We start from the raw sequence: 113779 nt of genomic DNA, 5'->3' as shown, positions 1-113779 counted from the left end.
GATTGGCGGATTCTATACGCACTGACTGACTCGCCCCCGAGATTCCTGTTGCAGGCAAAATCTGCCCTACATGGTTAATGACGACTTAATGACCCCGGCAAGATTTGCACACTGGCGCATTTAGTCGATCACCCTGCCTTGCCGATCGAACACATTATCCTTTGATATAAGGCACTTACGAAGAAATTCGCGATTTGGCACGCTTCTCGCATTACCGAAAGCGACCGCGGCGCCATGGGGATGGTGCAGCTTCGTACCGGGGATAGACATGCCGAACAAATTCTTCCGCATAGGCCTTGCTGCAGCGCTCAGCGCAGCACTGTCTCTAGCGCCTCTGGCCCAGGTTGCCGCCGCTCCTGCCCGCATCAAGGACATCGTCGATGTCGAAGGCGTTCGCGAGAATCAGCTCGTGGGCTATGGCCTCGTCGTCGGTCTCAACGGTACGGGCGACAGCCTCAACAATTCGCCCTTCACCAAGCAGTCGCTCCAATCCATGCTCGAACGTCTCGGGGTCAACACTCAGGGCGAGAATGTGCGCACTGCCAATGTGGCGGCCGTGATGGTGACGGCGAGCCTGCCGCCCTTCGCCGCGCAGGGTTCGCGCATGGACGTTTCCATCGCTTCGCTCGGCAATGCCAAGAGCCTGCAGGGCGGCACGCTGCTCGTGACCCCGTTGCTCGGCGCCGACGGCGAAGTCTACGCCATCGCCCAGGGTCCGGTCGCCATCAACGGTTTTAGGGCGGAAGGCGACTCGGCGAGCATCGTTTCGGGCGTGCCGACCACAGGCCGCATTTCTTCGGGCGCGCTGATCGAACGCGAAATCGACTTCGAACTCGGCTCCCAGCACTCGCTGCGCCTGACGCTGCGCAATTCGGACCTGACCACGGCCCGCCGCATCGCAATGGCGATCAACGATTTCATCGGCGCCCCGACCGCCGTTCCGGAAGATCCGGCCACTGTGCGCCTGACGCTGCCGGTCAATTTCAACGGCAATATCGTCGACCTCCTCACCGATATCGAACAGCTCATCATCCAGACAGACCAGTCGGCCAAGATCGTCATCGACGAAAACAGCGGCATCATTGTCATGGGCAAGGATGTGCGCGTGTCGAGCGTGGCGGTGGCACAGTCGAACCTGACGGTCAGCATTGCCGAAAATCCGGAAGTGGTGCAGCCCCTGCCTTTCAGCCAAGGCGTGACGGCGGTCGAGCCCAATACAGATCTCAGCGTGACCCAGACCGACACGGCGCTGCAGGTGATCAAGGAATCCGTGACGCTGCAGGAACTGGTCGACGGGCTCAATGCGCTGGGGATTTCGCCCCGCGATCTCATCGCCATCCTCCAGGCCATCAAGGCCACCGGCGCCCTTCAGGCCGAGATCGAGGTGCTGTGATGGAAACTGCAATCAGCGGCGTAAAGACCCAGACCAGCCTCGACAACCGTCAGCTCGACAAGCTCAGGAAGCAGGCGGAAGACCTCGAAGGCGTGTTCCTCAATCTGCTCACCAAGGAAATGTTCGCCACGGCCAAATCGGAAAACGGCTTTGGCGGCGGCTTTGGTGAAGAGACCTGGCGATCCATGCAGGCCGAACAGCTCGCCAATACCATGGCGCAGAACGGCGGCCTCGGCATCGCCGACCAGATCCTGGGCGACATGATCGCCCTGCAAGAAGCCAACCAGAACAATAATATGCGTCCATCAGGAGTGTACCGTTAATGTCTGCAGCAGCCGATCGTATTGCGTTCCTCGACAGCCTGCCGGCCGAAGAGCTTTGTGCCCAGGCAGAATCCGCGCTTCAGGCACTCGTGACCATGATGAACGAGGAAACCACCCTGCTCCGCGCCGGCCGTTTTCGCGACGCCGCTGGCCTGACCGCCCAGAAAACCCAGCTGGCACAGGACTATGTGGTCTTCGCCCGCTCGGTGCAGCGCCAGACCGAGCGCCTCGTGGCCGAAGCGCCGACCTCGCTCGACCGCCTGCACAAGAACCACGACGCCCTCGCCACCCAGATGGCCGAAAATCTCCGCGTCATCGCTACGGCGAAGAATCTTGCCGAAGACCTGATCGGCGACGTTGCCGATACGGTTGGCGCCAAGGACCACACGCGCACTTATGACCGCAGCGGCGAAGTGAAGATGCCGCGCGCGGCGTCGGCCCGCGGCATCGCGGTTAATCGCGCGCTCTAGTTTGGAAGAATCGCCGCGGCGCTCCGCCTGATCCAAAGTAGGGCGAGCACTCCAGAAGGGGCGCCAGAAACGCTACCGGCCACAGGGTCTCCGCAGAAGCGGAGGCCCTTTTTGCTTGGTCCGGCACACATGGTTACCCAATCCCTCCGAAATGCAGAGGTGTGTCTTAAAATCGTCCCGTCGGGACAAAGGGAGAGATAGGAAAGGCTTCATAGCCTGGTGTCGGCCAATTGTGGCTCCAGGACAGGAACATGAGCGCCAGAATCGCGCCGAGGGCCGATACCATGGGTATCGCCTTCTCGCCGCATCTTCCCAGGTTCATCCGCCAAGACCGGCGGGACGACAAGAACGGCTCAAACAAGGGCCAACAGAACGAAGCCGAGCCGCAGGCACTGCCCGCCGGATTCGGCGGCGTGGCGGCAGAGGGCAGTCTGCCGCCCGAGACTATTTTCGAAGCAGCCCTTCTAGGCAATCAACAGGCGATCGACCCGCCGAGCCCTTATGAAGTGGCACGACGCCTGCGCAACGAATGGTCGCCCCCGACCTATGGCTTCAAGCTGACCGACAAGACGATCTAACACTGCCGAAAATGCATGAGCCCGGGCCGATCCAACGATCGGCCCGGGCTTTTTTGTTTGGTATGGGCCGCAGTATTCCCGCACCTGATTGTCACCCGGCGAAGGCCGGGGCCCAACCTGAGATCTCAAGATGGGTCCCGGCCTTCGCCGGATGACAGCCGGTGAGAAGCCGGCCATCCGAACTGGACGCACACCGTCGCGGGCGAAGTATTCGAACTCGCGCGCAGCCCAGAAACGAAAAAGGCCCGCCTGAGGAGGCGGGCCAAGTTCAGTGAAGATTGGGATCTCTTACGAGAGAAGGCGAAGAGCGGTCGTTTCGGACGACTGCATGATCGAGAGAGCGGTCGTTGCCATCTGCTGGCGGGTCTGGAGAGCAACGAGGTTCGCAGCTTCCTGATCCATGTCAGCAGCGGTCAGGTTCGAAGCGCCGGCCTTCAGGATATCCGACAGCGAGGCGTTGAAATCCTTACGGGCACTGATGATCGACTGGTTCGAAGAGAACGAGGCGGCAGTAGCTTCCAGCGAGTCAGCGGCGCCGATCAGAGCGGTAAGCGAGTCATTCACCGCAGTATCGGTCTGCCAGCTGGAGCCGGCGGTGGTGATGTTGAGCGTCGAGGCGCTGACTGCGGTGCCCTGGATCGTCGTAGACGAAGAGCCGTTTTCGTTCAGGGCCAGCTTGATCTTGTCGCCATCAAGCAGGTTGGAACCGTTGATGCCGGCATCCTTGGCGATCCGGTCGATTTCCGAGCGGAGGGCATCGAACTGCTTGGCGAGCGAGGTACGGGTCTTGTTTTCCACGTAGTTGGTGGTGCCGGCGGTCAGGCCGATATTGGCCACGGTGCCCGTGCCACCGACAACGATGTTCTTGGTGCCCGTCGCTTCGAGGGTCAGCTTGCCGTCAACCAGCGAGGCTTCAACTTCCGCAGCGCCACCGTTGATGGCGTCGATAACGTCCTGGACCGTGTCGGCAGCGACGACCGTGTAGGTCGAGGTCGCGGTGCCATCGCCGACCGTAATGGTCTGGCCGACGGTGAAGCCGAGGCCCGGTGCGGCGCCATCGACCTGGGTCGAAGCGGTCAGGTTCACGGTGCCCGCCACCTTGGCAGTCGTTGCCGAGGAGGTCAGCGCCTGGCTGGTGAGGCCGCGGGCTTCCTTGATCAGGCCCTGGATGCCCTTGATACCTTCAGAGGCGGCCTTCATGGAGGACTGGGCGGCGTTAATATTGTCCATCAGAGCATCAATCGAAGCAGCGCGGGTGTCCATCGAGGAAGCAGTAAAGAACTTCGAGACATTGTCGAGCGGGCTGTTGACGGCCTTGCCGGTGACCAGACGGTTCTGAGTAGTGGCCATCTGTTCTGCGACGTTACGGAGAACGGTGAGACCGGTGCGGGCGTTGGACGAGAGGTTGATGCTCATTTGTTTGGACTTCCTGTTCCAGAGATTTTGTTTTCTTCCGGCGTTTCTTGCCGGCGAGATCAGGTTTAGTGTCCAATTGCTGCGGGCCCCTCTCGGGAAACCGCGCAATTTATTTCAAATTTTATCTAATTTCCGCGGGGCCGGATTTGGCCCCTGCCCGACGGTTCCGGGAGGTCACGAATCGCGCGCGTATACGCGCAAGGGGGCGAGCACGGTGGAAGTGCGCTTGCCTGTGCATCTCAGGATGGCCCCGCCCGCGCCGGGAGTGTTCGCTTGGAACTTATTCTCAACGGCGGTGCCGCCCTCGGGCTCGACCCGAGGGCGGCACCGCCTGCGCCACAATGCCTGTGGTTCCCGCATTGGCCCTTGGGTCGGGCCAGCCAGGTGTTTTCGAGAGCTTCACGGCAGGGACGATTGGAGGCAGTTGCGCGGTTCGCAGCGCCTGAGTCTTGGCCAAAGACTCGCCATGGCGGCCGCCTTTGGCACCAGAGTCTTCCCTAACCGATGCGGTTAACCCGGACTTTCCGTGCCGAAAATTTAATCAGCGAAGAGGTCCGGAAACTCAGGAAAAAACCCGGAAAACCTGGAAAAACCGTGACAAAATAAGCCTTTACGGACAGCGTAAAGATGTTCGCAATTTAAGAAGTTTTTAGCAAGTCGGCGCCATTCTGAGCGTGTCTCAAGGATTGAGGCATAAGCACCACACGTCCAGAAGGAAAACCTAGTATGGGTTCCGATGTTTCTCTCTCAAAGGCCGTTCGCGCGAACCTTTTGAGCCTCCAGAATACCGCCTCGATGATGGACAAGACGCAGCAGCGCCTTGCCACCGGCAACAAGGTGAATTCTGCCCTCGACAATCCGTCGAACTTCTTCACGGCATCGGCTCTTAACAGCCGCGCCGCGGACATGAGCAACCTGCTCGACTCGATGGCCTCGGGTATCAAGGTCATCGAAGCTGCCAACAACGGCATCACCGCGCTGACCAAGAACCTGGAATCCATGCAGTCGACGCTGCGCCAGGCTCGTCAGGACAAGTCCTTCCAGACCAAGTCTTTCGACGTCACCGATGCTTCGGTGATCTCGCTGGTTGGCGGTCAGTTTGGTGACGTCCCCTCCGAGATCAAGCTGACCAACGCGGTTGCCGGCGACAAATCGCTGCTGACGACCGCCTCCGCGACCGAATATCTCGGCACGGTTTCGACCACTGCCGCAGCTTCGGGTGCCGGCGCTCGTACGCTGATCACCACCAACACGGCTTTTGCCGATGGCGAAACCTTCACCGTTGCCGGCGTGACCATCACGGCCGACGAAGGTGTTGCAGCTTCCGGCGTTACCGATGCCGAACTCGCTGCCACGATCCAGTCGGCTCTCGACCTCAATGCTGGCACCACGCAGAAGTATAGCGTTGCTGTCGGTACGGGTGCCAATGTCGGCAAGATCATCATCGAAACCGTCGACCCGACCGCGGAAGCTGCCGAGGTTGTGTTCCAGGCCGCTGATAGCGACGTCAAGGGCACGACGTCGTTCAACTACTCGGCCGTTTCCGGTGCCATTCAGGTTGGTGGTCAGACCATCAATACCGGCGCTACCTACGACGACTTCGTTGCCAGCCTTCAGGCCAATGCTACCGCCGGCGGCTACTCGGTTGTCGCTGACAGCGTCACCCAGAACATCACCCTGACCAACGTTGCCTCGGGCGCTTCGGCTCCGTCGGTGACCGGCATCCCGGTGAACCAGGCGGCTCAGGCAGCTACCACCACGTTCAACCTTACCGGTGGTACGGGTGGCGCGGCCGATACGATCACGGTCGATGGTATCAGCCTGTCGCTCGCTGTTACTGGTACTGAAGACCTTTTCGGTGCCGACGTCGTGGCCAAGATCACTGCCGACCCCACGCTGGGTGCCAAGTATTCTGCGGCCTACGACAACGCCACGAACACGCTGACCCTGACCGACCTCACCACTGGTGCGGGCCGTTCGACTGCCACGATCGACTTCACCGGCGTTACCACCGGTACGGCTCCTGGTGCTCCGGCTGCGACGTTCACGCAGGGGCAGAATGCAGTCGTTGGCGGTGCAACCCAGACCGTTGGCATTCCGCGTGCCTACACCACTGAAGTTGCGGCCGAAAAGGACGAGTTCACCGTCTCCTATGACGGCAAGACCGCCAATATCTCGATCTCGGCTGCCAAGGGTGGCATCGGCGCTGGTTATGCTCCGAACGCTCTGGACAAGGCCGAATGGCGTGAAGAGGTGGTTGCCGCCGTCAACAGCCAGCTCGAACAGGGTGGCATCACTGGCGTCGAAGCCAAGTTCGGCGACGATGGCAAGCTGCAGATCGTTGCCAAGACTGCTGAAGCCAAGACCCTTGCCATTGCTGGCACCGACGCCGTTGCCCTCTTCGGCACCGGCACTGTCGATACCGGCACGGCACCCGTCTCGGGCCTCAACGCTACCAAGACTGTCGACAAGTTCGTCGAACTGATCAACCGCGACTTCGGCGGCAAGGTCCGTGCTTCGAACGACAACGGCAAGCTGCGTCTCGAAAACCTCTCGACCCAGGAACTCGACGTCGGCGTTGACATCAGCGGCAACGACGCCTTCGTGGCCTCCAAGATCGAAGGCAACACGGTCCGTGCGAACCTGTCCAAGCAGTTCAACGAACTGCGTGACCAGCTCGACAAGCTCTCTGACGACTCGTCCTTCAACGGTATCAATCTGCTTCGTGGCGATAAGCTGAAGATCACCTTCAACGAATCCGGCACGTCCTCGATCGATATCCAGGCCAAGGACAAGAACGGCAACGTTCGCGGCATCAACGCCTCGAACCTCGGCGTCGATAGCCTGATCGCTGAAGACCTCGACACCGATGCTGACATCGACGGTTTCCTCGCCAAGCTGTCTTCGGCCCTGACGGAACTTCGCTCGCAGGCTTCGGCCTTCGGTTCGAACCTGTCGTCGGTCGAAAACCGTCAGTCGTTCACCAAGAACATGATCAACACGCTGGAAACCGGCGCTGCGAACCTGACCTTGGCTGACACCAACGAAGAAGCTGCGAACCTTCTGGCTCTCCAGACGCGCCAGCAGCTCTCCTCGTCGGCTCTGTCCATGGCTTCGCAGCAGGACCAGGCAGTTCTGCAGCTCCTGCGTTAATCGCAAGCTTCATAACGACGAAAGGAAGGCGGGCCACAAGCCCGCCTTCTTCTTTTGGCCAGATGAGAATCATCTCAAGGCGTGATTCCCCTGCCCGCTCCGCCCTTTAGTCGCTGGCGTCCGTCGACCGCGACTGCTATCCATCCCTAAGCCCGCCAGACGAACGGCGGCATTCCCAGAACAGGAAACCAGAGCCCATGTCCCTAAAAGTCGAACTCAAGCCCGGCGAGCGTCTCATCATCGGGCAGTGCATCATTACCAATTCCGACCAGCGGACTCGGCTCTTCATCGACGGCAAGGCGCCCATCCTGCGCGAAAAGGATATCCTGACCATCGCCACGGCAGATACGCCCGCAAAGCGCATCTACCTGGCCGTACAACTGATGTATCTCGAGGACGACACGGCGCGGCTTCGCGACGAATACTTCCGTCTTGTCAATGAGATAATCCAGGCTGCACCCTCGATGATCACGCTCATAAACGGGATCAACAACGAGATTTTAACCGGCGCGCTGTACAAAGCTCTCAAGGCAGCCCGCAAGTTAATTCAGTACGAACAGGACCTTCTTGCAAATGTACCATCAGGGAGCGCAGGCATACCAACAGGTAGCCCGCAAAACGGAAGCCCCGCGTGATCGCGAAGCCAATCTGCTGTCGCGGGCGGCTGCCAATCTCCAGCTTATCCACGACGCATGGGACCTGAAGCAGGACAGCCTCCAGGAGGCTCTGCTCTTCAACCGCCGCATCTGGAATATCTTCCTCACCTCGGTTACCCGCGAGGACAACCCCCTTCCCGCCCAGGTTCGCCAGAACATTGCGAATCTCGGTCTGTTCGTGATGAACGAAACCCGTGAACTGCACATCGACCCGATCAAGGCCAAACTGCTGCCGCTGATCAATATCAATCGCCAGCTCGCAGCCGGCCTGCGCGGTGCAGAAGAAGCCTGATAAGGCCAGCGCCCACAAGATCGCCTAGATGCGGTGACAAGAGCCTCCGGATGTAACCGGGGGCCTTTTTGTTTGTGGTGTCAGCTTGCGTGGACATGGCAGTTGGGCCCGGCTTGGCAGGGCTCGGTTACTCTCCCGCCGCCAAACTCACTGCGCCGCCCTCGGGCTGGGCCCGAGGACAGCGCGGTAGTGGGGAGTCAAAGGCGATCCGGACGCCTTGCTTGCGTGGCCTCCACCCCACAAAGATCCTCCCAAAAACAAAACGGGGCGCTTGCGCGCCCCGTATTCGTTTCGGCCTTCTGGCCACTAGGACGCCTTCTGGCGCCTATTTGAGGTAGTTGACGAGGCTTAGACCGGCGACCGTCGCCGTCGTCTGGTAGCTGGCTTCGAGGCGCGTCTTGAGCGCCAGGAGCTGCATCACCGTTTCTTCCATGCTCACCGTCTCGACCTGGCTCAGCAGCGTTTCAAGCTGGCCGGAAGCGGCGGTATTGCGCTCGGCGGCGCCGCCGGTCGTGGCGCGAACCACGCCCAGTTCGAGACCGATCTGCTCGATCGAACCCTTGTTTGTCGCCGTGGCGCTCGAGGTTGTCGCCATCTGCCGCTCGACCATGGCGCTGAAGCGCGCCTTGGAGGTCGTGTCGTTGATGTCGTATTCCTGCGAGCTCATTGCCGCGAGCGTCTTGACCAGGTCACGCAGGCCCGTCTCGTTGGCGCGGACGCCATAGCCGACCTTGGTGGAATCGTCGACCTGTGCGGTCGCCGACAGGCGCGGATTGTCACCGGTTGTGCCGATTTCGCCCGTGTACCACTTCACCGTCTCACGGGTATTGGGTGCCGCAAAAACCGTCGCGGTTTCCGGGTTGCCGCCCGAAAGATCGATGCGGCGCGCCACCCCGTCGGTGGTGAAGAAGTCGTCGGCCGCAGCGTAGCTGGAGGCGGCGACCAGTTCAGTCTTGCTGGTCTGGTCGAGCTTGAGCTTCAGGGCCGCTTCAAAATTGGCCGTGGTTTCCTCGGGCGTGGCGCCGATGACGAACTGGCCGGTAACCGGTTCGCGATCGACGGCCTGCAGCACGATCGGCGTGCTGGTGCCATCAGGCATCTTGAGGTTGATGGTCACGGACTCGCCGGCGCGCGGATTGTCCATGAATTCAACGCTCATGCTTGCCGGGTTGCCGGCAATCGCACTGACATTGATCTTGCTGCTGGTCGTCGAAGCCGAGGACAGCTTGTAGCCGAAGATGGTCGGCGGGCTCTGTTCGGCGATGTTGACGATCCGATTGTTGCCGGCATCCACGCCGGCCGTCAGCCGACCCATCTTCACCGGGGCCGTGAGCCCCCCCATCTCCGTCTCGATGAGACCCTGGAGGTTCTTGAGCGTTTCCTTGCGATCGGCGCCGATGAGGTATTCCGGCGGATTTGCCGCTGGATTGACCGGACCCGTGACCGCCTTGAACTGGAAGTCCCGCGTAACGCCCTGATTGTCCTTGACGCCGATGGTGATGACTTCGCCGTCCACGGGCTGCTTGCCGAAGGTGACCGAAACCGAATTCATGCCATCGGTGTAGCCAATCACCTTCACGTCGGCATCAGAGGGGGTGATAACCTTGAAATTCTCGAGGTTCCCGAGCTTCTGGCCCATGAGGTCTTCAAGATTGCCGGCCGTCTGCTCCAGCGTACCGCCAATCGTGTATTGCGGCGGCACTGCATCAGCGTCGGCCGCACCGGCCACGGCCTGGGCAGAGAAGGTCTGCGTGCTGCCGTCGCGACGCGTCATCGTGAACGAGACGATGTCGCCCGGTGCCGGCTGTGCGCTTACCTGCACGGTGGGTGCCAGCGGGTCAGCGGTCGGCCCGGAAGTCTGCGTCGTGTCCGTATTGCCCGAGATCGACATGAGCTTGTAGCCGAACCGGTCGAATTCAGCCGAGGACAGAACGAGCTTGTTCTCCCAGGGGCCGAGAACCTTCGAGCGTGGCAGGCCGACATTGGAGAGCGTATCGGCGGAGTCGGCGCCCAGATCCGCCTTGCGGCGTTCTTCAGCGACGCGGAGATAGCCGTCGGCCGTGCCTTCGCCATACATGATCTGGTCATAGGTGGCGACCGGCGCGCTGTCGGTCTTGTTGCCGCCCATGAGATAGCGGCCCGCAACGCTCAGGTTCAGCGTTTCGAGCAACTGCGACAGGCGGTTCTGCGAGTCCTTCTGCAGGCTCACCATGGTGAGATTGTTCTCGCCATAGCTGGTGGGCGTCGCCGAGGTCCGGGTCTCGGACTTGAGCTTGGCGAGGGACGTAAAGCCCTGGTCGAGGAAGTTGAGCCGGAGATTGACCGTGTCGATATTGGCCGCAAAGGAATCGAGCTTGGTCAGACGGTTGCGCGTCGCGAGCGACACGGTACGGTCAAAGCCCATTTCGGCAAGGGTCTGCGACTTTTCTCCAGACCCAAGTTGGGTCTGGAGCTTGCCGAGCTGGTTCTGCATGGTCGAGATGGCGCTATAGCCCGCATTGACCGGATACATGGATTTATTGATCAGCATCTGAACTCAGCCCCTTACGTGAACGACTGCATGAGGGTGTCGAGCAATTCCTGCACGACCGAGGCAACGCGGGCATTGGCGGCATAGGCGTTCTGCAACTCCATCAGCCTGGCCACTTCCTCGTTGATATCGACGCCATAGCTCTCTTCCATGCGCGAAGTGATGGCATCGAGCGTCTGGCTATTGGTTTCGCTGGCCGACAGCGCCGTCTGGATGGAGCTGCCTTGGTATTCCATCACCTGCGAGACCATGTCGCTCAACGAGCCCGACAGGCGGAAACCGCCACTCTTGGCCCCGACCTGCGAGTTCGAGCCGAACCGCATGTTGTTGAACTGTTCGGTGATGTAGTCGACGCGCTTGCTGTCGCCCGAGGCCGTGGTCGCGCTGTAGTTGACCAACAGCGTATTGTCGGCGACGACGGCGGGATTGATGGTGATGCGGCCGGCAAAGCCGAGACGCTGCCCAGAGCCCGACAGCGAGTTGGTGAAGGGCTTGCCCTCGGCATCGAGGAAGAGCGGCATGCCCATCTGTCCGCCCTGCAGGTCCGTGGCGGTCCAGCGGGTGGAGGCGTTGATCGGCGTGCCGTTGCCATTGGCGCGCACTTCCAGCGTCGAGCCCGTACCCGAGAACGTCGGGCCGACGGTCAGCGACGAGTTGAGTACGCTGGTGATGTAGGACATGTCGACGCTACCGGCGACACCATTGCCGGCGAAGCGAACGCCGACGACCTGATTGCCGAAGCTGTCAGGGCTGGTCAGCGGGAGCTTTGCCGGGTCATCGACGCGAACGACCTTTGCGGTGCGTTCGACGCCGTCATTGCCGCGGTACTTGATGGTGAAATCGTCGCCATCCTGGAGCTTGCTGAGGTCCATGTCGAAACCCGACGGCGGACCGGCGACAGCCGTGCCTGGCTCCTGCACCGAGGAAAAGACCTGGGCCAGGGCTGCGGCGACGTCATCGAGCTGGCGCTGGGCGTCCTGCAGGGTCGTGTCGCGCAGTTCGATCAAGGCGCCCAGCGACCCCGAGCGGATCGCGCCGTCCTTGACGAGGTCGATGCGGGTGCCGTTCGGCGTCTCGATGATGAGCTTGCCGACGCCGTTCTTGCTGTCGTCGACGTTGAACTCGGTGGTCGGGGTCAGCGAACCCGCCTGTTCGAAGACGAGCAGCGAGGGCTTTACGTCGAGCAGCGCAGCGCCGGAGCGGGTGGCGAGACGCACGGTGCCGTCGGGATTGTAGTCAACCCGAAGATCCATCGTTTCCGAGAGGCCGGAGACGAGGCGGTCGCGCTGGTCGAGCAGGCTATTGCGCGTATTCTGGTCGACGCCATAGTCGGCCAGCACCAGGTTCACGTCGCGCAGCGAGGTGAGCATGGAATTGACCTGGTCGACCGTCGACGCCATCCGGGTCTCGGCCTCGCGCCGCATCGCCTGCACCTCTTTCGAGAGCTGGTTCAGCGTATTGGCCATGTCGGTGGCCTTGGTGACCACATCGGCGCGGGTCGCGTAGTTGTCCGGGCTTGTCGCCAGGGCATCGAGTGCGTTCTGCAGCTTGCCCAGCATGGTATCCATGGAACCAGCGCTACCCGGCTTGCCGAGCGAGGTCTGCATGCGATCCATGAAGGTGGCGCGCGTCACCGAATAGGCCGTCTCCGGCACCTGCTTGGTGTAGTAATTCTGCAGGATGGAGTCGAAGGCACGGTCGACATTGCCGGCGCGGACATAGGAATTGTCGCCACGGCCGACTTCAACGACGTTGAGCGTCTGCTTGTGATAGCCGGGCGTACCGGCATTCGAGATATTGCGGGAAATGACTTCCAGCGCCGTTTGGCTGGCCTTGAGGCCGGAAAGCGCATTCCCGATTGCAACCGTCAAACCCATAGCGGGTCTCCTTTGGTGCCGAACCTCTGCAAGGCACTAATGGCCAGACCGAAGACACGGCGAATCTGAGAAATGGCGAGTCCCGGCGCATGCGCCGGGACCATGGATAAAAAGGGAATGCTGCGGTTCTCCCCGCCCGGGCAGGGCATTAACCGGCCAGACAGCCCGAAAGGCCGGTAGGAAGATGTGCCGCATTCCAAAAGCATTGGCTTGCCTCAGCGGATCATGTTGAGAGCTTCCTGAAGCATCTCGTCGGCTGCGGTCACGATCTTGGTATTGGCCGAGTAGGCCTGCTGGGTGACGATCAGCTTGGTGAATTCTTCCGAGATGTCAGTGTTGGAGGCTTCGGTGGAGGAGCCCACGATGCCTTCGCCCGACTGGTTGATGATCGGCTCGCCGGATTCGGTGGTGGCCGTATAGGCACCGCCGTCGCCGCGCTTGAGAGCGTTGGGGTTGGAGAAGCTGGCGGTGATGATCTGGGCCACAGCGCGCGTTTCGCCATTGGTGTAGGACGCGATCACCTGACCTTCGTCGGAAATGCCCACCGAGATGAACTCGCCGGCGCCATAACCATCCTGCTTGAGCTGGGTGGTGGTGGCCATGCCGGAATTGTCGGCAAACTGGGTCATGCCCTTGAGGCCGTGGTCGACGGTGATCGAGCCGAAGCTGCGGCCGTTGATCGACAGGCTGTTGATAGTAAGGCGCTCGGTGCCACTGACGGTTACGCCCGAGCCACCAGTAATGCCCGAGAGCACCCCCTGGTCGAAGGTGTAGTCGGCCATCTTGGTCCATGCGTCCGTCGCGCCGGGTGCAGAGTTCGATGCGTAGAACAGGCTCCAGGTCGCGATTCCGGCCTCGTCGGAGACTTTGGCCCAGCGCATTTGCACGTTCACCGGCTCGCCGGTTTGCGAGTAGACGGTGATGCCGCCGCCGGAGATGGATTCCTTGACGAAGAGTTCGGAATTGGCGGCCGAGACTTCTGCCAGAGTGCCAGTTGCAGCGTTCATGGAATCTGCAATGTCGAGGGCCGACGCCGCGGCACCGCCAATTGATACGTTTGAACGATAGTTCCCAGGGAAATTGACGACCAACCCGTTCGTGGTGTCCCACGCCAAGGTCGCGCCGCCAGCATCCGGGCCACCATAGGCGCGCAAATCTGCCTGGATAACATCCAGCATTTCTTTGACCGAGCCAGTTGCGTCCACCTTCACGACGCCCGAGCCAGCGACGGCGGTGCCGGTAGCGTCGAGGAGATACTTGCGGGTCACGCCGCCAATCGTGATTTCGAGTGGCTTGTTGTGAATCCCACCCAGCGCGAGTCCCAACTGATCCGCAGGCACATTCGTCGAGTTGTAGCTTGCGGGAGGAATCGACGAGGTAATCGCGCCCAGGCCGAGAAGTGGCGCTGCGGTACCAGAGACGACGAGCGCGTCGGGGCTACCCGCCTCCAGCTGGACGAAGACGCGACCATCCTTAATGCCGACCTTTTCGAGATCGGTAGTCAACCCCTGCAGTGCGCCTTCGACGGCGGACAGGAGTCCAGCGATGGTGACCGGCGCTGCAGTGCTGATCTGACCCGCAAGCGGACCAAAGGTGATGTCGCGATCGACTGGCGGCGTGCCGATAGTGAACCTGAGAACGCTGCCGTCAGGAATCGAGAGCGTTGAAGCCAGCGCAGAGCCGTTGACGACATTACCATAGCCGTAAGCAGGAACGTTGGCCGGCGTACCCGGCATGCCGTCAATCTTGGGTGCTATTGGCGTGCCGTCGTAGTCACCCGAATAGCTCCAGGGCTTCAACAGTTCGCTGCCGGGCGTCGTGGACACGTAAGAAGCCGTCTTCGGGCTCTGCGGCAGGTTGAGCTGGTAGTTGATGGTGGTCGAGCGCTTGGCCGGGAGGAACGAGTTGTCGATCTTGACGGCTTCAGCGACCGAACCGGTCACAACGCCATTGTTCATGCCGAGGCCAGTCAGGCGGTAGCCTGCGCCGTTAACGAGGTAGCCGTTGCGGTCGATGTCGAAGTCACCGCGGCGGGTGTAGAAGGTACCACCCGAACCGTCGGCCTTTTCCGTAACGAAGAAACCATTGCCGTTGAGGGCCATGTACGTTTCGGTATCGGCATTCTGGATGTCGCCGCGCAGCGTATTCATCGAGCGCGAATAGGAGGAGACCGCGCCAGCAATCTGCTGCTTGACGGGCGCGTCGGGGATCATATCAACAAAGCTGGTGTCGATACGCTTGTAGCCAATCGTCTGCGAATTGGCGATATTGCCCGAGATGTTCTCCATGGCATGCGACTGAGCCTTGAGGCCAGAAACCGCACTTTGAAGAGCGCCAAAAATACCCATTTAAAACTCCAGTTCCCCAAAAGACGAGGCAAGCGCCTGTTTGCCCCAAGCAATGCAAGGGCAATGCCAACTTGTTAACCATATGAATTAACTTGTATTTTTGACTCTGAAGCACCCTCTCCACCCTGCCGATCGGCAGAAAAGGGCGTGGCGTATGGCAAAAAATGCCGCCTGACTTCCGCCGATGCCGCGTTTAATGGGATTGCTCTGGAGCAGATCGGCGTTTTGTGGCAAACACCGAGCCGTCTCTAAGTCTTTGTTTTGTCGCGCTGCCTGCCCGAAGAAAAGTCCCAGACATGCTGTTTGAAACGCCCGACCAGTTCATCAATGCGCCGCGCCGTGCCATCACGGTCTTCGGCATGGCTGGCGTGGGCAAGACGCGGCTGTCGAACCTTTTGCGGAAGAACCGCTGGTTCCACTATTCGGTCGATTATCGCATCGGCACGCGGCACATGGGCGAGTACATCGTCGACAACTTCAAGGCCGAGGCCATGAAGGTGCCGTTCCTGGCACAGCTCCTGCGCTCGGACTCGATCTACATCTCGTCCAACATCACCTTCGACAATCTCGATCCGCTTTCGAGCTATCTCGGCACACCCGGCGATCCGCAGAAGGGTGGCCTGCCGCTGGCGGAGTATCAGCGTCGGCAGGAGCAGCATCGCGTGGCGGAAATTTCTGCCCTGCTCGATGTGCCGCACTTCGTGGAGCGCGCCAAGGCGCTCTATGACTACAATGATTTCATCGCCGATACCGGTGGTTCGCTGATCGAAGTCATCGACCACGATGACCCGAACGATCCGGTGGTGAAGACACTCGCTGAGAACACGCTGCTGCTCTATATTCGCGGCACCGACAAGGACGCCGCCGAACTGGTGCGCCGCTTCAAGCACAGCCCCAAGCCGATGTACTACCGGCCGGCCTTCCTCGTCGAGAAGTGGGCCGAGTTCAAGCAGATGAACAACATCAGCGAAGACAACGACGTCGATCCGGCAAAGTTCGGCGCTTGGGGGTTTGAAGCGCTGCTGCACAACCGCCTGCCGCGTTATCAGGCGCTGGCCGACAATTTTGGCTACACGGTCGAGGCTTCGGACCTGGCCATGGTGCGCGACGGCGATGAATTCGTCGATCTGGTCGCCGCAGCCATCGAAAAGCGAATGCGTTAGCGCGTGCCCCACGGGGACGCGCCAATGCCCGAAATCCGCTTTTCATTGCCCTTTTAGAGGCTCATATGCCTATTCGCATTCCCGACAATCTGCCTGCCCGCAAAACCCTCGAAGACGAGGGCGTCAATGTCATGGATTCCAGCCGCGCCGCGCGACAGGATATTCGTCCGCTCGAATTCGGCCTTCTCAACCTGATGCCGAACAAGGAGCGCACCGAGACGCAGTTTTCGCGCCTGATCGGCGCTACGCCGCTGCAGATCAATCTCTCGCTCGTGCGCATCACCGAGCACCAGTCCAAGCACACCTCGGAAGAGTATCTGACGACCTTCTACCAGACCTGGGAAGAGGTGAAGGAGCGCAAGTTCGACGGCTTTATCGTCACTGGCGCGCCGATCGCCCATATCCCGTTCGAAGACGTGCGCTACTGGAACGAAATGCTGGAAATCATGGCGTGGACGCGCACCAATGTGCACCACACCATGTTCATCTGTTGGGGCGCACAGGCGGCCCTGCACCACTTCCATGGCGTAAAACGCTACCGCATGGACGAGAAGGCTTTTGGCGTTTACCGCCATCGCATCACCAACCCACGCTCGCCCTTCCTGCGGGGCATGTCGGACAGCCCGATGATCCCGGTATCGCGCTACAACGACATCGATCGCGCCAGCGTCGGCGACGATCTTGAAGTGTTGATGGATAGCGATATCGGCCTCTGCATGCTCGGCGAAAAGTCGGGCAAGTCGGTCTATTTCCTCAATCACCTGGAATATGACAACCGCTCGCTGGCCGATGAATATGAGCGCGACGTGAAGGCGGGGCTCGACACCACGCCGCCGGTCAATCTCTTCCCCAATGGGGATACGTCAGTAGAGCCGGAGAACCGCTGGCGTAGCCATGCCCATCTCCTGTTCCAGAACTGGATCAACGAGATCTATCAGACGACGCCCTACGATCTCGGCGAGATCGGCAAGCCGTAAGACTTTGCGAGGCGGCGCGTCAGCGCCGCCTCCGCCCTTGCAAAAGGCCCCCCAGTCCCTAACTTGCAGGGACGCATGGGGAAATAAGCTTTGCCGCAACCGCCCACCACCATCACCGACGAGCTGGGCATTGCCCTTGCCAATCTTGCCGACAGCGCCACAGGCGTGCTTACGCCAACCCTGCGGCTGGGCGTGACCGGCCTCAGCCGGGCCGGTAAGACGATCTTTATCACGTCGCTGATCCACAACCTGCTCACGCAAGGCCGCCTTCCTGGCTTTTCGCCGCTGGCCGAGGGTCGGTTCATCGGCGCGAAACTGGCTGAATATCCGGACGCGACGATCCCGCGCTTCGCCTATGAACAGCATATGGCGGCGCTGACCGGGCGACCCGCGACCTGGCCCGAAAGCACACGACGGATTTCGCAGCTGCGGATAGTGCTAAAATTCCAGTCGGCGAAATGGTGGGCCGGATTTTCGGGCCCCGCCACGCTCAATCTCGATATCGTCGACTATCCCGGCGAGTGGCTGCTCGACCTGCCGCTGCTCGGCAAGAGTTTTGCCGAATGGAGCGCCGAAGCGCTGGAGCGGGCACGGCAGCCCGGGCATGCGGACGAAGCAGCAACCTTCCTGGCCGAACTCGACAGCACTGACGTTCTCAAGGACGCCAGTGATCTCAGTGCCGAGCACCTTGCTACGGCCTTCACGACCTATCTCCGTCGCAGTCGCGAGCATGGCGCGCTGTCCACTCTACCGCCCGGCCGCTTCCTGCTGCCCGGCGATCTCGAAGGCTCTCCTGCCCTCACCTTCGCGCCGCTGCCGCGTCCGAGCCAGCCCATCCGCGGCAACAGCCTCTATGCCATGCTGGAAAACCGCTACGAGGCCTACAAGGCGCAGGTCATCCGCCCCTTCTTCCGCGATCACTTTGCCCGGCTGGATCGGCAGGTCGTGTTGGTGGACACTTTGCGCGCGCTGAATACCGGGCCGGCCGCTGTAGCCGATCTGGAGACGGCACTCACCGCCGTGCTAGCCTGCTTCCGGCAGGGCGAGGCCAATCCTCTGCTCCGCCCTTTCAGTCGGCGCATTGACCGCATCCTTTTTGCCGCCACCAAGGCGGACCACGTGCACCACACGAGCCATGATCGCTTGGAAGCGATCCTCAATCGCCTCGTCGGCAATGCCAGCAAGCGGGCACGTTTTGCCGGGGCCGAGACCAAGTCGCTCGCCATCGCCGCCATTCGCGCCACCAGCGAAGGCACGATCCGCGAGCAGGGCGAGACGCTGCAGACGCTGATCGGCACGCCGCAGGCGGGCGAGGAATTGGACGGCACGACCTATGACGGCAAAACCGAAATCGCTTTGTTTCCCGGTGACTTACCCGAACGTCCCGATTCATTGTTCGAGAACGGACAGCCCGTGGCGCTGAATTTCCTGCGCTTCACCCCGCCGCAAAAGCTCGAGACCAATGCGAACGGTGAGGTAGTGCTGCCCCATATCCGCTTCGACCGCGCGCTCGACTATCTCATCGGAGACTGGATGGCATGAAGCGTCCCATCGCCCGCCCCACCCAGACGCAGAGCGAGACAGCCACGCCGGTCCGCATTCCGCGCGCCTTTGCCCCTGATGAGGCCGAGATCGTCGAAACCTCGTTCGACCCCGAACTGGAGCCAGACCTCGTCGGCCCGCCGCCGCGGCGCATGGGCTGGATTGGCCGAATTGCCTGGACGGCGGGCGGCATTCTCGTTTCGGCCGGCCTGGCGCTTGCCGCCGACCGCCTGATCCGCGACCTCTTCGCCCGCTATGAATGGCTCGGCTGGGCCGGCCTTGGCGTGCTCGGCGCTTTCGTCGTTGCCCTTCTGGCGCTGTTGGCGCGAGAAATCTTCGCCCTTCGGCGATTGCGTGTGCTTGACGCGCTCAAGACCGACGCAGCGCGAGCCCGTAGCGATGATGACCAGAAACTGGCCCGACACGTCGCCGAGCGTCTCGAAGCCATCTACGCCGATCGCCCGGATATGGCGCGCAGCCGCGAAGTGGTGAAAAGCAATCTTCCGCATCTCTTCGACGGCAACGAGATCATCACCCTCGCCGAACGCAGCCTGATGGCCCCGCTGGATGCCCGCGCAAAGGCGCTGACGGCTGCCTCGGCGCGACGGGTGGCGCTGGTAACAGCGGTGTCACCTCGGGCCCTCGTCGATGTCGCCTTCGTCATCTACGAGAGTGTGCGGCTTGCCGGAGCCATAGCGGCGCTTTATGGCGCACGGCCGGGCTTCTTCGGGTTCTGGCGGCTCACGGGCGCGGTTCTGGCCCATCTTGCCGTCACAGGCGGTCTCGTACTCACCGATGGTATTGTCGAGCAACTGGTCGGCCAGGGGCTTGCGGCAAAACTTTCCGCCCGCCTCGGCGAAGGTGTCGTCAACGGGCTTATGACGGTCCGTGTGGGCATCGCCGCCATGCGCGTCGTGCGCCCCCTGCCCTTCGAAACCCTGCCGCAGCCCATGGTGCGGGACTTCATTCCCGAACTTGCCAAGCTGGGTGAACGCAACACTTAGGATCGCCCTCCATCCTGTCGGCAACGCGTTCCGCGCGGACGCCGTTGCGCCTCTTGAATGTAGTTCGATGTCATACTATTTAGTACGACATCGAACTACATGAGGGATATCATGCGACGCAGACAATTTCTTGCCCTGGCCGGTGGCGGCATCGTGCTGGCGGCGGGCGCGGCCGGCGGCACCTTTGCCGCGACGCGAACCCCGGACCGGGCGCTCGCCCCCTGGGCAACCACCTCGCTTTACGATGAACCGCGCCGCCGGGCGCTTTCCTTCGCCATTCTCGCGCCGAATCCGCACAATCGACAGCCGTGGCTTGTCGACCTTAGGACCGAAGGCGAAATCACGCTCCATGTCGACACCAACCGCCTGTTGCCGGAGACCGATCCTTTCAACCGCCAGATCACCATTGGCCTCGGATGTTTCCTCGAACTGATGATCCTTGCAGCTGCAGCGGACGGCTACCGGGTCGATCTTGCGCTCTTTCCTGAGGGGGATAGCGCCGAGGGGCTGGACCAGCGGCCGGTAGCGCGCGCCCGGTTCATTGCCGATGGCAGCGTCACTCCGGACCCGCTCTTTGCCCAAGTGCTCAACCGGCGCTCGCTGAAAGATCCATATGACCTCGCCCGGCCGGTGTCGCCCGAAACGCTTGCCTCCCTGCACGCCGCCGGACGCCACGGGCTGACCATCGGCAGCAGTGCCGACGCCGAGCATGTCGCAAAGCTCCGCGACCTGACTGGACGCGCCATGCTGATCGAAATCGACACCCCGCGAACCTACAGGGAAAGCGTCGACCTTATGCGCCTCGGCAAGGCCGAAATTGAAGCCAACCCCGACGGCATCGACTTCGGTGGCCCGCTCTTCGACACGCTTGCCCTTTTCGGCCTCTTCACCAGAGAAACTGCGGCCGATCCGACCTCGATGGTCTTTGCGCAGGGCAAGGATGTCGTGCTGGCCAACACCTCCTCGGCCATGGCGCATGTCTGGCTGGTGAGCGGCACCAATACGCGACAGGACCAGATCGCGGCCGGTCGCGATTGGGTGCGCATCAATCTCGCTGCCAGCGCGGCGGGCTTGGGGCTGCAACCGTTAAGCCAGGCGCTCCAGGAATTTCCCGAAATGGCCGACTGCTACGCCGAGGCCCATCAATGGCTTGCACCTGCGGGCGGGACCGTCCAAATGTTGGCACGGCTGGGCTATGCCGATGCAATTGGCCCAAGCCCGCGCTGGCCGCTGGAGGCCAAGATCATCTAACGGCGTTTTCAGGGTAAGCGGACATGGACAAGGAGCAGGCCGGAACGCTGGTTTTCGGGTTCTTCAACGAGATCGGCATTGTTTCGCAACTGGCGAGCGCGCTGTTTACACGCCTCATTCCACTCGGCCTGCATCTGTCCCATTTCATCGTGCTCAATCACCTGGCCCGCCTTGGCGATGGCCGCACGCCGCTGCAGATCGCCAATGCGCTCCAGGTGACCAAGGCCACCATGACCCATACGCTGACCGTGCTCGGCCGGCATGGCTTTGTCGCCATAGAGCCGCACCCGACGGACCGCCGCTCAAAACTGGTCAGGCTGACCCCAGAGGGCCGCGCTTTTCGTAATGATGCCATTGCCCGGCTCGCGCCGGCTTTTCAGTTCGTGATTGAAGGCGTTTCGGCCGACGAGCTGCTCGCTGCCTTGCCGGTGCTGGAGAAGGTGCGAAAACTGCTCGATGCTGAGCGCGATGCGCCAAGCATCGGCTGAGGCGCCAGTTCAGAAGTCCTTGGACGCGCTCGGCGCTAGGGACAGCTTGAGCCCATCCAGATCATCCGAGCAGAGGATCTGGCAGGAAAGCCGCGAGTTCGGCTTTACGTCGCCCACGCTATCGAGCATGTCCTCTTCCTCGTCACTCGGCGCGCCAACAGCGCCGAGCCATTCGTTATCGACATAGACATGGCAGGTGGCGCAGCTCAGCGCGCCGCCGCATTCGGCCTTGATGTTTAGGCCCCAGTCGCGGATGACTTCCATGACGCGCCAGCCTTCGAGCCCTTCGAGCTCGTGCACTTCGCCTGCCTGGTCGGTAACGGTGATCTTCATGGGGCGCTCCTCAACAGCGGGGCGTGCTTAGCCTTCTATGAGGCGGCAAGGCAAGTAGGACATTCGTTCCTGCCACGGCGTCATTCCCGCGAAAGCGGGAATCTCGATGCGGGCCGAGTGAGATCCCCGCTTTCGCGGGGATGACGCGGTGGTCGGAGGATGGGCTAGCGTTACGCCACACCCAGCTTCTTCTGCAGTTTCGTGGAACTGGTGGTGTACTGGAACACCACGCGTTCGCCCGGCGAGACGATTGCCTTGGCCGCCTGGGCCATCAGCGCGGCTTCGTGGAAGCCCGAGAGGATCAACTTGAGCTTGCCGGGATAGTAGTTGATGTCGCCAATCGCAAAGATGCCGGGCACCGAGGTCTGGAACTTTTCGGTGTCGACGACGATGGTGTTGTCGTTGAGCTCAAGGCCCCAATCGGCGACCGGGCCGAGCTTCATGGTGAGACCGAAGAACGGCAGCAGGCGCGTGGCGGGGATCGAGAGATCGCCGGCATCGGTCGTCAGATGCACGTGGTTGATCTGGCCGTTTTCGCCATCGAGCTTGGCGATCTGGCCGAGCTGGAAGTTGACCTTACCGTCGGCAACCAGTTCCTTCATCTTGTTGACCGAAGCCGGGGCCGCCTTGAAGGCGTCGCGACGGTGGACAAGCGTCAGGGTGCGGACGATCGGCTGCAGGTTCAGCGTCCAGTCGAGCGCCGAGTCACCGCCGCCCACGATGACGACGTCCTGGCCACGGAAATCTTCCATCTTGCGGACGGCATAGAAGACCGACTTGTTTTCGAACTGCTCGATCTCGGGCACAGGCGGGCGCTTGGGCTGGAACGAACCGCCGCCGGCCGCGATCACGACGACTTTGGTGAAGAAGGTTTCGTCGGCATCGGTCTGCAGCTTGAAGGAGCCATCTTCGAGCTTCTCGATGGAATTGACCATGCGCGAGAAGTGGAATTCAGGCGAGAACGGCGCAATCTGCGCCATCAGGTTGTCGGTCAGTTGCTGGCCGGTGACCATGGGGAAAGCCGGAATGTCATAGATCGGCTTTTCCGGATAAAGCTCGGCGCACTGGCCGCCGGGACGATCCAGGATGTCGATGAAGTGGCATTTGATGTCGAGGAGCCCGAGTTCGAAAGCCGCGAACAGGCCGCAGGGGCCAGCGCCGATGACGACAACGTCGGTGGTGATCTCAGTGCTCATTTTCAAAGTCCGTTCGACACCGGAGCCGCTGCGGCTCCGGAAAAATTGGTCCCATCGGGGCCCCATTGCCCCGCTTGATGAATGGGAACTGCCGCTGTCACCAGCGCCCCCGGCTTTGCCCGATTAAAGGCGACTAACGCGCTCCACTTATCCTAGGAGACGCGACGAAGGAAGGGGCGAGTACCAAGCGGTACTTCGGTGACGCCCACAGGCTGGTAGAACAAGGCCATTTCCGGCAGACGGTTCTCGATCAACGCCTGACGGCTCGGCTCGTGGGTGACGACGAGCGCGTTGAAGCCGCAGCGGCGCATATGCGGGATCTGATCCTGCAAAACGTCGCCTACAGCCCTAATTTCGCCGGCATATTCGAACCGCTCTACAAGCAGGCGCGCCGTTGAATAGCCACGACCATCCGAGAAGGCCGGAAACTTGATGGCGATCGAAGCAAAGCGAGCGAGATCGTCGACGACGTCTTCGATCTTCTCGCCGGGCGAAACCAGGAGCCCAAGCGGGTGCTGGCTCGCCAGATAATCGGCGCGATTGGCCAGAAATTCCGGCAGCGGCACGTGGGTATACCGGGCTTCGGACGGCGCGGTGCCTTCGACCCATTCCTTGAAGGGATCGGCAATAAAAGCCCCGTCTTTCCAGAGGGTATGGCGGGCTGCGGCAGTCATCGGATTGGCGATCGCTCCACTGAAGTCATAATGGATGCCGCATTCCTTTTTATTGAGGCCGCGCCACCGTCCAGCGCGCGGATCTTCGCCCTCGGCAACGATCGAGGTGCAAGGCGCGCAGCCAATGGACTTGTAGCCTTTGGCATAGAGCGGATGCTCGGGCAAGCTGTGCTTCTGGCGATATTCGACGACGTCGGCGTCGGAGAAATAGGCCAGCGGATTGACCTTGATGCGATCGTCGCTCGTCAGCTCGAAATGCGGCAGTACGCCACGTTCCTTGGTCTGGTAGCGCTTGCGCCCGGTGACCCAGCCACCATATTGCTCGGTGATCGGCTCCAGCGGCTCGGTCTTGCGAATGTGGCAGCAGGAGTCGGGATCGGTCTCCCACAGGTCGCCATTGGGGTCGAACCGCTTGACGTCATTGGCGTCGGGATGAATGGCGTGGACGTTGAGGAGGCCAAACTGCTTCTTCAGCGTCTCGACATAGGCCAGCGTCTCGGCAAAGTGCTTGCCGGTTTCGAGAAAGTAGACCGGCATAGACGGATCGACCTGGGCCACCATATGCAGCAGCACGGCCGAGTCCGCCCCGAAGGACGACACAATGGCGAGATCGCCCGGCAGCACGTCTGACACGGCATAGCGAAGGACGCCAAGCGCGTCCATTTCATCGAACATGCCGTTAAGCGCCAGAATACCCAGCGCCTTCAGCTTGTCGTGGGCCGCCTGGGCGGGAGCGAGTTTAGGCAGTCCCATAGAGGGCCTCCTTGAAGGGCGCTTCCCCAAGACGCCGATAGGCTTGAATGAAAGTCTCGTCGGCGCCCTGACGCTGGGCAATGTAGAAATCGACCAGCTTTTCGATGGCGCCGGGCACGTTTTCGGCCTCAAAGCCCGGCCCGATGATTTTTCCGACCGAAGCATGCTCGGTGGCGTCACCGCCCAGCGTGATCTGATAGAGCTCGCCGCCCTTCTTCTCGACGCCCAGAATGCCGATATGGCCGACATGGTGGTGCCCGCAGGCATTGATGCAGCCGGAAATCTTGATCTTGAGCTCGCCGATTTCCTTCTGGCGCGCCGGCTCGGCAAACTTCCTGGAAATCTCCTGCGCGATCGGGATCGAGCGGGCGTTGGCCAGGGCGCAAAAATCGAGGCCCGGGCAGCAGATCATGTCGGTGATGAGGTTGTTGTTTCCCTCGGCAAGCTCGGAAGCCACCAGCGCATCATAGACAGCGCGGAGATCGGCCAGCGCCACGTGGGGCAGAACCAGGTTCTGCTCATGGGTCACACGCAGCTCGTCATACGAGTATTTTTCAGCGAGGTCGGCGACGACCTCCATCTGCTTGTCCGTCGCATCGCCCGGCGCGCCGCCCACGGGCTTCAGCGAAACCGTCACCGAGGCATAGCCCGGCTGGGCGTGGGCATTGATATTGTTGTCGAGCCAGCGGCCATAGGCGGGGTCGACGATGGACTCGTAGGCCACATCGATCTTGGTCAGCGTCTGCGCGGCAAAATCGGGCAGCGCGAAATAGGCGCTGATGCGGTCGACTTCCTCGCTCGGCAGGGTAAGAACGCCGCCGCGGACTTCGGCGAACTCGGCCTCAACCTGGCCCTTGATGGTCTCAAGGCCCTCTTCGTGCACCAGGATCTTGATGCGCGCCTTGTACTTGTTGTCCCGGCGCCCATAGCGGTTGTAAACGCGCATGATGCTTTCGAGATAGGCCAGCAAGTGCTCGTTGGGCACGAAGCTGTTGATCAGCTTGGCGATCATCGGCGTACGACCGAGGCCGCCACCAACCCAGACTTCCCAGCCGATTTCGCCAGCGCCGTTCACGGCAGCCTGCAGGCCAATGTCGTGGAAGCGGATGGCCGCACGGTCATGCGGCGCGCCGGTGATGGCGATCTTGAACTTTCGCGGCAGGTACGAGAATTCCGGATGCAGGCTCGACCACTGGCGGAGGATTTCGGCGACCGGACGCGGATCGATGATTTCGTCGGCAGCAGCGCCGGCAAACTGATCCGTCGTGACATTGCGGATGCAATTGCCCGAGGTCTGGATCGCGTGCATTTCCACTGACGCCAGCTCGTCGAGAATGACCGGAATGTCCTTCAGTTTCGGCCAGTTGTATTGGATGTTTTGGCGCGTCGTGAAATGGCCATAGCCGCGGTCATAAACCCGGGCGATATGGGCCAGCTTGCGCATCTGCCGGCTCGACAGCGTGCCATAGGGCACGGCGACGCGCAGCATATAGGCGTGCAATTGGAGATAAAGACCGTTCATCAGCCGCAGAGGGCGGAACTGGTCTTCGGTCAATTCGCCCGAAAGGCGGCGCTTCACCTGATCGGCAAACTGCGCCGTGCGACCCGCGACGAACGCGGCGTCAAACTCGTCATATCGATACATGACCGTCCTCACCCAGATGTTGGCGGTCGTAAGCCTGCCCATGAAGAGTTAGGGGCGCGGTGGGGCCCGCCGCCCGGATACGTTCGCGAAGCCGCTTGGGCACGATCGCGCCATCGACGACATCGACTTCTTCGATTTCGAGGCTGATGACACGCCCCGTCGCCTTGGTTGCCGCCAAAGCGCCATCGCGCTCGGCCGCTTCTTCCTTGGCAAAGAGCCGGGCCAAATGCAGGCCCTCGACCCAGGTGCCGCCGACCGACAGATAAACCGTGGCGCCCGAGGTCAACTCGTTGCCGGTGAGTATTTCCTTGCTCATGCTACTTTGAAACTTTCCGCATTCCTGGCGACGGCCTCAACCCAATCGCCATACGCCACGGCCCGACCGATAAGGATAACGGCCGGGCCGTCATCAAACTCGACCGCGCCACGCGCGAGATCACCCAAATTACCCGCATAGGACCGGCTTTTCGGCCGTCCCGCATTGACCACGATACCCACCGGCAGGTCGGCCGCGGCGCCCAGCGCCACCAGCCGTTCCGCCGTTTCGGCAGCAATCGATTTGCCCATATAGAGCGCCAGGGTCAGGCCGGTTTCGGCGAGAGACGCCCAATGGGCCAATTCGCCATCATCGGCGCCATGCGCCGTCGCGACCACAAGCCCACTCGACACTTTTCGCAAGGTGACGGGCGTTGCCGTATCGGCAGCAGCGGCCAGAGCGGCACTGACGCCCGGCACGATCTGGTAGTCGATCTCAGCCTTGCGCAGAGCCGCGATTTCTTCGCCAGCGCGCCCAAAGATCATTGGATCGCCCGACTTCAGCCGCGCCACCTTCTTGCCTTCGCTCGCTAGCCGCACGATCAGCGTATTGATCTGCGCCTGGCTGAAGGAATGATGGCCCTTGGCCTTGCCGACACAAATCTGCTCGGCATCGCGGCGGCCCATTTCGACGACTTCAGCGGGCACAAGCTGGTCGTGCACGATGACATCGGCCTGCTGCAACAGGCGCTGGGCGCGAAGCGTGAGGAGATCGGCGGCGCCGGGACCGGCGCCAATCAACCATACGACACCCTGCCCCACGCCATTTTCGACATGGCTCGCCAGCAGCTTTTCAGCCTCGACATCGCCGTGGCCTTCTTCGATGGCCTGCTCGACCGCGGTGGAGGTGACAAGATCCTCATAATAGCGCCGGCGGGCGGCGCCGTCGTGGATCAGGCTTTCGACCTTGTGACGCAGACTGCCGGCGAGACCGGCAATCTTGCCGAGACCCGGAGCCAGAAGCGCTTCGATCTGCGCACGCACCAACCGCGCCAATACCGGCGCGTCGCCCTCGGTCGAAATCGCCACGGTCAGCGGCGCACGGTCGACGATCGACGGCGTGTAGAAATCGCATTCGCCGGGCACGTCGACGACATTGAGCGGAATGTTCAGCCGGCGGGCCTCGGCCATCGCCAACTGCCCATCCGGGCCCTCATCGGCCACGAAAACCAGCGCCACACCAGCCACGTCTTCGGCCGTCAACGGGCGCTCGAAAACGGTCACGTCAAAACCAGAAAAATCGGTCTCAACCTGCCTTGCGTAAATCTCTATTGAAGCAGTCGTCTTTGCGACCAACCGGACTTTATTCAGGGCCTCGTCGGTGCCGCCGACGATCATAATGCGCTTGCCCTTGACCTTGAAACTCAACGGGAATGTGTTGAGGCGAGTCATAACAGTCCTATTCCAACGATGAGGCAAAATATTCCAATGCCGGGGATTGGAGCAAGGCGTTGAAATTCAATCGCTTTTATATTTCCCTAGCGAGGGCCACCTTAGAATGACACCAGACTGGCAAAGCAAAGACGGGCAAAATAATCCTGACGCCCGCCGTTCGACGCAAAGCGCCCGCCACATAACGCCAAATATGTCAGAATTTGCCGACCGAAATTTGCTCGATGCGGAGCATTTTTTGCGGGTGTTCCTGCGGCTTTTAGTTGTGGCCACGGGCCTCGGCACCACGACGGCATTTGCCCTGATACCGCTGCCCAAACCGGAGGCCACGGCGGCTATCGAAGCCGGCAAATCCGCGCCCTTTGTCGGCGCATGGTCGGTGAGCATGCCCACCATGGAGGTGGGCACACCCGACACGGACTACGCCATCTGCACCCTGCCCGTCCGCATCGAGGCGGCGAACGAGACGCACATTTTTTATCTCGGACCGCGCGAGGTAGAAGCCGACGCGGCCATGGAGCTGGTGCCCGACCGAAGCGGCGCACGATGGGAGCCGATAGCCGGCGGCCCCATCTTCTTTGCTATCTGGATCGATCCAGACACATTCTATCTCTACGACACCGTGCCGGAAACCGAGGCAGACTGGGGCATGCCCTTCGTCTATCGCCGATGTGGCTAGCCCTGACGCGTCGGAACGTGCAGCACCAGACCGTCGAGATTGTCCCGCACCTTGATCTGGCAGGACAGCCGGCTCGAATCCTTCACATCGAAGGCGAAATCGAGCATGTCTTCTTCCATCATCGACGGACCACCGACGGTCTCGCGCCAGTCCTCCTCCACATAGACGTGGCAGGTGGCGCAGGTGCAGGCGCCGCCGCATTCGGCGACAATGCCCGGAATACCGTTGATGATGGCCGTTTCCATCACAGTGGAACCGTTTTCCGCTTCGGTTTCAATGCGTTCGCCGCTGGGCGTGACAAAAGTGATTTTGGTCATAGGTCTTTTTTGGCTTGCTGTACCAATGGGATATAGACCTCCACTGCCCGGTTAGGAAGTCGCGCTTGGGCATGGACGCTTGCGATTGGCAGCATGGCTCGCCACGATGGCACAAAGAGGAAGATCGAATGACCGCATCCGAACCGCATCTGCAATTCATCACCCAGCGCCCACGAGAAGACGGCTGCGGCGTCGTGACCCTGCAGATGCTGACCGGACGGCGCTATGACGAGATCGCTAATCTCTTCGATTGGACGGGCAAGCCCCAGCACCAGACCAATTGGAGCGAGCTGCGACCAGTTCTGGCAGGACTCGGCTGGCAGCTTGGAGAAATCACCGCTGCGGCCGGCTGGGATGACATTCGCTGTCTGGCGATCGTCCACGTCATGGACGACCATTTCATGCTCTACGACGGTCGCAGCGGTGTCTTCTACGATCCATGGGAATGGGAGGGGCCGCAGCAGATGTCGAACCGCGTGCCGCTATCCTTCGTGACGGTTGCTCCGCCCAAAGCCTAGTTCAAGCCCAACAGGCCTTCGAGATAGTGCTTCTCGATGCCGAACATGGCCTTCACCTCAGCAATGCGCTTCAGCGCCGCCTCCCGCGAACCGGCTTTGCCCTTCTGCGCGACAATGAGATTGTTCTTGGGCGTATGTGCGTCCGAGACAAACTCAAAGACCTTGGTGCGATAGCCCGAGGCTTCGAGCAGCAGCGCCCGCAACCCATCGGTGACCATCTCGGCCTGCTTTTCCATGAACGTGCCATGGCGCAGCAGGAAATCGAGGCGATTGTCCGAAGACCCCGCCTCCATCTGCCGCCGCACCTGTTTGTGGCAGCATGGCGCCACTGCGATCAGTTCGGCGCCAGATGAAATGCCCTTGAAGATCGCGTCGTCCGTCGCCGTATCGCAGGCGTGGAGCGCAATGACCGCATCGGCGCCGCTGGCGTCGTAGTCGAGGATCGAAGCAGGCACGAAGCTGAGGGTTCCAAAACCGCTCTTTTCGGCCAGCTTATTGCCGTCCTCGACCAGTTTGGGACGCATCTCGACGCCGATCACTTCGGCCTCTTTGCCCTCAGATTTCAGATAGTCGAACAGCGCGAAATCGAGATAGCCCTTGCCGGCACCCATATCGACGATGCGCGGCTTCTTGGCCGAAAGCTCATGAATCAAAGGTGCAAAAATCTCGACCATCTTGTTGATTTGTCGAAACTTATCCTGCGAGGCAGCCAGCACTTTTCCATCGGCGCCGGAGATGCCAAGCGCCTGCATCCAGACCTTATCGCCTGATGTCAGCGGCCGGTTTTTGGCGCGATCATGCCCACCCTGCACCGCCTCGCGCCCAGCCACCTCAGTCTTCTTCAACCTGATCTTGTCGCCCTGCCGCTCAAACTGCAGGTCAAAATCCGTGGTCTCCAGCCGAGCACTGCGAAATTCATTGAGAAGCCCATCGCGCACAAAGCTCATGGCCTCGTCGATGGCAAGATTCTTGGTGATGTCGCGCGTCTTGTAGCGGAACACAAAGCTCAGCCGCTCGCCGGCCTTGATCGCGACCTTGCGAGCTTCGACGCTCTTCAGGTCCGCCTCGGCGCCATGATAGCCGCCGAGCTTGAGCTTGGTGATTGACCCGTCGACAAAGCCGGTCTGCAGCGCGAGGACAAACTCCTCTATGCGATCGGGCGCGCTCAATGCCGTTCCTTGGTGGTAAGAAACTTGATCTTCGGCCAATCCTGCTTGGCCCGATCAGCCCACCACGCGTTCTGCGCCAGGAAGACCGGCGCATCCGCGCGGTCTTCGGCCATATTGGTCTTCTGCGCGGTGATAAAGCGCTTCAGCTCATCGGGATCGTCGCTCTCGACCCAGCGCGCCACCTCAAAACCCATCGGCTCGAAGGTGATCGGTACACCATATTCCTTGGCAACACGGCTCGCCAGAACTTCAAGCTGCAACTGGCCTACGACACCGACGATCCAGTCGGCACCCACCATGCGGCGGAACACCTGCGTAACGCCTTCCTCGGCGAGATCCGAAAGCGCCTTGGACATCTGCTTGGTCTTCATCGCGTCGGTCAACCGCACGCGGCGGATGATTTCCGGCGCAAAATTCGGAATGCCGGTGACATTGATCGTCGCGCCCTCGGTCAGCGTATCGCCCACCGACAGCGTGCCGTGGTTCGGAATGCCAACAATGTCGCCGGCCACGGCCTCTTCCGCCAGCTCGCGATTATTGCCGAAGAAGAACATCGGATTGGCCACGGCCATATCCTTGCCCGAGCGCACATTCTTGAGGCGCATGCCGCGTGTAAAAGTGCCCGAGCAGAGGCGGACAAAGGCGATACGGTCGCGGTGATTGGCGTCCATATTCGCCTGCACCTTGAACACGAAACCCGAGACCTTCCTTTCATCGGGCGAAATCGGCGCCGGCAGCGCCGGCTGCGGCCGCGGCTCCGGGCCCCAGTCGCCCAGCGTGCGAAGCAGTTCAGCCACGCCGATGCCCTTTAGCGCAGACCCAAACAGAACCGGGCTCATATGGCCCTCATGGAAAACCTTGAGGTCGAACTCCGGCAACATGGCCCGCGCCAGTTCCAGCGTTTCAAGCGCCGTCATGAAGACCGGCTCTTCAACAAGGCTGTCCACTTCGAGCAGATCATCGATGGCATCAAACTCGGCCAGCGTCTTGCCCTGCGGCGTCACCACGCGCTTTTCGAGGAGGTCGATATACCCCTTGAAATCCACGCCCTGCCCGATCGGCCAAAGCACCGGCGTCAGGTCTAGCGCCAGCTTGCCCTGAATTTCATCGATCAGGTCGAGCGGCGCGAGACCCTCACGGTCCACCTTGTTGATGAAGGTGATGATCGGAATATCACGCAGACGACAAACCTCGAACAGTTTCAGCGTCTGGCTTTCGATACCCTTGGCGGCGTCGATTACCATGATGGCGGCGTCTACGGCCGTCAGCGTGCGATAAGTATCTTCGGAAAAGTCCGAGTGGCCCGGCGTATCGAGCAGGTTCATGGTGAGCCCATCGAACTCGAAGGTCATCACAGAGGACGAAATGGAAATGCCGCGCTGCTGCTCCATTTCCATCCAGTCAGACCGCGTCGACCGCTGCCCAGCCTTGCCGCGCACAGCGCCGGCCTGCTGGATAGCACCAGCCGCCGAAAGCAACCGCTCGGTCAGCGTCGTCTTACCGGCGTCCGGGTGCGAAATGATCGCAAAGGTACGGCGGGTACGGAACGGTTCAAGATGAGCCCGAGGAGTAACCTCGGCGGCGGAAGACAGGGACATGGAAACTGCTGAATGCTGTGTCGCCGACGCATTGGCGCCGCGAGGACCGACTTCATATGGGGCGCTCTATAGAATCTGACAACCGCGCGGTCAAACCGCGCGTTGCAGAGTCAAAGCCGATCGATCCAGACAGCTGCCGCTAAACCGCCTCGTTCGCCACCATGCGGCCGATGAAGTTACGCACGTCTTCGACCACGAGGCCGAGGTCGTCGATGCGTTCCGGCGTCAGCGGGCGGCCGCTGCGGATTTCGTGTTCCATGGCCTTGGCAAGGTCTGCAACGGCCCAGGCGCCGACACCACCGGCTGCGCCCTTGATCGAGTGCAGCACCAGGGTCAGGTCGTCGAAACTGGCCGCCATTTTCAGCCGGCCGTAGTAGTCCCTGATGGTCGTATCGAAGAGCCGCAGCACTTCGAGTTCCAGTGCTTCGTCGCCGAGGCACTGCTTGGCGAGGTGCACCAGGTCGACCGGCCGCATGGTCCGGGTTCGGATATCGGAATGGGGTTCCGCTTTGATAGCGGTGCCGCCGGGGGCCATGACGAATACTCCGTACACGTTCGCTCGCATGGGCAAGGGAACAATTCGCTTGGGTACAAGCCTAGTGCGACCTCATGAACAGGCAATTAAGCCCCAACTTTGCCTTTGTTTGCGGTTTCATGAGCGCCGTTTCCACGCGAAAATTAACCTTTCGCTAGGAAATTGTTCGGATTGCATCAAATTGAATGTAATAGTGAACGGTGAGCCAGCGTGCGGCGGCGGAGGGTTCTGGAACGGCGATGCATTTGCATCGAATTGTTCCGATTTGACCACGGTCCCCTAAAGGGGTCGGGACTAATCTCTTCCAGAAGCCCGCTTTGTCGCTAGAGTGCGGACGCGAGAGTTGTAGAGAGTATGGCCAACAATCAGAACACCCAGAACGATCCGGCAGCACTGGCGTTTTCGGCAGTAGAAGACGCGCTCAAGGAATCGGTGTTCAGCCTCGATCCCACTAGCCGTCCAAAGGTCGAAAAGAAGCCCGAACCGGCTCAGCCGCGTTCCGAACGTCTGCGTGCCGCCGACAAGATCGCGCAACAGGCTGGCGCTGTAGCCAATGACGACCGCGCTTCCGCAGCGCGCCTGCTTTATGGTCTGCAGAACCGCTCGTCCGCCACTCCGACCTGGCTGGCTACTGTACTCTCTATTCTATGGGTTGCTGTCGCCGGCACCGCCGCCGTGCTGCGCTATGGCCCGGAAATGGCCAATTTCGCCCAGTTTGCCGGCAGCATCGAATTCATCGCCATCGTGGCGATCATCGCCCTGCCCGTCCTTGGCTTCTTTGCCGTCGCGACGCTGATCCGCCGCGCGCAGGACCTGCGCAATGCCGCGTCCTCGATCACCCAGGCCGCCATTCGCCTTGCTGAACCGGAAGTCACTGCCTCCGACAAGGTTGCGTCGGTGGGCCAGGCCGTGCGCCGCGAGGTCAACGCGCTGGGCGACGGTCTCGAACGCGCCCTCTCCCGCGCCGGCGAACTCGAAGTGATGATCCACAATGAGGTCACCGCGCTCGAACGCACCTATTCGGATAATGAATCGCGCATGCGTGCGCTGATCGCCGAATTAGCCAGCCAGCGCGAAAGCGTCCTCACCAATACCGAACGCGTGCGCGAGGCGATCACCGAGAGCCATACCGGCCTCGTCTTCGATCTCGACATGATCAGCCAGCGCATTGCCGGCACCATCACCGAAAGCGGCGGCAATCTTTCGCGCGCCCTCGAAAGCGGTGGCGAAGCCCTCAATGCTGCTTTCTCCGAACGCTCTGAGAATTTTGCGCAGCTGATGGACAATCGCACCACCGATTTCCTCGCTGCACTCACGAGCACGGCCGATCGCACGGCCGGCGTCGTCGAAGACAGCACCGCCCGCGTCACCAGCAATTTCGACAGCCGCACTGCGGCCTTTACCGCTGCCATCGAACGTCACATCGACACCCTCACCGAAGCGCTCGACAGCCGCGCCGGCTCCATCGGCAACACGCTCGATAGCCAGACCGTCATGCTGACGACGTCCATTGAGGACAAGACCGACGCCCTGGCCAATCTGCTCGCCATCAGCGGCAGCAAGATCGTCGACCAGCTCGGCGAACGCGGCGATATCGTCACCAAGGCGCTCGAATATCTCGGCACCCGCATTGGTGAAGACGTGTCCGGCCGCGCCCGCGATGCAGAATCCATGCTCGGCACCCTGTCGCGCCAGCTCGACGAATCCGTTTCGATCCAGCTCAATTCGTTGGAAAGCCGCCTGCAGTCGGCCCTCATCGAAATCAACGGCGCCCTCGACGACACCGCCGAGCGCGCCCGCATCACCGTGTCGACCGCCGGCCAGGATTCGCTCGGCCAGTTCGATGCGCGCCTGGGCGAAATCACCGGTCTGCTCGACCAGCGCCTCTCCGCGCTCGACAATGTCATCGGCGACAAGGGCGACAGCCTGCTCTCCCGCCTCGACCAGCACGGCACGAGCTTTGCGACCCGCGCCAATGTGCTTGAAATGGCGCTCAACGAAGAGTCTGGCCGCTTCAACGATATCGTCAGCGATCGCACCCGCGAGATGAACGAAGTGATCGGCGCCAAGGCCGCCGCCATCACCGAGAGCCTCTCCAACCGCACGCGCGAAATCTCCGAGCGCCTCGACACCTATGCCGAAACGCTCACCGAAACCCTCGACAACCAGACTGGCCGCATCGACAGCGTGCTGTCCGGCCGTTCCGAGCAGCTCGCGAGCCGTCTCGACGCCTATGCCGAAACGCTCAATGTCGATCTCGACAGCCGCACCGGCCGTATCGACGAAGTGCTCAGCAACCGCTCGTCGCAGCTGGCAGGTCGTCTTGATACCTATGCCCAGACGCTCAATGCCGACCTGGACAGCCGTTCCGAGCAGTTGTCGAGCCGCCTCGACACCTATGCGCAGACCATTGCCGCCGATCTCGACAGCCGCGCCGGTCGCATCGATGACGTGCTGAACAACCGTTCGCACGAACTGGCGAACCGTCTCGACTCCTACGCACAGACCATCGACCTCAACCTCGAAGGCCGCGTCGGCGAAATCAGCCATGCCATCGCATCCGGCGCCGAAGCCATCGAGCAGACGCTTGCGGGCCGCAGCACCGAACTCAGCGAAGCCATTCGCGTTCGCTCGCAGGAACTGGGCCAGACGCTCACGACCAGCACCCAGGCCTTCGACCAGGCCATTGCCGGCCGCACCCAGCGCCTCGCCGATACGCTTTCCGAACGTACCAACACGCTGTCGCTCGAAATCGAAAGCCGCACGGGCGCCCTCTCCGGCCAGCTCGAAGAACGCACCCAGACGCTCGCGTCGACCCTCGACGAAAAGCAGACCCAGTTCGCTGCCGCCATCGAGGAACGTGCAGGTCGCTTTGTCGGCGATCTCGATGCCCGCACCGCGGCCATGACTGGCGCCCTCGAAGCACGCACGGCCGCCATGGCCGGTGCCCTCGATACGCGCACCAGCGAGCTCAACGCCTCCTTCGATCGCCGCACCAGCGAGCTCACCGAAGCGCTCGACACCCGCACGCAGGAACTGGCGGCCACCGTCGGCACCCGCACCAGCCAGCTGTCGAACGCCCTCGCCGCCCGCACCGAAGCGCTGTCTGACATGCTGTCGACCCAGACCAGTTCCATGGGTGAAACCGTCGGCCTGCACACGGCCGAACTGGCCCAGACGCTCGACCAGCACAGCGCCGCGGCGCGCGAATCCATCGACGCCTCGTTGCGCACGGTTTCCGAAACCATGGCTGGCCGCCTCGGCGATATGTCGGCGACGGTTGCCGGCAAGGTTGCCGAAATCGGCATGGCGATGACCGAGAAGCTCAACTCGGCCCTGTCGCGTGTCGATGAAGCCCAGACTGGCGTCACCTCGCGCATCGACGCGGCCAGCGCCAGCTTCGACGAGAACGTGCGCAAGGCAACGCAGATCGTGGAAACCGGCGTCGAAGCCGCCCGCAATTCCATGGTCGACCTCGTCGACAAGCGTCTCGGCAGCCTGCCCGAAGCCATCACGGCCCGCGCCGACATCACGGCTGAACGCCTCGCAGCGCTCAACGCCTCGATCAATACCTCGATCACCCAGTCCATGGCCGATCTCGAAGCCGGCGCCGACCGGATCGAGGAAACCATCTCGACGCGCATCACCGCCGCCACCCACGCGATCTCTTCCGACGTGGCCGCGACTGCCGATCGCATGGACTCCGCCGTCCGCACCGCGCTCGACCAGATCCGTATCGCCGCCGGCTCGATCGACCAGATCGTTTCGGTCAAGGCGGTCCAGACCGTCGACTCGATCGAACAGCGCCTCAGCGAGATCAACCAGTCGGTGGAAGGCCACACCTCGCAGTTTGCCGCTCTCGTCGACCAGAAGTCGGACGAGCTGCAATCGGCCCTGCGCAGCCACGGCAACCTGCTGCGCGAAGCCCTCGCCGGCAATGCGCGTGACGCCGAGGAAATCATGTCCGTCTCCTCGAGCCGGATCCTCACCGACGTCAGCGCCGCGCTCAACAAGCTCAACGACTCCAACCTGCTGCTGCAGCGCGTTCTCGACGCCTCGACCACCAACCTGGCGACGCTCGAAACCTCGATTGCCCAGCAGACCGCCAGCTATGCCGGCACCATGCGCGACGCCATGGGCCAGACCGAAGAGGCCGGCCAGATGGTCAGCCGCCACGTCGGTGCGCTCCAGCACACCATCGGCGCCATGGTTGGCGAGTTCGCCGAAATCCTCGGCAAGCTCGACGTCGAAGTCGTCAGCATGTCCCAGGCCTCGCGCGCCCTCGAGGCGACCAGCTCCAATGCGCTGGACTCGCTCGAAGAGCGTCGTGGCGCCATGGATGCGCTGGCCGCCAGCTTCACCACCCGCGCCGACGATATCGACGGCCGCATGCGCATGTTCGCCCAGTCGATCGCCGATACGGTCAACGATACCGAACGCCGCATGATCGCCGCCCGCCGTGCCATGGACGAAGCGCTGTCTTCGACCAGCAACACGGTTGCCGAAGCGCTCAACAACGCGACGACCAGCGTCAACGACGCGCTCTATGTCACCAATGAGCGCTTCACCACCACGCTCAACGAGCGCACCTCCCAGGTCGACAACGCCGTCCAGCGCGCTGCCGAGGCTGCCGCTGCGGCTCTCAGCCAGACCTCGTCTTCGGTGCGTGCGGCCCTCGCCGCCCAGGCCGATCAGGTCAATGCCAACCTCGAGGACAATGCCACCCGCGTCAGCGACCTGCTCGCCTCGACCGCTGGCAGCGTGACCGATGTCCTGACCTCGACCACGAGCTCGCTGGCCGACACGATCACCGACACCACCAGCTCGGTGCGCAACACCATTGCTGCCAATACCAGCCAGCTGCGCCAGGCCATCGACCAGTCGACCTCGACCTTCCGCCAGACGCTCGACCAGACGACGGAAGAAGTCTCCACCCGTCTGGGCGATTTCCGCGAAACGGCCGACGGCGAAAGCCGCCGCACCAATGCCGCCCTGCAGGAAGCCCAGCGTCGCCTCGCCGGCGAAATGCAGCAGGCCATCGAGGAAGCGACCCAGCGCTTTGCCGAGACCGCTCGCGCCATGCGCGAAACGGCCCGCGAAGTTGGTCACGAGCTTGAATCTACGCGCGCCGAACTCGCCCGTGGCGTCAACGAGCTGCCCGAGGAAACCCGCGCCAGCGCCGCCGCCATGCGCCGCGTCGTTGCCGAACAGATCGAAGCCCTCAGCGAACTCAACGCCATCGTGCGCGGCCAGCCGGCAACGCACGACCTCACCGATCGCCGTGGCAACCAGCCGCGCGTCTCGGCTCCGCGCCAGCCCGAACCGGCTCCCTACCAGCCGCCGCGTCAGCCGGAACCGCAGCCGGAAGCCTATCGCCCTGAACCTGCTGCGCAGACTCTGGTCGATCCGATCCGCACCACGGTTCGCCCGGCTGAACCGGCACGCGCCCCTGCCCGTCCGGTCGTCCAGGCCCAGCAACCTGCCCCGGCTCCGGTCCAGCAGCCCCAGCCTGCTCCGGTCGCTCGTCAGGCCGCTCCCGCGCCGCAGCGTCAGGAAGCCGAAGCCGGTGAAGGCGGTTGGCTGCGCGATGTGCTGCGCAATGCGTCGGCCAGCCAGGCCGGCCAGCCCACGCAGGGCCTTTCCACGCTGACCGAGGAAATCGCCAACGCCATCGACGACAACGCCTTGGCCGACGCCTGGGCCCGTTATCAGGCCGGCGAATCGAACGTCTTCTCGCGCCGCATCTATTCGCTGACCGGCCAGGGCACCTATGACGAAGTCCGCAAGCGCCTGCAGCGCGATCCGGAATTCGCTCGCACCGCCCAGGCCTATATGGGCGATTTCGAACAGCTTCTTAAGCGCGCCGCCGCCGGCCCGCGCCCCGCTGCCGAAACCCGCGAATACCTGCTCTCCGATCGCGGCAAGGTCTACACGACCCTCGCCCACGCCAGCGGCCGCCTGAGCTAAAGGCACACAACATGAAATGAAAAAGCCCCGGAGCGATCCGGGGCTTTTTGTCTGTGGGGGAAATCCGGTTGGTACCGCTTTCCACCCACTCGGACCTCGACAGTAGAGGTCTGGTTCGCGCACCCTCCACATTCGTCACCACCGGGCTTGTCCCGGTGGTCCATGCGGAGGCGAGATGGATCGCCGGGACAAGCCCGGCGATGACGACGGAGGGAGTATCTTGGAGAGGTTGTTGGGGAACGAGTCCGCCCCGCCCCTACTTCGCCTTCGCCGGCCTCATCTGCAGCGATAGCCAGATGCAGAACCCGCCGACCAGCGCCATTGCGGAAGCCGCAAAGAATGCGTGTGCCCCATAGCCCTGCACGATCCAGCCGAAACCAATGACGGACAGGACGGTCAGCAATTGCTGCCCAACCACAAACAGGCTCTGCGTTTCGGCCGCGATGCTTTCGTCGGTCCAGTTGGCGATGAAATGCACGCAGCCCATATAGCCAATGGCAAAGGTGATGCCGTGGCTCAGTTGCAGCACGATCAGGACAGCGATGCCGGGCTCGAGGCCCATCACGCACCAGCGCAGCGCCGCCGCACCGCCCGAGATCAGCATCACCGAGCGTGCCGAAAGCTTCCCGCCGAAGCGCTTCCACAAAAACATCATCGCGGCCTCGGAAGCTGAACCCAGGGCGATCAGCGGACCGATGATGTTTTCGGGAATGCCCTGTTCCTTCCAGATCAGCGATCCGAACGCGTTGAGCACGATATGCGTGGCAAAGATCATGCAAAAGCCGAAGAGCGGCAGGATGAACCAGGGCTTTGCAACATCGCGCAGCCGCTTTGCCGCCGGCGCTTCCGTCACCGCCGAGATCGTCTTCTGCTCGGCGGGCGCGCGAAATGCCGGCAATTGCAGCGACACCAGCGCGCGGACGATCGCCATGCCGACAAAGAGCGGCACGAAGACGCCGGCGCCGAACCAGACGACCAGATAGCCCGTCAGCCCGTTGAACAGCATATAGCCGACCGTGCCCCAGGCACGCATCCTGCCGTAGTCGGACCCGATACGCCGCGCCAAACGCATGGTGGCCGCATCAAGCACCGGCCCGACCGCGCCGCCGGGCAAGGCAGCCAGTGTCCAGAACAGCAGGATGCCCCAGAACTCGTTGACGAAGAACAGCCCGATCGGAACGATCCCGCCGATCAGCGCACCAATGACGATGACCTGCCGCCAGTCCTTGGCCCGATCCGCCACGCGGCCGATCACGAGGTTAAACAGCAGGATCACAAAAATCGGCAAGGCGTTGATGATGCCGATCTGCTCGGGCGTAATGCCCTTTTCGGAGAGCCAGATCGGCAGGAACATCACGGCCGCGCCGCTGCCGGTGAAGAAGCTGGCGTAAAACGCGGAGGTACGCATTTCGGGCGTAAAGCGGCCGGCGGGGCTCTGGCTCATTCAGGCAATCCAAGGAAGAAAAGTAGGGAAGAGCAGATCGCTGCCCTTCCTCAAATCACGATACGACGGGCCGCGTTGCATCCTTTGGCGGACGCATCCGCAGCGAGATAAGAACGCATGCTATGCCGATGGAGCAGGTCACGGTCGACGCGAAGAAGGCCGATGAACCGAACCACTCGACGAGCCAGCCAAACGTGACCAGCATGATCATGGCCGCGCCCTGGTTGAGCATATTGGCAAAACCCTGCGCCTCGGCGGCGTTGGATTCATGCGTCCAGTTGGCGATGAAGTGGACGACGCCGAAATAGCCCATGCCAAAGCTGAACGCGTGCAGCAATTGCAGGAAAAACAGTGCTTCCACTGGCGGCGAAAAGGCCAGGACGGTGAAGCGGAAAAGCCCCGCCATGCACGCGACAAGGATCATGTTGCGCGCAGTGACCCGCCCGCCAAACCGGCGCCAGGCAAACATCAGGGCAGCCTCACCCACAGCGGCTATGCCCAGCAGTGGTCCCAGGAAATGGTCGGGAATCCCCTGCTGATGCCAGAGCAAGGCGCCGAAGCTGCCCATCACCGCATTGCTGGCATTGACCAAGGAAAAGGCAACAAGCGGCAGCACGAACCACGGCTTCAATGAATCCCGCAGCTTTACCCGCTGCATCGGCGTGCCCTGCTGCACATTGGCGAGCGTCGCCTCCTGCACAGGCGCCCGGAAGCGCGGCAGGAGAAAGCCGATGACGGCACGCAGCACGGTCATGGCGACGTAAAGCGTCACAAACGAGCCCGGTCCAACCACCGTAAGAAGTCCGCCGATGCCCGCCGCGCCCACGACATAGCCGATGGTCGCCCAGGCCCGCACGGCGCCGAAATCGGTGCCGTTGCGCTTGGTCATGCGCACGGTCGCCGCATCGATGATGGGTGGTACGAGACCATTGGACATGGCCACCAGGGCCCACACCAGCAGGATGCCCCAGAATTCCGAAATGAAATACAGCCCCAACGGCGCCACGGCCGAAACCAGAGAAATGGCGATGATCGCGGTGCGCCAGTCGTCCGCGCGGTCGGCGATACGACCGATGATCATGTTTAGGAGCAGCAGGCCCAGCATGGGCAGCGCATTGATCAGCCCGATCTGATCGGCCGGTATGCCATGCAGGCTCAACCAGATGCCGAGAAAAACCGACGCCACTGCGCCCGGAAGATAGACCGTGAATTGATAAAGCGATGCACGCGCCTCGGGGGTGTCGAAGCGCGACAGAACGGAAGACATGGAAAAGACTCCGGGCGCAAATCAGCGCCCCGCTCCCCTTGGTGCCTTGCAGCGTGAGACAATGCAAGGCCCAAATGGCTGCGAACTGCAACGTTCTAAAGCCGGAGTAAAAAGTTGATCTGGCCGGGCGTACTTTCGGGTACTAGATCGCCTCGGCCAGTTGCGGCAGGCGCACCGTCGCGGGCACGAGGCCATCAAGAAACTGCCGCGCGCTGGCGGCCCAGGTGAAGTTCTGTGCGTGGGCGCTGGCATCGCGCCGGTCGAGCATCATCGCCCGGCGCACCGCCACGGAAAGGTCCGCGTGTAGCGCTCCTGCCCGCCCGTCGGTGAGAATGTCCTTGGGGCCGGTCACCGGATAGGCGGCGACAGGCGTGCCACAAGCCAGCGCCTCGGTCATCACATTGCCAAAGGTATCGGTGCGGCTCGGGAAAACAAAAACGTCGGCGCCCTGATAGGCCTCCACCAGCGCCTCGCCGTGCCGGTAGCCGCAAAACACCACATCCGGATGCAGTTTTTCGAGCCGCAGACGATCGGGGCCGTCACCCACGACGATCTTCGTCCCAGGCACATCGAGCGCGAGGAACGCCTCGATATTCTTCTCCGCCGCCACGCGCCCTACATAGAGCAGATGCGGCCCCGGAAGATGGGCAAAAACATCCGATTTTCCGGGCTGGAAGCGCTCCATGTCCACGCCGCGCCCCCAGATGCGTAGGTGCCTGAAATCGCGCGACGCGAGATCGTCACGCAACGAGGGCGTCGGCACCAGCGTGTTGCCGGCTGGTTCGTGGAACCAGCGCAGATAGCCATAGCTCCAGTCCTGCGGTACCGGCAGGCGGGCCGAAACATATTCCGGAAAGCGCGTATGAAAGCTCGTCGAAAAGCCCTTACCGCGCTCGATGCAATATTGCCGAGCCAGTAGCCCAAGCGGGCCTTCGGTCGCAATGTGGATGTGATGCGCCCGCGCATGGGCAAGACGCCGGAACACGGCGCGGCGCGAGGCCAGCGATAGCCTGATTTCGGGATAGGTCGGCACCGGCACCGTCCAGAAGGCTTCCGGTGTCAGATAGTCGACGCTATGCCCCCATTCGCGCAGCACCTTGCCGACGCTTTCGAGCGTGCGGACGACGCCATTGATCTGTGGGCGCCAGGCATCGGTGACAATGACGATGCGACGGGCTGAAGGAGATGAAACGGTATTGGCCATGGCGGCACCGCGTGGCTGGGTTCAGGCCGGATCAGCCTGCTCCCGCCAATTTGCGTTGCCATGACGATATTGCGACGGAGCGGCGACAGCCTATTCCGTTACCGTGCGACGGATTTTCGCCCGGCGCGGCTCACCCACCACCATCTCGGTCCACTTGATGAGTTCGAACTCGCCATCGTGATTCTCGGCGACCGCAGTGCAGCTTTCGACCCAGTCGCCGGTATTGATGTAGTGGATGCCGAGCCGGTCGTGCATGTCGGCAAAGTGGATATGCCCGCAGATGACGCCGTGGACACCAGACTCCTTGGCCTCGTGCACCAGCGCCTCTTCGAAGCGTCCGATCACCGAAACGGCATTCTTCACCTTCTGCTTGGCCCAGGCGCTGAGAGACCAGTATTGCAGCCCCAGACGGCGCCGTACCCAATTGATGGCGATGTTCACGCGAAGCGCGAAGTTATAGGCCCAATCCCCTACATGGGCGAGCCATTTGGCGTTCATCACCACCACGTCGAACTGGTCGCCATGGATAACCAGGTAAGTGCGACCGGTCGCCGAAGTGTGGATCGTGCGGTCCACCAGTTCGATCTCACCGAAATAGGTGCCGAGATATTCGCGCAGGAATTCGTCGTGATTGCCCGGCAGATAGACGACGCGCGTTCCGGCTGTGGCCTTGTCGAGCAGGATTTGCGCGAGGACATTGTATTCCTCGGGCCAGTGCCAGGCCTTGGCCAGCCGCCAGCCGTCAAGAATGTCGCCGACCAGATAAATGGTCTCGGCGTCGTGCAGGCGCAAAAACTCGATGAGCTGCTTCACCCGGGTCGGCTTCATGCCCAGATGCACGTCGGACAGGAACAACGCCCTTACGCGCCGCACCTCGCGGTCATCCGTCATTGCCCGGCCTCCAAGTTACTGCGGCACTTTATCTTCGGAGCGCGACGGAGGAAACCGGCTTCGTCAGAAAGAGGTGGAAAGCCCGGTGACTGCTCCGAAGTCGCCGGGCTATTCGAGGCGCTGCTTCAGGGCAACGATACGGTTGTAGCTCTGCTCGATCCGCGCGGCGAAGGCGGGATCGGCTTCCGCCTGCTTGACGAGGATGTCCAGAACCTCGCGCGACAGCGTCGGCCGCTGATAGGCAGTGTTCGAAAAGAGAAGGATATCCATCCCCGCCTTCACGCCCTCAATGACAGTCTCTTCGAGCGTGAAATGATCGCGGATGGCGCCCATTTCGAGATCGTCGCTGATCACCACGCCATCGAAGCCGAGATCAGTGCGCAACACACCGTCGATCCAGCGCGCCGAGAGCGAGGATGGCGTCTCCCCGTCGCTGTCGGCATAGTCCGCATGATAGAGATGGCCGACCATCACCATGTCAACGACGCCCTCGGAAATCAGCTCCTGATAGGGCTTTAGTTCGTCTTCCGACCAGGTCTTGGTGATGTCGACAAAGCCCTCATGGCTATCCGCCGTCGAAGAACCATGCCCCGGAAAATGCTTCAGCGCGGTCGCGAGGCCTGCCTTGTGATGGCCCTCGATGAAGGCGCGATCGTAGTCGATGACGGTCGCCGGGTTGGCGCCAAAGGCACGGCCGAACTTGGCGATCACCTGATTATTGGGATTGGTATTGAGATCGGCCACCGGCCCGAAGTTGACCGTAAAGCCTTGGGCCGCAATGCCCTTGGCCATGTCGGCATAGATCGCCTCGGCCTCTTCCGGCGTGTCGCGGGCCGCGATCGTTGCGGCATTGGGGATTTCGGCAAAGCCGACATCTTTGGTCAGCCGCTCGACCGCGCCACCTTCTTGATCGATGGTGATGAAGGGCGGCAAATCGGGGGAGGCCGCACGGAATTCCGCATTCATCGCCGCGACCGCTTCAAGGCTTGCCACATTCTTCTTGAGATACATGACGCCACCAAGCCGGCCGGTCGCCAACTCATCACTCAGCGCCTTGACGCTCGCATCGCCCGCGCTGTCGCCCTCAAAGCCGATGACGATCATCTGCCCCGCCATTTCCTCAAGCGTGGCGGCTTGGGCGGGCATAGCAATAGCTAGGCATGCGAAGGCAGTGGCGAGTATCAGGCGCAAAACGGGACTCCGGCGGGCGAATCTGTCGCGCAGAGTGGCCACGAAAAGCGGGCGAGACAATGACTGAGATATCGGAGCCACCACCCCACCCGCGGTGTCATTCCCGCGAAAGCGGGAATCTCTGTTTGCAGCGCGCAGGTGGAGATTCCCGCTTTCGCGGGAATGACGCGGTGAAAGAAAAAGCCCCCGGGCAGACCCGAGGGCATCGTGTGTAGGGGCAAATCCGAGAGAATTCAGCCAGCCGGGCGGTTCTGCCGGTTAGCAATCAGGTCATCGACGACAGCCGGATCGGCGAGCGTCGACGTATCGCCCAGCGACCCAAAGTCGTTCTCGGCGACCTTGCGCAGAATGCGGCGCATGATCTTGCCCGAGCGGGTCTTGGGCAGGCCAGGCGCCCACTGGATCAGGTCCGGCGTTGCGATCGGCCCGATTTCCTTGCGCACCCAGCTCTTGAGCTCGGCCCGCAATTCATCGGAGCTACTCTCTCCGGCCATCAGGGTCACATAGCAATAGATGCCCTGCCCCTTGATGTCGTGCGGATAGCCGACCACGGCCGCTTCGCTGACCTTGGGATGCGCCACGAGCGCGCTTTCGACTTCCGCCGTACCCAACCGGTGGCCGGAAACATTGAGCACGTCGTCGACGCGGCCGGTGATCCAGTAGTAGCCATCGCTATCGCGCCGGCAGCCATCGCCGGTGAAATAATAGCCCTTGTACTGGGTGAAATAGGTATCGATGAAGCGCTGGTGATCGCCAAAGATCGAGCGCATCTGGCCCGGCCAGCTATCGGCAATGGCCAAGACGCCCTCGGCCTTGGTCTGCTCCTGCAATATGCCCTCCGGCGAAAGCACCACAGGCTGCACACCGAAGAACGGCTTCGTCGCTGAACCCGGCTTGACCGGGAAAGCGCCCGGGAACGGGGCGATCATGTGCCCGCCGGTTTCCGTCTGCCACCAGCAGTCGACGATGCCGCAACGATCCTTGCCCACATGCTTGGAGTACCAGAGCCAGGCTTCCGGATTGATCGGCTCGCCCACCGTGCCCAGAAGACGCAGGCTCGGCATTTCGAACTTGTCGACAAAATCCGAACCGGCGCCCATCAGCGCACGAATGGCCGTGGGTGCGGTGTGGAAGATATTGACCTTGTGGCGCTCGACCACCTGCCAGAAGCGGCTGGCATCGGGCCAGGAGGGAATGCCCTCGAACATCAGCGTCGTCGCGCCATTGGCCAGCGGCCCATAGACGATATAGCTGTGGCCGGTGACCCAACCGACGTCGGCCGTGCACCAGAAAACTTCGCCACGCTTGTAGTCAAAAGTCTTTTCGTGCGTCAGCGACGCATAGGTGAGATAGCCGCCCTGGGTGTGGAGCACGCCCTTGGGCTTGCCGGTCGAACCGGAGGTATAAAGGATGAACAGCGGATCTTCCGCATTCATCGGCTCGGGCTCGTGGAACGGCTCGACGCCGGCGGCAGCCTCGTGCCACCACACGTCGCGCGAACCCTTCATCGGCACATCGGCACCGGTATTGTGGACGACGAGCACCTTGCGGACGCCGGGGCAATCCTGCAGCGCCTTGTCGACATTGGCCTTGAGCGGCACAGCCTTGCCGCCACGGCGGCCTTCATCGGCCGTGATGACAACTTCGGAATCGCAGTCATTGATGCGGCCGGCCAGCGCGTCCGGCGAAAAGCCGCCGAAAACCACCGAATGCACCGCGCCGATGCGGGCACAAGCCAGCATGGCATAGGCGGCCTGCGGAATCATCGGCAGGTAGATGGTGACGCGGTCGCCCTTCTTGACGCCCAGCGACTTCAGCACATTGGCGCAGCGGCACACTTTCTCGTGCAGCTTGCGATAGCTGATATATTCCGCTTCATCGGCCGGATTATCCGGCTCCCAGATGATCGCGATATCGTCGCCGCGCTCGGCCAGATGCCGGTCGATGCAATTGGCGGCAACGTTCAGAACCCCGTCCTCGAACCATTTGATCGACACGTTCGGATATTCGAACGTCGTGTTCTTGATGGTCTTGGGAAAGGTCACCCAATCGAGGCGCTTGGCCTGTTCGGCCCAGAATCCATTCGGATCCGTGACTGAACGCTCATATTGCGCAGCATATTGCTCGCCCGTCGTCTGGGTATGTGCGATCGCGGCCGCACTTGGCTGGAACAAGAGCTCTTCGCTCATTGTCATCCTCCCTGGTCTCTCCCGAGAAACGTTCTAGTGACCCGATCTATCCGCCGCAAGCCCTTGACGATACGACTGAAGTGGAAGGCCACGCTCCATTAACGGCCTCGCGCTAGACTAAATGGCGCAGATTTGCGCAAGGGAGCAGAGCCATGGCCGAAATGACCATCCGTGCCGCCAAGCCCGAGGATGTGCCGCTGATCCATGCCGAGCTCATGGATGTGATCGCGACCTCGCCGCACTACAGCGACCGCTTCAAGGCCCACGAAATGGGGCGCCTGAACAAGACCTTTCTCCACAACCTCCTGGCCATCGATCCCTGGCACATCATGGTCATGTGCGCCGATGGCGTGCCAGGCGGCGCCATGGTCTCGGGGCCGGAATGCGGCGCAGTGTTCCGCTACTGGAGCTGGGTTTTCCCCTCGCACCGCCAGACCAAGCTCGGCATGTTCGGCATGCGGGCTTTTGACGAGCACTGGGACAAGAAGCGCTTCCACAAGGCCTTCACCTTTGTCCGACCGGACAACGAGGTCGCCCGCATGCTGCTCAAGCGCTACGGCTACAAGGAAACGGTTCTCCTCGAGCAGCACATCTTCGGGCAGGATTATCTGCTGATCGAAAAGTTCTACACCAAGGAAGAAGAAGGCTATGACAGCGGCGTCAATATCGGCCGCCTCGGACGCCTGAAGAATCGTCTGAAAGGTCTCGTAGGGGCCTGAGCGCCCCTACTCTGCTGCTGCCAGCCGGCGCCGCGAGCGGAACCACTGCAAGATCGACACATCCACATGCGCCGTGTGCAGCGCCGTCAGCCATAACGCGACAGACCAGATGCTGATGGCAAAAATGGCCGCCAGCGACGCGCCCACAAGGCCGAAGCTCGGCACAAGCAGCAAATTGCCGACGAACAGGGCAAAAATCCCCAGCGCAATGGCCGGCAGGCTGGCCCAGGGCCGGTCGTGGATCGACAGCACGATGGACGCCGGCCCCATGGCCGAGCGCACCACCAGCGACAGGCACAGAATCGCCAGCGGTACGGCCCCGGCAGTAAATTCGGGCCCAAAGAGCATTAGCGCAATCGGCGCGCCAATCAGCGCCACGCAGAACAGCAGCAGCGCCACCCCGCTCGCCACCACATTGGCCTCACCCACCTTGCGGTTGAACTCCTCGCGATCAGCCTTGGCCTCGCTCTCGAACATGTCGGGCATGGTCACGGCATAGACCGCCGCCACACCGAAGGATACGAGCGAGAAGATGCGTGTGCAAACGCCGAAGATCGCCAGCTCCTCGCGGCCCAGCAGGTGGCTGAGCAGCAGGAGATCGATGTCGAAGAAGAAATCCGTAGCGAGGCTGATGACCACCCAGGGCAGCGCAAAGCGCCACCAGCGCCGGGTTTCGGCCGGTATGTCTTCCTCGCCCAACGGAATCTTGGGCAGGCTCGTCACCACAAAGCCGAACTGCACCAGCGACACGACCACATAGCCGACGCCGATGCACCAGAGCATCTGCGTAAACCCAGCCTCGGGGATGCCCACACCCAGCGCCACGAGAAACGAGGCCAGCACAATCATCGGCCGCAGCAGCGTATCGGCAAAGAACCCGGCAAACGGCCGCTTCAGCCCGACCAGCGTGGCGCTGTTTACGTAGACGACGGCCGTACCCAGCGTCAGCAGCGCGAACGGCACGAAATGCAGCGCCACGGCGCCCTGCCCCTGTCCGCTCGCCTCAAGCAGCATCGGTCCGACGATAACCAACCCGGCAAAGGTCAGCGCCACAAATCCATAGGATCGCGTCAGAAAGGCCAGCAATTGCCGGCGGTTTCCCCGCGCCCGGTATTCAGCCGCAAAATAGGTACCGACCGTGTGATAGCCGAGGGGCATCACCACCGAGACGAGATTGACGCTGGCGACCACCAGCAAGAACTCGCCCAGCAGATTCGCGCCCCAAAGCCGCGCAATCAGTGCCTGAGCGACGAAAATGAAGCCGGCCCCGAAAATACGGGCGGCGAAGATGATGGACGATTGCGAGGCTAGTTTCCGGGCGAGGCTCATTCGAGATACGCGTCCCAGACATGCGGCGCCTGGTCCGGTCGCGCCTTGCTGCTCATCAGCCAGTCGATCCGTCGCCGCGTATGCTGGATCACATCGCGTGCCGCAAAGGCCGCATTGCCGACAAAGCCCGCCCAGGGCGAGGTGGCATAATTCAGCACCGGCGGCACAGGGCGGATAACGCCCGCCGTGCCCACCATGCCGGTCTTGAACTGGTGCAGCCCGTGAAACCCATCGGTGCCGCCAAGGTCATACCATTGCGCACGCGTATGGTCGCGCAGCCAGCGGATCGCGTGCCAGTGGAGGAAATAGCCCGCCCGCAGCGGCAGAGCCTTGTCATTGGTCGCGCCATAGAGATAGACGGCGCGCTCGCCGGCCTTGAAGACCAGAGCCCCCGCAACCGTTTCGCCCTCGTGCTGCACGAAGAACAGCTCGGGCCGCAAAGGTTCATCCAGCGCCATCAGTGCATCAAGCGTTTCATAGGCCGAATGGTCGGGAAACTGCTTGCGCTCGGTCATCGACGCATAAAGCGTCTTGAAGGCATGGATTTCGCCCGCCTCGACCCGCTCGAATTCCAGCCCCGATTTTTCCGCCTTGTTGAGCTGGCGGCGCCAGGTCTGATGAAAGCTCTTGCGCAATTCGTCGTCGGAAAGACGCAGGTTCACCAGGTAGCGATTGGGGAAAAGCAGCGTCGACCCACGCCTGAAGCCGCGTTCACGCAGGGCCAGATAGCCCTTGTTGATCTCGCCAGGCGAAGCATGCAGCAGCACCGACAGCATCATGCCGCGCTTTTCGGCATAGTCCTTGACGAGGCATTCCACCATGGCTGCGCGTAGCGTCTCGGCATCCGGCGTGTTCGCCGAAGCGAGCATTGGCGCCCATTTCACCACGGCCATCTTGCCCAACCGCAGGGGCAAGGGCTGGATCATGACCAGCGCACCACCAACAATGGCGCCACCACGCTGAAAAACTACGGGCTCCTGCCCCACGCCCGGCCAACGGGTGGAGGCAAAGGCATGCATCTGCTCCTGGCAGACCTCGTCGAAGCCGCCAATGAGGCTGTCCCATTCGGCGCCCGAAACCTGCCGCGCGGCGAGCACAATGCCATGCGTGCCCGCAGCAGCATTCGCCGCGCGCATTGGCTCCATCATCTCCCCGGCGATATAGGACATGAAAATCCCCGCAGATTGTCGTCAGCGGGGAGGCTAGTGGCTCGAAATGAGCAAATCCCTATTGCTTGAGTACAAATGCCTCCAATTTCAGGGATTGGTTAGCGAAAGCTCAAGTCTTGGCCAAGAATGCCTCGTGCAATTGCCAGGCGGTTTCGCTCCGTCTTTGCTCCATTTCCTGATGAGGGATCGCATCCACTTTTACGCGATCAGCACACTAGTTTCTCCGCCCAGTCGGCATATGCTCGACGGCCATTGGACATCCAGTTTCTTGTCGATCCTAACCAATGGAGGATTAGAACTATGGTGGGCAGAAGAAGTGGTCCGGGATTGCTCGGACGAACAGCCAAGACCGTGGCCAGAACCGCCGTCATAGCGGGCACCGCAACGGCCGTATCCGGCGCTGTCGCCGGCAGGAGAGCGGGTGCAGCCCCAGCCTCGCCCGCTCCCGGGGATCAGGCGCAAGCCGCGCCAGCCGGTCTGTCCATCGACGCGATGGCTCAATTGGAAAAATTGGCGGAGCTGAAGGCAGCCGGCATTCTGACGGAAGAAGAATTCGCCGCGCAGAAAGCCCGTATCCTGAGCTAAAAAAATATCTCCCGAAAGCGCGTTCGGCTTTCGGGAGACACATTTAGGGCACGGTCAGAAGCGTCCGAGCGCTTCCGGCAAGTCGTTAGTGCGCCGCGGCGGCAGCGGCCGGTGCGTGCGGGGTATAGAGCAGCGGAATTTCCGGAATGGTGAAGAACGCCCCGGCACCCTCGAGCACCATGCGGATGGCAACGAAGAGGATGATGACGAGACCGATCCAGGCAATCCAGCGGAAGCGGTGCAGCAGGCGAGCGATGAAAGTCGCGGCAACACCCATCATCACAACCGACAGCGCCAGGCCGAAGATCAGCGCTTCAAAGTGATGCTGGGCCGCGCCGGCCACGGCCAGCACGTTGTCGAGCGACATGGAAACGTCGGCGATGATGATCTGGGTAACCGCCTGGCGCAGCGTCTTGCGCGGCGCCTTGCCGGCGATGGTGCCATCGGCATTGAGATCATGCCCGGCCAGCGCCTCGGTTGCTTCGTCCTCTTCCTCGTCGGAAACGGTCAGCTCGCGATACATCTTCCAGCACACCCACAGCAGCAGGATGCCGCCGGCGATGAGCAGGCCGCCGCCGAGCGACAGCAACTGGGTCGTGATCAGAGCAAAGCCGATACGCAGCACCGTCGCCGCAGCGATACCCACCAGGATCGCCTTGCGGCGCAAATCCGCGGGAAGTCCGGCAGCGGCGAGGCCGATGACGACAGCATTGTCTCCCGCCAGCACCAGGTCGATGAGGATGACCTGAAGCAGCGAGCTGAAGAAACTCGGATCGATGCCGAACATGAAGAAGGCGCTTTCCAATCAGTAAAATCTTCTGCGGCTATACGATGCCTGATGGAAGGAAGAAAGCGCCGGCTACGTAAACAATTGGGATAGTTGTGCCCTCGGCCCGATTTTGATCGCGCATGTCAGCAAAGCGCAACAAAAAGCCCTGGTAGCTTGCGCTGCCAGGGCCTTTTTTTGTCGACGTTGATCTGTTTCCATCTCTTATCGACGCTTCAACAACGTGCCGCCCACTGGTTGGTTCCACCCTTTGCGCTTTTTTCCATCAAAGGCGCGCCGCTCGCCAAACTTTAGAATGAATCTAAGAAAAGCGCTTGCAGTCTGGATTCATTCTAATCTATGTTCGCTAACAGGTTGAGATCACTAGATTTCATGAACGCCACAGTCGAGTTTACGGAGCACCAATGACCACTTCCGCCGCCAACACCTGCACCTCCTGTGTTTTCTTTGAAGACAAGGCCAGCGCAGCCGCAGGCGTGTGCCGCGCTCACCCGCCGGTGCCCTCCTCCGCTTCGGAAAAGCCCGCTGCTGTGTGGCCGACGGTCAAGAATGATGATTGGTGCGGCCAGCACACCGCCGGTCGTCAGTAAGCGCCGCAGGTTGAACGACGAAGCCCCGCAGATGCGGGGCTTTTTTATGGCGCAATCCGGCGATCGGGCTTGGATACCATGGCCTGAAAGCAAAACAGGCGCCGCTTGGTCAGCGGCGCCCTGTTTTAAGGCATTGTAGCATTTAGACTTTGGTGGGCGCACAAGGGCTCGAACCTTGGACCCGCTGATTAAGAGTCAGCTGCTCTACCATCTGAGCTATGCGCCCGTCTCTGAAGACCGGCACCAAAGTGGCGCCTATCTACCAACCGAATTTTCGGCTGTCTACCCCGTTTCGCCGACTATCCCCGTCCCATCCCGGGACCAGAAACGACAAAGGCGACCCGAAGGTCGCCTCTCGTAGATCCTTGTAAACAAGGAAGACTTTGGTGGGCGCACAAGGGCTCGAACCTTGGACCCGCTGATTAAGAGTCAGCTGCTCTACCATCTGAGCTATGCGCCCGTCTCTAGAGACCGGCACCAAAGTGGCGCCTCTCTATCAACTGACTTTTCGGCTGTCTACCCCGTTGCGTCACAATATGTGGATAAACTTTTGGGATCCTTCTGGCCCCGCCCTCTTGCGGCGCGCCTCAGCGCCGCAACAGATCGTGCTCTATTCCGGCCCGCCCGGCCGGAAGAGCAGGCTTTTACGACCGCAGATGACGATAGGCGTTCAGTTCAAAGACGTTGTCGCGCGGTTCCGGCGCTTCGGGCCGGAAATCGTCCATCAGGCCGATTGTCCGCTCGATGATGTGGCGCAGTTGGCGAGATTGCTGGTCGGCGCCTTGCAGGATAACTGCAGCGCGCTGCAGATGGTCACGAGCAAGCAAATAGGTGGGGTTCACTTTTTGCTCCTTTCAAACGGGCTGAGTTGAGACCGCCGCTGGAATCGGCGCATGACCAAGGGTGAACGCGCATAGTTGTCGGGTACTTGCTGACTTGGTTGCGATTTAGTTCAAATGCCAGCGGTCCCGAACGCGCTCCTGAGAGCCCCGGCCCAAGGGCCTCTGCCGGTTTTGAACACCTAATCTGGCTGTTAAGAACTTCCCCGTCGCGGTCCCGATCTTCCGTGGCACGGCCACACAGATGCGCTAGAACGGAACCGGACCTCATGTCGGAGCCTGCAATTGCCTCTGCCCGAACTCACGGAAATCGCCGAAAAGCTGCCGGAAACTGTACCTTTTGTCGGCCCGGAGGCCATCGAGCGCAAGACCGGGGTCAAGATTCGGGCTCGAATCGGCGCCAACGAATCGGGATTCGGCCCCAGCCCCAAGGTTCTCGCCGCCATTCGCGAGGCTGCCGAGGGCATCTGGAAATATCCCGACCCCGAAAATTACGATCTCCGCGTTGCGCTCGCCCACTTCCATGGCATCGCGCCCGATGAAGTCACCATAGGCGAAGGCGTCGACGGCCTGATGGGCCTGATTGTCCGCCTGTTCATGGCCCCGGGCGATGTGCTGCTGACCTCCCTCGGCGCCTATCCCACGCTCAACTATCACGTTGTCGGCTTTGGCGGCCGCCTCGAATTCGTGCCCTACAAGGGCGCACACGAGGACCTCGGCGCCCTTGCCGAGGCCGCCCAGCGGCTAAAGCCGCGCATCGTCTATGTCGCCAACCCGGACAACCCCATGGGCTCCTACTGGCCGGCAGCCGATATCGAAAAATTCATCGCCGCCGTGCCCGAAGAAACCCTCATCATGCTCGACGAGGCCTATGGGGAACTGGCGCCCGACGACGCCCTGCCCGCCATCGACACGAGCAAGGGCAATCTCCTGCGTCTCAGGAGCTTCTCCAAGGCCTATGGGCTGGCCGGCATCCGCGTTGGCTATGCCATGGGTCCCAAAAAGATCATCGGCGCCTTCAACCGCGTGCGGAATCATTTTGGCGTGAATCGCCTCGCCCAGGCCGCTGCCATGGCCGCGCTCGCCGATCAGGACTATCTACAACAGGCCAAGGCCAACATCGCAGCTGCCCGGGAGCGTATTGCGGGCATCGCCAGGGATAACGGTCTCGTCGCCCTGCCCTCGGCCACCAATTTCGTCGCCGTCGATTGCGGCCGCGATGGCGCCTATGCGACGAAAATTCTCGAAGAACTGGCCCTGCTCGGTGTCTTCATCCGCAAGCCCGGGACGCCGGGTCTCGACAAGCACATCCGCATCAGCGTCGGACCGGAGGCCGATATGGCCCTCCTCGCCGAATCCCTGCCCAAGGCCATCAAGGCGGCTCAGGGAGCGGCGTAAAACCCGATCCGCGCCAGGAGATAGCGATGGTTCGATCCATAGCTGTCGGCGCCCGCCGATACATCGAGAATCCGCGCATCGCCGCGTGTAAAGATGTTGTCGATGGGCACGCCGAGTGGCCCCAGTTCCACCGGCCAGGTCGCGGGATAAGTCGGGCCGGGAACAAGGTTCTGCGCCCTCCCCAGCCAGGCGATCGGCGCCGCCCACAGGGCCGAATTGAAGTCGCCCGCGAGCACAACCGGCCCCTCGATCTGAGCCAGCGTATAGCGCAGATAGCCAAGCTCCTGCAGCGAAGCCTCGTCAAAATAGGGTTTTGAGAGGTGAATGCCGACCACGGTGAGATCGACGCCCTCGATCGTCATCGGCGCCACCACCAGCCGCGAGCGCCGGAATGGCGGAATTTCCAGCACTTTCCCATTCTCGATGGGGTAGCGCGAGAACAGCGAAATATCGCAGGTCGCCACCCGCTCGCAGCCCAGCCGATAGGGCAAGGCCGCCTCGATCTGCGGGATATATTCGACGACGCCCGGCGTCTCCATGATCAGCGCCACATCCGGAGCCGTCGCGACGATGAAATCAACCACCTGGCTGGGCGTCCGATTGCCGCTCAACACATTGTAGTTGAGGAAGGTCATTTCAGCCTGCAGCGCACCCACCGGCTCCGCGCGCCGCTTGTTGAATTCCCAGACGTAATAGGCGCCATGAGCAAAGGCGACGGCGAGAACGCCCATGAAGAGCAGCGCCCGCCATTTCGCGCCAAACAGCACCATGAAGAAGGCGAGCACCAGCCCTAGCCCCACGAGATGAAACCGCAGGGTCTGCAACAAGAGTTCGCCGGGCAAGCCAGGCGTAACCGATGTGATGACCAGAATGACGGCAAGCACGCCGCCAAGGGCGAGGACCGCGCCTCGAAATTCCGCTTTGCTCCACATACTGCCCTCGCGCGGTAGTCAGAGACAGGCTAGAGCAGCTTCCTCATTTGGATGCAAGACAGCGGGCTGTTCTCGAGCTCACTGGGGTCCCATTCGAACGGTTCCCACCCAGTCTTCTCGTAAAAGCCCAACGCATCCACTACGGCGTTGACGAGCAGCGTATGCACGCCCAGCGCCCGCGCCTCTTCGGTCACCAGCGCCTCCATCACACGCCCGTGTCCGAGCTTCTGCTCCGCAGCAGTGATCGCCACAAGGCGTACGGCTGCCCGGCCGCCCCCAAAGAGATCAAGCCGCACAGTGCCCAGCGCCTGCCCATTCCGCTTCAGCAGAAAGGGATGAGCAAAGTCCGCGTAGTCGTGCGGGTGGTTGTCATTGTAAATCCCGAAGCGGCCCCTCGCTTCGAACAGCTCGACCCGGCGAATGGCGTGAAAATCCGCCCAATCCGCCGGCTCGCTGACTTTCACAAGCACATAGCCCATCACAAGCCCCCCAACATGGCCTCGCTGCCCAGAAGAACCGGACAGCATAGAACTTGCAAGCGGGACGGCGAGTTTAGCCGGCCAGTGCACCCTGCGCGGATGCGCCACGTTCGATCATGACGCGGTTGAGCGCATTGAGATAGGCGCGGGCCGAGGCCACCAGCGTATCAGGCTCGGCAGCGTTGCCCGAGGCAATCCGGCCGTTCATTTCGAGACGCACATGGGCCGAGGCCTGCGCATCGGTACCGCCGGTCACACCGTCGATGGCGTAGAGCACCAGATGCGGGTCCTGGCCGACGGCCTGCTTGATGGCGTTGAAGATCGCATCCACCGAGCCCGTGCCCTCATATGTGACGGCCGTCTCGACACCATCGACCGACAGGGTCATGGCGCACTTGTGCACGCCGCCGGTCTTGCTGACGACTTCCATGTCGACGAGCTTGATCCGGTCGCCGACCGAGCCGACTTCGTCATCGACCAGCGCGATGATATCGGCGTCGTAGACATGTTTCTTGCGGTCGGCCAGGTCCTTGAAGCGCTGGAAGGCTTCCTGGAAGGCATTGTCGCCAACCTCATAGCCCAGTTCCTTCAACTTGTCCTTGAAGGCGGCGCGGCCCGAATGCTTGCCCATCACCAAGGTGGTTTCCTTGATGCCGACGCTGGCCGGGGTCATGATTTCGTAGGTCTCGGCATTCTTCAGCATGCCATCCTGATGGATGCCGCTTTCATGCGCGAAGGCGTTCTTGCCCACGATGGCCTTGTTGTACTGCACCGGGAAATTCGAAGCCGCCGAAACAATACGGCTGGCGCGCGAGAGCTGCGTGGTCTCGATCTCGGTAAAGAACGGCATGGCATCGCCGCGGGTGCGCAGCGCCATCACCACTTCTTCCAGTGCCGCATTACCGGCGCGCTCGCCCAGACCATTGATCGTGCATTCGATCTGCCGGGCGCCGCCAGCCACACCGGCAAGCGAATTGGCGACAGCCATGCCCAGATCATCGTGGCAGTGCACCGAGAAAATCGCCTTATCGGCGTTCGGCACGCTTTCGATGATGGTCTTGAACATGCGGAAATGTTCTTCCGGCACCGCATACCCGACCGTATCGGGCAGGTTGATGGTCGTCGCACCGGCCTTGATGGCTGTATCGACGCAGCGCTTCAAAAATTCGAGCGGCGTGCGGGTCGCGTCCATGGCGGACCATTCAACGTCATCAACCAGATTACGCGCCTGGGCGACGGTGCGGGCGATGATCTCGATCACCTCGTCTTCGGTCTTCTTCATCTGGTGGGCCAGATGGATCGGCGAGGTCGAAACGAAGGTATGGATACGCCCCTTGCGCGCGTGGCGAACGGCCTCGCCTGCCCGGTCGATATCGGCTGTGATGGCGCGGGCCAGACCGGCGACAGTCGCGTTCTTCACCTGCTTGGCGACAGCAACGACGGCTTCAAAGTCACCATTGGAAGCAATCGGGAAACCGGCTTCGATGATATCGACGCCCATTTCATCGAGCGCGTCGGCAACCTGCAGTTTTTCTTCCAGCGTCATCGTCGCGCCAGGCGATTGCTCGCCGTCACGCAGCGTTGTGTCGAAAATGAAGACGCGTTCTTTGTTGCTGTTGGAAGCAGTAGAGGTCATTTCAGGCACTTTCCTATCGGCCCCGAGGCAATGGCTCGCTGGACCGGACATATTTCGATGTTCGGTTTATGGCGATATCCCCTGACGACCCGCTCGTTAATCCGAGCTGCCGGTGATCAGGGGCTGATAAGAAGGAGAAGAAGCGCGGCCGGAAGCAGCAGCAAACCAGCAGCAATCATCAAGGCGCGGTTGCGCTCCTGAGTCTGTGCGATTGCTATGGCTTTGGCGCGGCGGCGCTGCATGGAGAAAACTCTCTAATTTGACAGCAGCATGATCGAATTCGCCGCTCCGTGCAAGCCCGCAACGCAGGATTGATATGATTTTATCGACGTCTGCGGCGCTTTGGTCAACGAAGTCACACCGGCCGATGCCGGTCCCTTACCCGAGGTCCAGCACACCTTCGCCAACAATCACCGCATGCCCGCCGATCGCGCCATGCGTCAGCACATCGCCCTCGCGACGCAGTTGCAGGGAGATTCGGCAAAGCCGCCCCATTTCCTTGCCCTGCCGCAGCGAAAAATCAGCCTGCCCGGTGCCGAAGTCGGCCTTGTCGGAAAGCAGCCCGATCAGCGCCGCAGCGGCCGAGCCCGTGCCCGGATCTTCGCCCACGCCCATGCCGAACATGCGGGCGGCAATATCGTTTTCCGCCTCTTCCGGCGTCAAAGTGAAGACATAGGCCGAGTTGTGATCGTGGAAGAAGACATCCTCGAACATAGCCATGTTCGGCTTCGCGCGCTTCAATACACCGGCATCGCGAACCGGAATGAGATGAAACGTCACCCCGGCCGTATAGACCGCGGGGGCATAAACATCACAGCCGATCTCCTCGACCTCGATGCCCAGCGCCTGGGCAATGCCCAGCTTGTCGGTCAGGTCAGCCACCTTGGTCGGCAGGCGCGGCAGCGCAAAGCGGGCTTCGCCCGAATGCTTGTCGGCCTTTTCGAAAAGCGCGGTCACAAGACCAATCTTTTCTTCCATGCGCACGGCGCTGCGATCGTTCTGCAATCCCAACACCACAGCCGCGCCAACAGTCGGGTGACCTGCAAAGGGCAGTTCCTGATGCGGCGTGAAGATACGCACCCCAGCCGAATTGCGCTCGCTTTGCGGCTTGGTCAGAAACACCGTCTCGCTAAGGTTGAACTCGCGCGCAATGGCCTGCATCTCGTTGTCCAGAAGGCCGTCCGCCTTGAGCACCACGGCAAGCTGGTTGCCCTGCAGGCGCTCGCGCGTAAACACGTCGAGCAACAGATAATCGAGCTTCATGTTTCAGGCCTCAGACAGTGCGTAGTCTGCGCGGCTGCGCCCGAGATGATCACAAAGCGCATCCACGGCCACGCCATGATCCTTTCGGCCGGGCAACCCGGAAATGGTCAGCGAGCCAATGATCCCCGCCCCCGGCACACGCAGCGGAAAGCCGCCGCCGGCGATCACATAATCTGCCACATCGGCACCCGATTGCGGCGAGAACGGCACCTCGCCCCGCTCCAGCACCAGCCGGTAACTCGCCCGCTGAAAACGGCGCACCGAGTTGATCTTGCGGCGCACCCATTCGGCGTTGTCCGCACTCGTCCCTGGCGTTGCCGAAAAGAACAGCTGCCGATCCCAGGTGCGAATGTCGACCACGAGGGAAAGACCCTCCTCGAGAGCACGGGCGCGAATGGCCGAGCCGATTTCAAAAGCCACGGCCTCATCCAGCGCCGGCAGAACCAGTTCCAGCTCCTGGCGCTTCACCAGGGCGATATCGTCTTCGGTGGTCATGTCACTCAATCCTGATGCGAACGGGTCCAGGCCTCGAAAAGCGGCGTACGGTCAGCGGCGCCCTTTGGAAAATTGACCTGCGCGGGGTCAATATGCGCCCAGGCCGCCTTGCTGTCTGTCCAGATATTTCCCACTGGCGCAGCCCAATCGATGTCGTCCAACGTACCAGCGCGCACCACCTTGATGGTGCCGGCCGGCGGATCGTTCCACAGCCAGCCGTGGCAATGGGCGCAAAAATTCATGCGGATGACATTGCCGCTCTCGGCCTTGCGATCATAACGGGCGATTTCGCCCTGTAGCAGTTCGAAATCGTCGTTTTTGACGATCATCGACATCGACCATCCTGCGCCTGAAAAGCGCTGGCAGTCCTTGCAGTGGCAATTGTAAACCGAAAGCGGCAAAGCCTTGAGGCGATACCGCGCACTGCCGCACTGGCAACCACCCTCTAGCGGAAAATCCGGCAAAACCATGCGTCACCCCTCCAACGGACCGGCTTGGTTCTACTGCATTGGCGATACTGTTCTAAAGCGAAATCTTGCCGTCCTGCCAAACGTCTAGCAGCTCCGCCGTATAGGCATCACCTGTCCCCTGCCCGCCGCATCGGAAGCGCGTCGGATCGCCACGACATCGGCGAGCTCGCGGTGCTCTTGCTTGTCGAGAGTGCCCCGAATCTCGGTCAACAACTCCTCCGCCGTAGCATCGAAGTGAAAAGCCCTACCAACCGAAACGCGCGGACCATCGAGCACGGCAATCAAATTGCCAAGGCGCGCATCGGCGACCTTAAGCCCCGTTTCTTCTTCGAGCTCGATTTCCGTCGAACGGGCGACATCGACCCGCCCATCTTCCAGCACGTCCCGCGGCTCCAGCGAACCACCCGGCGGATAGATTCGCCCCGCATTGGCGGTGTCCTCGCCCATCACACCGAGAACAAGAAAACCGTCGGCTGACACGATCAGGGCCGAGCCAAAGAGATTGCGAATCCCCATCTCCGGAAATCCAACCTCGCGCCAGGTCAGAAAGGCCGAAAACGCATCCTCCCGCGCTTCGGAGCGCAAGATGCCGTCATCGCCCATGATCGGCGGCGACACGCCCAAAATCCGGCCATCCCAAATATGCGGATTGGCTTCCAGCATCGCCGCCCATCGCCCCGACACCGACGCGCGCAGGTCATCCGGCATTGGCCAAGCTCCCGGCACGAAACGGATATCGACGCCATTGATGGGAAGGACGCTGATGCTCATGAAGACCTGCTCTGCGTGGAAAAGAAAACGGGGGCCGAAGCCCCCGTCTCTAATTGCCAATTATGGCGATTAGTTCTTCGCCTTGTCGACCAGCGCGCCGGCCTTGATCCAGGGCATCATGTCGCGCAGCTTGTGACCGACAGCTTCGATCTGGTGCTCGTCGGCGAGGCGACGGGTAGCCTTGAAGCGCGAGCCGCCGGCCTTGATCTCCTGCATCCATTCCGAAGTGAACTTGCCCGACTGGATGTCGTGCAGAACGCGCTTCATCTCGGCCTTGGTTTCCGAGGTGATGATGCGCGGACCGGTGACATATTCACCCCACTCGGCCGTGTTCGAGATCGAGTAGTTCATGTTGGCGATGCCGCCCTGGTAGATCAGGTCGACGATCAGCTTCACTTCGTGCAAGCACTCGAAGTAAGCCATTTCCGGAGCGTAGCCGGCTTCCACCAGCGTTTCGAAGCCGGCGCGGATCAGTTCGACGAGACCGCCGCAAAGCACGGCCTGTTCGCCGAAGAGGTCGGTTTCGCACTCTTCACGGAAGTTGGTTTCGATGACGCCCGAACGGCCGCCGCCAACGCCCGATGCGTAGGCGAGAGCGATGTCATGGGCATTGCCCGAAGCGTCGTGGTGCACGGCGATCAGGCACGGCACGCCGCCACCCTTCTGGTATTCGCCGCGAACGGTGTGGCCCGGGCCCTTCGGCGCGATCATGATCACGTCGACGGTGGACTTGGGTTCGATCAGGTTGAAGTGCACGTTGAGGCCGTGGGCAAACGCGAGCGCGGCGCCGTCACGAATATTGGGCTCGATGTCCTTCTTGTAGATATCGGCCTGCAGTTCGTCGGGTGTCAGCAGCATGATGACGTCGGCCCAGGCGGAAGCCTCGGCAACCGACATGACCTTCAGGCCTTCGCTCTCGGCCTTCTTGGCCGACGGCGAGCCCGGACGCAGGCCAACGGCGACATTGGTCACGCCGGAATCGCGCAGGTTCAGCACATGCGCGTGGCCCTGCGAGCCGTAGCCGATGATGGCAACCTTGCGGGACTTGATGATGTTGATATCGGCATCACGATCGTAATAGACGCGCATGGGAATCTCCCCTCAGTAGCGAATTTTAGGTATTGGCCTTGGCCCCGTGGAGGGCCAGGAATTGATCCGTCGCGGCCTTAACATCGGCTTCGATATTGGCTTCGACATTGGATTGAGTCAGGCTCTTGTCGCCGAGCAGCAGACGGATCTGCACATCGCGAACAACAAGGCCGAAAAAGATACGATAAGCGTCTTCGCTCGAATTGAAGCGCAGGAGCCGCGCATCGCGCGCCGCCTCCAGAATGGGTTTTAGCCGCCGCCGGATCGCCATCGGCCCGTTTTCGAGCACGATGTTCCCAAGGCTGTCCTTTTCCTGGGCAGCATGGGTAATGGCGGTACGGTTCAGCGTGATCGACACTTCACCGATAATGGTGGTGAGTAAGTCCCGCGCAAACTGCTCAAGGCTTTCGCGCAGCACTTTCGCGCTGAGATGGCTGCGGTCCACATGCGGCATGCGCACTTTTGCGGCCTGCCACTGCACGGTCGCGGTAAGGAGACCATCGCGATCGCCGAACCACTTGTAGAGTGTTTCCTTGGAGCACGAAGCGCGCCGCGCCACGGCCGTCATGGTCAGTCCGTCGCCATTCTCGACCAAGAGATCGAGCGCAGCCGTCAGCACCGCCTGCTGGCGAGGCGTGAAGGTCTCTTCGCTGATCTTGATGGGCAAAGGCACTGGTCGTTCCCCGCACAGCCATAGCCGAACGCTTTCGGCAATTTCCGTCCGCAGGCGTACCGTACGGTACGGTTCCGCGCAAGGGGGATTTTTGGATTTGGAGCGGATTTTGGTGTAGGAGTCCGGTGACATCCCGAGTCTGGGCCGCCTATTCCCAACATACGCCCGTTGGCATTCCGAGTCTGACTTTTACGCTCTCAAAAATGCCAGCCGTGACGGGAACACCTAGTTTGCCGGCCACAGCATGACAACGTGCTCCAGTTGCCGCTAAATTATTAGCGCGTGGCTTCAGGTGGATATTGCATGGCCGAATTAACAGCCGTTGTCAGACTGCGTCCTGCTCGAGTGGCTTTGCTGGTCACCCCGGGAGATCGAACTTCGATCATCAAGTTCATGAGGCTTTCTGCCTGCATGTGGGGTGGCAAATATAACCCGATCATTCCCGTCTTTCGAAAGCCACCAAAGGCATGGGCTTCGGACTTCCCCGGTGACATCTCCGGGTTCGAAATCACAAAGGGATACGTCGAGTTCTTTGAGCCCGATGCTTTCGTTGAGGCACAGCCCGGCTTACTCGAGAAAGCTGGACTGGCCGCTTTGAAGGACACCCCCTTTGGCGGGCGGGTATTTGCTCTTGATGAAGTGCTGGCTCCACAGCCACACAAAGATTGGGCGGAATTGCATGTAGGCCTTTCCGTAATTGATTGCTTCAGGGACGCTTATCGGACCGAACAGCGATTTCACCGGCGCCATGCCGGTTCCGCAATGACAGTTGCATCTGCACCGAGCTCAGGTTTGGCGGAGGCGCTGTTTGGCGTTTATCCCGATCTCCCCACCGCGAGCTACTTTTCAGAGCAATTTCAAGAAGTTTACGAGCCTGAAGCGCTTCCTTGCTCACCAGAAGCCTGGCGGCACGTTATGTTCAATAAGGTCGCCACACCTTTATCCGTTACCTCGCACACGATCAGACCTCAGCGGACTTGGGAAGACGACGTAAAAATCTTTGTTTTCGACCCAGGTCAGACGGTCGATCTTATTGATCTATGGAACTTGCGGAGTCAGCCGGCACCGATAGTCCCCGTTCCGCTGTCTTGGTTGCCAGAGCTTGTTGCTGATATGCAGCAGATCATTACCGAAGAGTACCGTCCGCTCCAGGGCAATCCTAACGGGATCATGCGAAATGCCACGCTCGAGTTTTCTCGTAGCGTCAGTAATCAAGCATGCCAAAAAGCCCTCGATCTGCTGCAACCAGGCCTCCCGAGTTCAAAAGATCAGTTCGGCACTCTCTCCGTAAAAAACTACCGCGACCGAATATGGGATAAGCCTGGGGGCGGTATGATGAACCCGCCAACGCGTATCATCCTGGATGTTGAAGAGAAGCGGATCACGTTGGATGTACGGGAAACTGACTCCAAAACCGCTCGTTATGATGTTCTGAAGCCGTCGTTTGCTTCCTCATACGGCTCCGCACAGATCCGCTGGGTGAACAGCGTGAAGGTTGCCAACTACGGTGCCGCAGATCTCGCGACGATCTACCCGTTCAATACGTTCGATAGGAGCCAACCTCGGTTGGCTTTTGGCGCAGATGACATATTGATCGGATCTGAAGGCTGGAGCTTCAGTCACCGGTACAGCGGCGTCAACGAACTCATTCAGTTCCAGACCCAACAGCAGGCGATCCTGGGATTTCTCGAAAGATCGGGAATGACTCCTCGACTCTCAGAGCCAGGCCACATTGCGCGGCAGATTGTCGATCAGTTGGGTGGACTGTGGGGAACGCGCCTTATTGCGGATGCCAAAACTCTGAATCTCATGAATGACATGGCGGGTGGTATACGCCGCCGCCAGAACGGGTCCGAAGAAACCTTTGAACAGTTTGATCCGCGGTCGCGCGATGCAAAAACGTGGGTTGAGGTCCTCAACGCTCGTAACAAGAGGTCGTACAATAACTGGACAATCGAGCATCTGACAAAGGCGAACATTCTAACCCTTGGCTTGGAAACCCAATGCACCAATTGCATGCACCGCAACTGGGACACCGTTGATCGCTTGAGTTATCAGCTGACCTGCCGACGGTGTCTTAAGCCATACGAGTTTCCTCAGGGAGCGAGGTCGGTAGAGCGTGCTTGGACCTATCGTGTTTCGGGTCCTTTCTCCGTTTCAGACTACGCAAAAGGCGCCTATGGGGCCGTCCTTGCCCTGCAATCCCTCAGCGAACTGGATTCCAACTTTCGTTCGATCAACTTCATCACTGCCGTGGAAATGGAACGCGGCGGCAAAAAATACGAGGCTGACTACATTGCCTTTCATGAGCCAGACCGATTCGGCAGACAGGATGCTCCAACGCTCATAATCGGGGAGGCAAAATCCTTCGGACAGGGGGACCTCATCAAGCCAAAGGATATTGAGAAGCTCAAAGAGTTGGCACTCAACTTCCCAGGCGCGCTCCTCACTGTCTCAGTTCTCAAAAACGAGTTCAGCGATGGAGAGAAGGGATTACTCAAGAAGCTTGTCAGGTGGAGCCGAAAACTTGCCCCTGATGGAGGGCCTCGGAACGCTGTTCTGCTGCTTACAGGACACGAGCTTTTGCGCGAGCCTGGCCCGATTAGCAACACTTGGAAAGACGTCGGTGGCAGACACGCTGAGTTCGCCGATTTTCATTCAACCAGGGTTCTGCGCGACATTGCCGAGTCAAGCATTCAGATCCATCTCGAAATGCCGAGCTTCGAGGAAGAACGACGACAGGCCTGGAACAGGCGACAACGCAAAGGCCCGAACGACTTTCCGAGAATGCCTGGCCAATGGGGCATTATGCTGCATTCTATGTCGGGGCCAACTACTGTCGCTTCCGGCGATGAGACGGCAGCTGAATAAGACAACGAGACGCAAGCTTTGATACAAGACCGCCCGGCTTCACTGGTCACTGATCCACGCTACGAGAGACCCCCACTGCCCTATTTGCTGGACTGGTCGCCCGTACCGGAGTTGGTCCGGGCCTCGATCGAGGATCTGATCGGACCTCAGCCAATCACTGGAGAGCTGGCATCGATATCGAGTGAACGCGTTTGGGGCCAGGTGCCTGAAGTCGAACAGCAGTTCTATCGAGATCGCGGCACGGAGTTCCAGATGATCTCGATCGTTGCGAGCACGATCTTCGTTGAGAAACGCGACGATGTTTCGGTCGTCACGCCATTTGCGCTTTCACTGATCCCGGCGTCCAAACGGGGGCATGTGGATATCTCCAATATAGATTTCGTGGCGCACGTGGCCGACAATCAGGGTAGCCGCGACACAGCTTATATTGGGTACAATCCCTTCTCAGGCGACTGGGCAATGTATGGTCCCACTAGTGTCGTGAGCAGCGTCGACAACGGTCACTTGGATGAAGTTGGCCTGATCGTAGGCAGATATCATCTAGCCACAGACCATGATCCGGATGACATCCTGAGCCTTGGCGTTGGGATGCCCAACCAGAAGCTGACCGCCAAATACAATCGCAAGCGGTCGGACCTGATGCCCAGCCATTCCGACGCGTGGAGGCACGGCGAATTTGGGGTGCAGAAAGCCCCATTGAGCTGTTCTTGATCCAGTATCTGGCACTCCACGGTTACCACCCGTCGATACAGATGCTGATAATGGATGACGGCTCGGTTTACCCATCCTGGTACCACCTCTGGAAAGACCTTGAGATACGGCATGCTCCAGGATTGGTAACCGAGGCCGATCTCTTCTTTGAGGACCAACGGTTGGCGGTATTTTGCGACGGTGCCCATCATTTGCGTCGAAAGCAGCGTCTTAAGGACGAAGCCATCGTTGCCTCGCTTCGCGACCTAGGCATTCGGTCCGTGCGCATTCCTGGTTCACTCATAAACTTCAATATTGAGTCAGCCGGCGCAACGGTCTTGCAAGCCCTGAATGACGGCCCGTAGAATCGAGCTACGCTCTGTGTGGTCTTCAAGGGAGCGTTGCCATCGTGCGTATCGACCAGTCACGGAGCTATATCTTTATCGACGGCAACAACTTGCAATCGACGATGCGGGATATCGCGGCGGAGTTCTTCGAAGGTAGGACGATCGACGTTGATTGGGAAAAGCTGAAGGGCGACCATCGCAAGGCCTACTACTACGATGCGGTTCCACTTCAGTTGTCAGAGGAAAGTGACACGGACTATCGCGCTCGGGTTGAACCGAAGCTCGAGTATCTCAAGCACATAGAGCGTCAAAGCGGCTTTCACGTGCGGACCGGCGACGCTGTCTCCCGGCGGCGTCAGGGACTTCAACAGAAGATGGTCGACGTCCAACTCGCCGTGGACGCACTTTCAATGGCCAGCAGAGGCCTTTTTACGTCATGCACTTTTGTGATCGGTGATTTGGATTTCCGGCCGCTCATCGTTGCCTTGGTTGAGATGGGTATCGACGTAGAGCTGATTTTTCCGCCCGGCCGCGCGAACGATTTCCTACTTGCGGCGGCCGACCGGGTCAATGCTCTCGACGTAATGCAAGCTTTTCACTGGATGCGGAATGACTGCCCCCTCACCCGATGGGCGCCGCAATCATTTTCCAGCATGAGCAACGCGATTCCAGATCGGCCGATCGTGAGAAGGTGGGAAGATGAAGCGTATGGCAGTTGCCTCATACTCAAAGAGGATGACCACAGGTTTATGCTCTACAGCTCGAAGGACCCGCGGGGTCAACAATATCGAAGGTTGGAAATGCGGGCCGGCAACGAAGCCATTCTGCGAGGTGCAGCCCTGGCTCGCTACGACTTGATTGTTCCTAAGGGATAACTCTCCGGCGGTACCTATTGCAGAGGCTGTGCCGTACTAGCTCCCCTTTGAAGATCAACGGAAGCGAAAATGCCCAGGCGTCCGTACAACGGACACCTGACCCGCGGGGGAAGAGCCGCAGCTGAACTGATCAACGGAATCGATCGCCCTCGCCATCACAGAAGGCGGTGACCCTTTCCAGCCACTTATCGTACCAGACCCAGCTGCCCTTGTAGTCTCCTGCGCCACCAAAGCCTTCGTTACCGCCATCTTTGGCGTCGATGCTCTGCCAGAGTTCGGTATGGTCCTGCATCCTGAATTTCGGGAAACCGGCCGCTCTCACCTTGGCGACGATCTCGCTCGGAGGATAGCGCTTCTGGTTCACTTCCTTGAACACTATGCGACCAACCTGTTCGGCATCGGCACTGCCCGCCTTGACGAATTCGATGGCAGAATCCGCTGCACCAGGCCGCTTCGCTGCGATGGGAACGAAGGCGATTTTCATTCGGTACGCGGGGTCGTCCATTTGCTCCTGGGTCAACGTCGCCTCAAAGGCATCGATGCAGGTGGCGATATGTGTTGGCAGTCCGGACGCCTTCTTGAGGACCGATCGCTGATCAGCGCCGAAATTAACGAACTGCAGCGCAATTGGGAGCCGCTTCTCCAAGCCGTACTGGGCACCGAATTCCTGCTTCATCACGTCGTTGAAGTTGATGGCGCAGGCCTGCAGCTTTGCGCCGAGGGCGTCATCGATGCGGTTCGTCGAGCGATGCTCAATCTCGTGCCGAATGGTCAGGAGGAATTCGAGGTTCTTGGCCACTGCGCCTTTCGCAGGACAGTTGCCCTGCTTCAGGCAATGGCCGAGCTCCCAATATTTTTCGGCGCCTTCCTTCGTCGTCTCGCCGGCATAGCGATAGTCGACGCCGTCCCGCTTGAACCAGGCATGGAGCAGATAGGTCCAGGCGATGACTGCGGTCACGATGAACAGTTCAGCGCGAAACGTCAGGCCCGCTGAATTGAAGACGTGGACCGCTGCAATCATGGATTCGCGTGCTTTGATCAGCAGCTCGTCGCCACGACGGCTGAGACCCGTATCGTGGTCGACGTCCGGCCAGGCGGCGATGAAGGCATCCAACTCGGCCTCGTCCGCGGCCTTGACGTCCTTGTGCTTGATGGCGTTGCGGATCTCGCCAATCAGGCGATGGTTCACCGTTCTGCTTGGGCGAGTGAAATAGGCCAGGATGTCCTGATCGTTGGTAAAACTACCTCCCCGCGCGATCATGGCCTTGACGACCCCGACCTCCCATTTGTCCAGGGTATTGCCGGCCCGACGCTGCACCTTTCGCTTCGGCTTCTCCTCGGCGACGACAGGGACAACCAAATCCTCCACCATAACCAAGAGCTGCAAAGCCCCTTCCGGATTGGCGTGCTCGTTGGGCATCATGCTTTATCCTCTCCCGCCATGCTGCCAATGGGCGGCCTCCGCAAGCGTTTCTTGCCTCAGTCCGAGACATCTTCCTTGTCCCAGCGGACTTTGCCAAAAATATCCTCGAGACCTGAATTCATGGCGAGCAGCGTCCCGTCCTTAATCCGATCAAGGGTCAACAGCCCCGCCCGCTCGAAGATGAACCAGATTCGGCGCTCCGCCCGCGAAAGCCAGATCTGGGTCGCTAGAAGTCGCCTGCTCATCAGCCGACAATCTTCGCCGTCCAGATCGCCAGGCCACGCGCCGTCATGGAACCATCGGTGCACGAAGTGGTCGCGCTTAGCCTTTATCCACCTCAGGTAACTGATGTCGCTCTGCACGATTCCATGCTTGTCGAGTATCTTGATGAGGGAACCGAGCGTCGAGCCCTGGAGCAATTCCCGCTTTGCGAGGAACAGCTCCCAGCGATCGGCGTCTTCGCCGAGCCTGTTGTGCACCTTTAAGCGGTCGCACATTTGCATGGCGCTGATGAGCATTTCCTCGAACTGTCCGACGGCAAGGTAAGCGCCCGCCATTTCTTGGCAGTAAAGGAACCTGCCAATGTCGTCCTCGGACATTCCCTGAATGATTCCAATGAGCTGTTCCTTCGTCATATCAGGACGAAACAAGGGTAAATCCTCTCGATTCAGCGCGCCTCGAACGTGGAGTTTGCCATCCAACCGTCCGTGTCTGCGTCAATGCGAACTCGACTCCAACTTCCGCCAGGGTCCACGAGCAGGACCTGTGTCTCCTCAGGCACCACCATAATCACAGCGAACTGGGTGCTGGGTCCAGACCGGAGGTTCACGTCGGTCGTCGTATAACGCAGCAAGGATGGATCGGGCACCGGGTCGGTCGGGAGATCCATTCCGGCGGGATCGATATCGACCGCTGCCTCGATCGGAAGTGAAACGGCAGGCGAAGGTTCTCCGTTCAGAACAGGGGCGGTTTCTACCGCGGGGGGAGCACTGGATGATGCTGCGACGACGGGCAGCGGGAGCGCGGTTGAACTGGTGGTGCCGGGTCGCAAGACATTGGCAAGGAGCGTAGCGCAGGCGACGACGCCGACCACAGCCAACACCTTGCCGACTCGTGGGGACCGCCTCTCGGCCACCTCTAAAATCGGCCTCGCTGCGACATCGTTCGCGGGGGCAGGAATTGCCTGCGCCAAGCGTTGCCTTGGCAAAGCCGATAGCATTCGACGTCCTTGCTCAAAGCCAGCCACCACGCCGGTCCTCGAAAACTCGACCAATTCGTTCAGACCGCTGCTGCTCGTCAAATGCATGGTCTCGTAGAGGCAGATCGGTATCTGTCGGTTATTTTTGAAGCGTCGATCTGGTCCGCCGCTCTTATTCGGATGCTGCCAAGTTTGACCGACTATGCTGGCATCGCGGGGCACGGCCTCGGACTCGATGAATCGGGAGTCCTGCCACCTCAAGTTCAAGTCGGCGTAATTCACCGCCCCTACCCGACTGCCGTCCAGCACCAGCACGATATCTGGCATGAAAAAAAGTATCTGCCTGCCCACCTGTATCGAAGGAGGGGTCAGATTGCTCTTGATGACGCTGGGAAGCTTGTAAGCGAGCGTTGTTGCCTTTCTGCGTACGAGATGAGATGCGCCAGCGTTGCGCTTCCACGTCGTCAGGCTCTGTACGGCACCGCCGGCTTCGATGTGCCATTTGCCAGCACAACCGCTCAAGGCATCGAAACCCTCCGCAAGGCTCCTGTATGCAAACTCTGCATCGCCATCCAGCTCATAGTAGAGAACGGTCGTCCTGCGATAGGAATCCAACCATCTGCCAACCATCACCGCCACGAGGGCGATGGCCGCCCAGAGGATGAGACCGGGCCCACCCATAGCCAGCATACCGATGACGCCGACCGCAGACGCGACCCAGAACAGGGCCATGGACATACGTAGCTGACGAGTTTTGGCGTTGATCTCGTCGAGCAGTTCCGAGAAGGACTCATCGCGCATGTGCATGACATCGCCGGAGTCGACTTCGATCATGACGACGTCGTCGTTGCCAATCGTCGGACTTGGCGACACAGCCACGCTTGAGGGAGTTGACGAGCGCCGGTCCTGGCCGGCTCGTCCTAGCGTTGCCCGGTAGTAAAGCCCTCCACGTCCTGCATGTATGTAATGGCCGCGTGGCCCGGTTCCGATCCGAAGACCTTTAACGCCGACCGATACACCGACCCCGGAGTTGGAGAAGTTAAAGCGGAACGGGCCAGCTGAAACCGATTGTCGAATATAGAATGGCAAATGCGCCCCCGCACACATTTCGCGACTAGTCCTCGCAACCCGTGTTACATCGGGTACCAGTCGAAGGCCAATATTGAGCACCAGAGGCCATAGAGCAAGCGGGTTGAAGGTACAGCGATAGGTTCTGCGACTGCCGTTCGTTGTCGACCAGCTTGTTCGAAAGCGTAGCCCTCCAATTTACACACCCATAGACTTCCGCATCACGCCTTCCAACGTGCCTGAAGATTCCCGATAACCTGATCAGAACCTAATCCGCCCTGCCCCGAGGAGCCGTTGCAGAAGAGACCGCTCTTAGCATTACCTTGGATCGATGCTTTGAGTTGAATGAGCACAACAGCGATGAGGTGTTAATTGCCAACTAGAGTTGGCTGTCTAGGTGTCAATTGCCAGCCCTGTTCAGCAATGGAAGCGATCCCGCACTTATCCCGAATCGCCAGGTTCTGCGAGCATTCCTTCGTATTCGAGCTTGCAATCGCCATCCAGGATGGCCGAAGGAAGCGGCAATTGCCCGGTACAGAGTGTCAGGAGTGAATGCCACCACACACATTGAGAACTACGCCATTCATGCAGGAACTGCCAATTGCCATCTCAATTGCTCAACGCAGCTGTCAATTGGCGGCTGCATCGGTCGACAGCGGCGATTCTCGGCTCGCCACACCTGAAGTTCACGTCGCCATTTGGAGATGGCAATTTCCGACCAGGTTGACTGACGTAGGGGGTAATTAGGTTACCGAATAGGCTGATGCAGAGGTTTTTCCCTCCTGCCTCAAGATGACGCTCCAGGAGGACTGGAATTGCCACCCAGGATAACCGAGGGGGCTGGGAATTGACTGCTCCCATCATTGAGGTGGCGATTTAGGCCCCTTTGCCAACTTACCTTTGCCGGCTGGACAAATTTAGTCGTCTTGCAGATGTGAGAAAGCCCGATAGTACGTCGCCGCTTTTGGGACAACCAGTTGCTCAGAATTCCTTTTTGGGAGTGCTCAAAAAAGCACCAGACTCATAGTTTTTGCGGACGTAATTGATCGTATCCACCAGCGTTACTAGCAAAGCATTTTGATCGGTCTGCGGATCTTGAGCTATTTTGATGAGCAAATCGGCAAGGACTGCTGACCCACCTATGTTCCGCCCGCGAAGAGTCGGCTGGCGAGTTCCTCGTCCGGCGGTGTCCTTGACCTCAACATCGCCAAAAGCTTCGTCAAGAATACGGAAGGCTGTAGCAACACTGTCCTTTGACGCCTTCAGATCTTTCAGCAATGCGTCGGTTGTCACCTTTTTGTCCGCAGACGCATGGAATGCTCCCACTTTCGCAAGCACCAGAAGCTCACCAAGCGTTGCATAGGGTTTGAAAACGTTTCGGTGCATCCCACCTCTCCGGCCACAAACCTTCTTACGGGCAACTTCCTTGCGATTTGGTTCAATGACTTGTCCACGACGAGGATCATGCTTGAATGCTATCCCGTCCGAGATTACGGCGAACTCCGACTTGACCTCTTACTCACACCGCACGAGTTTGTTGGGGCAACGAGTACCGCCGACGACATGTGCAATCTTTACAGCCATACCTCGAACCGCCAAGCGATCCTGGATTTCGTACAAGACGTGACCCGGATTGCGGATGGGGTAGGAAATCTGGAACCCCAGACCGGAATCTTTCCGGACTATCCGGCGCCGATTGTGCGGAACACTTCGTCAGGACGAGAACTGGCCAAGGTGCGTTGGGGGCTGCCGTCCAGTGCCAAGGCGCTCTATGACTCAGCAGCAAAACGGGCCGACAAACTTCGTGCCAAGGGCCAAGATGTCGACTTCGACAAGCTGCTGAAAATGGAGCCTGATAGCGGGACCACCAATGTGAGGAACATCCGCTCGGAGACAGGCCGTTGGAATCCCCATTGGAACCGCTGGCTCGGCGTGGAAAATCGCTGCGTGGTGCCATTCACATCGTTCAGCGAGTTCGACAACACTGCGGACGAGGCGGGGAAGAAGAACGGCGACACATGGTTCGCTCTTGACGAGACGCGGCCTCTGGCATTCTTCGCGGGAATCTGGATTTCGGACTGGGAGGGTGTCCGGAAAATCAAAAATGGTCTGGAGAAAAATCTGGACCTCTTCGGCTTTCTCACCTGTGCACCAAATGATGTCGTGGGGTCGATTCACATGAAAGCCATGCCCGTCATTCTCACGACGCCAGCCGAAGTAGAGACATGGCTGACCGCGCCAAAGGAGGAGGCCATTGATCTGCAACGCCCCCTACCCGATGGTGTCCTCAAAATCGTGTCAGTGGGCAAAAAGGAAGATCCACCAAGAGATGTGGTAGCCGACTAAAGCGTCAATTCGATCTGGGCGCCATCCGCTTCGTTCAGGCCTACGAAGTTGGAGAGCGTGACACCCAGCAAACGCACGGGCTTTTCTGACGGGAACTGTCTTGTCAGGAGTTCTTGCACAAGCGCCCTCAGGTCGCCGATCGACCGGATTAGCGTCTGCTGGCTACGTGATCGAGTGATCTGCTCAAAGTCGCTGAATTTGACTTTCAACGTGACCGTCCTGGCGCGAAGGCCACGTTTATCAGTGGCTGACCACACTTTCTCGATTAGAGGCTGCGTTAAAGTTGCGGCATTCTCGATGTCGGAAATATCCTCGATAAAGGTATCTTCGGCCCCAACAGACTTGCGTTCGCGGTTGGGCTTGACCTCGCGGTCATCAATGCCACGGCTAAGCTTAAACCAATATTCCGCTGACGTGCCGAAGCGATCGGCCAACTGCTCTATGGTTAAGGAGGCCAGATCGGCTCCCGTCTCGATGCCATGGGCGTGCATTTTGGCCGCGGTCGCCGGGCCAACGCCGTGAAATTTTTGAATGGGCAGCGTCGCGACGAAACTTTGGCCCCTACTTGGTGGAATGACGAAGTAGTTGTTGGGCTTCCGGTAGCCACTGGCCATTTTTGCGAGAAATTTGTTGTAGCTGATGCCGGCTGACGAGTTGAGTCCAGTCCCCTCTTTGATCTTAGCCCGGATCGCGTTGGCGATGTCGGTCGCGACAGGGATGCCCTGCTTGTTTTGGGTGACGTCCAAATAGGCCTCGTCCAACGAGAGCGGCTCGATCAGATCTGTGTGCTCAGCAAAAATTTCTCGGATTTGAGCCGACACCGCACGATAGACGTCAAATCTGGGCGGCACAAAAATAAGGCTTGAGCATTTTCGGAGAGCGGTCACCGAAGGCATCGCGGAGTAGACGCCGAATGCTCGCGCCTCATAGCTGGCCGCAGCCACGACGCCGCGTTTCGCGCCGAACCCCACCGCGACCGGCTTACCCCGAAGTTCGGGATTATCGCGTTGCTCAACGGAGGCATAGAAGGCATCCATGTCTACGTGAATGATTTTTTTGACGGTCATCGATCAGTCCTCATGACCCCGGTTTGGCTCAACACTTCGACAAGGCTTGTCAGCATTCATCGTCCGAACTTCCGTCCACCCTTGCGTTTGCCGATCCAGGGCATCTCGCCAGCGATGTGGGCCGCTCGCGTTCTCTGAAGGGTGATGAGCTCATCGGGTGGAACAGGCACTGTTCCAGAACCATGTGTGCCCGAGAACTCAGGGCGTTTGCCCGCGTGCCCAAGTGCAAAGGTTGGGTGGCGCCAACCACAAATCGAGCACCTTAGTCGACCGGCCAGGTAGTCGCGCCCATGGTAGAAATCAAAGCCCCAGCCAAGATGTAAAGCAAGCAGATCGAGTGCCAGCTGAGCATCGTGGCTGCAGACCCAATAATGTGAGCAATAGGCATGGATGGCGCGGTGTGTGTCCTCGAAATCCCGCAGCGTCCGGATTGGCCGCATTTGCATCAGTGAAAATTCCTACCGGCCGGCAAAGCGTCGAGCAGCCGCTTTGCGACGGCAGCTTGATATTGTTCCTGTTCTCGGTTGCGCCCCTTTGGACCTCCGGTCTTGCCCTCGTCGGCTCTGGCAATGGTGCGGTCGCCGATCGAAACTCCGCCAGCGATGGCAGCCATGTTCGCTGTAAGGTCGACAAATTTCTCGGCGATGACATGTATGACGATACCTTCGCGTTGCAGCTTCCCCTGGACCCCGAGGACTCGGGCGCCAAGAACCACACGACGGTTCGCCTCAAAGACTTTTGGCCAAACGATAATGTTTACGACACCGGTCTCGTCTTCGAGGGTGGCAAAAATTACTCCGCTTGCGGTTCCTGGCCGTTGCCTCACCAGTACAAGCCCCGCGACATTGACGCGTCGACCCGGTTCCGCAGTTCTCAAATCGTCCGCAACGACAACTCGGCGTGACGACAGATTTTCACGCAGGAAGCTCATCGGATGAGCTTTCAGTGAGATCGACAGCGATCGATAATCGTGGATGACTTCTTCACCCAAAAGCATTGGCGGTAAGTGGCCCTCTTCGTCCCTCATCGACGCGGGTGGGCCGGCCGCAGCGAAGAGTGGGAGCGTTTCCGCACCGTGATTGCCAATCAACCCGCGGATCGTCCACGCAGCATCCCTGCGCGATAGTCCCAGAGACTGAAATGCATCAGCTTCTGCCAAGGCGATCAGAACATTTGGCGATAGACCTGTTCGCAGCCAGAGATCCCGGATGCTGTCGTAGCCACCGCGTCGCCGAGCAATGATCAAATTGGCATGGTCTTTCCGAAGGCCGCCGACGAGATTAAATCCGAGCCGAACTGCCATGTTACCCCAAATATCGTCCAACATTTCGGCATGGCGGGGGGCCAGTGTCAGCCCGGTTTGATTGGTCTGCTCCATGACGACCTCAAGGTCTGAGAGATTGATATCGACCGGTCGGATGTCCACGCCGTGAGCTTGGGCGTCGCTGACAATTTGGGCGGGGGCGTAGAATCCCATCGGTTGCGAGTTCAAGAGCGATGCGGCGAATACATCTGGGTAGTGGCATTTGAGCCAGCAGGACACATAGACCAGGAGGGCAAAGCTGGCGGCATGGGACTCCGGAAAACCATAGCTCCCGAATCCTTCGATCTGACGGAAACAGGATTCGGCAAACTCCTTCTGGTAGCCCCGCTCAAGCATGCCATTTATGAATTTGTCTTTGAAAATGCCGACGCCACCTGTGCGTTTGAAGGTGGCCATGGCACGCCTGAGCTTATCGGCTTCTCCAGGTGTGAAGCCGCCAGCAACAATAGCGATCTTCATTGCCTGTTCTTGAAACAGAGGAACGCCGTATGTCTTCTTGAGCACGTGTTCTAGCTCGGGGGACGGATATACGGTTGGCTCAAGCCCCTGCCTACGCTTCAAGTATGGGTGCACCATGTCGCCCTGGATTGGCCCAGGACGGACGATCGCGACCTCGATGACGAGGTCGTAGAACTCAGCGGGCTTGAGCCTCGGCAGCATTGACATTTGCGCCCGGCTCTCGATCTGGAACACGCCAATCGTGTCAGCACGATGGGTCATCCGATAGACCCGAGGATCCTCTTGAGGCACCGTCGCTAGCGTCAGGCTCTGCCCATAGTGTTGTCGAATAAGTTGGAAGGCGCGCCGGATGCAGCTGAGCATGCCAAGCGCCAAGACGTCGACTTTGAGAATGCCAAGCTCGTCGAGGTCGTCCTTATTCCATTCGATTACTGTCCTATCTTCCATCGCGGCGTTCGAGATAGGCACAAGATGGTCGAGACGGTCGCGGGTGATCACAAAGCCGCCCGCGTGCTGGCCGAGATGGCGTGGAAAGCCATATAGATCGCCAGCAATCTTCATCACGATCGCGATGGTGGGGTCTTCAGGGTCGATACCAATCTGTCGCATCCGCTCTTCGGGGATATCGATGCTGCCCCAACCCCAGTTCAGCTTGCTGATCATGCCGATCGTATCGTCGCTCAGCCCAAACACCTTCCCAACATCACGGATCGCTCCTTTTGCCCGGTAGGTTATGACATTGGCTGTCAGGCCGGCGCGATGGCGCCCATATTTCTGATAAATGTATTGCATCACCTCTTCGCGCCGCTCGTGCTCAAAGTCGACGTCGATATCAGGGGGCTCATCCCGTTCGGTGGAGACGAAGCGCTCGAAGAGAAGGTCGACCAACATCGGATCGACCTCGGTGATGCCGAGGCAGAAGCAAACTGCTGAATTGGCTGCCGATCCCCTGCCCTGACAAAGAATTCCACGTTCCTGCCGAGCGAAACGGACAATGTCCTGCACCGTAAGAAAATAGGGTGCGTAACCCATCTGCCCGATCAAGCCCAGCTCGTGGGATAGCCCCTTTTCGACCTTGGCTGGAACACCGTCAGGGTAGCGTGATCGCGCCCCTTCATAACTTAACCGCTCAAGCGTTTGCTGTGCGGTCTCACCATTGCCGACTGTCTCCTCCGGATAAATGTATCTGAGTTGATCCAGACTGAAGGAAATCAGCGAAAGGAAGCGGTTGGTCTCAGCAATTGCGGTGGGATGAGACCTGAAGAGACCAAACATCTCAAAAGGCGGTTGAATGTACCTCTCGGCATTCGGTGCCAGACGAAAACCAGCAGTTTCGATGGTAACATGCTCGCGGATGCAGGTCAGCACATCCTGCACCTCTCTCCGATTTGGCACATGGTACAGAGGATCCATAGACGCAAGCAGGTTGACGCCCGCTGTCCGAGCCGTTCGAGCAAGATGATTGAGCCTGGCAGTATCTCGACCATCATATCGGTAGCAGGCAGCCAACCAAACGCGGCCAGGAGCTGCTTCCTGGAGCCAGCCAGCAATGCCTCCGTCCTCCTCGATCTGATTTTCTCGCGGGACGACGATCATCAGTTGGCCGGCGGAATGGGCGAGGAGATCCTCTCTGGTCAGCTCGCAGTTACCCTTTTCTGTTCGACGATTTCCTAGGGTCAACATCGCGCTTAACCTGCCGTAAGCCTCGCGATTTGTTGGGTAGACGGCGATATCCGGAGTTCCATCAGAAAAGGCGATGCGCGAGCCCACGACTAGGCGAAAGCCTGGGTTTTTATCCGCCAAGTCTCGGGCCGCAGCGAAGGCTCGAACGACTCCAGAGAGGCTGTTCCTATCGCAAATGCCGATCCCTGATAGGCCTAAGCCAGCAGCCTGACCTACCATTTCGAACGGGTGAGAGGCTCCACGAAGAAACGAAAAATTGGTGGCCGCGAGCAGTTCGGCATATCTGATGGACTGTTGCATCGGCAAAATACAGCTGACTCAAGTTAGTGGTGGTTCCCTATTTGTTCTCACTCGAATGCGTGAGAGGTCAAGGCCATTCCAGGTCGGCATCTAACTGGTGGATAACCGGTGCATAACGTCGCCCAAATGGCCGGTCGAATAACGCAGCGGTCGCCCTGGAAACGTTATCAGGGTCGTGGAGGCATTAGGGACAGGTTTCGAGCTATAGTCTCTGCTGCCGGACCCGGCCGTGAGGCCCGTCGAGCGAGTTCGACTCAACGCACGGGAGCGTCAGCCTGCCCGCCCTGCCCCTCTTGAATCAGAGAAGGCGTCGGATGGGCGCGGGGTTAAGAGGATGAAGAATGAGCGGCGCAACAATCTTACTCTCCAGAGATGTCGGGACCATGGAGCGGGACATCGATCAGTTTGCGTGAATGTGCTGCGGATAAACGTTCACGTCAGTTCAGCTCGACCAAATTCATTGCAATTGCCTCGTCGAGATGATCCTCGATCTCGAGGAAGAGCGCATCGATGATGGCTCGCCGCTCTCGCGCTGTTACTGCCTCCGCGGCGCCGACCTTGAGCGTAAAGCCGCGCAATTTGTGCTCTTTGCGAAGCGAAAACCCAACCCGGAATTCGATCACTCCGGGTGAGCTCCAAAGGTCGACCATGAAAGTTTCGAGATAGAGCTTGTACCGGTCGATAAGCCCTTCGCTCAGAGTATCGACATAACCTTTCATCGTGGATGCCGCCCTCCATCCAATAATGGCAACTTATCCACGAAATCCCCGCTTTGTCACGCGGGGCTATGTTGGGCATGGAGGAACACCATGCAAAAGCACCACAAGCCCATCATTGGGCAATTTCTGACCGGTCTGGCAATCGCGACGATCGCGGGCACCATTATCACGCCGCTTGGCACGCAGACATTCAGTCCTGGTCTGGCCATGTCGGGCATCATCGCAGCCTCGATTTTTCTTCTCATCGCCGCGGTTACCAATCGTATGCCTTCGAAGCGACCCGGCGGTGAATAGGGCGGAATGAAGTCCCTATCGCCGATTGAGTAGCCAATGTTCGTGAGTTCGACGTGGTTGCGCTCAAGCCCGACCACCGCGAAGCGGGCGCGTGGCGTGGCTATCTGCCTACTGCACCGCCGCACTACTTAGGTGCTGGCGTGGGCAAAATGGTGATGCCTCCTCCTGGTGCGTTACACTCTGGGCACCTCTGTTCGGTTTTGAAGCTGTAATCTACTTCAACATCACCATGGGCAAGGATAGCCGCGTCGTAGTCGATTTCGTGTTTATGAGCCAGACTGACGCTGCAATGGCTTACGAGGACACACCCCGCCGCTTTGAATTGAGAAAGACGCGTGATTGCAGTCACGGCCCTTGGCGGAACGTTGGATACTCTCATGGCCGCTGTCTCCCTCATTCGGACTTCATGTCTGGCTCAGCGCTGTCCCATTGCAGCAACGGCAGAAATGCGACCGGCCCCGCAATTTCTGCTCCCGCTTTCACAGAGGCCGAAACACTGCGTCTGGGCCCTACACCGTTTTGAGCCAACCCCCGTCGACGAAATATGTTGAACCGGTGGAGTAGCTGGATTTGTCTGAGCACATGAAGACAAAGAAATTTGCCAATTCCTCTGGTGTTGCGAACCTCTTCATGCCGCCTGCCTCATTGGCGACGTTCTGCAAATAGCCTTCCCAGCCATCATCTCCGGCGATTTGCCTGGCTGTCTTAATCCAGTCGGGTGTCAAAACCAGCCCGGGATTTATTGTGTTTACCCTGATGTTGTCCGCGACTACCTCGTTGGCGAGGGTCTTGGAAAACATCATCAGCGCAGCCTTGGTGGTATTATAAATCGGCTCGTACCAAAGCGGCTGGACCGCGCAGATCGACGCATTGTTTAAGATGACTCCCCCACCGCGCTTCTTCATGCCCGGAACCAGTCCGCGTGCCAGCCGCACGGCAGCCATGACATGCAGATCCCAATAATACTGCCACTTGGCGTCATCAGCCTCCGCGATAGTCTCATTCGAGCCCGTGCCGGCATTGTTGATGAGGAGATCGGCGGCTCCAAAAGCCTTCAAAGTCCCCGCGACGACCGCATCGCAGCCCTCGGCCGTGGCGACATCGGCTGCGATTGCGATGACAACGACGCCAAATTTGTCAGCCACCCTCGCCGCCTCGTCACTACCGCGTTCACTGTTACGACCGACAAGCACCAGGTTCGCGCCCTCTGCAGCAAGACCTTCAGCTATGGCTAATCCAATGCCCACTGTGCCGCCGGTGATGACAGCGACCTTATCACTCAAGTTCAAATCCATGCCGTATCCTCCCAGTGCACTATCATCCGCTTTCCAACCACGGATTTCCAGAAGGAACGGGTGACGCTCCAAGCCCTCCGAAGCTCAAGCGGAAATGTCGAGATCGATAACAGATGGTCAACCACTGGATTGGGCTATCAGCCTGACAAGCATTCAGTCCACTTCTGCGCCATCCCAACTCGTCAATCTCAGAAACGGCAAGATCTATGCGCGATTAGCCCAACGGATCGCCGGCCCGATATTGGCTTGGACGCATCCCCGCTATCGGTCGCTCTATCGACATTACTGAGGGGAGCTCTCATCCCTCGTCTACCGGTTTTGGCGGTTAATGCCGCCACGGTTGCTGGAGGAATGAGACCGAGGCGGGCGGGATAAGGGCTCGGCTGCCGTTTCGTTGGCCGGGGCGGGAAACCGGAAAAACCATCCCCGTTCCCTATGCCACCGTGTCCGGTTGACGCGCATCGGTCTCGGCTTTTTAATGATCCGACAATTGACTGGTTCCGTCACAAAGTTACCTATGCGCATCTGTATGAACCGTTGCGATGGCCACGATTAAACGGACTGCCCTGTTGCTCGAAGACGAGCCACTCATATCGATGGATCTGGAAGCGACACTGGCCGATGCCGGCTTCGCTGTTGTGCCGGTGATGACCTGCGCTGACGCTCTCGCTTGGCTGGACGGCCACACCCCTGATGTCGTGGTCGTCGACATCATGCTCAGGGATGGTCCATCCGATGCCGTCGTGGAAAAGCTGATCGGCTCAGAGATTCCCTTCATCGTGCATTCCGGCGACCATCCAAACATGCATGAAAACACACCTTTCGCGCATGGGGCGTGGGTTCCAAAGCCTGCACAAGGCACCGAGCTGGTGCGCGTCGCCCGCGAGCTAGTTTGCGGTTCGTGAGATCCCCATTAGCGCCGCAGCTGCCTCGATCATGTTGATCGGCTTTGAGTGCAGCGGCACTTCGTTGAAGCGGTGCGGAATCGCTGCTCGTTACTCGCTGCTCGCGAAGATGAAAGGCAACTCCTACGCGACCATCTGGTCCGCGAGTGGGTAAACCAGCTGTCGACCGAGGTTGATGTTGACGATCGCCGCGTCCGGCTTCATCTCGCGCAACGCATCGAACCCCTTTTCAAGAGTGACAACCGGACCCAGCACGATGCCGTTGTGCTCCTCGATTTGATCAACGATGTCGAAGGCAAGAATGGGTTCATCCTCGACGACGAGGATTCGCCGTCGAGCGAGGTCGATCGCAGCCATGGCGTTTAGTCCTTCAGCTTCTTCTCGACCGCTTCGCGGCTGTTGCCTTCGGATTTCACGGCCTTCTTGACCTCGTCCTTGGTTGCCCCGGATTTCTTCGCCGCGTAATCAACTTCATGGTCCTGACCGCCTGCGACCTTTGCGCGATCCTGCTTGTTGTTGGGCATATCGTCCTCCTAAAGGATTGAATCAGCTATCCTTCAACGGTGACCGGGCCGTGCGGTTGCGCGTGCTGGTAAGGCGCTGAAAAGACTCTTGTTTTCGAATCGGAACTGATTCGTCGGCTGGCGATTGAATCCGCCGATGTATCCGAGTTCCGCATGCCGGCCGTAGAGGCCGCACTCCGCAAAAAGCGGTCACCCCGCAGGGACTCAGAATCTACCCCTACACACCCCCTCCCCGACTTCCGTCCGTTCCAGCTCTGCACATTGTCGGAGACCATTCCAACCGGCGACGGGTGGTTGTTCGAGATGAAGTACGACGGCTATCGCGCCCAGATCGCCATCACGGGCTCTGAGGTCCGGGTCTACACACGCAACGGGCATGACTGGACCGAGAAGTTCAAGGTCATCCTATCGCCGCTCAAGACCCTGACGAAGGGCGCGGTGCTGATCGACGGCGAGATCGTTGCTGTCGACAAGGCCGGTCGCACGAACTTCTCGATGCTCAAGACTGGGATCGCTGCTGGCATTCCGCTGAAATTCTACGCCTTCGACATCTTCGAGAAGGATGGCGAAGACCTCACGAAAAAACCGCTGATCGAGCGCAAGGCAATCCTCGAGGAGCTGATCGGCGAGCGCGACGCCGACGATAGCCTGCAATACAGCCACCATGTCATCGACGGCGGCAACGCCTTCTTCGACGCCATGGCTGCAGGCGGCCACGAAGGCATGATCGCCAAACGCGCCCATGCTCGCTACGTCGACGATCGGACCAAGAGCTGGCTCAAGATCAAGTGCACCAAGCGGCAGGAGTTTGTCATCGGCGGCTGGCGCCCCAGTGACAATGGCCGCGGCATGGCCAGCTTGATCGTGGGCACTTACGAAAAAGGTCAGTTCACATATCGCGGTCGGGTCGGCACAGGCTTCAGCGAGGCGATGAAGGACAAGATCATGGCGCAGCTTGAGAAGCGGCGGCTGGCCAAGCCCGCCTTCGCTTCGGTGCCCCGGGACATTGCTCGAAAGGCGTTCTGGGTGAAGCCCGAACTCGTCGCCGAAGTCGCATATGCCGAGATCACGCCAGATGGATCGCTGCGTCACGCATCGTTCCAAGGTCTGAGAGAGGACAAGAAGGCGTCGCAAGTCGCACTGGAGGTGCCGGCAGACGACACGGCCTCGGGCCTCGATCCTGTCGTCGGCATCGAGATCGCGCAGGCGCTGGGCGTGAAGCTGTCGAACCCCGAGAAGGTCATGTACCCCGGGACTAAGATCACGAAGGCGCATCTCGTCGCCTACTACGCCGCGGTCGCCGACAAGATGCTCCCCCACCTCAAGGACAGGCCGCTCTCGCTGGTTCGCGGCACCAACAACGACCTGGAGAACACGTTCTTTCAGAAGCACGCTCTAGCGGGCATGCCGAAGACGCTGAAGTCGGGTAAGCTTACGAAGATGAAGGGCACGGAGGCCCGCATTTTGTGGATCGAGGATCTCGCGGGGCTCGTCGGCGGCGTGCAGATGAACACGCTCGAATTTCACGTCTGGGGATCGGACCGTCATGAGCCGGACCTTCCCGAGCGCATGGTTTTCGATATCGATCCCGACGAGGGCCTGGGCTTCGGCGACGTGAAGCAAGCAGCAACGGACATCAGGGATATCCTTGGTGCCGTCGGTCTGCAGTCATGGCCGCTTCTTTCCGGCGGCAAAGGCATCCACGTGGTGGTGCCTCTGGTGCCTCTGGCCGACTGGCATGAGGTCAAGGAATTCTGCCAGGACTTCGCGGAGCTGCTCGCGAAAACCGATCCGCACCGCTTCGTCGCCAATATGAGCAAGGCCAGGCGCAAGGGTCGCATGTTCTTGGACTATCTCCGCAACGGTCAGGGATCGACGGCTGTCTGCCCGTGGTCGACGCGAGCTCGCGCAGGCGGGACCGTGGCAGTGCCCATCACATGGAACGAGCTGGCTGAGATCGATCGCGCCAATGCCTTCGACGTCTTCGCCGCGGCTGAGCGAGCGCAAGGGCCTGATGCGTGGAAGGGATATTTCGAGGTCGATCAGGTGCTCACGGAGCGGATCAGGCACGTTGTGAAGAGATGATCCTGGCGGGAAAGGGGTGGTTTCCTGTCAGTCCGCTTTTTGTTGGCAGGTGAGAAAAGGAGCCCCTCAGGTTGCCCTTTTGATATCTCTGTCGCTGCGCCATCTTGCAGGCTCAGCCCACAAGCTGGCTTGTGGCCACAAGGAGAAGAAATAGGCCCGCCACTCCTTCGATCATCCGAGGAAGATTGGGAAACCGCGCAACCTGTGCCGCCAATTGGGCGGCTGCGAGCGTGGCAAGAATTGCGACGCCGGCAAGAACGCAGCCTACCCCAATCAACATGGAAACAGCGAACATTGCGCCAGCCACCGGCACCCCCTGCGTGATTGCGAGGACCATGATGAAGAGCGTTAGCGGGCACGGCACCAGCCCTGCAGCAAACCCAAATAATCCACCTCGCAGGTGGGAGTGCGCTCGCGGGCTCGCGGCTCTCCAGATCATCCAGGCTGCGATCGCGACCAGAAACCAGCGGCTGATGTCCTCGAGCAAGGGGGCGCGGCCGGCCTGGGTAATGTTGCGAGAGACCAGCCAATTGGCGAATAGCGCGATGACCACGGCGCTACCGATATGCACTGCACTCAGTAAGGCGGACGTAGAGAGGCTTGGCCACATCCGCGAGCGCTCACCAACAATATAGGTCGCAAGAACCAGCTTGTTGTGACCAGGCGTCATCGCATGAGCGAAGCCGAACAACACGGCAAAGGGCATGACCGACAAGAGGCCTGCCCAATCGCCCGATGCCGAAAACGCCAGAATATGCTCGGAGACGGAACTCTGGATCGAAGCCTGAAGGGATACTAGCCAGGCGAGCATGTAGCGATCAGCTTCATTGTTACGGCCGGGTGGCCTGCACTATGGAGGAAGGTACCGGAAGCCGGTCCAGCTTCAAGGAAGCAACCACCAAATTAGGCACCATCATTTGGGCGGGACTGAGCCCCAGCACTGATTTTGCAGGAGCGCAATCAAGCGGACGCTGCCTAGGGTTGCGCCTCCTGGCCGTTCTCGATCATCAATACTGTCAACGCCTGAGCCCGCGTCGTATTCATCGCCGCCATGATCGGCGACATTTTCCGCGGCGACATATTCGATGCGATCCGCAGCAGCACCTCGTCGGGCAGCCCCGACATAACCAAGGCCGCGTCCTGAGGTTTCATATTCTGGTAGAGCGAGACCATTTCGGCAATCTCTTCCTGGCTTTGCTGGTCTCGTGTCTCCACCAATGCGTTGATGCTCTGCTCAAGCGCGGTGAGCTCGGCGGTGCGCTCCTCAATGCGCTTGGCTGCTGCGTCGAGCAAAAGCGCCTGCTGATCAAGCTTTGCCTCTTCTGACTCAAGACCTTCGCGCCTCTCGCCGAGACGCAGCAGCAATTCCTCGTCGGTGGTCCCGACGCCGCTCGCGCCCGCAATCGGCACCACGCCCGCTGGCGTGAGCATCATGGGAACCGCGTCGACGAGCTCTTCACACTCGCGTTCAGCGCCCTCGACGGCCACCCTGGGCGTGGCAGCCGCTTCGCCTTCGGCCGGCAGTTCCACGGGAATTGCACAACGATCAGGTGACAGCGCTGCAGCACCGACGATCGAGTTCGTTGCGCTGCCTTCTGGTGGGCCGACGACCGGCGCGGAAAGATCGATGGTCGATGAACCGTCAAGCAGGACCGGTGCTGCGTCGTTGAGAGTGGGAGAACCAATCGCAACTTCGGCATTGCCCTCGCTCTGGCCCTCAGGCGCTGCCGTTGGCACCGCCAACGCTGGGCCAGACAGCAGCATCAGGACCGCCAATGCAGTCGATAGCTCGGTAAACTTACGCATCGCTTGAGGCCCCATATCGATCCTGTGGGGGAGGATAAGCCGGGCAGATTGAATTGCGCCTAAACCGATCGGCGCAATTCTACCCATTCACTTGGCGTTGCGGAAGGGTGCCTAAGTCGCAACCCCCACAGCGAGGCCGAGCACACCCATGATTGCAAGAACCGGGACCATCCCAAGCTTGGTCCGAAACGTCAGAATTGCGGCGAGGACGCAAAGGCCGAGGGCGATCCAGTCGATGGTCAATGGGTCCGGCAGCGACATATGCAGGGGCCCGAAATCGACGGCATCGACCTCCTGGAAAACGACATGAAGGCCAAACCAGATGGCAAGGTTGAGAATGACGCCAACAACAGCGGCAGTGATGGCGGCAAGAGCGCCTGAAAGTGCCTGGTTCGACCGCAACCTCTCAATGTAAGGGGCACCGAGGAAGATCCAGAGGAAACATGGCGCAAAGGTAGCCCAGGTGGTGAGTGTCGCCCCAATCACCCCGGCGACGGCGGGATTGAGCCCCATCGGATCACGGTACGATGCCAGAAAGCCGACAAAGCTCAGGACCAGAACCAGCGGCCCGGGCGTCGTCTCGGCAAGAGCCAGGCCATCGATCATTTCGCCGGGGGCCAACCAGCCAAATGTCTGTACCGCTTCCTGGGCAACGTAAGCCAGAACCGCATAGGCTCCGCCAAAGGTGACGACCGCCATCTGCGAGAAAAACGCGTAGGACGCGGCAAACGTCGATTGCCATCCGGCGGTAACCCCAACGATCAGAAATGGCAGAAGCCAGATCGCTCCCCAGCTGAGAAGCACTTTCAGCGCATTGCGCCAGCTCGGGTCGGCAGGGGTGACCAAATTGTCGATCACGGCCGGTCCATATCCGGCCTTTGCCTTTCCGCCATGGCCGCCACCGACAAACAGCTCCGGACGTTGCCTTGCGCCGAAATATCCGAATAGCCCTGCCGCGAGCACAACGATCGGAAATGGCACCGCAAAAAAGAATAGAGCGATGAAGGCGATTGCGGCGAGCGCCACCATCACCCCATTACGCAGGGCCCGCCGACTAACACGCAGGACCGCTTCGACAACGATGGCCAGAACGGCGGCCTTGATCCCGTAGAAAATGTTGGTGAGCAGATCGGTCTGTTGAAACGAGGCATAGGCGAGTGAGAGGGCCAATATGACGATAAAGCCGGGAACGATGAAGAGTGTTCCAGCGACAATCCCGCCCCTCGTGCCATAGAGCAGCCAACCAATATAGGTTGCCAGCTGCTGTGCCTCGGGGCCCGGCAACAGCGTGCAATAATTGAGGGCGTGGAGGAAGCGTTCTTCGGAAATCCAGCGCCTGTCCTCAACGAACTCCTTGTGCATGAGCGCGATTTGGCCGGCCGGTCCCCCAAAGGAAAGGCATCCCACGCGCGCAAAGACGGCAGTCATTTCAGCAAAGCTCGGGAAGGCCGGCGCATCGATCGGTGTGGTGGGCGCGTTCATGCCCGCGCTCCCTTGCCGGGCCAGTTATTCGTTTCACCCGTTGCGTCGCGACACCATCGGTAGAATGCATCGTAAAGGCCCATGCCCGCCTCGAGTTGTTCAAGATCGTCCGAATACAGCTGGGACAACCCCAAAGACGCGTCCAGAAATCCGGGAACCTCGGCAAGCGTGGCCGGAGAAGCTAGCGACGGCACATTATGGACGTGATCGATCGCGTCATGGAGATCTAATATCTCGCCACCATGGGCATGGCCGTCATGGTCCTCAGCTTCAGCCATCGCCGCCGCTGCAGACGAATGCACGGACACAGCCAGCACTGGTGACGCCAGAAAAGCGGCCACCAGCAAAAATAAGATCGATAGCTTATTCAAAGTCGATCGGGTCATACGCACACCAATGCCGGACCTGGGTTGATACACGCTTAAAGCGACGTCATTGTGCCATTTGTTCGCAAACCGGTTGGGGGAAAGACCGAGGGCAAGGGCGAACCGCCAGTCCCTCAGCCCGCCTCGTACGGTCTCTATCAGCCTTCGAAGTTGACCTTGCCCGCCATATCGAACTCGTAGACATCGTCTCGGAAGCTGACGACGCCCTGGCGGTTCGCCCAGGCGGATATGTAGGTCGTGTGCAACTCGACCGGATTGGCGACATCAACGTCCTTGCGTTCGCCGGTTGAAAAGACGTTCCCCACCTCGGCCGGACTCCAATCGCCGTTGTCGCGCAGAACCCAACCCACGAAATCCTGCACCTGGTCCACCCGGACACAACCGGAGGAATAGAAGCGCGCATTCTCACCGAACAACCCCTTGGTCGGGGTATCATGCAGGTACACTGCGTGGGGATTATGGAAGTTGATCTTGACGTTGCCCATGGAATTCTGCGGTCCCGGATCCTGGCGGAAATTGTAGTTGACCGCTTCCTCGGTCTGCCAATTGATGTCCGTCGGCTGCAGTTCCCGACCGCTGCCGTCATAGATGCGGATTTTCTGCTCGGTCAGATAATTCGGGTTCTCGTTCATATACTTGATCAGATCCCGGCGAATGATCGAGACAGGCACGTTCCAGAACGGGTTGAAATTGATCTGGTGTATGCGACTTTTGAGGATCGGGGTCTGGCGGTCGATACGGCCCACGACTGCGGTGTGCCGCCGTTGCACCATGCCGCCTTCGACAGTTTCGATGAAGGCGGCGGGGATGTTGACGACGACGTAACGGTCGGCCAGAGCCGGCGCCATCGCCTGGACGCGCAACAAATTGAGGCGCAGCTGATGCAGCCGGGTCTCTGCCGGCACGTTCAGAGCGTACCAGGTGGCTTCATCTACTTCCCCGCTGACCTGGAGGCCGTGGCGGGCCTGGAACCGCCGCAAGGCGGCGTCGGTGGGCGCATCGAAGGTATCGTCAACCCGATCGACCATCGGCATGTCGACCGACGAAAGCAACCGGCGCTTGAGTTGAACGACGCCGTCGCGATTGACCCCCATTCTGACCCCGTAGGTTTCCTGGGGCACCTGCTCCCAACCGCCCGCGATGACGAAAGGTTCGTACTGGGAAATGGCGAGCTGGAGATTATTCGCGGTGTCGTAGGAGAGGATCGGCTCCACCGTGTCGATGGCCTGGATCGCTGCGGCGCTGTTGGCTTCGCGCTCCGCATCGCTCAAGGTACGGCTCTGGTTCATCATGTCCCAAAGGGACTGGGCCTGCGCCCTTTGAACGAACGGCAGTGTGGCAGCCGCACCTATCGGCAGCAGCCTCAAGAAATCTCTTCTTTTCATGGTCTTTTCCGTAGCAATCATTCGCGGTTGGGTTTTCCGCCGACGTGCTGCACGAACCAGGTCTCACGACCTCTGCAAGGCAGGCTCGGCGACAAGGTCAACCTATCCGAGGTGGCCGGAACAGCTTGTTCTGAAGAGGCGTAGGCGGAGCCTGCAATCCGCGTTGGATGCCGTGGATCGACGCCGAACCGGAGGAGGAAAGCTGGACAAAGGCAATCGCCGGCAGGGCAAGTGCGAAGGAACAGCAGCCTATGGCGTGCAAGGGTTCTTTGGCACAATCTTCCTGGTGGTCGTGGTGAAGGTCGATCGCGGTGACGTTCGCGGATGTCGAAATACCTGCTGCGCTCACCTGCGGCGAGGAAAGAGCAAGAACGACTGTCGCGAACAGGATGGGCAAAAGCCCTCGAACGAACCTGAGGATCAACATTCTCTTCCGTCGGGATCGATGCCCCACCGCACCCATACTTATCCGGAAATCCGGCGACAATGGGAAGTACCGGTAACTCCGGCGTCACCGGTTTCCTGTTGCATCTTCATGACGATCAGAGACGGTCCCGGATGGCCTGCATCTGCTCGATCTCCTGGCGCTGGGCCTCGATGATCTCGCCGCAAAGCTGAAGCAGTTCCTGGTCTGAGATATCTGCCTCACGGCACATCAGGATGGCGCCAGAGTGGTGCGGGATCATGGAATCGATGAACTGGCGGTCGTCGATGAAGCCTTGGGCGCGCGTCGCCCAGAAAGACAGCAACGTCAGCAGCAAGAAGGCTGCGTAGAGCGCGAGGTTCATGCGCTTGTTCGAAAACATGCCCGGCATCGTGGCGAGCATGAAGATGCCCATTGGGGCCCACATCGTAACCGCCATATAGAACATGTTGAGGTTGTTCCTGAAATCGTGCCAACCGTCGATCATTGAGAACATGACAACGTACATCACGATCAGCCCCAGAATCATATTGATCCAGAACATCAGGTAGGGGCGGCCGTGGCCTCCATGATCGTGCTGTCCATGACCCGGGGCATGGTGGTCCGAGCCGGAGTGTTGGGCGTGGTCGCTCATAGTCATCTCCTTTTTTGCCGACGCAGCCTTGAGGGGTGCGCAGCATCCAGAACGCATTTATGTTAGTCGTCGTCAAAGTCCTCAGGGATGAGATTGTGCTCCTCCCAGAGCTCACGCGGTATCTCCTCGCCGAGCCGATACCGAAAGTGTTGAATGCTCTCGAGATCTTCGCCTGGCACACACTCGAACTCAATGTGATACCACTCCCGTGCGATGCGGATGGCGCCACCTGTTGCTTCGAGCTGCCCTTCCGCAAAAGTCGTTGGACCAAACGAGGATGGATCAAGCGAATCTGGTTCCGGGCCCGATCGGTCCATGCGAACCTGCTCCAAAGCCTCTATGTTGCAGAGCTGGGTGACCCGTTCTTCGGGAGCCAGAAGCGGCAGTGTCTTGCGAACCTCCTCGCTGCCATTCTCTTTAAGAATGCGGGCTGTGAACAGCTCCTCCGCTTCAACGAAACCGTCGTTCGAAGCCTCGTCAGCTTTATCTTCCGGAACATCTGACAATTGCGGCGCGATCACCGCCGGGGCGCCGGTCGCAGGGCTCATCAGATCGGACGAAATCTCCGCGGGATACAGTTCCGGCGCCACCGGTTCGACATCCTGCGTTTGTGGACTTGGCGGTGTCTCGACGACATCAGCTTCGCTTACCAGTTCGACTTCCACGACGCGAAATCGAGCTGGTACCAGAGGCCGTGTCGACAGGAACTGAAGGGCAGCTCCAATCGCTAACGCGTGGGCTAACCCAGACACAAGGAGAACGAGAAGCTCTTGGGAGCTGCGTGTTCGCCACCTTGCCTCTTCGAAACTGGCGTGGCCTTCGAAAGCGATTGACGGGAATGCCATATGTTCGCTCACAGCAAAGGCTTCTCTCGACCGCAAATGCCTGTCCGTCTCGGGGGCGATAAGGTTAACCTGTGTTCCGAGGGTAAGGGTTGCAACAGTGGTAAGGTCAAGGTCGCGCCTATACCAAACGTCATTTAGTGCGAGCTCCGCGCCATAGGCTGGTCAAGAACTCGGAACAGTCTGCCAAACTCCGCCGTCGCAATGGGCGGAGGCCGGTCGCCCGGCCTCCTTCAAAATCAGTTTGCGGGTTCGATCTTGACCACAGTGATCTTGCCATTGACGCGGTCGGCCTCGAATACGACCCGGTCACCTGGCGCAAAGGACTTGAGCTGAGCAGGGTCGGCCATGGTGAACACCATGGTCATGCCATCCATCCCAAGGTTGGTAATCGCTTCGTGCTTGAGGGTGATCTTTCCCTGAGCTTCGTTGATCTTCTTCACTTCCCCCTGGACCGGGACCGTGGCTGCCATGGCGGAGGCGGGAAGAAGGGCGATGAAGGCGGCGAGGATGAGTTTACGCATGGATTAGCTCCTGGTTCTACGATTATTGGACGATGATGGTGCCGAACATGCCGGACTCGCGATGTCCGGGAATGAGGCAGGAGAAGTCGAACTCGCCGGCAGTGGTGAATTTCCAGACGATCTCGCCAACCTTCTTTGGAGCGACGCGCGCAGCATTGGCGTCGTCGTGTTCCATGTCGGGGTTCTTGGCCATCTCGATGCCGTGCTTGAGATTGGATTCGAGATCGGCAAAGACCAGTTCGTGATCGAGCTCGCCAGTGTTGCGGATAACGAACTTGACCTGCTCGCCGGCCTTGATCTTGATCTGGTTGGGAACAAAGGCCATGCCTTCGTTCGTTTCGCGCATGGCGATCAGAACCATCCTGGCAGGCTTCGACGGGTCGCCGGGCTCACCGTAGACCAGGGCCTCGCCGTGATCGTGACCAGAATCGGCCAGGGCCGGATTTCCGGCGGCCAGCAGCGCCATGACGGCAAGTATGAGGTATTTTTTCATGTGCATCTCTGTGCTTAGTGGTTGGTGTGGTCAGCGCCAGGTTTGACCACCTGGACTTCTGTCGTTGTCGATGCATCGAACTGCGGTGAGGCCGCTCGCTCGATCGCCTGGGATTCGCCTGTCCATTCGTAGGAGACGGTCCCGGCCGGGTGCTCGAACCAACCTGGATCTGAGTAGTCGTGGGTGGCGATGCCCTCGCGCACCTTCACGACGGAAAACATCCCGCCCATTTCCACGGCGCCGAACTGGGCCCAGCCAGTCATCATCGGCAGCGTGTTGTCGGGGATCATCATTTCCATCTCGCCCATCTCGGCCATGCCGGAAGCGCCCATGGACATGTAATCGGGCACGAGTGCCTGGATCTTTTCAGTGAGCACATCGCGATCGGCGCCGATCCAGGTTCGAACGTCGTGGCCCATGGCGTTCATGGTGTGGTGGGATTTATGGCAATGGATGGCCCAGTCTCCCGGCTCGTCGGCGACGAAGTCGAAGGCACGCATCTGTCCGACGGCGCAATCGATCGTGACTTCGGGCCAGGCGGCTTCTTCCGGTACCCACCCTCCATCGGTGCAGGACACTTTGAAGTCGTAGCCATGCATGTGGATCGGATGATTGGTCATCGTCAGGTTACCGAACCTGATGCGGACCTTGTCCCCTTTTGCGACCACAAGCGGGTCGATGCCGGGAAAGGCCCGGCTGTTCCATGTCCAGAGGTTGAAGTCGGTCATGGTATTGACCTTGGGCAGGTAAGCGCCAGGCTCGATGTCGTAAGCATTGAGCAGGAACACGAAATCGCGGTCGACCCGACGGAATGCTGGATCCCTCGGATGGACGACGAAAAAGCCCATCATGCCCATGGCCATCTGGACCATCTCGTCGGCGTGCGGGTGGTACATGAAGGTCCCGCTCTTGCGCAGCTGGAACTCGTAGACAAAGGTTTTACCGGGGGGAATATGTGGTTGCGTGAGGCCCCCTACCCCATCCATGCCGCTGGGCAGCAATTGGCCATGCCAATGGATGGTTGTGTGCTCGGGCAGTTTGTTGGTGACGAAAATGCGGACAAAGTCGCCCTCGACCGCTTCGATCGTTGGCCCGGGCGATTGACCGTTGTAGCCCCAGAGATGCGCAACCATGCCCGGTGCGATCTCCCGAACGACGGGCTCGGCCACGAGGTGGTATTCCTTCCAGTTGCCTTTGATACGGGGTGGAAGGGTCCAGCCGTTTAGGGTGACGACGGGATTGTAATCGGGTCCGCTGGTGGGAACGAGCGGGGGCTGCATGACGGCTTCCGTCATGGTCGCAGCTTCAGGAATGGAGGCGGCCTGGGTGCGGCCGGATACAAATCCTGCGCCGAGCAAAGCCGCCCCGGATGCGCCCAGGAATGAGCGACGGGAGAAGGTCATGATTGTGGGCTTTCCATGATCAGCGTTCTTCTTCGGAATTGCCTGCGTCTTCAGAGCCACCGATGAGGGCAGCCTGGAAGTCGACGGCGGCGAGGAAGAAGTCGCGTTTGGCCTCGATGGCGGCGACATTGCTGTCGATGCTTTCGCTGGCCGTGGTGAGCAGATCAAAAACGTCTGTGATCATGCCGCTATATTCGAGCATTGCCTGCTCATCGATCGTGGCGCGCAGGGGCAGAATGCGGTTTCGGTACTGCCACGAGATATCGTAGGTCGATCGATAGGCGATATATGCGGACCGAACTTCCGAGCGGATGTCGATGGCCTTAGCCGCTAGGAGGTTTACCGCCTGCATGTACTGTTCGGTGGACCGCCGCACACCTGTCCCGCCCAGATCGAAGATGGGGATTTCCATCTCGATCTCAAAACCGAACGTATCTTTGGTGGACGTGCCTTCTTCGGTGGTTTCGACCGTGGTATTTGCCATGCCCGCGAGGTCGAGGGCGGTGACGTACCGCGTGGCGTTCGTCAGACCGAGGGATTTCTCCATGGCCTCAAGCTCCAGGCGAGCAACCATCAAGTCCACACGGCGCGTGATCGCGTCGGCCTCGAGGCGTTCCGAACTGGGCACCGTGTCGGGGAGTTGAGGCAGCTGGCCGGGTAGCTTGAAGTTTAGTTCGGTGCCCCATAGCCCGAGCAACCGGGTCAGGGTTTCGCGATCGATGCCCGCTTCCATTTTGGCTTCCGCCAGTTCGGCGGAGACTTCCGCGTAGAAGGCACCGGCGCGCGCCTGCTCGAGCTTGGTGGCGGCGCCGGTTTCGCCAAGTTTGATAGTAAGGTCGGCTGCCGCCTCCGCCGTGCTTTGACCCTTTTCGAGCAGCGCCACCAGTTGGCGGGAGGCAACGGCGTTATAGTAGGCCCGCCGGGTTTCGGCAGTCAGGCGGAACGTGGCATCGACGGCTCGGAAGCTTGCGGCCTTGAATTCGGCTTCTGCAGCGGCCTTCCGAGCCGGCAGCGTAAACAGGGAGAGGATGCTGCCGACAAGACGCCGTTCGATTTCGAACTCGCCGCTGCCGATCAGCTTGCCAATCGAGAAGCTCGGGTTGATCGGAAGGCTGGCTTCGACATAATCCGCCTCGGAAATGCCTAAGGCATTGTATTCAGCCTGTAGGCCCCTGTTTTTGAGCAAGGCAATCTGAACGGCGCTGTCCGCGGTCAAGGGCTTGGCAAGCAAGGCCTCGACCTGAGCCATGGCGGAAATCTCGTCAGCGGCAGTAACGATCTTGGCCGCTGTCTGACCAAGTTCCTGCCCCACGCGGGTGGAAACCTCCGTCATTCCGCCATCAGGGGAAAACGTCGCGCAACCGGCGAGGACAAGAACTGATGCGCCCGCCAGAAAAATCCGAACGATTCCCGTGACCGACAGTTTGGTCGCGACAGCTTGAGCAACGAGCGTCGTCATTGCGCACCCGCCTGCGGGCCGACCGCCTGGTTGCTTTCTATCCAAGGCTTTGGCTCGACGGGGACGAAGTGGCGCGTGCCGGCCGTCACCGGAATATAACGGAGATACGGTACTGGGGCGTTGGGGTCAGCAGGACTGAAGCCCGCTCGCTGTACCGGCATCGCCGAACACGCGGACAGGCTGGCGGCTGCTGCCACCAGAGCGAAAAATTTCATGGTGATCCTCTGGATCAAGGCAAGTCGGCCACCCTCGAGAGAGGGCGACATGTGACAGGCTTCAGCAGGCGCAAAGGGCCGCCGAAGCGATCGAAGGCACACAATCTCCTGACTTCAGCCGGCGTGCGAATGCAGAGCCGGAGCCATCAGCGAGAAAGCGTTTCGATCAGCCGTGAATGGTGCGAGGGGGACGTTCCAATGCCACGCCCAAAGACTGGTGCCGCTCAGGCTTCAGTCCGGAAAACGCCGCCTTGCCGATGACGACAGCGACGAGGGCATCGGGGAACGCGACCGAGAGGGCCGCATGGCAGTTCAATGCACAGCACGGCGAGCCGGCGCCGGCGTCATGGTGATCGAATGGCCCTTTTTCGGGCGACGTGGCGCACCCACCATCATGCAGTCTCGATCCCGAAGGGTGCTCGGTGTGCATGTCTGCGATGGCGATGCATGCAGCCGCTTCCGGTCCGGTTACGGGGCCAACACTCGCCATGGCAATGCCGATGTTCGTCGCGAGAAACGCAACGAGCGCAATAACGGCAACGATGGAGCGTGCAAACGGGCGCATGGGGACGGAAAATACCTGATCGGTAATGATTCGCCAGTGCCCAATTGTCACAGCCCGGTTTCTACTGGCATTTGCGCCGTTGACTTGGAGAATTTTCGGCACGCTATCCTATCCAGAAGTCGCCGGTGACCCGGGTAATCCTATCTGGCCATCCCTAGCTTTCACGAAATTCGGATCGAACAGGAAAATGAAAGAGGATCGACCCCCGGCAATGCCGGCCTGGGTGAAGTGGCTGGCAGTTCTTCTGGTGACGCTATTGCTGGCCGCAGGTCTGCTCGCTACTTTTGGCGGCGGCAATCACGGCCCAGGGCGCCACTTCACCACCGAACAGGGCTGAGCGTCACATGCTCTCGTTGCGCAAGACGGTGCTGGTGTTCCATGTAGCAACGTCGGTGGGCCTGATTGGCGCCGTATCCAGCTTTCTTCTTCTTGCAGTGGTCGGCCTTTTTGACAGCCCTACCGTTTACGGTGCTGCCGATGTCATCGCCCGCCTGGCTATCGTTCCGCTCGCGATTGCGTCGCTGGCGATCGGTCTCGTACAGGCGCTCGTTAGCCCATGGGGCATCTTCAGGCACTACTGGGTGATCGTGAAGCTGGTCACGACCGCGATCGTGCTCGGGGTGCTACTGCTGCAACTTCCTGGAATATCCACACTTACCGAGATTCCATCGACCGATATGGACCTGGCCGCAAAGGTGGCGTTAGGGCAGTCCCTCGTCCTCCATTCGGTTGGCGGGCTTGCATTTTTATTGCTGTGCCTCGTGCTTTCCGTGTTCAAGCCAAAAGGGCTAACGCCATATGGATGGCGGAAGGGGAAGAGAGCGCCTTGAGGCAATTGTGAACTGCGACATTTGCTCTTGACCTTCCCATCGTTGGAAGGACTACATACATCGACAGTCAAGAATAGGACTGTCCCCATGTCTGCAACAGCTGAACCAATCACGTTGCCCGCAACATCGGCAGGCATCGATCTGCCCATCGAAGGCATGACTTGCGCCTCGTGTGTTGGACGCGTCGAAAAGGCCATACGTGCCCTCCCCACAGTCGAAGCCGCCAACGTCAATCTGGCGACCGAAAAAGCGACCGTCAAATTTGCCGGTGAGGCTGACCTCGCCAGTGTGATCCAGGCCATCAAGAAGGCAGGGTACGAAACGCGCACCGAAACCGTCGAGCTCGGCATCGAAGGAATGACCTGTGCGTCCTGTGTTTCGCGTGTGGAAAAGGCCTTACGCAAGGTGCCTGGTGTTATCGATGCTTCGGTCAACCTCGCGACCGAAAAAGCGACAATCACCTTGCCGGCAGCGACGGTGTCACGAAAGTCCCTTGAGGCTGCTGTCGACAAAGCGGGGTACGCCGTCGTGCGGACCGACGTCGCAGCCGACGCTGAGGGGGCCGAAGACCGTCGCGATGCGGAGGTCCGTCACCTGCGTAATGCCCTTGCCATAGCGGCAACGCTGACGGTCCCGCTCTTCGTCATGGAAATGGGCTCGCATTTCATCCCGGCGATCCATGATTGGATCATGATGGATTTGGGGCACGCGAACAGCCTCTATATCCAGTTCGCGTTGGCCACGGGGGTACTCTTCGGACCAGGCTTGCGTTTCTATCGCAAGGGCATTCCCGCACTCTGGCGTCTGGCACCCGACATGAACTCGCTTGTCGTTCTGGGCACGGCTGCAGCCTGGTCGTATTCGCTCGTAGCCACGTTCGCACCCGGGCTGCTGCCTAGCGGTACGGCAAATGTCTACTATGAAGCCGCCGCCGTTATCGTCACGTTGATCCTTCTCGGCCGCTTTCTCGAAGCGCAAGCCAAGGGACGCACCAGCCAGGCGATTAAGCGCCTCGTTGGACTGCAACCCAAATCGGCTCGTGTGGTCCGCGACGGTGTTGTCCTCGAACTTGCTCTCGAGAGTGTAGCTGCAGGTGACGTGCTCGACATTCGGCCGGGTGAACGCGTGCCGGTCGACGGCATCGTCATGGAAGGCGAGACCTATATCGACGAATCCATGATCACCGGAGAACCGATACCGGTGCGTAAGGCGGCCGGTTCAGAGGTGGTTGGCGGCACCATCAACAAGAACGGGTCCATCAGGTTTACCGCCACCAAGGTGGGTGCAGACACGGTGCTTTCGCAAATCATCCGCATGGTGGAAGCTGCTCAGGGCTCGAAGCTGCCCATCCAGGCGCTGGTCGATAAGGTGACTGCCTGGTTCGTCCCCGCGGTCATAGCCGCCGCACTTCTGACCTTCGCTGTCTGGCTTGTCTGGGGCCCCTCACCTGCCCTCAGTTTCGCCCTCGTGAATGCTGTCGCGGTTCTCATTATCGCGTGCCCCTGCGCCATGGGGCTTGCAACGCCGACCTCGATCATGGTCGGTACTGGCCGGGCTGCGGAAATGGGTATTCTCTTCCGCAAGGGAGAGGCGTTGCAGACGCTGCGATCGGCTGACGTCGTGGCGTTCGACAAAACCGGAACCCTGACAAAGGGAAAGCCGGAACTGACGGACTTGGTCACAACAGACGAGTTCAACGAGGCGGACGTCTTGCGACTGGTCGCAAGCCTTGAAGCCAAGTCCGAACATCCCATCGGCGAGGCTATCGTAAATGCCGCTCGCGATCGAGGTCTGGTCGACGCGGTTGTTTCCGAGTTCGAGGCAGAGCCAGGTTTCGGCGTGTCTGGAATTGTAGAGGGTCATTCGGTCCTCGTCGGCGCCGACCGGGCACTGACCAAGGCGGGTATCGACGTTGGCGCTTTCGCAACAGCCGCGAAGCAACTGGGCGACGGCGGCAAAAGTCCGCTTTATGCAGCGGTCGATGGACGCCTTGCCGCCATCATCGCAGTGTCTGATCCCGTCAAGGAGACGTCAGCCGCTACCGTCAAGGCTCTACATGACCTCGGTCTGCGCGTGGCCATGATTACGGGCGACAATGCGCGGACCGCCAATGCTGTCGCCGCCGCCCTCGGCATCGACGAAGTGGTTGCCGAAGTGTTGCCCGATGGCAAAGTCAAGGCGATCAAAGGCCTCAAGCGTGACGATCGCAAAGTCGCTTTCGTCGGTGACGGTATCAATGACGCACCTGCCCTGGCTGAGGCGGATGTCGGCCTTGCGGTGGGCACCGGCACCGATATCGCGATCGAGAGCGCCGACGTCGTACTCATGTCGGGCGATCTTATAGGTATCGTCAACGCCATAGCGATCTCTCGCGCCACGATCGGAAACATCAAGCAGAACCTGTTCTGGGCCTTCGCTTACAACGTGATCCTGATCCCGGTAGCCGCCGGCGTTCTCTTCCCGATCAACGGAATGCTGCTCTCTCCGATCCTGGCAGCCGGAGCGATGGCATTAAGCAGCGTCTTCGTGCTCGGAAATGCCCTGCGCCTACGCCGGTTCGCGGCGCCGGTTCAGCCACGGGAACCGGGTCGCCAGATCACCTTAGCGAACACACTCGAACTCAAGGGGTCCGCATCATGAACATCGGTCAAGCATCCAAAGCAAGCGGGGTTTCGAGCAAGATGATCCGCTACTACGAGTCTATCGGTCTCATCACGGCGCCGGTGAGGACCGAGTCCGGCTATAGGGTCTATTCGGAAAACGATATCCATGCGCTCCGCTTCATCAGCCGGGCTCGGGACCTGGGCTTTTCCATTGAACAGATGGGTGACCTCCTCGCGCTTTGGCGAGACCGGTCGCGCGCCAGCGCAGACGTCAAGGCCATCGCGCTCGATCACGTTCGCCTTCTCGACGAGAAAGCCAGGGCAATTCAGGCCATGAGCGATACGCTTCGGAACCTGGCGGCGCACTGCCATGGCGACGATCGCCCGGACTGCCCGATCCTCGAAGGGTTCGCCCATGCTGAGCCTGACGGTCCGAAGACGCGCAAACCGCGCTTCGGCGTTACCGATGTCGCGCCCGACCGAGTTCGTGCTTAGGGGCCAAGAGGCCCCTTGACCTTACCACCGTTGAAAGCCCCATCTTCAACCAGTCAAATCCCAAAGGAGACTTCAATGTATAATTTCCAGGTGAACGACATGACCTGCGGCCATTGTGCTTCGACCGTCGAAAAAGCAGTCAAAGGCGTCGATGCCGCTGCGCAGGTCAAGATCGACGTGGCGACGCACAAGGTCGAGATCGCGAGCAGTAAGCCCGCCGAAGCCTTTGCCGCAGCCATCAGCGAAGCGGGCTACACGGGTGAACTGCAGAAATAAGCGGTGCGGCAGGCTTTGGCCTGCCGTTCGCTTTGCGCTTCGGGATCAAAAATGAAAAATCTCACTCTCGGCCTGCTCCCTTTCCTGATGGTCACTCCAGTCAGCGCTTCCAGCCACAGGCCGCCAATCGCATTGGGCGATCTGACCCACATCCATGGCGTCGTCGTGCCCGCCGGAAGCGATAACGTTCTGCTCGCTACGCACCACGGCCTCTTTTCGGTTGATCCAGCTGGCGTCGCGACCATGATTTCCCAGAGCGACGACGACTTCATGGGGTTCACCGCAAGTCGTGATGGGCAGCTCTTTGCAAGCGGCCACCCCAGCAGCGGCGGCAATATCGGTGTAGTCGGGTCTACAGGACCCGGTGCCGACTGGAGCCGGCTCTCCGATGGCGCCGGTGGGCCGGTCGATTTCCATGCGATGACCGTCAGCCCGGCCGACGAAAACACGGTCTACGGCTCATTCGGAGGAATTCAGGTCAGTAGGGACGCCGGCCGTACCTGGGAAGTATCCGGGCCGGGACCTGATGAACTGATCGATATTGCGGCCTCTTCCGGTGATGCCGGGCACCTCTATGCCGGCACTATGAAGGGCCTTTTCGAAAGCTTCGATTTCGGGCGCAATTGGCAATTGCTCGCAGCAGAGGGAAATCCGGCATCTGCGGTCGAGATCTCACCGGACGGAACGCTCTTCGTTTTCGTTGCGGGCCAAGGCCTCCAGCGGCTCGAAGACGACAACCTCGTTACAGTTGCCGACGTCACCAATCGCGTCCTGCTGCATATCGGCTTTGACCCCGACGATGCCGGAAGGGTAATGGCGGTCGATACCGAAAGTGAGGTAATTGCCAGCACGGATGGTGGAAAATCTTGGTCACCCTTCGCACCATAGCGCTTCTGATGATCGCCGGGTCGATCGCCAATAGCGCACGCGCTCAGGAGCACTTCGGGCGAGATCTCTACCTCGAACGGTGCGCCGACTGCCACGGTGCCGAACTCCAGGGGCAACCCGACTGGATGCGTAGGCTTCCCAGCGGCAGGTTGCCCGCCCCACCCCATGATGCCACGGGACATACCTGGCATCACTCGGACAAGCAGCTGCTGGGGATAATCAGAGATGGTCTCAGTGTTATCGCGCCCGGTTACGAGACTGATATGCCTTCGTTTCGGGACAGCATGACCGATGCGGAGATCGAGGCGGTTCTCGAGTACATCAAGAGTACCTGGCCGGAACGCGAACGCGACATCCAATCGCGCAGGTCCGCGGCCGATTCCGACTGACAACGGCACCGGTCTTCAACGATTGAGCGAGTTGTCACTCGGCCGGCGTCAATTCAGTCGTTGACACGGTTGCTTGCCCGCGCTGTCGGCGGTTCAGGACAACGCGCGCTACGATCAGCGCAATGGTGGGCCAGAGCATCGTATTGGCGATGTCGCGCAACGAACCGGCGATATCGAGAGACAGGTGATCGCCGTGGAAGGTGTCGAGAACCTCATTGACGAGTTCGAAGCCTAGAAGAACAAACCAAGGGATCAGACTGGTCGGTCCGCGCCTGACGAGGACAATGGCGGCGAGATAGATCGCTATGCCGAGATGGATGTGAAGAGCGTCCCGGCTGATGTCGAGCAGCACAGTCAGTTCGGTCTTGATGTCGTTCAGCATCATATCCTCCGGCACCGAACTTTAATTCGGAAAGGTTTAGCGATGCTTGATTGATTTAGGGCGGGCATTCGCCCGCCCCCTGAAAGCCCGAAAGCTTACTCGTTGGCGCCTTCGCCTTCGAGCCAGGCGATCATTTCGGCGATCTCTTTTTCTTGGGCATCTATGACCTTCTGTGCCATGTCTTTCGCCCACTGATTATCGCCATGAGCGAGTTCGGCCTTCGCCATATTGATGGCACCCTGGTGATGCGGGATCATCGAGCACACGAAGGCCACGTCGATGTCTTCGACCATCATCGAATTCATCATGGCCTTATTGGTCTCATCCATGCCGGCCATCAGATCCATATGCGCCTGGTCCATCTTGTGGTCCATGCTCATAGACATGTCGCCAGCCATGTTGACAGCGGACTTACAGATCTCGGGAAGTTCGACAGCGGCACCCGCCGGAGCAGCCATGTTGTGGCCTGCCATGGCGTCCTGAGCAAACGCAGCTCCGGTCGAGAGTGTGACGAAGGCGGTCAGAGCGAGAGAAGTCTTGAGGAAATTCATTGGTCTCATCCTAATTCGAGTTGGGTTTATTCAGGCTCGAACCATTTCCTTTGGCGGGCGATCAATGCGATGGGCGACCCACCTCGAGACGAACGATGTCAGCAGTCCCACTTGATCGGTTGTCGCCTTCGGAAAAAGCGAATTCATCGGGGCGCCTGTAATACCGGATACACAGAGCCCCATGGCGCAGCAGACTGGCATAGAATGAGAAGACGGTTGGCAGCCAACCTCGCAGGGCTGGCCAGACTGGTGGTGGTTCTCTACATGCCCATGCGTCATCGTCACGGAGGCCATGGCCCCGTGATGAAACGTCATGCTGACCAAAACCGCGACCATGATGGCCAGGATCAGCCGGGTGTGAACGCGGAAGGCGGCAAGTGTCGATTTCTGTGCCATGAAAAGGAAACTCGTCATCTGCGTCGCGGTTCCTCCATACTCTTCGACAACAGCATCAGTTGTCGTCAAGATCCAAAAGGTAGGTCGCCATATCGTCGAGATGTTGGCGGAGGAGAAATTTCGTGCCGCCGTGGACGACCTCGGCCATCGAACCGCCAAAGGCATCGCCGTCGGGCGTGATGCCGGTCCGTAAGGCCTGAACCAAGGCTTCCTTCGTGTATCCCCTCGCTGTCAGCGCTTGCGCAGTCAATGGAGGCGAAGACTGACCATCCTGCATTGAAGGGTCCCCGGCCAGGTCTTGATTTCCTGGCAACCCGCCCAAGGCATTTCGCGGAACATGGCATGCGGCACAGTGCGCAGGCCCCCACACGAGATATCTTCCCCGGTTCCACGCCGCCGATCGCGTGATGTTGGCCACGTAGGTGACGGGCTTTTCGAAGAACGTTCGCCAGATTTTGACGCCGCCGCGAATGTTGAAAGGAAACGGCACCTGGTGAACGGTTGAGGGTATGGCGGCAGGCGGAACTGCCTGGATGGACGCCCATAAGTCGGCCATATCCTGGTCTGTGAGGGTAGCGTAGAACTCATAGGGAAAGGCTGGGTAGTACGGCTCGCCTTTGGGCGAAATGCCCTGGCGAACCGCTCGGACAAACTGCTCGTATGACCACGATCCGATACCCTGCTCGGGGTCCGGCGTGATGTTGGGCGGGTAGAACGACCCAAACCTGGAAACCAAGGGAGCGCCCCCGGAAAGCGGGGCAGCCCCCGAGGCAGTGTGGCAGGTTATGCACCCGGATAGGCGTGCAAGGTAGGCGCCCCTTTTGGCATCCCCCTGCCCTTGCACGACCATTTCGGGTCCCGGAAGGGGCCAGAACTGCAGAACGAGAACGCCAACGCTCGCCGCCAGAAGCAAGGCGAGCAGGATTTTGGGAACTCTACTCATGTTTTCACCGCCGGAATGAGGCGTGACAGGACGAGCAGGTGGCTGCGATGTCGTTGTAGATCGCGCCTAACGGACGAGAAGTGGGTCCGAGATTTTCGACGGACTCGGCGCCAACCGAGGCGGTCGTTGTCATATCGACATCGATCGCTCTGTTCGGCGATAGGCCCATGAGCCAGGCGAAGTCCATCCGCTCCCATTCCGTGGGGACCGGCTTTGCCGGCGCCGGGACCGGGGCTTCCTTCGCTTCCGGCGCGGGTGCAAAAAGTATCTCGCCCGCAAGGCCAAGTTCCTCGCCCAGTACGCCAAGCTGGTCCGCATACGCGGAGAATTCCTGCCATCGCTCCCAGATTTCCGGCCGGGCTTCCGAGGGGGCTCCGACACTGCCCTCGGGAAAAAGCTCCGTCATTGCGGGCCCGGCATGCATCGCGATCATTTCGGCGGCGGCGATGACGGTTTCGGCATCCGAGGAGGTCGGCGCCTCGGCGACGGGCGCAAGGGCCTTGATCTGCTCGCTGAGCATCATCATCCCCATCATCCGTTCGCCGATGATGCCGGTTGCGCCATTGTGACCGGAGGCCACCATGGCGCCGGCGAGCAGGACCCCGCAGGCCAATGGCCCGAGGTAAATGGTATTGGATTTCATGAATGTGGTTTCCAGGTTGCTGTTTGCCCGAAGGCGGCCGGCGATACGGCTCAGCGACGCGGAGGCCTCAAATCCTTGAAATCGAAGTCTTGCAGATTTCCGACAACTACGAGCGGATAAGCGACTGTTGCTACGTGGATCGTGCAGTCGAAAGAGGGCGTTTCGGGGCCAAGAATAGGCGCGCCGCAGTGCATCGCGGCTCCGCCCTGATGATGATCCTTGATCACGGCGCTTTCGTCCGCCGTATGGCCGATGCCCGTCTCGACGGATGCGGTGTGCTGATGCTCGCCACTGCCGGCATGAGCTGCGACGGTCCCGAGCAACAGGACCATCACCACTGCCAGCATGTTGAGGAGGTTGCAGATCAGCTTCACGACGCGAATCTCTTTTGACCACCCTTTCGAGCCTGAGAATGTGATCTTTACGTGGCAGGCGTTAAAGCCATCTATACCGTATTCCAGCGACCGTCTCGGCTCCGCTCGCGAAGTGGGTCATTCACGTCATCCACACTGGATCACCCAGGCTGCACGAGAACCTCGTTCGGCGCTCACGCAGCCCAAGCAAGGCTTTCGACGGCTTCAGGTCCAAACCCCGCGGCTTTGACTACTCAATGCGGGCCGACCGCAGGCGGAGCGAGTTCCCGATCACGCTGACCGACGACAGCGCCATTGCCGCGGCCGCGATAGCCGGAGACAAAGTCAGCCCGAAGAAGGGGTAGAGTACTCCGGCGGCCACGGGAATTCCGGCGGCATTGTAGACGAAGGCGAGGAACAGGTTCTGCCGGATGTTGCCCATCGTCGCACGGGAGAGGCGACGGGCTCGCGCAATTCCCATCAGATCGCCGTTGAGCAGTGTCACGCCGGCGCTTTCCATGGCGACATCGGTGCCGGTCCCCATGGCAATCCCGACGTCGGCCGCAGCGAGGGCGGGAGCATCGTTGACCCCGTCACCGGCCATGGCGACGACCTTGCCTTCGCGCCGCAGACGTTCGACCACCTCGCTCTTGCGTTCTGGTAGGACGTCTGCCTCGACGTCCCCGATACCAAGTTTTTTGGCGACTGCCGCTGCGGTTACCGCATTATCGCCGGTCATCATGACGACGCGGATGCCTTCGGATCGCAAATTCGCAAGTGCCTCCGGTGTGGTCGGCCGGATCGGATCTGCGATGCCCAAAGCACCCGCGACTTTCCCGTCGACGGCCACGAGGACTACCGTTGCTCCATCGTTGCGAACCCGATCGGCTCGTTCCTTCCAGTCCGCATTGGGAATGCCTTCGGCTTCCAGGTATTTGGCGCTGCCGATGAAGACTTTCTTTCCTTCGACGAGACCAGTGAGGCCTTTGCCGACTGGCGAGTTCACCTCGGTCGGTTCTGTAAGCCTTAGCTTTCGGCTTTCGGCTTCGGCGACGATCGCCACGCCTAACGGATGCTCGCTCGCGCGTTCCAGACTTGCCGCGACAACCAGTACATAATCCTCGTCATGCCCATCAGCGGCGAGAATGTGCGTCAACTTGGGCTTGCCTTCGGTCAAGGTGCCGGTCTTGTCCACCACGATCGTGTCGATTTTCTCGAGTCTTTCGAGAGCTTCGGCATTTTTGACCAGAAGGCCGAGTTGGGCCCCCTTCCCCACACCGACCATGATCGACATGGGGGTCGCAAGGCCCAGAGCACACGGACACGCGATAATAAGAACTGACACCGCGGCGACCAGAGCATGCGCGAATGTCGGCTCGGGCCCCCAGATCATCCAGGCCGCAAAAGCCAGAATGGCGATCACGATGACGACCGGCACAAACCATCCGGAAACCTGGTCGGCCAGACGCTGGATTGGCGCGCGCGAACGTTGGGCCGCTGCCACCATCTGAACGATACGCGCCAGCATGGTATCACGGCCAATTCCCGTCGCTTCCATGACGAGAGCGCCCGATTGATTGATGGTGCCGGCAACGAGTTTGGAGCCCTGTGTTTTCGTTACCGGCATAGACTCGCCCGTAACCATTGACTCGTCGACTGCGCTGCGCCCCTCGATGACACCGCCATCGACGGGAACTTTCTCGCCTGGACGCACCCGTAGTCGATCGCCGACCACGACTTGATCAACGTCCACCTCTTCGTCCGACCCGTCTTCGCGTATCCTTCGAGCCCTTTTGGGAGCGAGGCCGAGCAGAGCCTTGATTGCACCCGAGGTCTTCTCGCGGGCCCGCAGTTCGAGGACCTGGCCGAGAAGGGCCAGAGCCGTGATGACGGCAGCCGCCTCAAAATAGACCGGTACTGCCCCCTCCATCGTCCGCATGCTTTCGGGGAACGTCCCAGGCAATAGCGTTGCCACCACCGAATAGATCCAGGCGACGCCGATACCCATGGCAATGAGGGTGAACATATTCAGACTGCGGTTCCTGAGCGAGGCGAAGCCGCGTTCGAAGAATGGCCAGCCAGCCCAAAGCACGGCGGGCGTGGCCAATGCGAGTTGGATCCAATTAAGTGCTTGCGGCGAAATCCAGTGATGGAGATCAACCAAATGCGCGGCCATCTCAAGGACGAACACCGGGATGGCGAGGGCACTGCCAACCCAGAAGCGCAGGGTCATGTCCCTAAGCTCGGGACTGGGGCCGGTTTCCTCGGTTGGAAGTTCGGGCTCGAGAGCCATGCCGCAAATTGGACATGCCCCGGGTTGGCTCTGTCGGATTTGCGGATGCATCGGACAGGTCCAGATGGCTCCCGCGGGCGCCTCGGCCTTGGGCGTGGCGTCGGTGACGACATATTTGACGGGATCCCCCATGAACTTTGACCGGCACCCATCCGAACAGAAGTAGTATGTGGCGCCGTGGTACGTGGCTTTGTGTTTCGCGGTCGCCGGATCGACCGTCATTCCACAGACGGGGTCTTTTACCGCCGTCGTCGATGTGGGCGACGGATTATCCGCGTTGTGTTGCGCGGTCTCGCGGGCGTGGGGATGGTGATGATCGTGACCGTTGTCGACTGCCATTTTCGACCTCCTGCTTTAACTTAGGCTGCGCCTTTCCACAGTGGCAAGGTCAAGCCCGAAAAAGCCGAAGGCGACGAATTTCTGTCCGCACGACAGGCTCAACCCTGTGCTGCCTGAACCTCTATGGTGACATGGGAAAGGTCATGGATCCCCGCAAGCTTCACCTTGTAGACATCTGCTGCCTGAGGATTGGTGGAGCGCAGCGCAATTATGGCGCCGTGATGTCCAGGCCCGAGCCGCCAGATATGCAGATCAGTGATCTCGTCGCCATCTGTCTCGATGGCCTCGCGGATTTCATCAGGGAGATCTTCACCGGCAGGCACGTAGTCCAGCAGAACACCGCCCGCATCCTTGATCAGCCCCCAAGACCAGCGCGCAATAACAAGACCTCCGACGATTCCAATAGCCGGATCCATCCAGTTCCACCCGTAGAGGCTTCCGAGCACAAGCGCTACGATGGCTAGGACTGAAGTCAACGCGTCCGCGAGCACATGCAGATATGCCGCACGGAGGTTGTTATCCGTGCCCGAACCGTGGCTGTGCGCATGGCCGTGGTGGTGGTCATGCTCGCCCCCGTGATGATGATGGGAGTGATCATCGCGGAGCAGCCAAGCACAAAGTAGGTTTACGCCGAGGCCGATGACGGCGACGATAATCGCTTGCGAGAAGTTTATCGCCACCGGATTGTAGAAGCGAAGCAGGCTCTCCCAACCAATCAGTAGAGCGATCAGCGCCAGCACCACGGCACTGGCAAACCCTGCGAGGTCGCCGAGTTTACCCGTACCGAATGTGAAGTGAGGGTTTCGGGCGTTCCTCCGGGCAAAAAGGTAAGCAAGCGCGGTGATCAACATCGCGGCAGCATGGGTGGACATATGCCACCCATCAGCCACAAGGGCCATCGAACCGAAAATCGAGCCGGCCGTAATTTCTATCACCATCATGGCGGCGGTGATGATGATCACAAGCCAAGTGCGGCTCTCGTTGCGCCTATGGTTGTCGCCTAGAAAAACATGGTCATGGGGGGTGGCGAAGCGATTGATATCAATCATTTGAGATAGGTCCCCAGGATCTCGATCAGCTCTTCGCCGCCGCGGCGCCGCTCGGTGTCCGTTTCAGGCTCTAGCACGTGATGGCGAATGTGATCGGCCATCAGCTCGGCGGTTAGGCCATTCATGGCGCCCCGTACGGATGCAACGAGCTGTAACACCTCGGTGCAGCCCAGTTCGTCATCAAGGGCACGCTCGATGGCGTCGATCTGGCCTTTCAAGCGGCGAACGCGGGCGAGCAGCTTAGGCTTATGTTGTATTGTATGTGACATAGTGTAGGGGGGTATATTATATTTTGCGTGAGATCAACGGACTAGGTGCTTGCAAGGCCCTTTGCAACTCGATAGCCAACCTGGCCAGCGATAATGGGCAACGCGATCAGAATAGGCGATGGGCCGTGCATCTGCGCCAGCTAGCGTCCGGTCAATGGTCAGCAAATAGCCGGCAGCCAGGAGGCTTATGCGGCACCGTTAACAATCTCGGCTGCGATTGCTGCATCGACCACGGCTGCGACCTCGCCGTAGAGATCGACATCATGGTCTGCAGCAGTGATCGAGATCAGCATGTCCGGCTTCAGCGCCCGTGGCACAGAATTGGGTTTGATCGATAAGGAGAGTTCTGGTCTCGTCTGCAGGACGAAAGACCCAGAATGACGACGAAAACCACGAAGACGAAGAAACCTGCCGAGCAGGTGGTCAAGGATATCCGCCGGGCAACACGGCGGCACTTTTCCGCCGAGGACAAAATCCGGATTGTCTTGGATGGCCTGCGCGGTGAGGACAGCATAGCCGAACTGTGCCGGCGCGAGGGCATTGCGCAGAGCCTTTATTACACCTGGTCCAAGGAGTTCATGGAGGCGGGCAAGCGTCGGCTGGCCGGTGATACAGCGCGAGCCGCCACAACAGATGAGGTTCGGGACCTGCGCCGGGAGGCCAGCGCGCTCAAGGAATGCGTGGCCGATCTGACCCTGGAAAACCGCCTGCTCAAAAAAAGCATGCTGGGGGATGGGGAAGACCAGGAATGAGGTATCCCGCTTCCGAAAAACTCGAGATCATCCGGCTGGTTGAGCAATCGCACCTGCCAACCAAGCAGACACTGGATCGGCTGGGCATTCCGCGCCGGACCTTCTATCGCTGGTATGATCGCTACCTCAATGGCGGTGCCGAGGCGCTGGAGGATCGATCCTCGGCACCCAGACGGGTCTGGAACCGTATTCCAGCCGATATCCACGACCAGGTCATCGAAATGGCCTTGGAGCATTCCGAGCTGAGCCCGCGGGAACTGGCGGTGCGCTTCACTGACGAAAAAGGCTATTTCATCTCGGAAGCCAGCGTTTACCGGCTCCTCAAGGCCCATGACCTGATCACAAGCCCCGCCTATGTGGTGATCAAGGCGGCCAACGCGTTCCACACCAAGACCAGCCGTCCCAACCAGATGTGGCAGACCGATTTTACTTACTTCAAGATCATCGGCTGGGGCTGGATGTATCTGTCCACGGTCCTGGACGATTACTCCCGCTACATCCTCGCCTGGAAACTGTGCTCAACCATGCGGGCACAGGACGTCACCGACACGCTGGATATGGCGCTGGCCGCATCAGGTTGTGATCAGGCCCATGTGCAGCACCGGCCGCGCCTGCTCAGCGATAATGGCCCCAGCTACATCGCACAGGATCTTGTCGATTACATCCAGGCCAATGGCATGGACCATGTGCGTGGCGCCCCAATGCATCCCCAGACACAGGGCAAGATCGAACGCTGGCATCAGACGCTCAAGAACCGCATCCTGCTCGAAAACTACTTCCTGCCCGGTGATCTCGAAAATCAGATCGAGGCCTTCGTCGAGCACTACAATCATCGGCGTTACCACGAGAGCCTCGACAATGTGACACCCGCCGACGCCTACTTCGGCAGAGCTGAAGCCATCATCAAACACCGGGAAAGGATCAAGCGCGAAACCATCCAACATCGGCGCTTGCTGCACGCCGGCATCGCCGCTTAACATCAACACGACCGAGAGCCGATCTCTCCACTAGTCGCGACACCCATCTGCGCCAAAGCATCTGACGACGGACAGGCGGCAAGAGATCCCGTGTGTGGAATGACGGTCAATCCGCTGACCGCACAGCACAAGGCGGCCTACGAAGGAACCAGCTACTATTTCTGCTCCGAAAATTGCCGAAGCAAGTTCACGGCCGAGCCGACCAAGTATCTGGGGGAAGTGAACGCCCCGACCAAAACGGCGCCGCCCGGCACGATCTGGACTTGCCCGATGCATCCAGAGATAAGGCGGAACGAACCCGGCTCTTGCCCAATCTGCGGAATGGCCCTTGAGCCGGAACTACCCACAGCAGAGACTGGGCCCAGCCCGGAGCTGCAGGACATGACGCGACGGTTCTGGGTGGGCTCGGCCTTGGCGCTACCGGTGTTCGTCCTGGAGATGACGGCGCATGTGATCGACCTGCACCATTGGGTGTCTGGGCAAACGCTCAACTGGATACAGCTGGTGCTGGCAACACCGGTTGTCCTCTGGGCAGGGTGGCCGTTCTTCGAACGTGGCTGGGGATCGATCCGAAACCGCAGCCTCAACATGTTCACGCTGATCGCCATGGGGATCGGCGTCGCCTGGATCTATTCGGTCGTGGCAACATTCCTTCCCGGGATATTCCCGGGCAACATGCGTGAAATGGACGGCGCCGTTCCTGTCTATTTCGAGGCCGCCGCTGTGATTACGGCGTTGGCTCTCCTCGGTCAGGTGCTGGAACTGCGGGCCAGGGAGAAGACCTCGGGTGCGATCAAGGCTCTGCTCAACTTGGCGCCAAAAACTGCCCGCCGTATTAGAGCGGATGGCTCCGACGAAGAGGTGGAGGTCGATGCGGTGGGTGTAGGTGACTGGCTGCGGGTGCGCCCGGGCGAACAGGTGCCGGTCGATGGCAAGGTCCTGGAAGGTCGTAGTGCAGTGGACGAGTCCATGGTGACGGGCGAGTCCATGCCGGTTACCAAGATGGAAGGAGCCAAGCTGGTTGCCGGAACAATCAACCAGTCTGGGGGTCTGGTCATGGAGGCGACTGGCGTTGGCCGCGACACCATGTTGGCTCGTATCGTGCAAATGGTGGCCACCGCACAGCGATCAAGGGCGCCTATCCAGCGCCTGGCGGATCAAGTCTCCGGTTGGTTTGTTCCCCTGGTGATCGGCATCGCGTTCGTGGCATTCGGCGCATGGATGATCTGGGGGCCCGAACCTCGCTTCGCCCACGCGCTTGTTGCCGCCGTGTCGGTGCTGATCATCGCCTGCCCTTGTGCCCTCGGTCTGGCTACACCCATGTCTATCATGGTGGGTGTGGGTAAGGGTGCCCAATCCGGGCTGTTGGTCAAGAATGCGGAAGCTCTGGAACGTCTGGAAAAGGTCGACACGCTGGTCGTGGACAAGACCGGCACCCTGACCGAAGGTAAGCCCAAAGTGACCCACCTTCTTCCAGCCGAAAGTTTCGATGAGCATACCCTGCTTCGTGTGGCGGCCAGCCTTGAACGCGCAAGCGAGCATCCGCTTGGTGTCGCCATCGTGGCTACCGCCCAGGAACGGGCCATTGAACTGTCTAACCCGTCAGACGTGGACTCTCCTGTGGGGAAAGGGTTGACGGGCATGGTAGACGGAAAGCGGGTGCTGATCGGCAGCGCCAAGTACCTCGCTTCCGAGGGCGTTTCGATAGACGACTGGAAGGGAAGGGCTGACAATGTCCGATCTGAGGGCGCCACGGTCGTGCTGGTGGCAATCGACGGAGAGGTTGCCGGGGGCATCGGTATCGCTGATCCGATCCGCCAAACGACAGCCGATGCACTATCGGCGCTGAGGTCGGAGAACATCCGCGTCGTCATGATGACCGGCGACAATGCTGTGACCGCAAATGCCGTTGCCCAGCGCCTCGGGATCACTGAAGTGGAGGCCGACGTGTTGCCAGAACGCAAGAGCGAAGTGGTCGAACGTCTCCGATCCCAAGGCAAGGTGGTGGCCATGGCTGGTGACGGTGTCAATGACGCACCCGCGTTAGCTGCTGCCGATTTCGGCATTGCCATGGGAACCGGAACCGATGTTGCCATGGAAAGTGCCGGGGTGACCTTGCTCAATGGGGACCTGATGGGGATTGTCCGTGCCCGCCGCCTGTCGCATGCAACGATGGGCAACATCCGCCAGAACCTGTTCTTCGCGTTTATCTACAACGCAGCCGGGGTGCCGGTTGCAGCAGGCCTCCTCTATCCGTTTTTCGGCATTACCCTATCACCAGCGATCGCTGCGGCGGCCATGGCGCTGTCCTCGGTCAGCGTGATCGCCAACTCGTTACGCCTCCGCAGCGCCAGCATTGGCTAGTTTGATGAACGTGCTCGCTGATCCTTGCGTGAATTACACGGGGAACCCACCGGAGATTTGCAGATTAGGATGCCCATGAGGTTATACAGATTGGACCATTGCGGCAGGTGGCGCATGCGGCTGATTATCGCCGTCATGCTGGCTGTAGTGTCGAGCATGACACTGCACCACAGCGCAATGGCAAGCCAGTTTTCTGTTGCTCACCATCAGCACCAAGACCAGGTTCATCACGATAACGACTGCGGAGCTTTGGCTTGCGAGCAACAGCATCACACCTTGCCCGAATGTTGCGGAATGGGTTTATGCCTGGCTGCGCTGCCTGGTCCTGCTGCTACCACCCCTCCAGACTGGAACCGATCTCCGCACCACCCGCTGGCCACGCATGTCGATGTGAATTGGCCCATTGAGCGCCTTGATCGACCTCCAAGGCATTCCTGACCCGATCGATCCCTTTCGGAAAACATTTTCAGGAATGAACAAAATGAACTTCTTCAAATCAACTGCTGTAGCCGGTCTCCTGCTTGCAGCTTCGACAGGAAACCTTCTCGCTCAGGAACACCAAGGACATGACATGGCAGGCATGGCGCCCGGCCAGATGCAGCTTCCCGATATCTGCATGACGGGCGGCGACCATCCCATGGAAGAAATGTCCATGAAACCAGAACAGATGGATGAAGCTCACATGGCCCTCATGGAGGGCATGGATGAGATGAACCGGCAAATGATGATGGGCATGATGGCCGAGGACGTCGACGTAGCGTTCATCTGCGGCATGATCCCCCATCACCAGAGCGCAGTGAACATGGCCAAGGCTGAGCTGGACCATGGCGACAACGAAGACGCCAGGGCAATGGCTCAGAAGATCATCGACTCCCAGGAGCAGGAGATCGCCGAAATGATGTCCTGGCTTGAGGAGCACGCCGCAGCCGAAGCGGCGAACTGAAGATAGAAAGCAGAAGGGGCGCTGTAGCGCCCCTTCTCAGCAAGCCATTGCACCTTAGAGTTGCTGGTCACCCTCAAAACGCATGAACAGGAACTGTTCCTTGCCCCTGAAGGCAATCACGTCGTAACGGTCGGGTGGATATCCTTCGGGTGCGCTCATTCCTGGTGAACCGAGTGGCATGCCAGCGACTGCAAGGCCCGAGACGTTCGCAGGCTTCTTTTCCAGCAGCCGGTTTATGGCGGCAGCAGGCACGTGGCCTTCAACAACATAACCTTGAACTTGGGCGGTGTGGCAGGATCGGAGTTCTGGAGGAATGCCTCTTTCGCTCTTCAGCGTTTCCATGTCTTCGACATCAGCAGACTGAACTGAAAATCCGTTTGCCCGCAGGTGGGCCATCCACCCACTGCAGCAGCCACAATAAGGATCGTTCCAGACCATCACCTCCGGGCCGCTCTCGAAGCTGAAAGCAGGGACGATCGTAAGCCCCACGGCGGCTGCACCCAGACACAGGGTCGATCTGCGGGTGAAAATCTTCATGTCCTTATTCCTTCACTGACCAGCGGTTGCGTCTTGGACGTGGCTTCCATTCATCAATGTGGCTCCTTGTCCGTGTGGGGTTCATTCAAACCAAGGTCAGGCACATCGAAAATATCCCGTTGCTCTTTGCCCGTGACGACCAACTTGCCGAGAAGTCCCCGTTCGGCCCGCGACAGAGCGTGATCCACCAGGATGAACTCCCCGGGCACCTCCAGCGTCATATCAACCACGGCGGCACTGCCGGGCGGCACGGAGATAGTGCCCACATCCAGCATCGGCGGGGTAACGAACGAGCCCAGCTGATACACGCGATCGAATATCTCTCCGATGACATGGAAGCTAGAGTCCTTGTTCGGCCCACCGACGCCGAAATAAATCCGGATGGTCTCGCCTGTCTCAGCCACCAATGCATTGTTGCCGGTCAGCGCCTCGGCAGCGCCGTTGAAGACGTAGT

General features: G+C 60.1%; 106 protein-coding genes, 2 tRNA genes and 3 pseudogenes (1 of these 111 cut by a window edge). 38 read left to right on the top strand and 73 right to left on the bottom strand.

Going from position 1 to position 113779, the window contains the following annotated elements:
- Positions 1–22, bottom strand: partial view of a flagellar assembly protein FliX gene (locus ACSQ2A_RS17825; protein ID WP_295411601.1) — the 5' portion only. The gene continues 398 nt to the left of window position 1, outside the view; only the first 22 of its 420 coding nucleotides appear in the window; its start codon is at positions 20–22; the stop codon falls past the left edge of the window.
- Positions 23–268: 246 nt separating this feature from the next.
- Between ACSQ2A_RS17825 and ACSQ2A_RS17820 the strand changes: the two genes are divergently transcribed.
- From ACSQ2A_RS17820 to ACSQ2A_RS17805, 4 genes are all read left to right on the top strand, one after another.
- Entirely contained in the window at positions 269–1393 is a 1125-nt protein-coding gene (locus ACSQ2A_RS17820) for a flagellar basal body P-ring protein FlgI (RefSeq protein ID WP_295411600.1), read from the top strand.
- Positions 1393–1716, top strand: a complete 324-nt coding sequence (locus ACSQ2A_RS17815; RefSeq protein WP_436073318.1) for a rod-binding protein — start codon at positions 1393–1395, stop codon at positions 1714–1716. Before ACSQ2A_RS17820 ends, ACSQ2A_RS17815 begins: the two co-directional genes overlap by 1 nt.
- Positions 1716–2186 (top strand): hypothetical protein, encoded by a 471-nt coding sequence (locus tag ACSQ2A_RS17810; RefSeq protein ID WP_295411598.1) that lies wholly within the window; start codon positions 1716–1718, stop codon positions 2184–2186. The genes ACSQ2A_RS17815 and ACSQ2A_RS17810 overlap by 1 nt, the downstream gene beginning before the upstream one ends.
- 251 nt (positions 2187–2437) lie before the next feature.
- Positions 2438–2764: a hypothetical protein gene (locus tag ACSQ2A_RS17805; RefSeq protein ID WP_436073317.1), complete on the top strand. Its 327-nt coding sequence runs from the start codon at positions 2438–2440 to the stop codon at positions 2762–2764.
- A 288-nt stretch (positions 2765–3052) separates the two neighbouring features.
- Here ACSQ2A_RS17805 and ACSQ2A_RS17800 read toward each other — a convergent pair whose 3' ends face one another.
- Positions 3053–4180: a flagellin gene (locus ACSQ2A_RS17800; RefSeq protein WP_436073316.1), complete on the bottom strand. Its 1128-nt coding sequence runs from the start codon at positions 4178–4180 to the stop codon at positions 3053–3055.
- Positions 4181–4906: 726 nt separating this feature from the next.
- Here ACSQ2A_RS17800 and ACSQ2A_RS17795 point away from each other — a divergent pair.
- The 3 genes from ACSQ2A_RS17795 (at position 4907) to flaF (ending at position 8281) form a co-directional block, all read left to right on the top strand.
- Positions 4907–7333, top strand: a complete 2427-nt coding sequence (locus ACSQ2A_RS17795; protein ID WP_436073315.1) for a flagellin — start codon at positions 4907–4909, stop codon at positions 7331–7333.
- Positions 7334–7530: 197 nt separating this feature from the next.
- Positions 7531–7968 (top strand): flagellar biosynthesis repressor FlbT, encoded by a 438-nt coding sequence (gene flbT / locus ACSQ2A_RS17790; protein WP_295411594.1) that lies wholly within the window; start codon positions 7531–7533, stop codon positions 7966–7968.
- Positions 7907–8281 carry a flagellar biosynthesis regulator FlaF gene (gene flaF / locus ACSQ2A_RS17785; protein WP_436073314.1) on the top strand — a complete coding sequence of 125 codons (375 nt, stop codon included), beginning with the start codon at positions 7907–7909 and terminating at the stop codon, positions 8279–8281. The genes flbT and flaF overlap by 62 nt, the downstream gene beginning before the upstream one ends.
- 325 nt (positions 8282–8606) lie before the next feature.
- On the opposite strand, the gene ACSQ2A_RS17780 is transcribed toward flaF, so the two are convergent.
- The 3 genes from ACSQ2A_RS17780 to ACSQ2A_RS17770 form a co-directional block, all read right to left on the bottom strand.
- Entirely contained in the window at positions 8607–10811 is a 2205-nt protein-coding gene (locus ACSQ2A_RS17780; RefSeq protein ID WP_436073313.1) for a hypothetical protein, read from the bottom strand.
- A gap of 14 nt (positions 10812–10825) precedes the next feature.
- Positions 10826–12688, bottom strand: coding sequence for a flagellar hook-associated protein FlgK (gene flgK, locus ACSQ2A_RS17775; RefSeq protein WP_436073312.1), 1863 nt, complete (start codon positions 12686–12688; stop codon positions 10826–10828).
- A 215-nt stretch (positions 12689–12903) separates the two neighbouring features.
- Entirely contained in the window at positions 12904–15036 is a 2133-nt protein-coding gene (locus ACSQ2A_RS17770) for a flagellar hook-basal body complex protein (RefSeq protein WP_436073311.1), read from the bottom strand.
- A gap of 296 nt (positions 15037–15332) precedes the next feature.
- Here ACSQ2A_RS17770 and ACSQ2A_RS17765 point away from each other — a divergent pair, with 296 nt between their 5' ends.
- The 6 genes from ACSQ2A_RS17765 to ACSQ2A_RS17740 all read left to right on the top strand — a co-directional run bounded on the left by ACSQ2A_RS17765 (position 15333) and on the right by ACSQ2A_RS17740 (position 21461).
- Positions 15333–16199, top strand: a complete 867-nt coding sequence (locus ACSQ2A_RS17765) for an ATPase (RefSeq protein ID WP_436073310.1) — start codon at positions 15333–15335, stop codon at positions 16197–16199.
- Positions 16200–16264: 65 nt separating this feature from the next.
- Positions 16265–17176, top strand: coding sequence for a homoserine O-succinyltransferase (locus ACSQ2A_RS17760; RefSeq protein WP_436073309.1), 912 nt, complete (start codon positions 16265–16267; stop codon positions 17174–17176).
- 90 nt (positions 17177–17266) lie between these two features.
- Entirely contained in the window at positions 17267–18718 is a 1452-nt protein-coding gene (locus ACSQ2A_RS17755) for a YcjX family protein (protein WP_436073308.1), read from the top strand.
- Entirely contained in the window at positions 18715–19722 is a 1008-nt protein-coding gene (locus ACSQ2A_RS17750; RefSeq protein WP_436073307.1) for a YcjF family protein, read from the top strand. The genes ACSQ2A_RS17755 and ACSQ2A_RS17750 overlap by 4 nt, the downstream gene beginning before the upstream one ends.
- Before the next feature lie 111 nt (positions 19723–19833).
- Positions 19834–20973, top strand: a complete 1140-nt coding sequence (locus ACSQ2A_RS17745) for an Acg family FMN-binding oxidoreductase (protein WP_436073306.1) — start codon at positions 19834–19836, stop codon at positions 20971–20973.
- A 23-nt stretch (positions 20974–20996) separates the two neighbouring features.
- Positions 20997–21461, top strand: coding sequence for a MarR family winged helix-turn-helix transcriptional regulator (locus ACSQ2A_RS17740; protein WP_436073305.1), 465 nt, complete (start codon positions 20997–20999; stop codon positions 21459–21461).
- A 9-nt stretch (positions 21462–21470) separates the two neighbouring features.
- On the opposite strand, the gene ACSQ2A_RS17735 is transcribed toward ACSQ2A_RS17740, so the two are convergent.
- The 6 genes from ACSQ2A_RS17735 to cysG all read right to left on the bottom strand — a co-directional run bounded on the left by ACSQ2A_RS17735 (position 21471) and on the right by cysG (position 27769).
- Positions 21471–21794: a 2Fe-2S iron-sulfur cluster-binding protein gene (locus ACSQ2A_RS17735; RefSeq protein WP_295411583.1), complete on the bottom strand. Its 324-nt coding sequence runs from the start codon at positions 21792–21794 to the stop codon at positions 21471–21473.
- A 170-nt stretch (positions 21795–21964) separates the two neighbouring features.
- Positions 21965–22990, bottom strand: coding sequence for an NAD(P)/FAD-dependent oxidoreductase (locus ACSQ2A_RS17730; RefSeq protein ID WP_295411582.1), 1026 nt, complete (start codon positions 22988–22990; stop codon positions 21965–21967).
- A gap of 152 nt (positions 22991–23142) precedes the next feature.
- Positions 23143–24417 (bottom strand): phosphoadenylyl-sulfate reductase, encoded by a 1275-nt coding sequence (locus ACSQ2A_RS17725; RefSeq protein WP_436073304.1) that lies wholly within the window; start codon positions 24415–24417, stop codon positions 23143–23145.
- Positions 24404–26062 (bottom strand): nitrite/sulfite reductase, encoded by a 1659-nt coding sequence (locus tag ACSQ2A_RS17720; protein WP_436073303.1) that lies wholly within the window; start codon positions 26060–26062, stop codon positions 24404–24406. The genes ACSQ2A_RS17725 and ACSQ2A_RS17720 overlap by 14 nt, the downstream gene beginning before the upstream one ends.
- Entirely contained in the window at positions 26049–26378 is a 330-nt protein-coding gene (locus ACSQ2A_RS17715; RefSeq protein ID WP_436073302.1) for a DUF2849 domain-containing protein, read from the bottom strand. The genes ACSQ2A_RS17720 and ACSQ2A_RS17715 overlap by 14 nt, the downstream gene beginning before the upstream one ends.
- On the bottom strand, positions 26375–27769 hold the full coding sequence (gene cysG, locus ACSQ2A_RS17710; RefSeq protein ID WP_436073301.1) for a siroheme synthase CysG: 1395 nt from the start codon (positions 27767–27769) through the stop codon (positions 26375–26377). The genes ACSQ2A_RS17715 and cysG overlap by 4 nt, the downstream gene beginning before the upstream one ends.
- Positions 27770–27875: 106 nt before the next feature.
- On the opposite strand from cysG, the gene ACSQ2A_RS17705 reads away from it, so the two are divergent.
- The gene (locus ACSQ2A_RS17705) at positions 27876–28448 is read left to right on the top strand and encodes a hypothetical protein (RefSeq protein WP_436073300.1); all 573 of its coding nucleotides are present in this window, start codon (positions 27876–27878) and stop codon (positions 28446–28448) included.
- On the opposite strand, the gene ACSQ2A_RS17700 is transcribed toward ACSQ2A_RS17705, so the two are convergent.
- Complete coding sequence (locus ACSQ2A_RS17700; RefSeq protein WP_291405436.1) at positions 28445–28765, bottom strand: 2Fe-2S iron-sulfur cluster-binding protein; 321 nt, start codon at positions 28763–28765, stop codon at positions 28445–28447. The two genes, ACSQ2A_RS17705 and ACSQ2A_RS17700, sit on opposite strands and share 4 nt — an antisense overlap.
- Positions 28766–28893: 128 nt before the next feature.
- On the opposite strand from ACSQ2A_RS17700, the gene ACSQ2A_RS17695 reads away from it, so the two are divergent.
- Positions 28894–29283 (top strand): hypothetical protein, encoded by a 390-nt coding sequence (locus ACSQ2A_RS17695; RefSeq protein ID WP_436073299.1) that lies wholly within the window; start codon positions 28894–28896, stop codon positions 29281–29283.
- Here the strand turns inward: ACSQ2A_RS17695 and ACSQ2A_RS17690 are convergent.
- The 3 genes from ACSQ2A_RS17690 to ACSQ2A_RS17680 all read right to left on the bottom strand — a co-directional run bounded on the left by ACSQ2A_RS17690 (position 29280) and on the right by ACSQ2A_RS17680 (position 32525).
- Complete coding sequence (locus tag ACSQ2A_RS17690) at positions 29280–30452, bottom strand: class I SAM-dependent methyltransferase (RefSeq protein ID WP_436073298.1); 1173 nt, start codon at positions 30450–30452, stop codon at positions 29280–29282. The two genes, ACSQ2A_RS17695 and ACSQ2A_RS17690, sit on opposite strands and share 4 nt — an antisense overlap.
- Positions 30449–32050, bottom strand: coding sequence for a peptide chain release factor 3 (locus ACSQ2A_RS17685; RefSeq protein ID WP_436073297.1), 1602 nt, complete (start codon positions 32048–32050; stop codon positions 30449–30451). The genes ACSQ2A_RS17690 and ACSQ2A_RS17685 overlap by 4 nt, the downstream gene beginning before the upstream one ends.
- 139 nt (positions 32051–32189) lie before the next feature.
- Positions 32190–32525 (bottom strand): Hpt domain-containing protein, encoded by a 336-nt coding sequence (locus ACSQ2A_RS17680; protein WP_295411573.1) that lies wholly within the window; start codon positions 32523–32525, stop codon positions 32190–32192.
- 414 nt (positions 32526–32939) lie between these two features.
- Here ACSQ2A_RS17680 and ACSQ2A_RS17675 point away from each other — a divergent pair, with 414 nt between their 5' ends.
- Complete coding sequence (locus tag ACSQ2A_RS17675; RefSeq protein WP_436073296.1) at positions 32940–38552, top strand: hypothetical protein; 5613 nt, start codon at positions 32940–32942, stop codon at positions 38550–38552.
- Between the two features lie 256 nt (positions 38553–38808).
- Here the strand turns inward: ACSQ2A_RS17675 and ACSQ2A_RS17670 are convergent, their stop codons facing one another.
- The 6 genes from ACSQ2A_RS17670 to acs form a co-directional block, all read right to left on the bottom strand.
- Positions 38809–39996, bottom strand: coding sequence for an MFS transporter (locus ACSQ2A_RS17670; protein ID WP_436073295.1), 1188 nt, complete (start codon positions 39994–39996; stop codon positions 38809–38811).
- Between the two features lie 55 nt (positions 39997–40051).
- Positions 40052–41263, bottom strand: coding sequence for an MFS transporter (locus ACSQ2A_RS17665; RefSeq protein WP_436073294.1), 1212 nt, complete (start codon positions 41261–41263; stop codon positions 40052–40054).
- Between the two features lie 142 nt (positions 41264–41405).
- A complete protein-coding gene (locus ACSQ2A_RS17660; RefSeq protein ID WP_436073293.1) occupies positions 41406–42467 on the bottom strand; it encodes a glycosyltransferase family 4 protein in 1062 nt (353 codons plus the stop codon).
- Positions 42468–42557: 90 nt separating this feature from the next.
- A complete protein-coding gene (locus ACSQ2A_RS17655) occupies positions 42558–43358 on the bottom strand; it encodes a UDP-2,3-diacylglucosamine diphosphatase (RefSeq protein ID WP_436073292.1) in 801 nt (266 codons plus the stop codon).
- Between the two features lie 108 nt (positions 43359–43466).
- Positions 43467–44504, bottom strand: a complete 1038-nt coding sequence (locus tag ACSQ2A_RS17650; RefSeq protein WP_436073291.1) for a glycoside hydrolase family 3 protein — start codon at positions 44502–44504, stop codon at positions 43467–43469.
- A 278-nt stretch (positions 44505–44782) separates the two neighbouring features.
- Entirely contained in the window at positions 44783–46738 is a 1956-nt protein-coding gene (gene acs, locus ACSQ2A_RS17645; protein WP_436073290.1) for an acetate--CoA ligase, read from the bottom strand.
- A 152-nt stretch (positions 46739–46890) separates the two neighbouring features.
- Between acs and ACSQ2A_RS17640 the strand changes: the two genes are divergently transcribed.
- Entirely contained in the window at positions 46891–47457 is a 567-nt protein-coding gene (locus ACSQ2A_RS17640; protein ID WP_436073289.1) for a hypothetical protein, read from the top strand.
- Positions 47458–47463: 6 nt separating this feature from the next.
- On the opposite strand, the gene ACSQ2A_RS17635 is transcribed toward ACSQ2A_RS17640, so the two are convergent.
- Together ACSQ2A_RS17635 and ACSQ2A_RS17630 are read right to left on the bottom strand one after the other, a co-directional pair.
- Positions 47464–48786, bottom strand: coding sequence for a lipopolysaccharide biosynthesis protein (locus ACSQ2A_RS17635; RefSeq protein ID WP_436073288.1), 1323 nt, complete (start codon positions 48784–48786; stop codon positions 47464–47466).
- The gene (locus ACSQ2A_RS17630; RefSeq protein WP_436073287.1) at positions 48783–49955 is read right to left on the bottom strand and encodes a lipid II:glycine glycyltransferase FemX; all 1173 of its coding nucleotides are present in this window, start codon (positions 49953–49955) and stop codon (positions 48783–48785) included. The genes ACSQ2A_RS17635 and ACSQ2A_RS17630 overlap by 4 nt, the downstream gene beginning before the upstream one ends.
- Positions 49956–50306: 351 nt before the next feature.
- On the opposite strand from ACSQ2A_RS17630, the gene ACSQ2A_RS17625 reads away from it, so the two are divergent.
- Complete coding sequence (locus ACSQ2A_RS17625; RefSeq protein ID WP_436073286.1) at positions 50307–50540, top strand: SHOCT domain-containing protein; 234 nt, start codon at positions 50307–50309, stop codon at positions 50538–50540.
- 85 nt (positions 50541–50625) lie between these two features.
- On the opposite strand, the gene ACSQ2A_RS17620 is transcribed toward ACSQ2A_RS17625, so the two are convergent.
- Entirely contained in the window at positions 50626–51327 is a 702-nt protein-coding gene (locus ACSQ2A_RS17620) for a YjbE family putative metal transport protein (RefSeq protein ID WP_295412248.1), read from the bottom strand.
- A gap of 404 nt (positions 51328–51731) precedes the next feature.
- On the opposite strand from ACSQ2A_RS17620, the gene ACSQ2A_RS17615 reads away from it, so the two are divergent.
- Positions 51732–51917, top strand: a complete 186-nt coding sequence (locus tag ACSQ2A_RS17615; protein ID WP_295411561.1) for a hypothetical protein — start codon at positions 51732–51734, stop codon at positions 51915–51917.
- Between the two features lie 150 nt (positions 51918–52067).
- Here ACSQ2A_RS17615 and ACSQ2A_RS17610 read toward each other — a convergent pair.
- The 3 genes from ACSQ2A_RS17610 to ACSQ2A_RS17600 form a co-directional block, all read right to left on the bottom strand.
- Positions 52068–52143, bottom strand: a tRNA-Lys gene (locus ACSQ2A_RS17610).
- A 158-nt stretch (positions 52144–52301) separates the two neighbouring features.
- A tRNA-Lys gene (locus ACSQ2A_RS17605) sits at positions 52302–52377 on the bottom strand.
- Between the two features lie 184 nt (positions 52378–52561).
- Entirely contained in the window at positions 52562–52759 is a 198-nt protein-coding gene (locus tag ACSQ2A_RS17600; RefSeq protein WP_295411560.1) for a hypothetical protein, read from the bottom strand.
- Between the two features lie 282 nt (positions 52760–53041).
- Here ACSQ2A_RS17600 and ACSQ2A_RS17595 point away from each other — a divergent pair, with 282 nt between their 5' ends.
- Positions 53042–54154 (top strand): pyridoxal phosphate-dependent aminotransferase, encoded by a 1113-nt coding sequence (locus ACSQ2A_RS17595; protein ID WP_436073285.1) that lies wholly within the window; start codon positions 53042–53044, stop codon positions 54152–54154.
- Here ACSQ2A_RS17595 and ACSQ2A_RS17590 read toward each other — a convergent pair.
- From ACSQ2A_RS17590 to ACSQ2A_RS17545, 10 genes are all read right to left on the bottom strand, one after another.
- A complete protein-coding gene (locus tag ACSQ2A_RS17590; protein WP_436073284.1) occupies positions 54139–55086 on the bottom strand; it encodes an endonuclease/exonuclease/phosphatase family protein in 948 nt (315 codons plus the stop codon). The two genes, ACSQ2A_RS17595 and ACSQ2A_RS17590, sit on opposite strands and share 16 nt — an antisense overlap.
- A 29-nt stretch (positions 55087–55115) precedes the next feature.
- On the bottom strand, positions 55116–55565 hold the full coding sequence (locus ACSQ2A_RS17585) for a GNAT family N-acetyltransferase (protein ID WP_436073283.1): 450 nt from the start codon (positions 55563–55565) through the stop codon (positions 55116–55118).
- 73 nt (positions 55566–55638) lie between these two features.
- On the bottom strand, positions 55639–57201 hold the full coding sequence (locus ACSQ2A_RS17580) for a 2-isopropylmalate synthase (protein ID WP_295411557.1): 1563 nt from the start codon (positions 57199–57201) through the stop codon (positions 55639–55641).
- Positions 57202–57317: 116 nt separating this feature from the next.
- On the bottom strand, positions 57318–57443 hold the full coding sequence (locus tag ACSQ2A_RS17575; RefSeq protein ID WP_280114010.1) for a hypothetical protein: 126 nt from the start codon (positions 57441–57443) through the stop codon (positions 57318–57320).
- A gap of 136 nt (positions 57444–57579) precedes the next feature.
- On the bottom strand, positions 57580–58464 hold the full coding sequence (locus ACSQ2A_RS17570) for a PhzF family phenazine biosynthesis protein (protein ID WP_436073282.1): 885 nt from the start codon (positions 58462–58464) through the stop codon (positions 57580–57582).
- Between the two features lie 3 nt (positions 58465–58467).
- Complete coding sequence (locus ACSQ2A_RS17565; RefSeq protein ID WP_436073281.1) at positions 58468–58959, bottom strand: heme-degrading domain-containing protein; 492 nt, start codon at positions 58957–58959, stop codon at positions 58468–58470.
- Positions 58960–58964: 5 nt separating this feature from the next.
- On the bottom strand, positions 58965–59429 hold the full coding sequence (locus ACSQ2A_RS17560; protein WP_436073280.1) for a GFA family protein: 465 nt from the start codon (positions 59427–59429) through the stop codon (positions 58965–58967).
- 84 nt (positions 59430–59513) lie between these two features.
- Positions 59514–60200, bottom strand: a complete 687-nt coding sequence (locus tag ACSQ2A_RS17555) for an NUDIX hydrolase (protein WP_436073279.1) — start codon at positions 60198–60200, stop codon at positions 59514–59516.
- A 69-nt stretch (positions 60201–60269) separates the two neighbouring features.
- Complete coding sequence (gene ilvC / locus ACSQ2A_RS17550) at positions 60270–61289, bottom strand: ketol-acid reductoisomerase (protein ID WP_436073278.1); 1020 nt, start codon at positions 61287–61289, stop codon at positions 60270–60272.
- Between the two features lie 25 nt (positions 61290–61314).
- A complete protein-coding gene (locus tag ACSQ2A_RS17545) occupies positions 61315–61962 on the bottom strand; it encodes a TetR/AcrR family transcriptional regulator (RefSeq protein ID WP_291417102.1) in 648 nt (215 codons plus the stop codon).
- A 303-nt stretch (positions 61963–62265) separates the two neighbouring features.
- Here ACSQ2A_RS17545 and ACSQ2A_RS17540 point away from each other — a divergent pair, with 303 nt between their 5' ends.
- The 4 genes from ACSQ2A_RS17540 (at position 62266) to ACSQ2A_RS17525 (ending at position 66745) form a co-directional block, all read left to right on the top strand.
- A complete protein-coding gene (locus tag ACSQ2A_RS17540; RefSeq protein WP_436073277.1) occupies positions 62266–64833 on the top strand; it encodes a hypothetical protein in 2568 nt (855 codons plus the stop codon).
- 252 nt (positions 64834–65085) lie between these two features.
- Positions 65086–65544 (top strand): hypothetical protein, encoded by a 459-nt coding sequence (locus ACSQ2A_RS17535; RefSeq protein ID WP_436073276.1) that lies wholly within the window; start codon positions 65086–65088, stop codon positions 65542–65544.
- Complete coding sequence (locus tag ACSQ2A_RS17530) at positions 65541–65888, top strand: hypothetical protein (RefSeq protein WP_436073275.1); 348 nt, start codon at positions 65541–65543, stop codon at positions 65886–65888. The genes ACSQ2A_RS17535 and ACSQ2A_RS17530 overlap by 4 nt, the downstream gene beginning before the upstream one ends.
- A 44-nt stretch (positions 65889–65932) precedes the next feature.
- Positions 65933–66745, top strand: coding sequence for an NYN domain-containing protein (locus tag ACSQ2A_RS17525; RefSeq protein WP_436073274.1), 813 nt, complete (start codon positions 65933–65935; stop codon positions 66743–66745).
- Between the two features lie 130 nt (positions 66746–66875).
- On the opposite strand, the gene ACSQ2A_RS17520 is transcribed toward ACSQ2A_RS17525, so the two are convergent.
- From ACSQ2A_RS17520 to ACSQ2A_RS17500, 5 genes and pseudogenes are all read right to left on the bottom strand, one after another.
- Entirely contained in the window at positions 66876–68168 is a 1293-nt protein-coding gene (locus ACSQ2A_RS17520; RefSeq protein WP_436073273.1) for a DUF3644 domain-containing protein, read from the bottom strand.
- A 56-nt stretch (positions 68169–68224) separates the two neighbouring features.
- Positions 68225–68818 carry a hypothetical protein gene (locus ACSQ2A_RS17515; RefSeq protein ID WP_436073272.1) on the bottom strand — a complete coding sequence of 198 codons (594 nt, stop codon included), beginning with the start codon at positions 68816–68818 and terminating at the stop codon, positions 68225–68227.
- A gap of 17 nt (positions 68819–68835) precedes the next feature.
- Complete coding sequence (locus tag ACSQ2A_RS17510; protein WP_436073590.1) at positions 68836–70200, bottom strand: SH3 domain-containing protein; 1365 nt, start codon at positions 70198–70200, stop codon at positions 68836–68838.
- Between the two features lie 108 nt (positions 70201–70308).
- Positions 70309–70473, bottom strand: a pseudogene (locus tag ACSQ2A_RS17505) (DUF4236 domain-containing protein); the annotation flags it as partial.
- Between the two features lie 942 nt (positions 70474–71415).
- The gene (locus ACSQ2A_RS17500; protein WP_436073271.1) at positions 71416–71820 is read right to left on the bottom strand and encodes a hypothetical protein; all 405 of its coding nucleotides are present in this window, start codon (positions 71818–71820) and stop codon (positions 71416–71418) included.
- Positions 71821–71997: 177 nt separating this feature from the next.
- Here ACSQ2A_RS17500 and ACSQ2A_RS17495 point away from each other — a divergent pair, with 177 nt between their 5' ends.
- On the top strand, positions 71998–72780 hold the full coding sequence (locus tag ACSQ2A_RS17495; protein ID WP_436073589.1) for an SOS response-associated peptidase: 783 nt from the start codon (positions 71998–72000) through the stop codon (positions 72778–72780).
- Here the strand turns inward: ACSQ2A_RS17495 and dinB are convergent.
- The 3 genes from dinB to ACSQ2A_RS17480 form a co-directional block, all read right to left on the bottom strand.
- Positions 72777–73847, bottom strand: coding sequence for a DNA polymerase IV (dinB, locus tag ACSQ2A_RS17490; RefSeq protein ID WP_436073270.1), 1071 nt, complete (start codon positions 73845–73847; stop codon positions 72777–72779). The genes ACSQ2A_RS17495 and dinB overlap by 4 nt on opposite strands.
- Before the next feature lie 445 nt (positions 73848–74292).
- Positions 74293–77613 (bottom strand): error-prone DNA polymerase, encoded by a 3321-nt coding sequence (locus ACSQ2A_RS17485; RefSeq protein WP_436073269.1) that lies wholly within the window; start codon positions 77611–77613, stop codon positions 74293–74295.
- Positions 77614–78050: 437 nt separating this feature from the next.
- Entirely contained in the window at positions 78051–78332 is a 282-nt protein-coding gene (locus tag ACSQ2A_RS17480) for a hypothetical protein (protein ID WP_436073268.1), read from the bottom strand.
- Between the two features lie 90 nt (positions 78333–78422).
- Between ACSQ2A_RS17480 and ACSQ2A_RS17475 the strand changes: the two genes are divergently transcribed.
- Positions 78423–78626, top strand: coding sequence for a hypothetical protein (locus tag ACSQ2A_RS17475; RefSeq protein WP_436073267.1), 204 nt, complete (start codon positions 78423–78425; stop codon positions 78624–78626).
- A gap of 509 nt (positions 78627–79135) precedes the next feature.
- Here ACSQ2A_RS17475 and ACSQ2A_RS17470 read toward each other — a convergent pair.
- Complete coding sequence (locus ACSQ2A_RS17470; protein WP_436073266.1) at positions 79136–79921, bottom strand: SDR family NAD(P)-dependent oxidoreductase; 786 nt, start codon at positions 79919–79921, stop codon at positions 79136–79138.
- A 542-nt stretch (positions 79922–80463) separates the two neighbouring features.
- On the opposite strand from ACSQ2A_RS17470, the gene ACSQ2A_RS17465 reads away from it, so the two are divergent.
- Positions 80464–80826 (top strand): response regulator, encoded by a 363-nt coding sequence (locus ACSQ2A_RS17465; protein ID WP_436073265.1) that lies wholly within the window; start codon positions 80464–80466, stop codon positions 80824–80826.
- A gap of 123 nt (positions 80827–80949) precedes the next feature.
- Here the strand turns inward: ACSQ2A_RS17465 and ACSQ2A_RS17460 are convergent, their stop codons facing one another.
- Positions 80950–81183 carry a hypothetical protein gene (locus ACSQ2A_RS17460; protein WP_436073264.1) on the bottom strand — a complete coding sequence of 78 codons (234 nt, stop codon included), beginning with the start codon at positions 81181–81183 and terminating at the stop codon, positions 80950–80952.
- Positions 81184–81188: 5 nt separating this feature from the next.
- Positions 81189–81350, bottom strand: coding sequence for a DUF3606 domain-containing protein (locus ACSQ2A_RS17455; protein WP_436073263.1), 162 nt, complete (start codon positions 81348–81350; stop codon positions 81189–81191).
- Between the two features lie 153 nt (positions 81351–81503).
- Between ACSQ2A_RS17455 and ligD the strand changes: the two genes are divergently transcribed.
- Positions 81504–83435: a DNA ligase D gene (gene ligD, locus ACSQ2A_RS17450; protein WP_436073262.1), complete on the top strand. Its 1932-nt coding sequence runs from the start codon at positions 81504–81506 to the stop codon at positions 83433–83435.
- Between the two features lie 112 nt (positions 83436–83547).
- On the opposite strand, the gene ACSQ2A_RS17445 is transcribed toward ligD, so the two are convergent.
- The 14 genes and pseudogenes from ACSQ2A_RS17445 to ACSQ2A_RS17380 form a co-directional block, all read right to left on the bottom strand.
- Positions 83548–84246: an urease accessory protein UreH domain-containing protein gene (locus tag ACSQ2A_RS17445; RefSeq protein WP_436073261.1), complete on the bottom strand. Its 699-nt coding sequence runs from the start codon at positions 84244–84246 to the stop codon at positions 83548–83550.
- Between the two features lie 164 nt (positions 84247–84410).
- Positions 84411–85241: a MotE family protein gene (locus ACSQ2A_RS17440; RefSeq protein WP_436073260.1), complete on the bottom strand. Its 831-nt coding sequence runs from the start codon at positions 85239–85241 to the stop codon at positions 84411–84413.
- Between the two features lie 111 nt (positions 85242–85352).
- Entirely contained in the window at positions 85353–86723 is a 1371-nt protein-coding gene (gene chrA, locus ACSQ2A_RS17435; RefSeq protein WP_436073259.1) for a chromate efflux transporter, read from the bottom strand.
- Positions 86720–86887 (bottom strand): annotated as a pseudogene (locus ACSQ2A_RS17430) (sulfurtransferase); the annotation flags it as partial. The gene chrA and the pseudogene ACSQ2A_RS17430, both read right to left, overlap by 4 nt.
- Positions 86888–87246: 359 nt before the next feature.
- Positions 87247–88515 (bottom strand): L,D-transpeptidase family protein, encoded by a 1269-nt coding sequence (locus tag ACSQ2A_RS17425; RefSeq protein WP_436073258.1) that lies wholly within the window; start codon positions 88513–88515, stop codon positions 87247–87249.
- 76 nt (positions 88516–88591) lie between these two features.
- Complete coding sequence (locus tag ACSQ2A_RS17420; RefSeq protein WP_436073257.1) at positions 88592–88918, bottom strand: hypothetical protein; 327 nt, start codon at positions 88916–88918, stop codon at positions 88592–88594.
- 118 nt (positions 88919–89036) lie between these two features.
- Entirely contained in the window at positions 89037–89552 is a 516-nt protein-coding gene (locus tag ACSQ2A_RS17415; RefSeq protein WP_436073256.1) for a DUF305 domain-containing protein, read from the bottom strand.
- Positions 89553–89614: 62 nt separating this feature from the next.
- Positions 89615–90217, bottom strand: a complete 603-nt coding sequence (locus ACSQ2A_RS17410) for a DUF930 domain-containing protein (RefSeq protein ID WP_436073255.1) — start codon at positions 90215–90217, stop codon at positions 89615–89617.
- A 416-nt stretch (positions 90218–90633) separates the two neighbouring features.
- Entirely contained in the window at positions 90634–90918 is a 285-nt protein-coding gene (locus ACSQ2A_RS17405) for a copper-binding protein (RefSeq protein WP_436073254.1), read from the bottom strand.
- A gap of 22 nt (positions 90919–90940) precedes the next feature.
- Complete coding sequence (locus ACSQ2A_RS17400) at positions 90941–91411, bottom strand: cupredoxin domain-containing protein (RefSeq protein ID WP_436073253.1); 471 nt, start codon at positions 91409–91411, stop codon at positions 90941–90943.
- A 14-nt stretch (positions 91412–91425) separates the two neighbouring features.
- Positions 91426–92814, bottom strand: a complete 1389-nt coding sequence (locus ACSQ2A_RS17395; protein WP_436073252.1) for a multicopper oxidase family protein — start codon at positions 92812–92814, stop codon at positions 91426–91428.
- 19 nt (positions 92815–92833) lie between these two features.
- On the bottom strand, positions 92834–94273 hold the full coding sequence (locus tag ACSQ2A_RS17390; RefSeq protein ID WP_436073251.1) for a TolC family protein: 1440 nt from the start codon (positions 94271–94273) through the stop codon (positions 92834–92836).
- Positions 94270–94488: a hypothetical protein gene (locus tag ACSQ2A_RS17385; protein ID WP_436073250.1), complete on the bottom strand. Its 219-nt coding sequence runs from the start codon at positions 94486–94488 to the stop codon at positions 94270–94272. The genes ACSQ2A_RS17390 and ACSQ2A_RS17385 overlap by 4 nt, the downstream gene beginning before the upstream one ends.
- Before the next feature lie 166 nt (positions 94489–94654).
- Positions 94655–95155 (bottom strand): hypothetical protein, encoded by a 501-nt coding sequence (locus ACSQ2A_RS17380; RefSeq protein ID WP_436073249.1) that lies wholly within the window; start codon positions 95153–95155, stop codon positions 94655–94657.
- Positions 95156–95240: 85 nt separating this feature from the next.
- Between ACSQ2A_RS17380 and ACSQ2A_RS17375 the strand changes: the two genes are divergently transcribed.
- From ACSQ2A_RS17375 to ACSQ2A_RS17345, 7 genes are all read left to right on the top strand, one after another.
- Positions 95241–95390 (top strand): hypothetical protein, encoded by a 150-nt coding sequence (locus tag ACSQ2A_RS17375; RefSeq protein ID WP_436073248.1) that lies wholly within the window; start codon positions 95241–95243, stop codon positions 95388–95390.
- A gap of 7 nt (positions 95391–95397) precedes the next feature.
- Positions 95398–95883 (top strand): hypothetical protein, encoded by a 486-nt coding sequence (locus ACSQ2A_RS17370; protein ID WP_436073247.1) that lies wholly within the window; start codon positions 95398–95400, stop codon positions 95881–95883.
- Between the two features lie 87 nt (positions 95884–95970).
- The gene (locus ACSQ2A_RS17365) at positions 95971–98523 is read left to right on the top strand and encodes a heavy metal translocating P-type ATPase (protein WP_436073588.1); all 2553 of its coding nucleotides are present in this window, start codon (positions 95971–95973) and stop codon (positions 98521–98523) included.
- Positions 98520–98981, top strand: a complete 462-nt coding sequence (cueR, locus tag ACSQ2A_RS17360; RefSeq protein WP_436073246.1) for a Cu(I)-responsive transcriptional regulator — start codon at positions 98520–98522, stop codon at positions 98979–98981. The genes ACSQ2A_RS17365 and cueR overlap by 4 nt, the downstream gene beginning before the upstream one ends.
- 75 nt (positions 98982–99056) lie before the next feature.
- A complete protein-coding gene (locus ACSQ2A_RS17355; RefSeq protein WP_436073245.1) occupies positions 99057–99257 on the top strand; it encodes a heavy-metal-associated domain-containing protein in 201 nt (66 codons plus the stop codon).
- A gap of 51 nt (positions 99258–99308) precedes the next feature.
- Complete coding sequence (locus tag ACSQ2A_RS17350; RefSeq protein ID WP_436073244.1) at positions 99309–100145, top strand: WD40/YVTN/BNR-like repeat-containing protein; 837 nt, start codon at positions 99309–99311, stop codon at positions 100143–100145.
- On the top strand, positions 100124–100534 hold the full coding sequence (locus tag ACSQ2A_RS17345) for a c-type cytochrome (protein WP_436073243.1): 411 nt from the start codon (positions 100124–100126) through the stop codon (positions 100532–100534). Before ACSQ2A_RS17350 ends, ACSQ2A_RS17345 begins: the two co-directional genes overlap by 22 nt.
- Positions 100535–100568: 34 nt before the next feature.
- Here ACSQ2A_RS17345 and ACSQ2A_RS17340 read toward each other — a convergent pair whose 3' ends face one another.
- From ACSQ2A_RS17340 to ACSQ2A_RS17300, 9 genes are all read right to left on the bottom strand, one after another.
- On the bottom strand, positions 100569–100916 hold the full coding sequence (locus tag ACSQ2A_RS17340; RefSeq protein ID WP_436073242.1) for a hypothetical protein: 348 nt from the start codon (positions 100914–100916) through the stop codon (positions 100569–100571).
- A gap of 95 nt (positions 100917–101011) precedes the next feature.
- The gene (locus ACSQ2A_RS17335) at positions 101012–101467 is read right to left on the bottom strand and encodes a DUF305 domain-containing protein (RefSeq protein ID WP_436073241.1); all 456 of its coding nucleotides are present in this window, start codon (positions 101465–101467) and stop codon (positions 101012–101014) included.
- Between the two features lie 30 nt (positions 101468–101497).
- Positions 101498–101863, bottom strand: a complete 366-nt coding sequence (locus tag ACSQ2A_RS17330; protein WP_436073240.1) for a hypothetical protein — start codon at positions 101861–101863, stop codon at positions 101498–101500.
- Between the two features lie 55 nt (positions 101864–101918).
- Positions 101919–102599: a c-type cytochrome gene (locus ACSQ2A_RS17325; protein ID WP_436073239.1), complete on the bottom strand. Its 681-nt coding sequence runs from the start codon at positions 102597–102599 to the stop codon at positions 101919–101921.
- Positions 102600–102810: 211 nt separating this feature from the next.
- Positions 102811–103449 (bottom strand): c-type cytochrome, encoded by a 639-nt coding sequence (locus tag ACSQ2A_RS17320; RefSeq protein ID WP_436073238.1) that lies wholly within the window; start codon positions 103447–103449, stop codon positions 102811–102813.
- A gap of 50 nt (positions 103450–103499) precedes the next feature.
- A complete protein-coding gene (locus ACSQ2A_RS17315) occupies positions 103500–103823 on the bottom strand; it encodes a hypothetical protein (protein WP_436073237.1) in 324 nt (107 codons plus the stop codon).
- A 229-nt stretch (positions 103824–104052) separates the two neighbouring features.
- A complete protein-coding gene (locus ACSQ2A_RS17310) occupies positions 104053–106434 on the bottom strand; it encodes a heavy metal translocating P-type ATPase (RefSeq protein WP_436073236.1) in 2382 nt (793 codons plus the stop codon).
- A gap of 98 nt (positions 106435–106532) precedes the next feature.
- Positions 106533–107483, bottom strand: coding sequence for a CDF family Co(II)/Ni(II) efflux transporter DmeF (dmeF, locus tag ACSQ2A_RS17305; RefSeq protein WP_436073235.1), 951 nt, complete (start codon positions 107481–107483; stop codon positions 106533–106535).
- Positions 107480–107752, bottom strand: a complete 273-nt coding sequence (locus ACSQ2A_RS17300; protein ID WP_436073234.1) for a metal/formaldehyde-sensitive transcriptional repressor — start codon at positions 107750–107752, stop codon at positions 107480–107482. Before ACSQ2A_RS17300 ends, dmeF begins: the two co-directional genes overlap by 4 nt.
- 377 nt (positions 107753–108129) lie before the next feature.
- Here ACSQ2A_RS17300 and ACSQ2A_RS17295 point away from each other — a divergent pair.
- From ACSQ2A_RS17295 to ACSQ2A_RS17285, 3 genes are all read left to right on the top strand, one after another.
- Positions 108130–109481 (top strand): IS3 family transposase gene (locus ACSQ2A_RS17295; RefSeq protein WP_436073233.1). Its coding sequence is split into 2 segments (ribosomal slippage): positions 108130–108466 and positions 108466–109481, totalling 1353 coding nucleotides; the frame shifts between segments, so codons are not numbered across the junction.
- Between the two features lie 45 nt (positions 109482–109526).
- Positions 109527–111845, top strand: a complete 2319-nt coding sequence (locus ACSQ2A_RS17290) for a heavy metal translocating P-type ATPase (protein ID WP_436073587.1) — start codon at positions 109527–109529, stop codon at positions 111843–111845.
- Positions 111846–112248: 403 nt separating this feature from the next.
- Positions 112249–112788 carry a DUF305 domain-containing protein gene (locus tag ACSQ2A_RS17285; RefSeq protein ID WP_245893005.1) on the top strand — a complete coding sequence of 180 codons (540 nt, stop codon included), beginning with the start codon at positions 112249–112251 and terminating at the stop codon, positions 112786–112788.
- 54 nt (positions 112789–112842) lie between these two features.
- On the opposite strand, the gene ACSQ2A_RS17280 is transcribed toward ACSQ2A_RS17285, so the two are convergent.
- Together ACSQ2A_RS17280 and ACSQ2A_RS17275 are read right to left on the bottom strand one after the other, a co-directional pair.
- Positions 112843–113325, bottom strand: a complete 483-nt coding sequence (locus ACSQ2A_RS17280) for a DUF411 domain-containing protein (protein WP_108460652.1) — start codon at positions 113323–113325, stop codon at positions 112843–112845.
- A gap of 53 nt (positions 113326–113378) precedes the next feature.
- Positions 113379–113779 (bottom strand): annotated as a pseudogene (locus tag ACSQ2A_RS17275) (copper-containing nitrite reductase); the annotation flags it as partial.

Source organism: Devosia sp. LjRoot3 (genome assembly GCF_964252865.1).
Classification (GTDB): domain Bacteria; phylum Pseudomonadota; class Alphaproteobacteria; order Rhizobiales; family Devosiaceae; genus Devosia.
This window is presented reverse-complemented; position numbering and strand designations above follow the sequence as displayed.

Excerpts from the sequence above, each read along its gene's own strand:
- flbT (WP_295411594.1), top strand. The coding sequence starts at position 7,531 with ATGTCCCTAAAAGTCGAACTCAAGCCCGGCGAGCGTCTCATCATCGGG.
- ACSQ2A_RS17405 (WP_436073254.1), bottom strand. The coding sequence starts at position 90,918 with ATGCGTAAACTCATCCTCGCCGCCTTCATCGCCCTTCTTCCCGCCTCC.
- ACSQ2A_RS17805 (WP_436073317.1), top strand. The coding sequence starts at position 2,438 with ATGAGCGCCAGAATCGCGCCGAGGGCCGATACCATGGGTATCGCCTTC.
- ACSQ2A_RS17665 (WP_436073294.1), bottom strand. The coding sequence starts at position 41,263 with ATGTCTTCCGTTCTGTCGCGCTTCGACACCCCCGAGGCGCGTGCATCG.
- ACSQ2A_RS17370 (WP_436073247.1), top strand. The coding sequence starts at position 95,398 with ATGCTCTCGTTGCGCAAGACGGTGCTGGTGTTCCATGTAGCAACGTCG.
- ACSQ2A_RS17465 (WP_436073265.1), top strand. The coding sequence starts at position 80,464 with ATGGCCACGATTAAACGGACTGCCCTGTTGCTCGAAGACGAGCCACTC.
- ACSQ2A_RS17700 (WP_291405436.1), bottom strand. The coding sequence starts at position 28,765 with ATGACCAAAATCACTTTTGTCACGCCCAGCGGCGAACGCATTGAAACC.
- ACSQ2A_RS17810 (WP_295411598.1), top strand. The coding sequence starts at position 1,716 with ATGTCTGCAGCAGCCGATCGTATTGCGTTCCTCGACAGCCTGCCGGCC.
- ACSQ2A_RS17815 (WP_436073318.1), top strand. The coding sequence starts at position 1,393 with ATGGAAACTGCAATCAGCGGCGTAAAGACCCAGACCAGCCTCGACAAC.
- ACSQ2A_RS17820 (WP_295411600.1), top strand. The coding sequence starts at position 269 with ATGCCGAACAAATTCTTCCGCATAGGCCTTGCTGCAGCGCTCAGCGCA.
- ACSQ2A_RS17500 (WP_436073271.1), bottom strand. The coding sequence starts at position 71,820 with ATGCACCGAAACGTTTTCAAACCCTATGCAACGCTTGGTGAGCTTCTG.
- ACSQ2A_RS17630 (WP_436073287.1), bottom strand. The coding sequence starts at position 49,955 with ATGTCCTATATCGCCGGGGAGATGATGGAGCCAATGCGCGCGGCGAAT.
- ACSQ2A_RS17725 (WP_436073304.1), bottom strand. The coding sequence starts at position 24,417 with ATGGGACTGCCTAAACTCGCTCCCGCCCAGGCGGCCCACGACAAGCTG.
- ACSQ2A_RS17655 (WP_436073292.1), bottom strand. The coding sequence starts at position 43,358 with ATGACGGATGACCGCGAGGTGCGGCGCGTAAGGGCGTTGTTCCTGTCC.
- ACSQ2A_RS17765 (WP_436073310.1), top strand. The coding sequence starts at position 15,333 with ATGCTGTTTGAAACGCCCGACCAGTTCATCAATGCGCCGCGCCGTGCC.
- ACSQ2A_RS17695 (WP_436073299.1), top strand. The coding sequence starts at position 28,894 with ATGACCGCATCCGAACCGCATCTGCAATTCATCACCCAGCGCCCACGA.
- ACSQ2A_RS17745 (WP_436073306.1), top strand. The coding sequence starts at position 19,834 with ATGCGACGCAGACAATTTCTTGCCCTGGCCGGTGGCGGCATCGTGCTG.
- ACSQ2A_RS17340 (WP_436073242.1), bottom strand. The coding sequence starts at position 100,916 with ATGCTGAACGACATCAAGACCGAACTGACTGTGCTGCTCGACATCAGC.
- ACSQ2A_RS17680 (WP_295411573.1), bottom strand. The coding sequence starts at position 32,525 with ATGCGGCCGGTCGACCTGGTGCACCTCGCCAAGCAGTGCCTCGGCGAC.
- ACSQ2A_RS17400 (WP_436073253.1), bottom strand. The coding sequence starts at position 91,411 with ATGAAAAAATACCTCATACTTGCCGTCATGGCGCTGCTGGCCGCCGGA.
- ACSQ2A_RS17705 (WP_436073300.1), top strand. The coding sequence starts at position 27,876 with ATGACACCAGACTGGCAAAGCAAAGACGGGCAAAATAATCCTGACGCC.
- ACSQ2A_RS17660 (WP_436073293.1), bottom strand. The coding sequence starts at position 42,467 with ATGGCCAATACCGTTTCATCTCCTTCAGCCCGTCGCATCGTCATTGTC.
- ACSQ2A_RS17580 (WP_295411557.1), bottom strand. The coding sequence starts at position 57,201 with ATGACCTCTACTGCTTCCAACAGCAACAAAGAACGCGTCTTCATTTTC.
- ACSQ2A_RS17795 (WP_436073315.1), top strand. The coding sequence starts at position 4,907 with ATGGGTTCCGATGTTTCTCTCTCAAAGGCCGTTCGCGCGAACCTTTTG.
- ligD (WP_436073262.1), top strand. The coding sequence starts at position 81,504 with ATGCCGGCCGTAGAGGCCGCACTCCGCAAAAAGCGGTCACCCCGCAGG.
- ACSQ2A_RS17760 (WP_436073309.1), top strand. The coding sequence starts at position 16,265 with ATGCCTATTCGCATTCCCGACAATCTGCCTGCCCGCAAAACCCTCGAA.
- ACSQ2A_RS17510 (WP_436073590.1), bottom strand. The coding sequence starts at position 70,200 with ATGATCGAAGTCGACTCCGGCGATGTCATGCACATGCGCGATGAGTCC.
- ACSQ2A_RS17520 (WP_436073273.1), bottom strand. The coding sequence starts at position 68,168 with ATGATGCCCAACGAGCACGCCAATCCGGAAGGGGCTTTGCAGCTCTTG.
- ACSQ2A_RS17770 (WP_436073311.1), bottom strand. The coding sequence starts at position 15,036 with ATGGGTATTTTTGGCGCTCTTCAAAGTGCGGTTTCTGGCCTCAAGGCT.
- ACSQ2A_RS17800 (WP_436073316.1), bottom strand. The coding sequence starts at position 4,180 with ATGAGCATCAACCTCTCGTCCAACGCCCGCACCGGTCTCACCGTTCTC.
- ACSQ2A_RS17620 (WP_295412248.1), bottom strand. The coding sequence starts at position 51,327 with ATGTTCGGCATCGATCCGAGTTTCTTCAGCTCGCTGCTTCAGGTCATC.
- ACSQ2A_RS17455 (WP_436073263.1), bottom strand. The coding sequence starts at position 81,350 with ATGCCCAACAACAAGCAGGATCGCGCAAAGGTCGCAGGCGGTCAGGAC.
- ACSQ2A_RS17590 (WP_436073284.1), bottom strand. The coding sequence starts at position 55,086 with ATGTGGAGCAAAGCGGAATTTCGAGGCGCGGTCCTCGCCCTTGGCGGC.
- ACSQ2A_RS17350 (WP_436073244.1), top strand. The coding sequence starts at position 99,309 with ATGAAAAATCTCACTCTCGGCCTGCTCCCTTTCCTGATGGTCACTCCA.
- ACSQ2A_RS17395 (WP_436073252.1), bottom strand. The coding sequence starts at position 92,814 with ATGACCTTCTCCCGTCGCTCATTCCTGGGCGCATCCGGGGCGGCTTTG.
- ACSQ2A_RS17575 (WP_280114010.1), bottom strand. The coding sequence starts at position 57,443 with ATGCAGCGCCGCCGCGCCAAAGCCATAGCAATCGCACAGACTCAGGAG.
- ACSQ2A_RS17735 (WP_295411583.1), bottom strand. The coding sequence starts at position 21,794 with ATGAAGATCACCGTTACCGACCAGGCAGGCGAAGTGCACGAGCTCGAA.
- ACSQ2A_RS17470 (WP_436073266.1), bottom strand. The coding sequence starts at position 79,921 with ATGGATTTGAACTTGAGTGATAAGGTCGCTGTCATCACCGGCGGCACA.
- dmeF (WP_436073235.1), bottom strand. The coding sequence starts at position 107,483 with ATGATTGATATCAATCGCTTCGCCACCCCCCATGACCATGTTTTTCTA.
- chrA (WP_436073259.1), bottom strand. The coding sequence starts at position 86,723 with ATGAACGCGCCCACCACACCGATCGATGCGCCGGCCTTCCCGAGCTTT.
- ACSQ2A_RS17535 (WP_436073276.1), top strand. The coding sequence starts at position 65,086 with ATGATCTCGATCGTTGCGAGCACGATCTTCGTTGAGAAACGCGACGAT.
- ACSQ2A_RS17730 (WP_295411582.1), bottom strand. The coding sequence starts at position 22,990 with ATGAGCACTGAGATCACCACCGACGTTGTCGTCATCGGCGCTGGCCCC.
- ACSQ2A_RS17555 (WP_436073279.1), bottom strand. The coding sequence starts at position 60,200 with ATGAGCATCAGCGTCCTTCCCATCAATGGCGTCGATATCCGTTTCGTG.
- ACSQ2A_RS17480 (WP_436073268.1), bottom strand. The coding sequence starts at position 78,332 with ATGAAAGGTTATGTCGATACTCTGAGCGAAGGGCTTATCGACCGGTAC.
- ACSQ2A_RS17560 (WP_436073280.1), bottom strand. The coding sequence starts at position 59,429 with ATGGTTTTGCCGGATTTTCCGCTAGAGGGTGGTTGCCAGTGCGGCAGT.
- ACSQ2A_RS17570 (WP_436073282.1), bottom strand. The coding sequence starts at position 58,464 with ATGAAGCTCGATTATCTGTTGCTCGACGTGTTTACGCGCGAGCGCCTG.
- ACSQ2A_RS17635 (WP_436073288.1), bottom strand. The coding sequence starts at position 48,786 with ATGAGCCTCGCCCGGAAACTAGCCTCGCAATCGTCCATCATCTTCGCC.
- ACSQ2A_RS17300 (WP_436073234.1), bottom strand. The coding sequence starts at position 107,752 with ATGTCACATACAATACAACATAAGCCTAAGCTGCTCGCCCGCGTTCGC.
- cysG (WP_436073301.1), bottom strand. The coding sequence starts at position 27,769 with ATGACTCGCCTCAACACATTCCCGTTGAGTTTCAAGGTCAAGGGCAAG.
- acs (WP_436073290.1), bottom strand. The coding sequence starts at position 46,738 with ATGAGCGAAGAGCTCTTGTTCCAGCCAAGTGCGGCCGCGATCGCACAT.
- flaF (WP_436073314.1), top strand. The coding sequence starts at position 7,907 with ATGTACCATCAGGGAGCGCAGGCATACCAACAGGTAGCCCGCAAAACG.
- ACSQ2A_RS17425 (WP_436073258.1), bottom strand. The coding sequence starts at position 88,515 with ATGATTGCTACGGAAAAGACCATGAAAAGAAGAGATTTCTTGAGGCTG.
- ACSQ2A_RS17385 (WP_436073250.1), bottom strand. The coding sequence starts at position 94,488 with ATGAAATTTTTCGCTCTGGTGGCAGCAGCCGCCAGCCTGTCCGCGTGT.
- flgK (WP_436073312.1), bottom strand. The coding sequence starts at position 12,688 with ATGGGTTTGACGGTTGCAATCGGGAATGCGCTTTCCGGCCTCAAGGCC.
- ACSQ2A_RS17585 (WP_436073283.1), bottom strand. The coding sequence starts at position 55,565 with ATGGGCTATGTGCTTGTGAAAGTCAGCGAGCCGGCGGATTGGGCGGAT.
- ACSQ2A_RS17720 (WP_436073303.1), bottom strand. The coding sequence starts at position 26,062 with ATGTATCGATATGACGAGTTTGACGCCGCGTTCGTCGCGGGTCGCACG.
- ACSQ2A_RS17355 (WP_436073245.1), top strand. The coding sequence starts at position 99,057 with ATGTATAATTTCCAGGTGAACGACATGACCTGCGGCCATTGTGCTTCG.
- ACSQ2A_RS17565 (WP_436073281.1), bottom strand. The coding sequence starts at position 58,959 with ATGACCACCGAAGACGATATCGCCCTGGTGAAGCGCCAGGAGCTGGAA.
- ACSQ2A_RS17650 (WP_436073291.1), bottom strand. The coding sequence starts at position 44,504 with ATGCCCGCCCAAGCCGCCACGCTTGAGGAAATGGCGGGGCAGATGATC.
- ACSQ2A_RS17415 (WP_436073256.1), bottom strand. The coding sequence starts at position 89,552 with ATGAGCGACCACGCCCAACACTCCGGCTCGGACCACCATGCCCCGGGT.
- ACSQ2A_RS17675 (WP_436073296.1), top strand. The coding sequence starts at position 32,940 with ATGGCCAACAATCAGAACACCCAGAACGATCCGGCAGCACTGGCGTTT.
- ACSQ2A_RS17780 (WP_436073313.1), bottom strand. The coding sequence starts at position 10,811 with ATGCTGATCAATAAATCCATGTATCCGGTCAATGCGGGCTATAGCGCC.
- ACSQ2A_RS17335 (WP_436073241.1), bottom strand. The coding sequence starts at position 101,467 with ATGAATTTCCTCAAGACTTCTCTCGCTCTGACCGCCTTCGTCACACTC.
- ACSQ2A_RS17475 (WP_436073267.1), top strand. The coding sequence starts at position 78,423 with ATGCAAAAGCACCACAAGCCCATCATTGGGCAATTTCTGACCGGTCTG.
- ACSQ2A_RS17495 (WP_436073589.1), top strand. The coding sequence starts at position 71,998 with ATGTGCAATCTTTACAGCCATACCTCGAACCGCCAAGCGATCCTGGAT.
- ACSQ2A_RS17615 (WP_295411561.1), top strand. The coding sequence starts at position 51,732 with ATGACCACTTCCGCCGCCAACACCTGCACCTCCTGTGTTTTCTTTGAA.
- ACSQ2A_RS17640 (WP_436073289.1), top strand. The coding sequence starts at position 46,891 with ATGGCCGAAATGACCATCCGTGCCGCCAAGCCCGAGGATGTGCCGCTG.
- ACSQ2A_RS17460 (WP_436073264.1), bottom strand. The coding sequence starts at position 81,183 with ATGGCTGCGATCGACCTCGCTCGACGGCGAATCCTCGTCGTCGAGGAT.
- ACSQ2A_RS17740 (WP_436073305.1), top strand. The coding sequence starts at position 20,997 with ATGGACAAGGAGCAGGCCGGAACGCTGGTTTTCGGGTTCTTCAACGAG.
- ACSQ2A_RS17280 (WP_108460652.1), bottom strand. The coding sequence starts at position 113,325 with ATGAAGATTTTCACCCGCAGATCGACCCTGTGTCTGGGTGCAGCCGCC.
- ACSQ2A_RS17440 (WP_436073260.1), bottom strand. The coding sequence starts at position 85,241 with ATGCGTAAGTTTACCGAGCTATCGACTGCATTGGCGGTCCTGATGCTG.
- ACSQ2A_RS17390 (WP_436073251.1), bottom strand. The coding sequence starts at position 94,273 with ATGACGACGCTCGTTGCTCAAGCTGTCGCGACCAAACTGTCGGTCACG.
- dinB (WP_436073270.1), bottom strand. The coding sequence starts at position 73,847 with ATGACCGTCAAAAAAATCATTCACGTAGACATGGATGCCTTCTATGCC.
- ACSQ2A_RS17715 (WP_436073302.1), bottom strand. The coding sequence starts at position 26,378 with ATGAGCAAGGAAATACTCACCGGCAACGAGTTGACCTCGGGCGCCACG.
- ACSQ2A_RS17320 (WP_436073238.1), bottom strand. The coding sequence starts at position 103,449 with ATGAAATCCAATACCATTTACCTCGGGCCATTGGCCTGCGGGGTCCTG.
- ACSQ2A_RS17540 (WP_436073277.1), top strand. The coding sequence starts at position 62,266 with ATGGCCGAATTAACAGCCGTTGTCAGACTGCGTCCTGCTCGAGTGGCT.
- ACSQ2A_RS17670 (WP_436073295.1), bottom strand. The coding sequence starts at position 39,996 with ATGAGCCAGAGCCCCGCCGGCCGCTTTACGCCCGAAATGCGTACCTCC.
- ACSQ2A_RS17310 (WP_436073236.1), bottom strand. The coding sequence starts at position 106,434 with ATGGCAGTCGACAACGGTCACGATCATCACCATCCCCACGCCCGCGAG.
- ACSQ2A_RS17485 (WP_436073269.1), bottom strand. The coding sequence starts at position 77,613 with ATGCAACAGTCCATCAGATATGCCGAACTGCTCGCGGCCACCAATTTT.
- ACSQ2A_RS17365 (WP_436073588.1), top strand. The coding sequence starts at position 95,971 with ATGTCTGCAACAGCTGAACCAATCACGTTGCCCGCAACATCGGCAGGC.
- ACSQ2A_RS17330 (WP_436073240.1), bottom strand. The coding sequence starts at position 101,863 with ATGGCACAGAAATCGACACTTGCCGCCTTCCGCGTTCACACCCGGCTG.
- ACSQ2A_RS17375 (WP_436073248.1), top strand. The coding sequence starts at position 95,241 with ATGAAAGAGGATCGACCCCCGGCAATGCCGGCCTGGGTGAAGTGGCTG.
- ACSQ2A_RS17750 (WP_436073307.1), top strand. The coding sequence starts at position 18,715 with ATGAAGCGTCCCATCGCCCGCCCCACCCAGACGCAGAGCGAGACAGCC.
- ACSQ2A_RS17685 (WP_436073297.1), bottom strand. The coding sequence starts at position 32,050 with ATGTCCCTGTCTTCCGCCGCCGAGGTTACTCCTCGGGCTCATCTTGAA.
- ilvC (WP_436073278.1), bottom strand. The coding sequence starts at position 61,289 with ATGCGCGTCTATTACGATCGTGATGCCGATATCAACATCATCAAGTCC.
- ACSQ2A_RS17445 (WP_436073261.1), bottom strand. The coding sequence starts at position 84,246 with ATGCTCGCCTGGCTAGTATCCCTTCAGGCTTCGATCCAGAGTTCCGTC.
- cueR (WP_436073246.1), top strand. The coding sequence starts at position 98,520 with ATGAACATCGGTCAAGCATCCAAAGCAAGCGGGGTTTCGAGCAAGATG.